Source organism: Vibrio sp. RE88 (assembly GCF_013113835.1).
Lineage (GTDB): Bacteria > Pseudomonadota > Gammaproteobacteria > Enterobacterales > Vibrionaceae > Vibrio.
Window position 1 is genome coordinate 288,358 of record NZ_VTYQ01000001.1, and the last position, 115,343, is coordinate 403,700.

Annotated in this window: 119 protein-coding genes (2 of these 119 only partly in view); 72 read left to right on the forward strand and 47 right to left on the reverse strand. The window is 46.8% G+C overall.

Annotation, left to right across the window (positions count from 1 at the left end):
- Positions 1–206, forward strand: the end of a protein-coding gene (locus F0265_RS01350) for a replication initiator protein RctB domain-containing protein (protein WP_171747458.1). It extends 1,765 nt beyond the left edge of the window; the window shows 206 of its 1,971 coding nt (coding positions 1,766–1,971); its start codon lies beyond the left edge, outside the window; it ends in the stop codon at positions 204–206.
- A 602-nt stretch (positions 207–808) separates the two neighbouring features.
- The gene (locus F0265_RS01355) at positions 809–1,729 is read left to right on the forward strand and encodes a phosphatidylinositol-specific phospholipase C/glycerophosphodiester phosphodiesterase family protein (protein ID WP_253809269.1); all 921 of its coding nucleotides are present in this window, start codon (positions 809–811) and stop codon (positions 1,727–1,729) included.
- A 69-nt stretch (positions 1,730–1,798) separates the two neighbouring features.
- Here F0265_RS01355 and F0265_RS01360 read toward each other — a convergent pair whose 3' ends face one another.
- The 3 genes from F0265_RS01360 to F0265_RS01370 are packed head-to-tail and all read right to left on the reverse strand — an operon-like array spanning position 1,799 to position 4,043.
- Positions 1,799–2,269: a transcriptional regulator gene (locus tag F0265_RS01360; protein ID WP_171747459.1), complete on the reverse strand. Its 471-nt coding sequence runs from the start codon at positions 2,267–2,269 to the stop codon at positions 1,799–1,801.
- The gene (locus F0265_RS01365; protein ID WP_171747460.1) at positions 2,266–3,198 is read right to left on the reverse strand and encodes an ATP-binding cassette domain-containing protein; all 933 of its coding nucleotides are present in this window, start codon (positions 3,196–3,198) and stop codon (positions 2,266–2,268) included. The genes F0265_RS01360 and F0265_RS01365 overlap by 4 nt, the downstream gene beginning before the upstream one ends.
- Complete coding sequence (locus tag F0265_RS01370) at positions 3,195–4,043, reverse strand: ABC transporter ATP-binding protein (protein ID WP_171747461.1); 849 nt, start codon at positions 4,041–4,043, stop codon at positions 3,195–3,197. Before F0265_RS01370 ends, F0265_RS01365 begins: the two co-directional genes overlap by 4 nt.
- Before the next feature lie 371 nt (positions 4,044–4,414).
- Between F0265_RS01370 and F0265_RS01375 the strand changes: the two genes are divergently transcribed.
- From F0265_RS01375 to F0265_RS01390, 4 genes are all read left to right on the forward strand, one after another.
- On the forward strand, positions 4,415–4,612 hold the full coding sequence (locus F0265_RS01375) for a hypothetical protein (protein WP_006959890.1): 198 nt from the start codon (positions 4,415–4,417) through the stop codon (positions 4,610–4,612).
- 161 nt (positions 4,613–4,773) lie between these two features.
- Positions 4,774–4,983 carry a DUF3283 family protein gene (locus F0265_RS01380; RefSeq protein WP_006959884.1) on the forward strand — a complete coding sequence of 70 codons (210 nt, stop codon included), beginning with the start codon at positions 4,774–4,776 and terminating at the stop codon, positions 4,981–4,983.
- An 89-nt stretch (positions 4,984–5,072) separates the two neighbouring features.
- Positions 5,073–5,789 (forward strand): YebC/PmpR family DNA-binding transcriptional regulator, encoded by a 717-nt coding sequence (locus tag F0265_RS01385; protein ID WP_019277412.1) that lies wholly within the window; start codon positions 5,073–5,075, stop codon positions 5,787–5,789.
- Positions 5,790–5,957: 168 nt separating this feature from the next.
- Positions 5,958–7,187: a lysozyme inhibitor LprI family protein gene (locus F0265_RS01390; protein WP_253809271.1), complete on the forward strand. Its 1,230-nt coding sequence runs from the start codon at positions 5,958–5,960 to the stop codon at positions 7,185–7,187.
- Between the two features lie 63 nt (positions 7,188–7,250).
- Here F0265_RS01390 and F0265_RS01395 read toward each other — a convergent pair whose 3' ends face one another.
- Complete coding sequence (locus tag F0265_RS01395) at positions 7,251–7,487, reverse strand: DUF2798 domain-containing protein (protein ID WP_038156922.1); 237 nt, start codon at positions 7,485–7,487, stop codon at positions 7,251–7,253.
- An 82-nt stretch (positions 7,488–7,569) separates the two neighbouring features.
- Here F0265_RS01395 and F0265_RS01400 point away from each other — a divergent pair, with 82 nt between their 5' ends.
- Together F0265_RS01400 and F0265_RS01405 are read left to right on the forward strand one after the other, a co-directional pair.
- A complete protein-coding gene (locus tag F0265_RS01400) occupies positions 7,570–8,481 on the forward strand; it encodes a LysR family transcriptional regulator (protein WP_171747462.1) in 912 nt (303 codons plus the stop codon).
- 32 nt (positions 8,482–8,513) lie between these two features.
- Complete coding sequence (locus F0265_RS01405) at positions 8,514–9,245, forward strand: SDR family oxidoreductase (RefSeq protein ID WP_171747463.1); 732 nt, start codon at positions 8,514–8,516, stop codon at positions 9,243–9,245.
- 83 nt (positions 9,246–9,328) lie between these two features.
- On the opposite strand, the gene F0265_RS01410 is transcribed toward F0265_RS01405, so the two are convergent.
- The 3 genes from F0265_RS01410 to F0265_RS01420 form a co-directional block, all read right to left on the reverse strand.
- Entirely contained in the window at positions 9,329–10,804 is a 1,476-nt protein-coding gene (locus tag F0265_RS01410) for an AbgT family transporter (RefSeq protein ID WP_171747464.1), read from the reverse strand.
- A gap of 322 nt (positions 10,805–11,126) precedes the next feature.
- Positions 11,127–11,783, reverse strand: coding sequence for a cupin domain-containing protein (locus F0265_RS01415; RefSeq protein ID WP_171747465.1), 657 nt, complete (start codon positions 11,781–11,783; stop codon positions 11,127–11,129).
- Positions 11,784–11,808: 25 nt separating this feature from the next.
- Complete coding sequence (locus tag F0265_RS01420) at positions 11,809–12,576, reverse strand: SDR family oxidoreductase (RefSeq protein ID WP_171747466.1); 768 nt, start codon at positions 12,574–12,576, stop codon at positions 11,809–11,811.
- A gap of 104 nt (positions 12,577–12,680) precedes the next feature.
- Between F0265_RS01420 and F0265_RS01425 the strand changes: the two genes are divergently transcribed.
- Positions 12,681–13,022: a helix-turn-helix domain-containing protein gene (locus F0265_RS01425; RefSeq protein WP_171747467.1), complete on the forward strand. Its 342-nt coding sequence runs from the start codon at positions 12,681–12,683 to the stop codon at positions 13,020–13,022.
- Positions 13,023–13,049: 27 nt separating this feature from the next.
- Here F0265_RS01425 and F0265_RS01430 read toward each other — a convergent pair whose 3' ends face one another.
- The 3 genes from F0265_RS01430 to F0265_RS01440 form a co-directional block, all read right to left on the reverse strand.
- On the reverse strand, positions 13,050–14,297 hold the full coding sequence (locus F0265_RS01430; RefSeq protein ID WP_171747468.1) for a leucine-rich repeat-containing protein kinase family protein: 1,248 nt from the start codon (positions 14,295–14,297) through the stop codon (positions 13,050–13,052).
- 114 nt (positions 14,298–14,411) lie between these two features.
- Positions 14,412–14,783, reverse strand: coding sequence for a hypothetical protein (locus F0265_RS01435; protein WP_171747469.1), 372 nt, complete (start codon positions 14,781–14,783; stop codon positions 14,412–14,414).
- The gene (locus F0265_RS01440; RefSeq protein ID WP_171747470.1) at positions 14,780–15,097 is read right to left on the reverse strand and encodes a monooxygenase; all 318 of its coding nucleotides are present in this window, start codon (positions 15,095–15,097) and stop codon (positions 14,780–14,782) included. Before F0265_RS01440 ends, F0265_RS01435 begins: the two co-directional genes overlap by 4 nt.
- Before the next feature lie 118 nt (positions 15,098–15,215).
- Between F0265_RS01440 and F0265_RS01445 the strand changes: the two genes are divergently transcribed.
- Together F0265_RS01445 and F0265_RS01450 are read left to right on the forward strand one after the other, a co-directional pair.
- Positions 15,216–16,127 (forward strand): LysR substrate-binding domain-containing protein, encoded by a 912-nt coding sequence (locus tag F0265_RS01445; RefSeq protein WP_171747471.1) that lies wholly within the window; start codon positions 15,216–15,218, stop codon positions 16,125–16,127.
- A gap of 76 nt (positions 16,128–16,203) precedes the next feature.
- Complete coding sequence (locus F0265_RS01450) at positions 16,204–16,821, forward strand: NUDIX hydrolase (protein ID WP_171747472.1); 618 nt, start codon at positions 16,204–16,206, stop codon at positions 16,819–16,821.
- Between the two features lie 81 nt (positions 16,822–16,902).
- On the opposite strand, the gene F0265_RS01455 is transcribed toward F0265_RS01450, so the two are convergent.
- Positions 16,903–18,000 (reverse strand): substrate-binding domain-containing protein, encoded by a 1,098-nt coding sequence (locus tag F0265_RS01455; RefSeq protein WP_171747473.1) that lies wholly within the window; start codon positions 17,998–18,000, stop codon positions 16,903–16,905.
- A gap of 82 nt (positions 18,001–18,082) precedes the next feature.
- Between F0265_RS01455 and F0265_RS01460 the strand changes: the two genes are divergently transcribed.
- Together F0265_RS01460 and F0265_RS01465 are read left to right on the forward strand one after the other, a co-directional pair.
- Positions 18,083–19,201, forward strand: coding sequence for a substrate-binding domain-containing protein (locus tag F0265_RS01460; RefSeq protein ID WP_171747474.1), 1,119 nt, complete (start codon positions 18,083–18,085; stop codon positions 19,199–19,201).
- Positions 19,198–21,681 carry an EAL domain-containing protein gene (locus tag F0265_RS01465; protein ID WP_171747475.1) on the forward strand — a complete coding sequence of 828 codons (2,484 nt, stop codon included), beginning with the start codon at positions 19,198–19,200 and terminating at the stop codon, positions 21,679–21,681. Before F0265_RS01460 ends, F0265_RS01465 begins: the two co-directional genes overlap by 4 nt.
- 49 nt (positions 21,682–21,730) lie before the next feature.
- Here F0265_RS01465 and F0265_RS01470 read toward each other — a convergent pair whose 3' ends face one another.
- Positions 21,731–22,630: a DMT family transporter gene (locus F0265_RS01470; RefSeq protein WP_171747476.1), complete on the reverse strand. Its 900-nt coding sequence runs from the start codon at positions 22,628–22,630 to the stop codon at positions 21,731–21,733.
- Between the two features lie 120 nt (positions 22,631–22,750).
- Here F0265_RS01470 and F0265_RS01475 point away from each other — a divergent pair, with 120 nt between their 5' ends.
- Positions 22,751–23,233, forward strand: coding sequence for a MarR family transcriptional regulator (locus tag F0265_RS01475; protein WP_006959854.1), 483 nt, complete (start codon positions 22,751–22,753; stop codon positions 23,231–23,233).
- Between the two features lie 61 nt (positions 23,234–23,294).
- Here the strand turns inward: F0265_RS01475 and F0265_RS01480 are convergent, their stop codons facing one another.
- From F0265_RS01480 to F0265_RS01505, 6 genes are all read right to left on the reverse strand, one after another.
- Positions 23,295–23,774, reverse strand: a complete 480-nt coding sequence (locus F0265_RS01480) for a cytochrome c (RefSeq protein WP_171747477.1) — start codon at positions 23,772–23,774, stop codon at positions 23,295–23,297.
- Complete coding sequence (locus F0265_RS01485; RefSeq protein ID WP_171747478.1) at positions 23,771–24,184, reverse strand: cytochrome C; 414 nt, start codon at positions 24,182–24,184, stop codon at positions 23,771–23,773. Before F0265_RS01485 ends, F0265_RS01480 begins: the two co-directional genes overlap by 4 nt.
- Positions 24,184–25,410, reverse strand: a complete 1,227-nt coding sequence (locus F0265_RS01490; protein WP_171747479.1) for a molybdopterin-dependent oxidoreductase — start codon at positions 25,408–25,410, stop codon at positions 24,184–24,186. Before F0265_RS01490 ends, F0265_RS01485 begins: the two co-directional genes overlap by 1 nt.
- Before the next feature lie 4 nt (positions 25,411–25,414).
- Positions 25,415–25,711 carry a cytochrome c gene (locus F0265_RS01495; protein WP_043009704.1) on the reverse strand — a complete coding sequence of 99 codons (297 nt, stop codon included), beginning with the start codon at positions 25,709–25,711 and terminating at the stop codon, positions 25,415–25,417.
- Between the two features lie 311 nt (positions 25,712–26,022).
- On the reverse strand, positions 26,023–27,837 hold the full coding sequence (locus F0265_RS01500; RefSeq protein WP_171747480.1) for a CocE/NonD family hydrolase: 1,815 nt from the start codon (positions 27,835–27,837) through the stop codon (positions 26,023–26,025).
- A gap of 9 nt (positions 27,838–27,846) precedes the next feature.
- Positions 27,847–29,286 (reverse strand): YfcC family protein, encoded by a 1,440-nt coding sequence (locus F0265_RS01505; RefSeq protein WP_345775855.1) that lies wholly within the window; start codon positions 29,284–29,286, stop codon positions 27,847–27,849.
- Positions 29,287–29,395: 109 nt separating this feature from the next.
- Between F0265_RS01505 and F0265_RS01510 the strand changes: the two genes are divergently transcribed.
- The gene (locus F0265_RS01510; protein ID WP_095559999.1) at positions 29,396–30,316 is read left to right on the forward strand and encodes a LysR family transcriptional regulator; all 921 of its coding nucleotides are present in this window, start codon (positions 29,396–29,398) and stop codon (positions 30,314–30,316) included.
- Between the two features lie 40 nt (positions 30,317–30,356).
- On the opposite strand, the gene F0265_RS01515 is transcribed toward F0265_RS01510, so the two are convergent.
- Together F0265_RS01515 and aceB are read right to left on the reverse strand one after the other, a co-directional pair.
- On the reverse strand, positions 30,357–30,794 hold the full coding sequence (locus tag F0265_RS01515; RefSeq protein ID WP_006959844.1) for a heme-binding protein: 438 nt from the start codon (positions 30,792–30,794) through the stop codon (positions 30,357–30,359).
- 20 nt (positions 30,795–30,814) lie between these two features.
- A complete protein-coding gene (aceB, locus tag F0265_RS01520; RefSeq protein ID WP_171747481.1) occupies positions 30,815–32,443 on the reverse strand; it encodes a malate synthase A in 1,629 nt (542 codons plus the stop codon).
- Positions 32,444–32,755: 312 nt separating this feature from the next.
- Between aceB and gcl the strand changes: the two genes are divergently transcribed.
- The 4 genes from gcl to F0265_RS01540 all read left to right on the forward strand — a co-directional run bounded on the left by gcl (position 32,756) and on the right by F0265_RS01540 (position 37,206).
- Complete coding sequence (gene gcl / locus F0265_RS01525; protein WP_006959841.1) at positions 32,756–34,528, forward strand: glyoxylate carboligase; 1,773 nt, start codon at positions 32,756–32,758, stop codon at positions 34,526–34,528.
- A gap of 59 nt (positions 34,529–34,587) precedes the next feature.
- Positions 34,588–35,364, forward strand: coding sequence for a hydroxypyruvate isomerase (hyi, locus tag F0265_RS01530; RefSeq protein ID WP_006959839.1), 777 nt, complete (start codon positions 34,588–34,590; stop codon positions 35,362–35,364).
- Positions 35,365–35,389: 25 nt separating this feature from the next.
- Positions 35,390–36,289: a 2-hydroxy-3-oxopropionate reductase gene (locus F0265_RS01535; RefSeq protein WP_171340138.1), complete on the forward strand. Its 900-nt coding sequence runs from the start codon at positions 35,390–35,392 to the stop codon at positions 36,287–36,289.
- A 302-nt stretch (positions 36,290–36,591) separates the two neighbouring features.
- Positions 36,592–37,206: a TetR/AcrR family transcriptional regulator gene (locus F0265_RS01540; protein ID WP_038156877.1), complete on the forward strand. Its 615-nt coding sequence runs from the start codon at positions 36,592–36,594 to the stop codon at positions 37,204–37,206.
- Positions 37,207–37,346: 140 nt separating this feature from the next.
- On the opposite strand, the gene F0265_RS01545 is transcribed toward F0265_RS01540, so the two are convergent.
- From F0265_RS01545 to F0265_RS01555, 3 genes are all read right to left on the reverse strand, one after another.
- Positions 37,347–38,384: a hypothetical protein gene (locus tag F0265_RS01545; protein WP_171747482.1), complete on the reverse strand. Its 1,038-nt coding sequence runs from the start codon at positions 38,382–38,384 to the stop codon at positions 37,347–37,349.
- A 646-nt stretch (positions 38,385–39,030) separates the two neighbouring features.
- Positions 39,031–39,417, reverse strand: a complete 387-nt coding sequence (locus tag F0265_RS01550) for a hypothetical protein (RefSeq protein ID WP_019277440.1) — start codon at positions 39,415–39,417, stop codon at positions 39,031–39,033.
- A complete protein-coding gene (locus tag F0265_RS01555) occupies positions 39,417–40,760 on the reverse strand; it encodes a hypothetical protein (protein WP_171747483.1) in 1,344 nt (447 codons plus the stop codon). Before F0265_RS01555 ends, F0265_RS01550 begins: the two co-directional genes overlap by 1 nt.
- A gap of 618 nt (positions 40,761–41,378) precedes the next feature.
- Between F0265_RS01555 and F0265_RS01560 the strand changes: the two genes are divergently transcribed.
- The 24 genes from F0265_RS01560 (at position 41,379) to F0265_RS01675 (ending at position 60,099) form a co-directional block, all read left to right on the forward strand.
- Positions 41,379–41,834, forward strand: a complete 456-nt coding sequence (locus F0265_RS01560; RefSeq protein ID WP_171747484.1) for a hypothetical protein — start codon at positions 41,379–41,381, stop codon at positions 41,832–41,834.
- The gene (locus F0265_RS01565; RefSeq protein ID WP_171747485.1) at positions 41,831–42,814 is read left to right on the forward strand and encodes a hypothetical protein; all 984 of its coding nucleotides are present in this window, start codon (positions 41,831–41,833) and stop codon (positions 42,812–42,814) included. The genes F0265_RS01560 and F0265_RS01565 overlap by 4 nt, the downstream gene beginning before the upstream one ends.
- 10 nt (positions 42,815–42,824) lie before the next feature.
- A complete protein-coding gene (locus F0265_RS01570) occupies positions 42,825–42,989 on the forward strand; it encodes a hypothetical protein (RefSeq protein ID WP_171747486.1) in 165 nt (54 codons plus the stop codon).
- Between the two features lie 12 nt (positions 42,990–43,001).
- Positions 43,002–43,352: a hypothetical protein gene (locus tag F0265_RS01575; protein ID WP_171747487.1), complete on the forward strand. Its 351-nt coding sequence runs from the start codon at positions 43,002–43,004 to the stop codon at positions 43,350–43,352.
- A 187-nt stretch (positions 43,353–43,539) separates the two neighbouring features.
- Positions 43,540–44,826: an urea ABC transporter substrate-binding protein gene (urtA, locus tag F0265_RS01580; protein WP_019277443.1), complete on the forward strand. Its 1,287-nt coding sequence runs from the start codon at positions 43,540–43,542 to the stop codon at positions 44,824–44,826.
- Positions 44,827–44,909: 83 nt separating this feature from the next.
- Positions 44,910–46,559 (forward strand): urea ABC transporter permease subunit UrtB, encoded by a 1,650-nt coding sequence (gene urtB, locus F0265_RS01585; RefSeq protein ID WP_171747488.1) that lies wholly within the window; start codon positions 44,910–44,912, stop codon positions 46,557–46,559.
- Positions 46,560–46,566: 7 nt separating this feature from the next.
- Complete coding sequence (urtC, locus tag F0265_RS01590; protein WP_171747489.1) at positions 46,567–47,739, forward strand: urea ABC transporter permease subunit UrtC; 1,173 nt, start codon at positions 46,567–46,569, stop codon at positions 47,737–47,739.
- On the forward strand, positions 47,736–48,587 hold the full coding sequence (gene urtD / locus F0265_RS01595) for an urea ABC transporter ATP-binding protein UrtD (protein WP_171747490.1): 852 nt from the start codon (positions 47,736–47,738) through the stop codon (positions 48,585–48,587). The genes urtC and urtD overlap by 4 nt, the downstream gene beginning before the upstream one ends.
- 1 nt (position 48,588) lies before the next feature.
- Positions 48,589–49,284 (forward strand): urea ABC transporter ATP-binding subunit UrtE, encoded by a 696-nt coding sequence (gene urtE / locus F0265_RS01600; protein WP_006961914.1) that lies wholly within the window; start codon positions 48,589–48,591, stop codon positions 49,282–49,284.
- A complete protein-coding gene (locus F0265_RS01605; protein ID WP_171747491.1) occupies positions 49,281–50,189 on the forward strand; it encodes an urease accessory protein UreD in 909 nt (302 codons plus the stop codon). The genes urtE and F0265_RS01605 overlap by 4 nt, the downstream gene beginning before the upstream one ends.
- A gap of 8 nt (positions 50,190–50,197) precedes the next feature.
- Positions 50,198–50,500, forward strand: coding sequence for an urease subunit gamma (gene ureA / locus F0265_RS01610; RefSeq protein ID WP_006961912.1), 303 nt, complete (start codon positions 50,198–50,200; stop codon positions 50,498–50,500).
- A 9-nt stretch (positions 50,501–50,509) separates the two neighbouring features.
- On the forward strand, positions 50,510–50,848 hold the full coding sequence (locus F0265_RS01615) for an urease subunit beta (protein ID WP_043009714.1): 339 nt from the start codon (positions 50,510–50,512) through the stop codon (positions 50,846–50,848).
- A gap of 42 nt (positions 50,849–50,890) precedes the next feature.
- Entirely contained in the window at positions 50,891–52,594 is a 1,704-nt protein-coding gene (gene ureC, locus F0265_RS01620) for an urease subunit alpha (protein ID WP_171747492.1), read from the forward strand.
- Between the two features lie 21 nt (positions 52,595–52,615).
- Complete coding sequence (gene ureE / locus F0265_RS01625) at positions 52,616–53,068, forward strand: urease accessory protein UreE (RefSeq protein WP_006961909.1); 453 nt, start codon at positions 52,616–52,618, stop codon at positions 53,066–53,068.
- A 48-nt stretch (positions 53,069–53,116) separates the two neighbouring features.
- Positions 53,117–53,674 (forward strand): HupE/UreJ family protein, encoded by a 558-nt coding sequence (locus F0265_RS01630; protein WP_171747493.1) that lies wholly within the window; start codon positions 53,117–53,119, stop codon positions 53,672–53,674.
- 9 nt (positions 53,675–53,683) lie between these two features.
- Positions 53,684–54,373 (forward strand): urease accessory UreF family protein, encoded by a 690-nt coding sequence (locus F0265_RS01635; RefSeq protein ID WP_171747494.1) that lies wholly within the window; start codon positions 53,684–53,686, stop codon positions 54,371–54,373.
- Between the two features lie 24 nt (positions 54,374–54,397).
- Complete coding sequence (gene ureG, locus F0265_RS01640) at positions 54,398–55,021, forward strand: urease accessory protein UreG (RefSeq protein WP_171747495.1); 624 nt, start codon at positions 54,398–54,400, stop codon at positions 55,019–55,021.
- Positions 55,022–55,205: 184 nt separating this feature from the next.
- A complete protein-coding gene (locus F0265_RS01645; protein WP_171747496.1) occupies positions 55,206–55,610 on the forward strand; it encodes a hypothetical protein in 405 nt (134 codons plus the stop codon).
- 8 nt (positions 55,611–55,618) lie between these two features.
- The gene (locus F0265_RS01650) at positions 55,619–56,068 is read left to right on the forward strand and encodes a GNAT family N-acetyltransferase (protein ID WP_171747497.1); all 450 of its coding nucleotides are present in this window, start codon (positions 55,619–55,621) and stop codon (positions 56,066–56,068) included.
- 26 nt (positions 56,069–56,094) lie between these two features.
- Positions 56,095–56,652, forward strand: coding sequence for a GNAT family N-acetyltransferase (locus F0265_RS01655; RefSeq protein ID WP_216607757.1), 558 nt, complete (start codon positions 56,095–56,097; stop codon positions 56,650–56,652).
- Between the two features lie 44 nt (positions 56,653–56,696).
- A complete protein-coding gene (locus tag F0265_RS01660) occupies positions 56,697–57,212 on the forward strand; it encodes a GNAT family N-acetyltransferase (protein ID WP_171747498.1) in 516 nt (171 codons plus the stop codon).
- 19 nt (positions 57,213–57,231) lie between these two features.
- Complete coding sequence (locus F0265_RS01665) at positions 57,232–57,600, forward strand: VOC family protein (protein WP_171747499.1); 369 nt, start codon at positions 57,232–57,234, stop codon at positions 57,598–57,600.
- A 211-nt stretch (positions 57,601–57,811) separates the two neighbouring features.
- The gene (locus F0265_RS01670) at positions 57,812–59,347 is read left to right on the forward strand and encodes a methyl-accepting chemotaxis protein (RefSeq protein ID WP_171747500.1); all 1,536 of its coding nucleotides are present in this window, start codon (positions 57,812–57,814) and stop codon (positions 59,345–59,347) included.
- Between the two features lie 23 nt (positions 59,348–59,370).
- Positions 59,371–60,099, forward strand: a complete 729-nt coding sequence (locus F0265_RS01675) for a transporter substrate-binding domain-containing protein (RefSeq protein WP_171747501.1) — start codon at positions 59,371–59,373, stop codon at positions 60,097–60,099.
- A 49-nt stretch (positions 60,100–60,148) separates the two neighbouring features.
- Here F0265_RS01675 and F0265_RS01680 read toward each other — a convergent pair whose 3' ends face one another.
- On the reverse strand, positions 60,149–61,012 hold the full coding sequence (locus F0265_RS01680; RefSeq protein ID WP_171747502.1) for a MurR/RpiR family transcriptional regulator: 864 nt from the start codon (positions 61,010–61,012) through the stop codon (positions 60,149–60,151).
- Between the two features lie 77 nt (positions 61,013–61,089).
- Positions 61,090–62,361, reverse strand: a complete 1,272-nt coding sequence (locus tag F0265_RS01685) for an amino acid deaminase (RefSeq protein WP_171747503.1) — start codon at positions 62,359–62,361, stop codon at positions 61,090–61,092.
- Positions 62,362–62,511: 150 nt separating this feature from the next.
- On the opposite strand from F0265_RS01685, the gene F0265_RS01690 reads away from it, so the two are divergent.
- The 13 genes from F0265_RS01690 to cyoE all read left to right on the forward strand — a co-directional run bounded on the left by F0265_RS01690 (position 62,512) and on the right by cyoE (position 77,134).
- Entirely contained in the window at positions 62,512–63,972 is a 1,461-nt protein-coding gene (locus F0265_RS01690; protein ID WP_171747504.1) for a D-aminoacylase, read from the forward strand.
- Between the two features lie 61 nt (positions 63,973–64,033).
- Complete coding sequence (locus F0265_RS01695) at positions 64,034–64,426, forward strand: RidA family protein (RefSeq protein ID WP_171747505.1); 393 nt, start codon at positions 64,034–64,036, stop codon at positions 64,424–64,426.
- A gap of 221 nt (positions 64,427–64,647) precedes the next feature.
- On the forward strand, positions 64,648–66,165 hold the full coding sequence (locus tag F0265_RS01700) for a sodium:solute symporter family protein (protein WP_171747506.1): 1,518 nt from the start codon (positions 64,648–64,650) through the stop codon (positions 66,163–66,165).
- Positions 66,166–66,226: 61 nt separating this feature from the next.
- Positions 66,227–67,171 carry a sugar kinase gene (locus tag F0265_RS01705; protein ID WP_171747507.1) on the forward strand — a complete coding sequence of 315 codons (945 nt, stop codon included), beginning with the start codon at positions 66,227–66,229 and terminating at the stop codon, positions 67,169–67,171.
- 18 nt (positions 67,172–67,189) lie between these two features.
- Positions 67,190–67,819: a bifunctional 4-hydroxy-2-oxoglutarate aldolase/2-dehydro-3-deoxy-phosphogluconate aldolase gene (locus tag F0265_RS01710; protein ID WP_099608117.1), complete on the forward strand. Its 630-nt coding sequence runs from the start codon at positions 67,190–67,192 to the stop codon at positions 67,817–67,819.
- A gap of 49 nt (positions 67,820–67,868) precedes the next feature.
- The gene (locus F0265_RS01715; RefSeq protein ID WP_171747508.1) at positions 67,869–70,319 is read left to right on the forward strand and encodes a beta-N-acetylhexosaminidase; all 2,451 of its coding nucleotides are present in this window, start codon (positions 67,869–67,871) and stop codon (positions 70,317–70,319) included.
- A gap of 77 nt (positions 70,320–70,396) precedes the next feature.
- Positions 70,397–71,425, forward strand: coding sequence for a lactonase family protein (locus F0265_RS01720; RefSeq protein WP_171747509.1), 1,029 nt, complete (start codon positions 70,397–70,399; stop codon positions 71,423–71,425).
- A gap of 13 nt (positions 71,426–71,438) precedes the next feature.
- Positions 71,439–71,804: a RidA family protein gene (locus F0265_RS01725; protein ID WP_171747510.1), complete on the forward strand. Its 366-nt coding sequence runs from the start codon at positions 71,439–71,441 to the stop codon at positions 71,802–71,804.
- A 634-nt stretch (positions 71,805–72,438) separates the two neighbouring features.
- A complete protein-coding gene (gene cyoA / locus F0265_RS01730; protein ID WP_080568982.1) occupies positions 72,439–73,326 on the forward strand; it encodes a ubiquinol oxidase subunit II in 888 nt (295 codons plus the stop codon).
- Entirely contained in the window at positions 73,326–75,362 is a 2,037-nt protein-coding gene (cyoB, locus tag F0265_RS01735) for a cytochrome o ubiquinol oxidase subunit I (protein WP_019275229.1), read from the forward strand. Before cyoA ends, cyoB begins: the two co-directional genes overlap by 1 nt.
- Positions 75,352–75,948: a cytochrome o ubiquinol oxidase subunit III gene (gene cyoC / locus F0265_RS01740; RefSeq protein WP_171747511.1), complete on the forward strand. Its 597-nt coding sequence runs from the start codon at positions 75,352–75,354 to the stop codon at positions 75,946–75,948. Before cyoB ends, cyoC begins: the two co-directional genes overlap by 11 nt.
- Positions 75,948–76,259, forward strand: a complete 312-nt coding sequence (gene cyoD, locus F0265_RS01745; protein WP_006961883.1) for a cytochrome o ubiquinol oxidase subunit IV — start codon at positions 75,948–75,950, stop codon at positions 76,257–76,259. The genes cyoC and cyoD overlap by 1 nt, the downstream gene beginning before the upstream one ends.
- An 8-nt stretch (positions 76,260–76,267) precedes the next feature.
- A complete protein-coding gene (cyoE, locus tag F0265_RS01750) occupies positions 76,268–77,134 on the forward strand; it encodes a heme o synthase (RefSeq protein WP_006961882.1) in 867 nt (288 codons plus the stop codon).
- 207 nt (positions 77,135–77,341) lie between these two features.
- Here cyoE and F0265_RS01755 read toward each other — a convergent pair whose 3' ends face one another.
- The 11 genes from F0265_RS01755 to F0265_RS01805 form a co-directional block, all read right to left on the reverse strand.
- A complete protein-coding gene (locus F0265_RS01755) occupies positions 77,342–77,683 on the reverse strand; it encodes a hypothetical protein (RefSeq protein WP_171747512.1) in 342 nt (113 codons plus the stop codon).
- Positions 77,684–77,795: 112 nt separating this feature from the next.
- The gene (locus tag F0265_RS01760) at positions 77,796–78,266 is read right to left on the reverse strand and encodes a hypothetical protein (protein ID WP_171747513.1); all 471 of its coding nucleotides are present in this window, start codon (positions 78,264–78,266) and stop codon (positions 77,796–77,798) included.
- Between the two features lie 416 nt (positions 78,267–78,682).
- Entirely contained in the window at positions 78,683–79,102 is a 420-nt protein-coding gene (locus F0265_RS01765; RefSeq protein ID WP_171747514.1) for a hypothetical protein, read from the reverse strand.
- Positions 79,103–79,291: 189 nt separating this feature from the next.
- The gene (locus F0265_RS01770; RefSeq protein ID WP_171747515.1) at positions 79,292–79,897 is read right to left on the reverse strand and encodes a hypothetical protein; all 606 of its coding nucleotides are present in this window, start codon (positions 79,895–79,897) and stop codon (positions 79,292–79,294) included.
- The gene (locus tag F0265_RS01775) at positions 79,894–80,505 is read right to left on the reverse strand and encodes a lysozyme inhibitor LprI family protein (protein ID WP_171747516.1); all 612 of its coding nucleotides are present in this window, start codon (positions 80,503–80,505) and stop codon (positions 79,894–79,896) included. Before F0265_RS01775 ends, F0265_RS01770 begins: the two co-directional genes overlap by 4 nt.
- A 2-nt stretch (positions 80,506–80,507) precedes the next feature.
- A complete protein-coding gene (locus F0265_RS01780) occupies positions 80,508–81,137 on the reverse strand; it encodes a hypothetical protein (RefSeq protein ID WP_171747517.1) in 630 nt (209 codons plus the stop codon).
- Between the two features lie 727 nt (positions 81,138–81,864).
- The gene (locus F0265_RS01785) at positions 81,865–82,239 is read right to left on the reverse strand and encodes a hypothetical protein (RefSeq protein WP_171747518.1); all 375 of its coding nucleotides are present in this window, start codon (positions 82,237–82,239) and stop codon (positions 81,865–81,867) included.
- A 9-nt stretch (positions 82,240–82,248) separates the two neighbouring features.
- The gene (locus tag F0265_RS01790; protein WP_171747519.1) at positions 82,249–82,632 is read right to left on the reverse strand and encodes a hypothetical protein; all 384 of its coding nucleotides are present in this window, start codon (positions 82,630–82,632) and stop codon (positions 82,249–82,251) included.
- Positions 82,633–82,661: 29 nt separating this feature from the next.
- Positions 82,662–83,051, reverse strand: a complete 390-nt coding sequence (locus F0265_RS01795; protein WP_171747520.1) for a hypothetical protein — start codon at positions 83,049–83,051, stop codon at positions 82,662–82,664.
- Between the two features lie 9 nt (positions 83,052–83,060).
- The gene (locus F0265_RS01800) at positions 83,061–85,079 is read right to left on the reverse strand and encodes a glycosyl hydrolase 108 family protein (protein ID WP_171747521.1); all 2,019 of its coding nucleotides are present in this window, start codon (positions 85,077–85,079) and stop codon (positions 83,061–83,063) included.
- Between the two features lie 11 nt (positions 85,080–85,090).
- Entirely contained in the window at positions 85,091–86,548 is a 1,458-nt protein-coding gene (locus F0265_RS01805; protein WP_171747522.1) for a DUF4150 domain-containing protein, read from the reverse strand.
- Positions 86,549–86,814: 266 nt separating this feature from the next.
- On the opposite strand from F0265_RS01805, the gene F0265_RS01810 reads away from it, so the two are divergent.
- The 3 genes from F0265_RS01810 to F0265_RS01820 all read left to right on the forward strand — a co-directional run bounded on the left by F0265_RS01810 (position 86,815) and on the right by F0265_RS01820 (position 90,355).
- Positions 86,815–87,978 carry an AAA family ATPase gene (locus F0265_RS01810; RefSeq protein ID WP_171747523.1) on the forward strand — a complete coding sequence of 388 codons (1,164 nt, stop codon included), beginning with the start codon at positions 86,815–86,817 and terminating at the stop codon, positions 87,976–87,978.
- 134 nt (positions 87,979–88,112) lie between these two features.
- Positions 88,113–88,868, forward strand: coding sequence for an MBL fold metallo-hydrolase (locus F0265_RS01815; RefSeq protein WP_171747524.1), 756 nt, complete (start codon positions 88,113–88,115; stop codon positions 88,866–88,868).
- Between the two features lie 119 nt (positions 88,869–88,987).
- The gene (locus F0265_RS01820; protein WP_171747525.1) at positions 88,988–90,355 is read left to right on the forward strand and encodes an alkaline phosphatase family protein; all 1,368 of its coding nucleotides are present in this window, start codon (positions 88,988–88,990) and stop codon (positions 90,353–90,355) included.
- A gap of 67 nt (positions 90,356–90,422) precedes the next feature.
- On the opposite strand, the gene F0265_RS01825 is transcribed toward F0265_RS01820, so the two are convergent.
- The gene (locus tag F0265_RS01825; protein WP_171747526.1) at positions 90,423–91,310 is read right to left on the reverse strand and encodes a LysR family transcriptional regulator; all 888 of its coding nucleotides are present in this window, start codon (positions 91,308–91,310) and stop codon (positions 90,423–90,425) included.
- A 262-nt stretch (positions 91,311–91,572) separates the two neighbouring features.
- Between F0265_RS01825 and F0265_RS01830 the strand changes: the two genes are divergently transcribed.
- Positions 91,573–93,021: a coniferyl aldehyde dehydrogenase gene (locus F0265_RS01830; protein ID WP_171747527.1), complete on the forward strand. Its 1,449-nt coding sequence runs from the start codon at positions 91,573–91,575 to the stop codon at positions 93,019–93,021.
- A gap of 5 nt (positions 93,022–93,026) precedes the next feature.
- Here F0265_RS01830 and F0265_RS01835 read toward each other — a convergent pair whose 3' ends face one another.
- Positions 93,027–93,893, reverse strand: coding sequence for a LysR family transcriptional regulator (locus F0265_RS01835; RefSeq protein WP_171747528.1), 867 nt, complete (start codon positions 93,891–93,893; stop codon positions 93,027–93,029).
- 156 nt (positions 93,894–94,049) lie between these two features.
- Here F0265_RS01835 and F0265_RS01840 point away from each other — a divergent pair, with 156 nt between their 5' ends.
- Both F0265_RS01840 and F0265_RS01845 read left to right on the forward strand, forming a co-directional pair.
- Complete coding sequence (locus F0265_RS01840; RefSeq protein WP_171747529.1) at positions 94,050–95,039, forward strand: haloalkane dehalogenase; 990 nt, start codon at positions 94,050–94,052, stop codon at positions 95,037–95,039.
- The gene (locus tag F0265_RS01845; RefSeq protein WP_171747530.1) at positions 95,036–95,638 is read left to right on the forward strand and encodes a short chain dehydrogenase; all 603 of its coding nucleotides are present in this window, start codon (positions 95,036–95,038) and stop codon (positions 95,636–95,638) included. Before F0265_RS01840 ends, F0265_RS01845 begins: the two co-directional genes overlap by 4 nt.
- A 32-nt stretch (positions 95,639–95,670) precedes the next feature.
- Here the strand turns inward: F0265_RS01845 and F0265_RS01850 are convergent, their stop codons facing one another.
- From F0265_RS01850 to F0265_RS01860, 3 genes are all read right to left on the reverse strand, one after another.
- Positions 95,671–96,465 (reverse strand): nucleotidyltransferase domain-containing protein, encoded by a 795-nt coding sequence (locus tag F0265_RS01850; RefSeq protein ID WP_171747531.1) that lies wholly within the window; start codon positions 96,463–96,465, stop codon positions 95,671–95,673.
- A 164-nt stretch (positions 96,466–96,629) separates the two neighbouring features.
- A complete protein-coding gene (locus F0265_RS01855) occupies positions 96,630–98,012 on the reverse strand; it encodes a HAMP domain-containing sensor histidine kinase (RefSeq protein WP_171747532.1) in 1,383 nt (460 codons plus the stop codon).
- Positions 97,990–98,670: a response regulator transcription factor gene (locus tag F0265_RS01860; protein ID WP_006961865.1), complete on the reverse strand. Its 681-nt coding sequence runs from the start codon at positions 98,668–98,670 to the stop codon at positions 97,990–97,992. Before F0265_RS01860 ends, F0265_RS01855 begins: the two co-directional genes overlap by 23 nt.
- A 171-nt stretch (positions 98,671–98,841) precedes the next feature.
- Here F0265_RS01860 and F0265_RS01865 point away from each other — a divergent pair, with 171 nt between their 5' ends.
- Positions 98,842–99,342 carry a heme-binding protein gene (locus F0265_RS01865; protein ID WP_040122112.1) on the forward strand — a complete coding sequence of 167 codons (501 nt, stop codon included), beginning with the start codon at positions 98,842–98,844 and terminating at the stop codon, positions 99,340–99,342.
- A 79-nt stretch (positions 99,343–99,421) separates the two neighbouring features.
- On the opposite strand, the gene F0265_RS01870 is transcribed toward F0265_RS01865, so the two are convergent.
- The 5 genes from F0265_RS01870 to uraH all read right to left on the reverse strand — a co-directional run bounded on the left by F0265_RS01870 (position 99,422) and on the right by uraH (position 105,635).
- The gene (locus F0265_RS01870; protein ID WP_171747533.1) at positions 99,422–100,570 is read right to left on the reverse strand and encodes a crosslink repair DNA glycosylase YcaQ family protein; all 1,149 of its coding nucleotides are present in this window, start codon (positions 100,568–100,570) and stop codon (positions 99,422–99,424) included.
- Between the two features lie 167 nt (positions 100,571–100,737).
- A complete protein-coding gene (locus tag F0265_RS01875; RefSeq protein ID WP_171747534.1) occupies positions 100,738–102,099 on the reverse strand; it encodes an 8-oxoguanine deaminase in 1,362 nt (453 codons plus the stop codon).
- A gap of 134 nt (positions 102,100–102,233) precedes the next feature.
- The gene (locus F0265_RS01880; RefSeq protein WP_171747535.1) at positions 102,234–103,637 is read right to left on the reverse strand and encodes a nucleobase:cation symporter-2 family protein; all 1,404 of its coding nucleotides are present in this window, start codon (positions 103,635–103,637) and stop codon (positions 102,234–102,236) included.
- 163 nt (positions 103,638–103,800) lie between these two features.
- On the reverse strand, positions 103,801–105,144 hold the full coding sequence (locus F0265_RS01885) for an NCS2 family permease (RefSeq protein ID WP_171747536.1): 1,344 nt from the start codon (positions 105,142–105,144) through the stop codon (positions 103,801–103,803).
- A gap of 137 nt (positions 105,145–105,281) precedes the next feature.
- Positions 105,282–105,635 carry a hydroxyisourate hydrolase gene (gene uraH / locus F0265_RS01890; protein ID WP_171747537.1) on the reverse strand — a complete coding sequence of 118 codons (354 nt, stop codon included), beginning with the start codon at positions 105,633–105,635 and terminating at the stop codon, positions 105,282–105,284.
- Between the two features lie 351 nt (positions 105,636–105,986).
- Between uraH and puuE the strand changes: the two genes are divergently transcribed.
- The 6 genes from puuE (at position 105,987) to F0265_RS01920 (ending at position 112,727) form a co-directional block, all read left to right on the forward strand.
- Positions 105,987–106,910, forward strand: a complete 924-nt coding sequence (gene puuE / locus F0265_RS01895; RefSeq protein ID WP_038156774.1) for an allantoinase PuuE — start codon at positions 105,987–105,989, stop codon at positions 106,908–106,910.
- Position 106,911: 1 nt separating this feature from the next.
- Positions 106,912–107,427 carry a 2-oxo-4-hydroxy-4-carboxy-5-ureidoimidazoline decarboxylase gene (uraD, locus tag F0265_RS01900; RefSeq protein ID WP_064486780.1) on the forward strand — a complete coding sequence of 172 codons (516 nt, stop codon included), beginning with the start codon at positions 106,912–106,914 and terminating at the stop codon, positions 107,425–107,427.
- Between the two features lie 96 nt (positions 107,428–107,523).
- The gene (gene alc, locus F0265_RS01905; protein WP_019274945.1) at positions 107,524–108,510 is read left to right on the forward strand and encodes an allantoicase; all 987 of its coding nucleotides are present in this window, start codon (positions 107,524–107,526) and stop codon (positions 108,508–108,510) included.
- A gap of 14 nt (positions 108,511–108,524) precedes the next feature.
- Complete coding sequence (locus tag F0265_RS01910) at positions 108,525–109,088, forward strand: ureidoglycolate lyase (RefSeq protein WP_171747538.1); 564 nt, start codon at positions 108,525–108,527, stop codon at positions 109,086–109,088.
- Between the two features lie 64 nt (positions 109,089–109,152).
- A complete protein-coding gene (locus tag F0265_RS01915; RefSeq protein ID WP_171747539.1) occupies positions 109,153–110,460 on the forward strand; it encodes a urate hydroxylase PuuD in 1,308 nt (435 codons plus the stop codon).
- Between the two features lie 344 nt (positions 110,461–110,804).
- A complete protein-coding gene (locus tag F0265_RS01920) occupies positions 110,805–112,727 on the forward strand; it encodes a methyl-accepting chemotaxis protein (protein ID WP_171747540.1) in 1,923 nt (640 codons plus the stop codon).
- 38 nt (positions 112,728–112,765) lie between these two features.
- On the opposite strand, the gene F0265_RS01925 is transcribed toward F0265_RS01920, so the two are convergent.
- Positions 112,766–113,431: a glutathione S-transferase family protein gene (locus F0265_RS01925; protein ID WP_171747541.1), complete on the reverse strand. Its 666-nt coding sequence runs from the start codon at positions 113,429–113,431 to the stop codon at positions 112,766–112,768.
- Positions 113,432–113,553: 122 nt separating this feature from the next.
- Here F0265_RS01925 and F0265_RS01930 point away from each other — a divergent pair, with 122 nt between their 5' ends.
- The 3 genes from F0265_RS01930 to F0265_RS01940 form a co-directional block, all read left to right on the forward strand.
- On the forward strand, positions 113,554–114,006 hold the full coding sequence (locus tag F0265_RS01930) for an Lrp/AsnC family transcriptional regulator (protein ID WP_171747542.1): 453 nt from the start codon (positions 113,554–113,556) through the stop codon (positions 114,004–114,006).
- A 113-nt stretch (positions 114,007–114,119) separates the two neighbouring features.
- Positions 114,120–114,614 carry a hypothetical protein gene (locus F0265_RS01935; protein WP_171747543.1) on the forward strand — a complete coding sequence of 165 codons (495 nt, stop codon included), beginning with the start codon at positions 114,120–114,122 and terminating at the stop codon, positions 114,612–114,614.
- Between the two features lie 5 nt (positions 114,615–114,619).
- Positions 114,620–115,343 carry the beginning of an ATP-binding protein gene (locus F0265_RS01940; RefSeq protein ID WP_171747544.1) on the forward strand. 1,391 nt of this gene lie beyond the right edge of the window, so 724 of the gene's 2,115 nt are visible here — the first part of the coding sequence; the start codon lies at positions 114,620–114,622; the stop codon falls past the right edge of the window.

Below are 115,343 nucleotides of genomic sequence, written 5' to 3' on the forward strand. Positions count from 1 at the left end.
ACTTCCTCAGAGTAGGGGAGGAGATCATTCCATACGAAACGCTCAGTAAGTTGATTGAGCTCTACAATGGTCAGAGTGAAAACAAACACTTATCCATTGAGCGTCTGATTGCCGGCCTTGCGGTAAGACGTAAAGTTTGCAAACAAGTTCATGAAGGGCATTTGGACGAAACCGTGTTCAGAGTGCTTGACGAAGTGGCGGTATAAGTGAAAAATAGCCCGCGTTTTCTATCAGCCAGCAAATTCTTGCTGGCTTTTTTATATCTGCTTACTGCTTGATACAGGCTGTTACATACCTGTGGTGAATAGACAAATCTACTACATTCTCCTGACAATGAACTGACATTGGTTGCATGGGAGTTGGATAATATTTATCCCGAATAGACAACCTTTTGTCCTTTCTGATGAATGAGGGATTTGGATTATCCCTGATAGATTGGCTCATATTGTTACATTCATTCTGAATATTTTGCGAGTTCTTGTGAACTCGCTTTTTTTTTGCCTGAAATTCTTCTTTGATCGAAAGCATGATCAAGAGACACCCTTGATCATGCTTTCGCCTCTAAGCGATCTCCCTGTATCTGTTTGGTGTCTACTGAGTTTCGCGATCCCCCTTTTGTTAGCCATAAAATCAGTAGCATGAATGTAATTTTATTATCTAAATCAGATTCTTATTCCACCTTTTAACTCATTCATATTAATTAGCACATGGTCATTTTTCGTTAATGGAAGTGTCACTTATTGCTCAAATGATGTCCCTCGCACTGCCAATGCAGTGATTCAGTTTGTTTATTGAATAATCGGGAAAAATGATGAAATTTGGGAAGCCTATACAAGTGGTACTTATCGCACTCAGCTGCTTAGTGTTGAGTGCCTGTAATGAAACAGAGAGTGAAACCGATACCGTGGAGACGGTTCGTTCTCACTCTCATAATGATTACTATCGAGATGAGCCTTTTTATGGCGCGGCAGAGCTGGGTTTTGGGAGTTTTGAAGCCGATGTTTACTATGAAGAAGGTTATGAGGAGGTTCTGATTGCCCATGATGAAGACGACCTTGTTCACGAGTGGAAATTTGACGAGCTTTATGTTCAGCCGATAGTTGAACACGTCAGAAATAACCAGAACCAAATGTATGATGGTTGGAACTACACCGCAGTCCTGCTGATTGATATCAAGACTCAAGATGTTCTGACTTGGCAGGCAGTGGAAGAGGTTCTTGCAAAGTATCCGGATGTATTCAGCCGCTATCAAGATGGCAAAGTGTATCAAGGTCCTGTCACTGCGATCATCTCCGGAAATCGTCCGATCGAGTTGATGGATCAACAGCAAACCCGTTATTCGTTTGTTGATGGGCGACTGAGCGATCTTGATAAGGGCTATTCACCTACTCTAATGCCATTGATTAGCAACAACTTTGATTACTTTGATCAAGAACAGTTTGGTGATTTCAATGGGAAAGGGGAGTGGCCTGATGCTGCACTGGTGGAACTCGAACGGATTGTGACGACTGCGCATAGTAATATGCAGAAGATTCGTTTCTGGGCAACCCCAGAAGGGGATCCTGAAACCCATAACAAAATTTGGGGCGAGCTTACTAAAGCAAACGTGGACTACATCAATACAGATTTACAACAAACCCTACACGACTGGCTATTGCGCCATGATCCTCACCCAGATATGCCAGGGCTTAACTGGCTCGATCATCCAGACTGGCAATCCATGTACTAATGTAGTGCAGTTATTTTCAAGGTAAATGGCAGCCTTATCGCTGCCATTTTCTACTGGATGATCTGTATATCAATGCCGCCGTTCGTAAAGCTCTTGATCATCGTTCAGAGGTTCATTCCAACTTTGTGCGGCCATAAATTGGACGTGTGACTCAATCAGTTGATGTGACTGAGTTTGCCAGTGTGCTTCGGGGCGTTGATTGCAAAATTCTAAACTGAGCACCGTCAGGTTTTGCAGTCGTTTCATGCACCAGTCTTTAAGCGTTAGCTCTGTTTCTGGGTTGCAGGCGCACAATTGGAGTTTACTGTAGGCAAGTTGCAGATACTGGTAAGCCTTATCGGGTTGTGAGTAGCGCTCAAAATGGAAAATTCTCAAGCAAGCGTCCAACCAGCAGGCAATGGCTTTACTTTGTAATTCGCTAATCTCTGGGCCCCATACTTCGTCAGGTACACTCAGCACTAAAGCTTCAATACCTTGATCATGCTTCTGTATTTGGTACCAGTTGTCGATGTGTGAAACCCAGTTATCAAGCGTCATCATGCGGCTTTAACCCAATGTTTTACAAAATGATTTGGACCAATTTGATCATAGCCTTGTTGCACTACTGCACTGGTCGCGCGAATTTGATCGGCGTCCACAGAGTAGTTTGGTTCACTCTTGACCAGATTGCCAAACGGCAGATCAGGATCCGGCACCGCAGAGATCAGCAGCTTGGTATAAGGATGTTGCGGATCGGTTAAGATCGCCTGTGTGTCACCCCACTCAACAATCTGGCCTTTATACATAACGGCAGTTTCTTCTGCGATGTAATGAGCGGTCGCTAAATCATGTGTGATGTACAAAAAGCCGATACCCAGCTCTTTTTTCATTCGTTGCATCAGGTTAAGCACGCCAAGTCGGATCGAGACATCAAGCATCGACGTCGGCTCATCAGCCAATATCACTTCCGCCCCAACCGCCAGTGCTCGCGCTAAATTCACCCGTTGTCGCTGGCCTCCGCTTAACTGGTGAGGGTACTTTTCTAATGTGTCTGGTGCGAGTTCGACTAAGTCCAATAACTCATTCAATCGTTCTGGAATGGCGTGGTTGCTCTTTACTTGTTTATGGATCTTAAGAGGGCGGGTGAGATGATGAGCAATAGTATGAGTTGGATTCAGTGAGCCAAACGGGTCCTGAAACACCATTTGCACTTTACTGCGATAATCAAGCAGGGCTTTTCGACTCTGGATCTGCTCAATGTTGTTGCCGTTAAACAGGATCTCTCCTGATGTGGCAGAGTGGACTTTGGTGATCAAGCGTGCACAGGTGCTTTTTCCACAACCGGACTCACCGACCAACGCCAGAGTTTTGCCTTTGTGGATACTAAAGCTGACGCCTTGCAATGCTTTAAACCTATCTTGCACGGCAAAACCACCGCCAATCGTGAATTCTTTGACAACATTGTTGAGTTGGATAATCGGCTGGCTCATACCGTGGCTCCTTGCGCGTGGTGCTTACCTTGATGAATGTTGGGGAATGACGCCCATAGTTTCTGTGTGTAAGGATGTTGAGGATGGTTACGGATCTGCGCCGACTGATTGATTTCCACTATCTCCCCGTGGCGCATGATGGCAATCCGATCACACAACTGGCTCATTAGTGCCAGATCATGGGTGATGAACAGAACTGAGAAGCCAAACTCTTCACGCAATTGATAGATTTGCTGCAGGATCTCACGTTGCACCACCACATCCAGTGCGGTTGTGGGCTCGTCCATAATGATCAGCTTTGGGTTAAGCGATAACGCAATCGCAATCACAAGTCGCTGGCGCATACCACCGCTGAACTGATGAGGATATTCGCTTAACCGTTCACGTGGAATGTTGACCAGGTCCAGCAGCTTTTCCGCTCGGTCTTTCGCCTCAAAGTCACTCATGCCTTTATGGTGGCGTAATACGTCGGCAAACTGCTCCTGAATGGGCAGAACAGGGTTTAGCGAATTCATTGCACTTTGGAAAACCATTGCAATTTCGCTCCAGCGAATCGCGTTTATCTGGCGATCTGACAGTTTAAGCAGATCCTGACCATCAAAATGGATTTGTCCCTCAGAGATGAACGCGGGCGGTTTGTGGAGACGATTGATTGCAAAAGCGATAGTGCTTTTGCCACAACCTGATTCTCCCGCGAGACCGAATATTTCACCTTTGCCTATATCAAAACTGACGGATTTCACCGCGCGAAAGTCGCCGTTGTCCGTTATGTAATCGACGCACAAATCACGAACCTGAATGATCGGATCGTGATGTACCGCATGCGTTAGCTCTTTATCACTCATAATCACACTTACCTAAAAATAAAGGATAATGATTATCATTAACTTTTAATTTTTGACTGAAAAGAAGTGGTGGTGAAAACAGTGAAGTGACTCGAAAAACGCTCAGTATGTGAACAGGCTTGTCATTTGTGAGGGAGAAGTACTACGGGTATCGGCGTGAAAAGTGAGAGCTGGATCGCCTTACAAATATTAGGGGGAATCCCTTAAATGTACTTCGCCATTTGGCCACGCGCAAAGCTTATTTATCCAAAAAACAGTAACTGTGTACGAACTATTAGCGCAATCACATTATGAAGCTAAAATTCTTAACAAGGGCGGCGAGCTTTTGCTACAGATTAGCTGTCCCTTGCATGGTTTGTTCGGAGGTTACAATGTCCATTAATTCTATTGACCATGATGAAATGACTAAAATCACAGACAAGTGGGACTTCACGGAAGAAGTACAATCACAGAAGCCAACCAAAAGTGTTAAGTCGGCGGAGGCTCGTCGTCGTATTGAAGCATTAAGAGAGATTCGCGAAAGCGGCTTAACCATAGAGGAAGCGAAAGACCTAGGCATACTGCACTAGATGTGATGACAGTGATAATCGACGTAAGGGTGGCTCAAATAGCCACCCTTAATTTTTCTTTTTTTGATCTTAGTTAACTCACTCGTTGTGCTTTGATGTCCATTTAAGTCACGAATGTGCTATATTCCCTTTCCATATTTTTGCAGATTCAGCCCCTTTGTATGTCGATTAATTTATCTACCCTCCCGGCCAACGAAAAAAACAAAATTGAGCTTGATAAACAGGCCTCATTTTTAGTCTGGAAGCTGCGTGAAGCGAAAGCAGGGCCAGATGAAATTGATCAGCAAGCGGATAAAATCAGAGATGAAGATGAACGAGCGTCTTTTCTCGAATCTGTAGCCAAGTACAAGCGAGTGATGGGTGTCGCCTGACGTCCTGTGTGCAAGACATCGAGAAATTGAAATGGTCTCGATTTTTGCTAAAATCCTTCGCGTTAAATTGAATTAGAGAGAACATCCCGATGGGAAGAAGTTTTGAAGTGCGCAAAGCCTCGATGGCGAAAACAGCTGGCGCAAAAATTAAAGTTTATTCCAAATACGGTAAAGAAATTTACATGTGCGCGAAAAATGGCGGTGCAGACCCAGACATGAACTTGTCTCTTAAGCACCTGATCGCAAAAGCGAAAAAAGACCAAGTTCCTGCACACGTTATCGACAAAGCGATTGATAAAGCCAACGGTGGCGGCGGTGAAGACTACGTTCCTGCACGCTACGAAGGTTTTGGCCCTGGCGGTACAAGTGTCATCGTTGATTGTCTAACAGATAACGGTAACCGTACTTTCCAAGATGTACGCCAGTGTTTTGTTAAAACAGGTGCGAAAATTGGCGTTGAAGGTTCAGTTTCGCATATGTTTGATCACCAAGCGGTATTCCAGTTCAAAGGCGATGATGACGAGATCATTCTAGAAACGCTAATGATGGATGATGTGGATGTTACTGACGTTGAACTTGAAGATGGCGTGATTACGGTATTCGCTCCTCACACTGAGTTCTTCAAAACTAAGACTGCTCTAAACGGCGCTTTCCCAGATCTGACGCTTGATGTTGAAGAAATCACATTCGTTCCTCAAACTCACACGCCTGTTGCGGGTGAAGATGCAGAGAAATTCCAGAAATTCCTCGACATGCTAGATGATTGTGATGACGTTCAGCAGGTTTACCACAACGCTGAGCTGTAATCTTAGGCACACTAGCATGTGCTGAAAAATTGCTAAAAAAGGGATCCTTGTGATCCCTTTTTTGTTTCTGAACCCTGAGAAAACTCATCATCTGATTAGACAAGCCGTTGTCTTTTAGGTAATAAACGCTTTCAATAGATGCTGGTTAGATAAGGTAACGGACGACAGATGAGTAAACGATTTGCGATATTTCTTAGTTGCTGCGTAGCATTTCCCGCTATTTCTGCACCAACGGATGTGCTCGAACGAGCCAACACACTCTATGAACAGGGTGAAAAGGAGCAAGCCAAATCGTTATACATGGTCGCCGCAGAGCAGGGCAGTGCTGAGGCGCATTTCAAGCTCGCTTACCAATACATCCTGTCTGATGAACAGAGTGTCTATCACTATCAGCAAGCCGCTTTGCAAGGCCACCAAGAGGCACTAGACAACTACCTTGAGGAGGTGTTCTTTAGAGCGGGCAGTATATCAATGTCAGACCCTAAAGGTGCGCTTGAGACCTATCAGAAGGCCAAACAACACAATCCCGCTTTATCGCTTTATGATGAAGAGCAAAAAGTTCAAACGATCCGCTATGCGGCAGAGTTACCTAAGCGGGACGTAGAAGCGTTTTTCGACCAGTATCACGTAAAGGATGAAGATGGCGACTGGCCATTTTATGATGTATGGGAGCTGGCAGAACAGGCCTCGCGTGAAGGTAGCGTATTTGGTAAACCCGACCCAGAGCTCATTTTCTGGCTTATCACTCGTGGTGGGTGGGTTCCCGCTGAGCTGTCATATGCAGTCAAAGATTACTATCAGCACTGGAAAGATAACCAAGTGGTGCCGTTCGATCTATGTCAATACGTGACAAGCGGATCTGGGATGGGGTATTGCGCTCAGCGCATAGCGGACAAGCAAGAAAAACAGCGCCAGAGTGCTCTGAGTTCTTTAAAGGCGCAACTCTCAGATAAGTATTCAGGATTGATGGAGGCCGCCTACAATGAAATGACGACCTTTGTCACGCTTAAAGCACAGCAAGAAGAAATGCATGGCGGTTCTGGGAGAGCGGCGTGGATATCTGATTCCATTCAAGAGCAGAAAAACCATTACCTAGAAGCTTTGGAAAAGGCGGTTCGGGGCAACATCGAGAGCGTGCCTACACCGCTGGCTGAAACGGATAAGCGTCTCAATGCGACTTATCAAGAAGTGATGAACTATCTCAAGCTGCCATCCCCAGAGTATGCGTTGCCGAAACCTCAGACCTTTGAATTGCGAGAGGTACAAAGGCAGTGGATAAAGCACCGAGATGCGACCTGTCGTCTGGTGGCTGCGCCCCATCCGTCGCTAAAAGAGCAATGCCTGAATTGGCTCACCGCTCAAAGAGAGCAGCAACTGCGCGACATCATCATTCCATAACCATTTCAAAACCGTGAAAGAGGGAGTGAAACTAGACGCTCCCTTCAATATCAAAATCAATCATTAGGCCTGTGATACAGCACCTACTCCTGCTAGCCAGTTTGAGAGCTTACGTATTAGCGGTAATACGGTCAGGTTGAGTACGAGTGCTGCTGGCCACGCAAGAATAAAACTGTCGAGCCAGATCGCTGGCCATTCGCTACTAAAACCAAGTTTATAGCCAGAAATTAATCCAGACATGATGACGGCCATCGTCAATGAAGAAAGTAGGGCTGAAATCCAAAAATGTTTGCGACTCATATTTCGCCTCCTCTGCTTGTTCTTATGTTGTCATTAAGGATATAACTAGCCATAAGTGAAAAAAATAAGCAGGTTTAGAAGTATGAATTCCATATTTGGAAACATCGACGACCTTTATTTGTTCTGTTGCGTTGTTGAAGAAGGTTCTTTGCTGGCGGCGTCTAAGAAACTGCAATTGCCCGTATCAACTATGTCGCGCCGTCTCTCGACGTTAGAACAGCGTCTGAATATCCGCTTGCTTGAGAAGAAGGGCAGGGAACTGGTTGCAACACAAAGCGGTGTACAAGCGTTTGAGTTGTTGCAGAGCGGTATGGAGTCGATCGAGTCCGGCTTTGGCCAAATGGTCTCAGATACGCAGCAAGTCTCGGGCAAGATAAAACTGGCGATACCGCACAACTTTTATCGTGCTTTTGTCGGGGATGTCGTTGAGCAGTTTCTAGTTGATTACCCCCAAGTCTCACTCGACTTAGTACTAAGCCAAGAGCAGGCCGTTCCGCAAACTGACCGAGATTTATTGATCACCTTCGATTTGGCAGAGATGAATGACATGATAGCCAGGCCTTTGTTTAAAGCTCGCCATGCATTCTTCGCCAGTCCTGAATACTTGGAGAAAGTGGGCAATGTGGAAGATTTGCAGCAGCTCAGTAAACTGGATTGGGTCAGTGTCGATCACGTATTGGACATCTCGGTTTACGAGCAGGAACGTTTAGTCGATGTTATGGCCATAAAACCTAAGCTGATTGTTAACGACATACTGGCGGTGTGCGGCGCGGTGGAAAAAGGGCTGGGTGTGGCTTCTTTGCCATTCAGACATGTTCATGAAGGGATGAACATTGTCCGGATTCTGCCTCAGTATCAGCGTAGCGTCAGACAGGCGTATCTGGTGTATAAACAGCGGCGCTATCAGCCTAAGGCATTGAGTTTATTGATTGAACGTTTAATGTGTGGTGTAGAAAAAATTGTCGCAACGGGCAACTTTTACACTGTAAAGTAACTCATTGAGCAAGATAAAAGAAAGGACAACCAATGGATAAAGTGGTCATCGTTACAGGCGCAGGAAGAGGGATTGGCGCAGAAACCGCAAAGCTTCTTGCACGTCAGGGCTACGCTGTGTGTGTCAATTATCTTAAAAACCACCAGCGTGCCGATGAGGTTGTGGAGGCGATTACTCAGTCAGGTGGTCGTGCGTTCGCCCATCAGGCGGACGTGTCTGATGAAGGTCAAGTTGAAACTATGTTCAGTGAAGTCAACGCTCGCTTTGGTGTGGTGACTCATCTGGTGAATAACGCCGGTGTATTGTTTCAGCAAACGACGTTGAACAAGGTCGATGTTGCTCGGTTTAGACAGGTGATGGAATCCAATGTGGTGAGTTGTTTCTTGTGCTGCAAAGTGTTTATCAATCAACTGGATGTGTCAGGAGCTATCGTCAATGTCTCATCGGCAGCCTCAAGAACGGGCGCTCCATTTGAATATGTCGATTATGCCGCCTCGAAAGGAGCAATGGACTCCTTAACTAAAGGTTTGTCTTTAGAGCTGGCTGAACGTGATATTCGAGTCAATGGCGTTAGACCGGGCTGTATTTATACTGAAATGCATGCCGATGGCGGTGAGCCTGGCCGTGTCGACCGACTTGCTTCGCAGATCCCACTTGGACGCGGTGGTACGGCACTTGAGGTTGCTCAGTCGATAGCATGGCTGCTGTCTGACGAAGCGTCGTTCGTAACCGGTTCATTTATCGATATCGCTGGTGGAAAATAGCGAGGTCTGCTGCAGCTTTATGGCCTTAAAGCTGCCTGAGTTGTGCAAAAGCCTTACGTCTTGGAGTAAGGCTTTCGCCGTGATCAGAAAGGGCCGAGCTTAATCGCCTGCGCGATGAGCAGGAAGGTAATTGCGATTGCTATCACGACGGCAAGCAGAGGTAGGAAGAACCTCACCCATTTCATGTAATCAACTCTAGCCATCACCAGAATCGCCATAAAGTAACCTGAGGTTGGAAACAAGATATTGGTGACGCCATCGCCCCATTGGGTCGCCAAAATAACGATTTGTCGTGTGAGACCAATCAGGTCAGCCAATGGCAACAGAATGGGCAGTGTTAATAGTGTTTGACCGCTGCCCGATGGAACAAGGAAGTTAAACACCGCCTGAGTGAGCAAGATACCAATCGAGGTTACTGATGGAGGAAGTGCGCCGAGCATTTCTGACAAACTGTATACAATTGTATCGAGAATCTGGCCGTCCGATAGTACTACTGAGACCGCGCGAGCTACCCCAGTGATCAGCGCGCCAACTAACATCCCCTGAAATGCGGTGTTGAAGTTGTTGCAGATCTGGTTACCTCTGTGACCAATGATCAGCGACGTGATGATCGCCATTGTCATGAACAGCCCCGATAACTCATAAAAACCAAGATTAAACTTCAGTGTTGACGCGATGATGCCGACAAACATCACTAGTGTGGCTAGCCCAGCGATTTTCATTCGAGTGGTGGGCTCTGGTTCAGGCTCCCCTTCGCCATGACCCAGTATGGTGAGCTTGAGTTTGACATCTTGATCGTAGGTGAGACTAGAGTGTGGATCTGCTTTGACTTTACGCGCGTATCGGACCACAAAAGCGATGGAAACCAACATAACCAAAGCAAGCACCATGACGCGGAATCCTGCGCCTGAAAACATAGGAAGTTCAGCCAGCATATGGCCTAACCCGACATTGGTGGGAGAGGTGATACCAAAGGCAAACCCAAAGGTGCAGCTGATTAACACAGTCGCCACCGCCGTCATCGAGTCATAACCTAGCCTGAGCATCAAAGGAATCACTATAGGTAAGTAAGCGATCCCTAACTCTGGTGTGCCGATGAAAGAGCAGATTGCAGCAAAGGCAATCATTAGAATAGGCACCATCAGATAAGTGGCTGAACCGAGCTGTTTGATCAGTCGGTTGACACCGTAATTGATGACCCCAGTTTGTTGTAAAACACCAATGGATCCGCCAACTAACAGTGTCAGAAACACAACGATGGACGCTTCACTCAGGCCACGAGGAATAGCAGTCACCACTTCCATAGCGCTGACAGGGCTCGCTTCGACAAGCTGATAAGAGCCAGCGACCACAGTTTCTCGACCGTTGTCTAATATCACACGATCAAATTTCCCTGTTGGGATGGCATAGGTTAAAACCGATACGATTAAGATCATAACGGTGAGAATAATGTAGATGTCCGGCATTTCCCATTTGCCAGGTTTAGGCTGTTGCGGTTGATGATCTGGGTGGTGACGGTTGAGAACTCCTTCCTTGTTGCTACTTGGTTGCGCTTCCATGTTTACCCTCACTTTGCTAGAAAAGAAAATGTAAAAACAAATGGTCTCTTGTTAATTGTTTTAACAATTGGGCAGAATAGTATGCAATCTATAGTATAAAAAGTGTACAATTATCCAATTGTGAACGGCGTCCATGAAAACTTATGCAACTAAACTGCAAAATAGGCATTAAAATGCAGAAATGGTGGATATTGCGCGCATAAATGCGCTTGATGCTCAGCAAAGTTTGGTTTGAGAGGAATAACACTGCTCCTTGATGCGGCACGGCGCATCAGGGAGTCGAATTGATAAAGAAAGGCAAAGGAAGATAGCAGCTTGTCGCTTAGGTCATTAAAGGCAAGTGCCCTGTTTTGACCAGAATGATTGTTTCCTGCTCAACAAAAGGAAAATGCTCACTCATATGTGGGCTACGTAACCAGCTTCCTTTTGGGTAATGGCCGTGCTCATCGGCGAACTCTCCTGAGAGGACAAAGATCTCTTCGCCACCAAAATGTCGATGCGGCTGAAATCTTTCTCCGGCCGGCCATTTCACCAAAGCGACGTGTTCATGCTCGAACTCATGCAATGGCATCACTTCAAGGCCGCCAATTCCGGGTAACCAAGCTTGCGTGTGGGTGTTCACTCTGATGCTCGCGCTATCTCTCTCATCAAACTGATTCAGTTTCACCAAGATGGTACAACCTTGATTGCTGAAAGGAGCGTGTTGGCTGCCGGGCGGGTTACGCAGATAGGTGCCAGCAGGGTAGTCCCCCTGTTCATCGGAGAAGATACCTTCTAAGACGAATATTTCTTCACCCATTGGGTGTGGGTGTGTGCTGAAACGAGAACCTGCATCATAGCGGACGACACTGGTTGTGTGGCCAGATTCCGCGTCTTCTCGTTCCAAGGGTTTGCGCCAAACGCCTTTGGCTGGGCTCGCAACCCAAGGCATAGACTCAGTGTCAATCACGACACGCTGAGCAAAGTTCATATTGAGCATCACATACTCCTTGGGTTGATATGTATTAGTTACGGCCTGCGATCACGCCGCCATCCACGTCCCACACAGCTCCTGTCACCCAGCTTGCCTGATCCGAGAGCAAAAAGCTGATGCTGTTTGCCACATCTGCCGCGGTTCCGACTCGACCTATCGGGTGAAAGTCATTAAAGCCTTCCAAAGTCTGATCGACTTCTTTAGGGTCAATAAACGCTTCATAGATGGGCGTTTTGACCACGGCTGGCGAGACAGCGTTGACTCGAATATTGTAATCCGCCAATTCCATCGCTAAGTGCTGGGTTAGTGCATGTAAACCCGCTTTAGCCATGGAGTAAGCGGAAGAAGGCGTGGCCTTAATTGCTTGTTTAGCCCACATGGAACCAATATTGACAATACTACCACGGTTGGCTTGGATCATCTTTTGCGCAACGGCCTGCGTGATTTGAAATATCGCCTTATTAAGCTGGTGGTAGCGATCATAATCCTGTTCAGTATGGTCAATGAAGGCTTTTGGATTAAAGTAGCCTGCAGCATTGACTAAATAACCGATGGTTTGCTGAGAATCTTGAATGTCTTGCACAAGTTGCGAGACAGAGTCGGCATCATACAAATCCGCCTGATGCGTTTTTACCATGCCTAACTCTCCAAGCTCGCTAGCCGCCTGTGCGAGCTTGTCGGCATTTCTGCCTACAAGCGTGACTGGGACTTTATTTTGTAGCAGTTGCTTGGCGGTTTCAAAACCCATGCCGCTCGAACCACCAATGATGAGTGCTGTACCTTGATTGCTATATGTCATTTTTCTTTCTCCTGACTGATTCGGACGTGCTAATATTAGGAGCAATGTAAATCACTGAATAGTAAGTACAAATCAGTAGGGTAGGTACTTTTTGGTACATCTTTATGAATAACAAAGAAAAACTTTTTCCGAGAAAAACCGCACCCCAAAGCAGCGCCCGAATGGTGGAAGTGATCTATGGCTGCAAATGGTCGTTAACGGTCTATCAGTTACTCGCTGCAGGTGTAAATCGACCAGGGGAAATGGTGCGCAATGTTGAGGGGTTGTCAACGAAGGTGCTGAACCAGTGCCTGAAGCGCAATGTGGAGTTTGGAATACTCGATAAAGTGATTTATAACGAGTTGCCGCCAAGAGTGGAGTATCAGGTGACAAAGTTTGGAGAGAAATTTTTGGCCATTCTTGAACAGCTTGAAGCCTTACAAGATGAAATTGATCAAATCGGGTGAGTCGTATCAACTCACCCCATCCATTGATTAGCCCGCCAAACGCATCATGTTACTTAAGCGTTGATGGCTGGTGCTACCGATGTCGTTACGATCGCAAACTGACAATAGGTCCTCGATAAAGTGACTCAAAGCTCTGGCTTCAACGCGGCGCACACCTTGCTGCTGAGCGTCAGTCAGATAGTCATACACGGATGCAGCCCCGAAATCGCCGAATATCATCTCACCTTGCGCATTGATCAACACATTGTGCGCATACAAATCACCGTGACAGACTTTGTTGTCATGCAGGTGGCTGAAAACATTGAGCATTTGATCAACGATGTGTTCGATTTTCTCGGCACTAAGGGTAAACTCCGGTTTGAATACGTCACGCGTGCAGGTATCCAGAGTCGGCGGCAATCCCAAATTAAAATAATCAGATGGGATCAACTCCATGACGAGCGCAAGGTGGTCATCTTCGTTCACCTGTGCAATCGATTTGACTAGGTTAGTGTGATGGCCAGCCTGTAGGCAAGCTTGTAACTCATCTTGCGGGTAACCGTCACTCGTCACCTCGCCCTTAAATACTTTAACCGCTACTTCTGCTGGGAAATCAAAATCCTTATTGAGCCAGTCTGCGTGTGAGATTACCCCAGAAGCGCCTTGGCCAAGTACGTGATTCATTGAATAACTGGTCGATGAGATCTGAGGGACACTTTCGCTGTGCGACAGACGCTCACAGAATGGGTTGCCCGCAAACGCCATCCAAGCCAACTTTGGTAGCTCAAGCAAGACTTGAGGAAACACATCAAGTTGGTTGGCTGACAGCCTGACCAGCTCTAAGTTAAGCAAGTTTTTAAAGCTCTTTGGTAGAGCCGTGATCTTGTTACCCGCCAACGCCAGTTTTTGCAGTCGCAGTCTGTGGCCTAAAGACTCTGGTAGTTGCTCTATCTGGTTATCGGTCAGAATCAGCCAGCGGAGTTGCTCTGGTAGAGACTCTTCCGCGACACGGACAATTTGATTGCTCTTAAAGCCAACCATTTCTAACCGTTCACATTGACCGAGGACCAAAGGAAGGTGGTTAAAGCGGTTGTTGGAGGCAAAAACAATCTTGAGCTGGGTGAGTTCGGTCAGCCATTCCGGCAGTTCGCACAGTAGATTGTTGGATACATCGAGGATTTCTAGACTGTCAGATAACGTTAAGATCTCTCGTGGTAACTCCGTTAATTGCTCAGAAAGCTGAAGGCGCTGAATGCCTGTCAGCTGGCCATTTCTTAGTTGTTCTACAGTGTGCAAACTTGTCTGCCTATAAATGCTTGGGGATGGAAAAGAGCGCGTATTCTACGCAGTAAATGGATGAAAGGCGAGACAAGGACGATGCGCCTGGTACAAGAGGCGCTCGTCACTACGTTATTGTTGGGTGAGTTGTCGATAGCTCAGTATGGTCAGTAGAATGAAAAACGCGGGATCACTCCAGCCAAAACCGACGAAAATGCCGATAAACCCTGCGTAGCCGGTGATCACTACGCCAAGCAGGTTGGTCACCACCAGAGCTTTGAACAGCTGGCGCATCGTTTCTTTGTGCTCAATGCGGCGCAGTAACAAACTGACAGCGGCCACCCCGCCCAAAAAGATGCTGGTATGTTGAGATAAGAAGTAGGCGTATCGATCATTGATTTCTACGCCATACATAGGCCACATCACATGGGGCAGAAAAAACAGAGCGATAGCAAAGGCGGTATAAATACCGCCATGTAGGGTTAGGAAGGTTTTGTTGTTCATTGTGCTACCTGCTGTTTGACAGGGCCTTGGTTAATGGCCGTCAGTGGTTGGTTGATGTCGAAGATAATGCCGCGCACTTCAGCGACCCCCATTTGTTTTAAGCGCGCAGCGTGCATCTCAAGATAGCGTTGTGCGCTGGTTTCATCTTCAAACAGGTAGATTCCACCGCCAAGCTTTTCAGCTTCACTCTCAGTCCAGATTTTCCAGATCATGCCCGGTTCGCGATTGATGGACTCGGCCAGTTCTATCAGCGCCTGAGACATCTCTTCTCCCATAGGGCCGTGGTATTCAAAGTCGACTTGCAATAGTTTCATGATGGCTTCTCCGTAAGTGGTGTTTGGTTGCTGTTGGGATGATTGTTTCCTATAAAAAATAAACAGAAAAGTTCATAATATTGCGTGTAAATGTCTAAAAAACTGACAGGTGATAGCGGTGAGATTAAAAAGCACGTTAGAGCAATGGGTCACGCTTCGTGAGATAGACAGAGCTGGTAGCATTCAGGCCGCCGCGGCCGCACTTAATAAGAGCCATACCACCTTGATTTACTCGGTCAAAAAGCTGGAAGAGCAACTCAGTGTTCAGCTTGTTGAAGTAAAAGGTAAGCGAGCCACATTGACTGACCATGGCCAGTCTCTGCTGCGTAGAGCAAATAGTATGTTGGATCAGGCAAGAGAGCTTGAGGATCTTAGCCAGCAGATCGCAGCAGGTGTTGAGTCTGAGATAACCATTGCTATGGATCACTTGTGCGATCCGTCTTTGCTCTATCGCCCGATGGCACAATATCTCAGGCAAAATAGCGCGACTTCGATTCAGGTTGTGGAAACGTCACTATCGAAAACGTCTGACATGGTTACCCGTGAACAGGCTGACATTGCCATCATTACTCTGCCAGTCACCAACTATCCGGCACAGGCGTTTTCGCTGACCAGCATGGTTCCTGTTGTGTCGACCGGACACCCGCTTGCCCAGCAAACGAGCTTAACCATGGCCGATTTTGCGACACATTGTCAGATTGTCATTCGAGATCTAGGCGCGCCTGAAACCAATGAGCAGGTGCAAAATGTCGGCTGGCTGAAAGCCAACCAGAGAATCACTGTCGATAACTTTGACCACGCCTTTCGAGCCGTTGAGCAGGGTGTGGGGTTTTGCCGCTTACCAACCCATATTATTGCCAAGCGAAATCAGGGACAGCTGCGAGTACTTAATGTGGAGCAGAGTGACTGTTATCAGGTCCCGCTCCATCTCACCTTACCCAAAGGCGCTAAAACCGGCCCCGCCGCGCGATGCTTCTATGAGTTGCTTCTGAATGGAGGTTGGTCAGAATCTGGTGAAAAAAATCAGTAGTGAGAGCAGCAGCGAGCTACTGAAAAGTGAACGCGCTACTATGGGCGCTAGCATTGGATCTTTGGAGGGAACGTAAATGCAACCGTGGTTAGATTGGGCGAAACAAATTAAGGCTATCGCACAGGCCGGCGAAACTTATGGCAAAGATAAGTACGACTTGGAGCGTTACCACCAACTGGATGAGATTGCCCATCAAATGTTTGCTCGTTTGAGTGGTAGCCCAGTCGAGCAGGTGCAAAAGTTGTTTATTCCGGAATCGGGCTACCCAACACCGAAAATAGATCTACGTGCTGCGGTGATCAAGGATGGAAAAATACTCTTAGTCAGAGAAAGAGAAGATAATTGCTGGACGCTACCCGGAGGTTGGGGTGATGTGTGCGAAACACCGAAAGCCGGTGTTGTGCGTGAAGTATTGGAAGAATCTGGCTATGTGGTGAACAACCCTCGGCTGGTGGCGGTGAAAGATCGCGCGATGCATAACTATCTGCCTGAGTTTCCGTTTCATATCTATAAACTGTTTTTTTTATGCGATTTTGTATCCGGTGAAGCTACGACTAATATCGAGATTTCTGAAATTGAATTTTTTGCACCGGATGCCCTTCCTCAACTGTCCCAAGGACGCGTATTGGCCGAAGACATTGAGATGATGTTTGACTATTTCGCCAACCCAGAGAAGCCCATTTACGTTGATTAAATCGTGAGAGCTTGCTTTACAGTGTAAAGTGAAACGCCATGACAATGTCATGGCGTTTGTGCTTATTGATGGGGAATGATTCTAGTCATTCGCCCCTGAGTATCGAAAGGCTTCACGTGTCAGTTTATCGAGCTCAGTATGGTCCATGTCGCTATGCACAACGGTAATGCGGCCAAGATAAATCAGTGGGATTTCTTGTGCTCGATTTTCCAGATGGAATTTGATGGCTTCAGCTGTTGCTACGCCAAGATCGTCGCTCATGCGCATCGGCGTCGCATCAAGTTCATCAGAGCGTATTTTTTCAATTTCCTTGGCAGTGCCTCCCCAGCCGGTGACATAGATATCAGACAATTTTCCCGCCTCTCGCAATGCATCGACCGCGCCCATCGTCATCGCAGTATTGGCATTGTGAATCATGGTGACTTCAGGGAAATTATCTAGCACTAAGCGGACACCATCCGCGCCGCCGAGTTTTTGGTATTGACCGAAATGTTCGTAGGCCGCTAGCCAGTCTCCTTTTTCTTCCACACAATCAATAAACCCTTGAGAGCGCTGGGTATCTGTGATGCCTGGAATGCCTCGGTTAGCGGCAAAATCCACTTCATTGCCTAAGTGTTTGACGGCATGTTCACACAACACCTCTGCGCCCATGGCACTGGAGAAATCAAACCATGCATCAGGTTGATGCTGCCATTGAGCATCCGGTGTATGAAATGCCCAGATAAAGGTTTTGAAATCTTTGGAAGCCGACAGTTTCTGAATGTTACCTGATTGCAATCCAAGTTCAGATGGACCGAAAATCACAAAGTCGTAAGGTTTAGATGCAGTTAACACCTGATCGGTATATTGCGTTTGCAGTGAATGCTCGATTTGCTTAGACGTGTACTGAACGATTTCAAATGGCAGATCCAACGCCTCAAGGCGCTTGGTCATCGCGGTATAGTTGCGCACCCAGAAATCAGAAATGTCGGCGCTTGGGTAGATCAACGCGATTCTTACTGGTTTCTCAGCAAATTGACTCATCAATGGGGAAGGATCAGCGCTGACCGTCTTTTGAAACGTCTCAAGCTTATTTTTGTCTTGTTGAGCATGGGCAGACTCTGAGCTAAAAGCAAAAGGTGAAGCACATAGAGCACTTGCCAGAAGAGGAGCTAATACTCTATTAACGTGAAATCGCATACTTGTTACCAAATGTTTTGATTGTGTATTAACATTATTATAAATATATAAAAATTATGAGTTAAATATTTTTATAATTAATATGCATAGAGTTTTAAATTTGGCGAGCTTGTTGCTCGCCTCTGTTTGCAGCATGCCGTTATTTGCAGACACAACCGACACCGACTTTTTCACCTATGCCAAAGATAAAGTAGCGCTTGCGATAGCTAGCGATCAGGCATGGGGTGGACCACGTTCTGGCCCTAAAATTGTTCACGACAGAAACATCATTTTTGTTGCTTCCGACTTACGCAACGGCGGTGTGTATGGGGTGGCGAAAGGCATGTCTGAGGCCATTTCTCACTTGGATTGGCACTTGAGGTTCATTGATGGCCTCGGTTCAGAGGTTCGTCAGGGGGCAGCAATAAGAAAGGCGATTGGTTTTGAACCAGACGCCATCGTACTGGGTGGCATTGATGCGCATCGACACAAAGAGATTCTCAAGCTGGCTGAAAGCTTAGGTATCACGGTGATCGGCTGGCATGCCACGGAGCTGGCGGGCGGCAACCCTGATATCGGCCTGTTCATGAACATCACCACGGACCCATTGGCTGTTGCGGAAGTAGCCGCTTTGCTGGCCATCGTTAATTCCAATGGCTTGGTCAATGCGTTGGTATTTACTGACCCGAATTACAAGATTGCGACGATTAAGTCCGATGCCATGGTTGCGGCCATTGAACGCTGCGCTACTTGTGAAGTGCTGGAACTGAAATCATTGCCGCTGGACAAAATCGCGGAGCAAATGCCTGCTGTTCTTGATGAGTTGTGGGAAACACATGGTGATGACATTACCCATGTACTCGCTATTAATGATTTGTACATTGACTATGCGATTCCTTCTTTGGAGTCGATTTTGGAAGAGAACAAGCCTGTTCCGCAGAACATCTCTGCTGGGGATGGCAGCAAAGCCGCTTACAAACGCATCAACAATAATTCCTTTCAACTTGCCACTGTGCCAGAGCCGCTTTATCTGCAAGGTTGGCAAATCATTGATGAGCTAAATCGAGCTTTCCATAACATGCCGCCTAGCGGTTACTCCGCGCCTGTTCACCTTGTCACACCTGACAATGTTGCAGAGTTAATCAGCCAAAAAGATACAGGGATATATGATCCTCAAAACGGCTACCGTGAAGCGTATCTCAGCATATGGAAGCCGCAATGAAATTCAGTCCTATCAACCTAACTCAGCGCCTGATTGTTTCTAATCTGCTCTCTTTATTGATTGTCAGTTTCGCAGTGTTTATGGTCATTCGCTCGCTTCACTCTGTTGAGTCGACGCTGAAAACGGAAACCACATCTCATGTGTCAGATCTGATCGTCAATTCAGAAATCAGTCGGCGGGTATTTGCTCTGACCTCACGGGTCAAGCTGCTTGAGCAGACGTTTTTGTTTAGTGAAACGACCTTGTCGGAAGAAGCTTTCAATGTCGACTTCCAACTTCAGCGACTGCGAGACCTCTCTACTAATCAGGAGTTTTCGCTCAAGATTGATGCATTTATCGAAAGTTTCCATCGATTTCTCGGCAGTTCTTTAGCGTTAAACCGCATACTTAAGCAGACCCATGAGATTGACGACACCTTAGCGGATCAGCTGGACCAACTGGAATTGGCCATTGCTGACAGCAAACTTCGCCACATCAATGAGCCTGACTTTATGCGTTATAACAATGAGTTAGACTTAGTGAGCATGCTGCGTGAAGCGTTTCTTTCTGCCGGTAAAATGGTCGGTGATATTCACAGTCGAATTACGCCAGAAACTGAAAAAGTGTTGCTGATCGAAGTCGAAAAAGAGCTCGATATCTTCCTGCTCCATCTGGAAAATGTCGACATCAAAACAGAAGCAGTAGTGGCAGAGAAGAAGCGTATCAAGCGTACGGTGAAACGCTATAACGCGGCGTTGAGACGTATCCGCGCTAACCTCGAGCAGCGCTGGATTGTGATGGCGTCGCTGGTGGATGCGCAAACTCAACTGCTGAATATGGTTGAGAACACGGAAGCACGAGTACTCAATCAGGCGCTTGAGCTGACCAAAAAGTTGGAAAGAGAGATAGAAGCATCGCGGCTCAATGCCGTCACCATGAGTGTTGCGGCGGTTTTGTTATCGATACTTCTGGTGAGCCATGTGGTTCGTCGTCACATCCGAAAACCACTGGATGATTTGAAAGACGGCTTTGATCGCCTCGAATCAGACTCAATTAAGAAGCCTATTGATCTAGGCCGTCAGGATGAGTGGGGCCACATAGAAAATGCCTACAACAACATGGCCTCACGTCTATCAGATGCTTACCTTGAACTGCATGATGAGAAAAAGAACTTCGACTTTCTTGCGCACCATGACCCGCTTACCGGCCTGGCTAACCGTCTGCTGGCGGCGAAACAGTTGGAGTGTGAAATTGAGAACAGCACCAAGCGTGGTTCTTCGTTTGTGCTTCTCTACCTAGATACCGATGAGTTCAAAACCATCAACGATTCCCTAGGTCACGCTTCCGGAGATAATTTGCTGGTCAATATCTCTGAGATTTTGACTAAGCTGATTGGTCAATCCGGGTTTGTTGCCAGAATGGGTGGTGATGAATTTATGATTGTCATCTCTGACGCCAATCTTAAAGACGGTGAAGTCTTGGCGGAGCGAATCAACAAAGCGTTGCGCAAGCCGTATTACATTGAAGACAACGTGATTTTTGTGTCTACCAGTATTGGCGTATGTGAATTCCCACTCCATGGTAAGGATGGCGAAACTCTAGTGCGTAATGCGGATACTGCGATGTACCATGCGAAGCGATGTGGCCGTGATCAATACAAAGTCTACGCGGATAAGATGACCCATGAAGTGACGGACTTGGTCGAAACAAACATCGGCCTTCGTCAAGCGATTGCCAATGAAGAGCTGGTGGTGTATTTCCAGCCCAAGGTGGATTTAGACTCAAACACCATTGTTGGCGCTGAGGCTCTGGTTCGCTGGAATCATCCGAAATTGGGGATGCTACCGCCGGCTGAATTCTTAGAAGTAGCCGAGAAGACGGATTTAATTACAGAGATCGACAAGTGGGTATTCAGAAAAGTCGCGAATCTGATCACCCAGTGGCAGCGTGCGGGCATCGACTTGCAAGGCGTGCTGTTCTCTATCAACTTTTCAGCGCGGCTGTTCTATCGAACTGATTTAGCTGAACAGTTGCAACAGATATTGGATGACACCGACTGCCAGCCGCATCAGTTGCTGCTGGAAATCACAGAACGCGACATGATGCGTGATTTTGAAACCTGCGTTAGAACTATTGCGACCTTGCGTGAGAAAGGCTACAAGATTGCGATTGACGATTTCGGTACTGGTTACTCGTCACTATCGGTACTCAAAAATCTGTCGGCAGATTGCATCAAGCTTGATCGCAGTTTTATCGAAGATGTGAATTCCTCAAAAGTTGACTACGAGATCACCCGAGCTGTGCTTAAGCTGGCACAGATTCTTGAGTTTTCGGTGATTGCTGAAGGGGTAGAAACCGAGTCTCACGTTGATACTTTGCGTCAGATTGGGTGCCGATGTGCACAGGGGTATTATTTTGCCAAGCCTTTGCCTGTCGAAGAGTGGATTGATTACCTGCGCTCTTCAGAGCGCTCGGTGTCGGTTTCTGACTCACTCAGTTAAACAAAAAAGGGCCACATCAACGTGGCCCTTTTCAATCGGTTTCATTTACTCAGCTTGATTTACACTGTGCTGGCGACGGCTTGTTTTGTCTCAGCGCCAGTATTGCCTGTGGCAGAAGCGACATCACAATCATGCCGATCATCAAGCTGTACTGGAATGGGCTAAAGGATTCACCCAGCAGCACCAATCCCGTTAAGATGCCTGCAATTGGGTTGGCAATACCACCAAAGGTAAAGTCCACCACCGTCATGCGTTGCAGCAGCCACACGTACATGCCGTATCCCAATGCCGTGTTAAGACCAACCACCCACAATAAACCTAAGCCATTACGTAGCGAGAAATTCCCAAGTGCGTTGCTGTATTGCGCCGGATCCACAACCGCCTGAAATCCTGCGGCGACAGACAAAATCGCGCCACCGAGAATCAGCTGCCATGTCAGCACTGTCCACCAGTGCATGCGGTTGCCCAATGACTTGGTCAGAGAACTACCAGCAACAATACACATGATGGCAGCCAGCATGGCACCCAACCCAATCGGGTCGAGGCTGATGGAGCCTGGAGAGAACAACATCCACGCCAAACCGACCAGTGCTGCACCGCTGACCGCCTGAATGTAGTTGGGACGGTTTTTGTTAACCACCCAGTTATACACCATGGCAAACACGGGTACCGACACCATACCGACGCCTGAAATTGCCGAAGGCAGTGTTAATGCCATAACAAAAATCAGACCGAAGAAGGTCGCAATGTTAATCAGTCCAAGACTGAAGAGAATCTGCCAGTCTCCTTTTTTCGGCAGAGACGGCTTAATCATCAGTAACAATAGTCCGGCAGGCAATGCTCGAATGGCTCCAAGTAGCAGAGGAGGCCAGTCAGTCAAACTATATTGTGTCACTGCGTATGTTGTACCCCAGAAGAAGGCGGGGATCATAGCCAGTAATATATTCATAATCTTTTATCTTTACGTTAAGATATTTTTGCGTGAATGTACGCCTAAAAGTTCTGTTTGTAAAGTATCTTTATGTTAAGATACTTCGAAACGTCATTTTCTTAGTGGAGAAATCTGTTCATGGACGCTATAGATAGAGTGGTCGATCAATGGGCAAAGGAAAAGCCCGAATTAGATACTGAACCCATGGCCATCATGGGCAGGCTGCTCAGAATTGCCAAATATATGGAAACGGAAGTCACGCAATTGCATAAGCGTTATGACTTAAAGCTGGGTGAGTTTGATGTACTGGCGACCTTACGCCGCAGTGGCTCACCATTCCGCCTGACCCCTTCTGAATTAATTGATTCAATGATGCTGACTTCTGGTGCGATGACCAATCGTCTGGATAAATTAGAGTCTAAAAGCCTGATTGTGCGTGAGCACAGTAAAGAAGACCGACGCAGTGTCACTGTGCAACTGACGGATGAAGGTTTTACCTTGATTGATAAAATCATTGAAGAGCATGCTGAAGTGCAGCAAAAACTGGTAAAAGGCATGAACTCGAACCAGAAGCACCAGATTAATCAGATCCTCAAAGGTTGGCAGACTCAGTTCGAATAACCTCAAATCATGACCCGATGGGCGCTACAGTTGGCGCCCATCGGGTCAGTCTTACCTAACTTTACTTATCTTGTTGACTGTCAGAACTTTCTTTATCCGCCTGACGGTAATCTTTGCTTTTATCGTAAAGATCGAGCGGCTCTAACGTGCTATAGAAGGCGGCGACGTTCTGCATGTCCTGATCGGACAAAGATTTAACCACCGACTGCATATACAGATCCTGACGCTTATCTGTTTTGAACTCGCGTAGCTGCTTAAGGATATAATTCGCCTTTTGCCCTTTGATGTTCGGGTATGACTGGACGAAAGGGATGATTTTGTCGCCATGGCACTGGCTACAGAGGTTGGTCACCAAGCTCTCTCCCGCCGCGATATCGATGATAGCCTCAGATGGCTGCTCAGCATCGGATGGTTTCTCGACCGACAGTGCGTCTGATGGTTGTGTCGGAGCTGCTGGCTCCTCTGAACAAGCAGACAGTACTGCGATGCAGAGCGCAGATACACCTGTCAGGCAAAGCGCGTGAAACATTGAGCGTGTCATTGCGTTTCTCCCCGCATTGGCGGCATCAAAGCACTTTCAATCGGCTTACGGCGATACTTGTTCATATCGATGCCCTTGTCCTGATAATAGGTACTGAGGTAGTCGAGTACCGGATCCCAAGTGTCTGACAGATCCCACAGCCCTTGCGTGTCCACCATCCACTGAATCGTTTCTCGCCATTGCTCCTTATCACCGCTGTTCTGAGCCACAATAAGACTCGTGTGGCAGGCGTTACATTGACCATTCACCAACTCCCACCCCGGTGCCATGATCAGCCCAGAAGCTTTATCGACACCGTATTTCTGCTCCGGTGTCAGCTTGGCTTCGTCTTCCGCTTGCACACTGAGTGCAGATAATGCCAGCAGTGAGGCGATAAACATCGCACGAGATTTACCTGTGGACCTTTTCATCACGACACCCTGATGGCAATGCGATGACAACCGTTGAACAGATAACCTTTAGGGTTCCATTGCGGCTGGACGACGGGCTGGCTGTCGCCTTCGCTGTCCGTTGCTTTAGCCCAGATCTCATAGTAACCCGCCATTGGCAGTTCCAAATCGGCTTGCCATTGTTGCCATGCGCCTTTGTTGACGGGTTTCTCCAGTTTAGCGTTATGCCATGTCGTGCCATAGTCATAGCTCACCTGAAGCTTCTCCACGCTCCTCATGCCTGCCCAGGCATGGCCGCTGACAGTGACGGTTTTACCCAGAGCAAACTCAGTGCCGCTTTTAGGTGAGGTGATCAGTGATTTGACGATCATCTCCTCGATAATGCGAAAGTCTTTGTTTTCGACCTTTTCTCCGGGAGCGATCGGGTATTTTGGTACCTGATAAGCTGGGGCCGCCATTTTGTGGCCATCGTGGATTTGGTTGCGGATGCTGATCCCAGTGGCGCACTTTTGTGAGACGGAAGCTGGTCGGCCCGCAAAGACGACGCGTAGCGGGTAACCATGCAAATAAGGAATTGGCTCGCCGTTCATGGCCCACGCGATCAGTGCGTTGTCGTTCATCGCGGCTTTGATAGGCACGCCACGCGAGATGGCTTCGCCTTTGCCGCTCAAGTGTTTGTCAAAGCCATGGTTGCCCGTGTAGACCGCATCATCTTTGATACCACAGTCTTTGAGCACATCACTAAGCAGTACGCCTGTCCATTCTGCGCAGTACACGCCAGCGTTATTCCACTGATTACCCTTGGTGCTAGGGTAGAAGTTATTGCGGCTGTTACCGCCGCACTCCAATACCAGACTTTGGGTGTGATGTTTGAATTTAGATTTGAGCTCAGCAATGGTGTATGTCTTGCTTTGCTTGACCGACTCTCCCTCCACTTCAAATGTCCAGGTCTCTGGGTTGATTTGAGAAAAATCCGGCATTTGGCCATTCCAACGCACAAAAGGCACTCCTGCTGGTGTGACAGGAGGCGCGAGCATGCTTTCTGGCGGATAAGCATTGAGCGGATTCGTGTTGAGTACCGTGTAGTAATCCGGCAGATCTTCCGCTTTGGCCCACGTCAGTGCGCTGATATCCAAAACCGCAACGTTTTCCGGTCGATTAGCAGCAAACACCCAAGATACAGGTAACGCAGATACGGCGGTGGCGGAAAGGGCCGCCTTGAGAAATTGTCTTCTATCTAAACTCATGGGGTTACTCTTGATGGTTCAGGGTGTAAAAGTAATCGGCCAGCTTTTCGATATCCTCTTCAGACAGTAACTGGGCGACTTTGGTCATGGTGGCATCCTGACGCTGGCCGTTTTTGAAGTCGGAGAGCTGTTTGGTCAGGTAGAGCTTGTTCTGCCATTTCAGGTTAGGGATAGAAGGAAACGCAGTGTTGTTGTCACTGCCGTGGCAAGCGATACACATGTTTGCGAGTTTTTGGTAATCGTCGGCGGCCCCAAAGACAGGCAGCGAACAAAAGATCAGGGCAAGAATGGACTTTCGCAAAACGTCTCCTTAGCTTTAGGCTGATAAAGCAGGCTGGCTGATTAAAAATCACGCGCATTAGAACGAGTTTTTGCGATCAATAAAATTCAAATAAATTTAACCTAGGTTAACTAATATTTAACCCAGTAACGAAATCAATGTCTGGTAACTTACTGATAGATAATGAGTATTTTAATCTATCAAAGATAAACTTTGTTGATGGTGGTAAGTATCTGAAATGCATTTAGAAACTGAAATCAGCGTGTTTCGACCATGGGTAAGAGTTGCCGAAAGTGTGAATAGAGCCCCTACTAAAATAGGGGCTTAGTTTTCTAGCTAGGGAGTATCTCCAAGGTCAACATAGATGCATGGCTTTGGCTACAGTGAATGGTGTTTTTGGCCACTTGTTTGGTATACGCCTCACCTTCGGCTTCACCGCTGTTGGGGTTGACGTCAAACTTAGGGAAATTGCTGCTGGCAATGTCCAATCGCAGTTTGTGTCCCTGCGCGAAGCAATTCTGAGTGGCAAACGCTTCAACCTCAACTTCGTAAATCACTCCACGGCGAAGCTGCTCTGGCTGTTGCCAGCTTTTGTGGTAGCGACAACGAAAGATGCCATCGGAGATGTTCATCGCGAAGCCTTGCGGGTAGTCCTCGCTTGGCGGATAAACGTCCACCAGTTTGATGGTGAAATCCGTATCCGGTGCGTCGGATTCAATAAACAGTTTCGCCGATACTTTTCCTGACACAACCAAATCTTCAGCGAGTGGTTCGGTCTCAAACACCAACACATCCGAACGTGCGGCAAGGGGGAGATGGTTGCCTTTGGTACCGTAAAAGCGAGCATCTTCACGTTGATCGTACGCACCACCTTCAAACACTGGCTTACCCGAGGTTAACGCACCGCCAATAGTGGGGACTGGGTTGCTCGGATCGGCCAGATAGCTGATGTGATCGTCTGTGACCGGTGCTTGCTGGGTCAGCTGGCCCTGTCGGTGCAGATACCAGTTCTGAGCTTCGGTGTTTTTCATTGGCCAGCGATCACTGCTTAGCCACTGGCCTCCGTGCTTGAGCCTGCCCAGTTGGTTTTTTTCACCTGAGCCGCCGCCCATTTGGAACACCTGCACGTTGGCAAACGTATGGCTGTCATCAATGAGCAGCCAGCGCTGGAACCACTTCACGCGAAAATCCAACCAGTTGCTGTCAATGTTGTCGTCAAATGAGGCGTCCTGACCGAACTCTACGTCACCGCTATGTGTGGTATTTCGGTCTCCATGTAGCCACGGGCCCATGATCAGTGCAGTCTGGGAGCGATTCTTTTCTCTCAGCACCGTGTAGTTTTCCAGCGTACTTTTAACGTATACGTCGTACCAGCTCGACATGAGCAACACCGGAATATCAGCAATGTTCTGATAGCTATCAAGCGCGTAGATGCCGGACTTTTTCCAGAAATCACTGAAACTGCCCTGTTTCCATTGCTCAAGCAAATACGCTTCATATTCAGGCACATGGCGTAATGGCGACTGTCCGGCTTTCCACGGTAAGTACTTAAACCACTCGCGAATGTCTTCCTGCTCCAGCGCTTTTTTCGCCACAGGATCTTGCTCGGCCTTGGGGCTCACCAGTGCTTGGCGATAGGCCCATGTCGCCTGCTTGAGCTCAAACGCTCCTCCCTGACGAATACCGCACTGATAGGCGTTGGAGAAACCGCCTGAATCCAGCACCATACTGGCTAGCCCCGGAGGATTGAGACACGCCAGTGCCAGTTGAGTGTGGGCGGCGTAAGACAGCCCCATGGTACCTATTTTTCCATTGCACCAAGACTGCTCAACTAGCCATGCACACGTATCGTAGCCATCTTCCGCTTCGTTGATGTACTTGGTAAAGGTGCCGCTGGACTGATAACGTCCGCGACAGTCCTGAAAGACACACACAAAACCTTTATCAACGAACGCCTGCGCCATTTCTTCTCGTGAGACCTTATGCCCTTGCAACGTGACTTCAGAACGAGAAGGCGCCGTTTTGTCGTAAGGCGTTCGCTCCATCACCACGGGCCACGGGCCTTCACCGTTGGTTGGAAAGTAAATATCGGTCGCGAGTGTTTCTCCGTCTCGCGTACGGATTTTGACATCTGTTACTGCTTTCATGAGATGTCCTTAGGGGTAAACGTGTAGGCTGATGGATAGGAATACCAGAGCACACGCAATGGTGATGAGGAAGAATGGGAAGATGTATCTCGCCCATTGCCCCCATCCGACTTGCGCCGTCGCAAGGAAGATCAGTAGTCCGCTGGAAGTCGGTGTAATGATGTTTGTCGCCCCGTTACCCATCAGGAAGGCCAGTACCGTGGTATGTGGGTCGACACCGGAAAGCTGTCCGAGTGGGCCAAGGATTGGCATGGTGACGGCGGCTTGCCCAGAGGTGGATGGAATCGCCACGTCGATGACCAACTGAGAGAAGAACATGCCATAAGCGGCAAGCGTTGGTTGGCCTTCACCGATGACTCCGGCTAAGTGGTAGATGATGGTATCCAGCACTTTACCTTGTGCAAGGACAATGGCGACAGAGGTGGCGAGCCCGATCAATACGCCTGCTATGAGAACCTTTTTCATACCGCTGATGAAAGCGTTGATGGTGTCATTGGCTGACAAGCCACCGATGACTGCGAAAATCACACCAAGCGAGATGTAATAGGCTGATAACTCGTTGTATTTCCACTTCCACGTTTGTGAAGCATAGACCAGAAAAGCGATGCCCAGTCCAAGAACCGTCAGTACAAGCGTATGGCGAACCGGCAGAGGTTTGTTGTCCCATTGTGCGACGATTTCCGTTGTGCGCGCTTCTTTGCGAATACTGTGTAGCACGTACGCCACACCGATGATCATCAGTACCACGTAAACGAAAATACGCATCCCCATACCGCTGAATATCGGCACATCAACCAGTGGCTGAGCGACGGATAGGGCATAAGGGTTAGTGATCGAGGCTAAGTAACCGACTTTAACCGGAATGGTGACAATCGCCAGACCGATAATTTTTGACAGCCCCAGTCTTGTTGCCATGGCAACGACCATAGGTATCACGAGCAAGAACTCCTTCGCCATCCCCATGAAGGTACTGCCCATGGAAAACACCACCATCAGGATCGGTACCAATAAGTAGACGTTACCGCGGGTGGCAGAAAGTGTGCGCTCAAGGCCTGTTTCAATGGCGCCCACTTTGTCGAGTACGCCAAACATGCCGCCGATAAACAGCACCATGAAAATCATGCCAGCTTGTTTGGTGATGGCTTGAGGAATACTGACTAACGCATCAAGCAAACTGACGGTTTGAGCTTCGCCTTCTTGAGGGTAAATACCAATCAGGTTGAGTGGGGAGACGTCTTTTTCCAGCACTTGGTAGGTGCCGGGAATGATCAGTTTGCCGTTACGTTCAAACTGTCCGGAATCGAAAAAATAGGTCATCAGTACTGCTACCACAACGACAGACAGCAGGATGATTACAGGGTTTAAGTTACCTTTCTTCTTGGGTTGTTCAGTAACATTTTGTTGAGCTGGTGATATCGCTTCACTCACTTTAAATCTCCATTTCGTCACATTCTATCCTACAACATTTCTGCAACATATTTTTTTGTGTTAGGGTTTTCAATTCAATGACAATTAGTCATAGATGTATGACACAAGTGACTTGTTTAAATGGAACCAGATGAATATAACGGCGAAACAACTTCGGGCGCTTAAAGCCATCAGCCAAGCTGGGACAACCAGTCTGGCGGCAGAGCAGTTGAACTTATCTCAATCTGGTGTGAGTCGAATGTTGGCTCAGCTGGAAAAGGAGCTTGATCTGGATCTCTTTGAACGAGACAGAGGACGATTGAAAATTAAGCCCGAATCGCTCAATTTGTTATCAAACGCACTGCACGTTTTAGAGGGTATGGAACAGCTCCAGAGTCAGGCGTCGGAAATCAAAAGGGGACGCAAAGCGAAGCAAGTATTCAAGATTGCGATGCCTTATACCTTTGCCAAGTCACTGGCCCCCAAACTTATCAAGCAGCTGGTGGCGCTATTTCCTGACGTGTCGGTTGAATTGTTTTCAAGCCATTATCAGTCGATTGAAGAAAGCGTCTATTCCGGTCAGGCCGATGTTGGGTTTACCCGCATCAGCAATCATTCTAAGTTTCGCTCCACGGCACTGGATTCAGGGATTGCGATGTGTGTGTTTCCCGAGGGCCACGAGTTCGAGGCATTCCACTCTGTTAATGCTGACAACTTGCGCGATCAGAAACTGGTCATGATCGGACGTAAGAGCAGTACTCGTCATGATGTGATGAACTGGTTTACTCGCAGTAATCTATTTCCGGAAATCGTTGTTGAAGCGCACTCTGTCGATGTCGCCTGTTCACTGGTGGCGGAAGGGATTGGCGTGTCGATTGCCAACAGCACCATGCTCAAAGGGATGGACAATCACAAGATTCGAGCACTGCCTATCTTGGACTTGCCTCGCTATCAGTACGGCGTGATCCAGCGGCCTGATGACATTGCTAATGAGCGCAAACAGCCTGTTATTGATGCGTTTTCGGATTTACTTCAGGAAATGTTGACAGAACTGCCCGTGTTGGGCCGTTAACTGTAATAAAAAAGCGGCCGGAGCCGCTTTTGATGAAGGGTTATGCCGCGTTCTCATCACAGAACAAGTCGGCGTGAGTAATACCACGCAGGGCACAGCTTTCGTCGAGGTCAGAGATATCTCCACTGACACCGACCGCGCCGAGGATGTTCTGCTCAGCATCACGGATCAGTAAGCCACCGGGAACGGGGACCATATTACCGTGCGCCAGAACGTTTACGGCGGAGATAAACGCGGGGCGGTTGTCTGCGTCTTGAGCGAGCTTTCTGGAGGAGCAGCCGAGCGCGAGAGCACCCCAGGCTTTTGCGATTGCGATGTCTGGCCGCATCATGCTACTGCCATCTTGTCGCTGCAACGTAATCAGCTTTCCTCCGCTGTCGAGTACAGCGACCGTCAGAGGGGCGCTTTGGCTCTTTTGTCCAGCCTGAAAAGTACCGTCAATGACGGCTAGTGCTTGTTCTAGAGTTAAACTTCCCATGTTATCTCCTGATTTTTTGTTTACGCGGCTCCTTGCAGAAGCTCGTAACTAGGTAAGGTCAGGAAGGTGGCGAACTCTTCTGCAGTAGACAACTTATAGAAAAGGTCAGCAGTTTGTTCAAAGCGGCCTGCCGCATAGCGAGCCTCACCCACTTCCTGTTTGATAGTGTCGAGTTCCTGATACAACCACGTGTGGAATAATTCTTTGTTGAAGGTCTGGCCGTCATCCAGCGTCACGCCGTGATGAATCCATTGCCAGATGTTCGCGCGAGAGATTTCTGCCGTCGCTGCGTCTTCCATCAGACCATAGATAGGTACACAACCTGAGCCCTGAATCCATGCCTCAATGTAGTAGAGGGCAATGCGAATGTTCTTGCGCACGCCAGCTTCGTCACGCGAGCCTTCACACGGTTTAAGCAGCAGGTCAGCGCCAATCTCGTGCGTAGGGCTGACGAAATCGAGCTGATTGACTTTGCCTTCAAGGTTTTTATCAAACACAGACATCGCCAAGTCGACTAAAGCAGGGTGAGCGACCCAAGTGCCATCGTGACCATTGCGTGATTCACGTTCTTTATCTTCAATCACTTTAGCGGTGACGCGTTCCATCTCCTGCGGGTCTTTGGCAGGAATAAAGGCCGACATACCACCCATTGCCAGCGCACCACGCTGGTGGCAGGTTCTGACGAGTAACTGACTGTAAGCATTGAGGAACTCTTTATCCATACCAACCACATGACGATCTGGTAGGATGCGATCTGGATGGTTTTTCAACGTTTTTATGTAGCTGAAAATGTAATCCCAGCGGCCGCAGTTCATCGCCACGATATGATCGCGCATGGCATAGAGCATCTCTTCCATTTGGAATACTGCTGGCAGTGTTTCAATCAGTACGGTTGCGCGGATGGTGCCACGTGCCACGCCGAAGTGATCTTCAGTGAAAGCAAATACGTCATCCCACCATTTTGCTTCTTCCATGCTTTCTAGCTTAGGAATGTAGTAGTAAACGCCCAGACCTTGTTGCGCTCGGGTCTGATAGTTGTGATAGAAGTACAAAGCGAAGTCCATTAAACAGCCCGGAATCGCTTGTTGATTGAATTGGATTGATTGCTCTGGCAGGTGCAGGCCGCGTGGACGAGCGATCAGTAGGGCAGGGTTAGCATTCAGCTCATATTGCTTATTTTTTTTGTCGTCAAAGTAGCTGATGGTGCCTGCGTTGGCGTCTCTGAGGTTGATTTGCCCTTCGACCATGTTTTCCCATGTCGGTGAAGAAGCATCTTCAAAGCAGCACATAAAGACTTTCGCGCCGGAGTTCAGCGCGTTGATAACCATTTTTCTGTCTACCGGACCGGTAATTTCTACTCGGCGATCCAATAGCTCTGGCGGTGGTGTTGCCACTTTCCATGATTTGTCATCACGAATCGCCTGAGTGTCAGTTCTGAAATCTGGCAATGCACCCGCATCGTATTGCTTTTGCTGTTCCTCGCGTGCTTGCAGCAAAGCGTCACGACGGGCGCCAAATCGGTTTACCAATACTGTCAGAAAAGAAAGGGCTTCATCTGACAGAATCTCCTTATAGCCTGGGTTGTCTGTATGACCGACAACCTCCAGACAGGCAGTTTCTTCTCTTTCGGCTAGATCGTTCAAATTCATTGTTCGTCTCCTTTAAACAATATTGATCGATTTTGTGTACAAAAATTATTTACACGAATACTTATATGGGAAAATTTGTAAACAATCAAAGGGTATTTAACATTTATTTTTCATTTGCTCGTCTGGGAAATTATTTTTACGTAAAGATATTTTATGTAAAGTAATGATTTCTTTGTGTTATGGGGTTAGCAACCACTTAGGGTAAATGTTCTATGTTGAAAAAATGTTGCAAATGGGGGTTGCTATATTTAGAAATTGATTCATAGTACACAAAGTGTCTTTGGATTGTATACAATTGAAATGGAGGTTCGCATGGCAAAGATGAAGGCAATCGAAGCAGCGGTAGAAGTATTGAAAAAGGAAGGCGTAGACATTGCCTTCGGCGTTCCAGGCGCTGCCATCAACCCTATGTACGCGGCAATGAAAAAGCTCGGTGGTATTGATCATGTGTTAGCACGACATGTGGAAGGTGCATCGCACATGGCGGAGGGTTACACCCGTACTAATCAAGACAACATTGGTGTCTGTATCGGTACATCTGGCCCAGCAGGGACAGACATGATCACTGGCCTGTATTCAGCGTCGGCGGATTCCATTCCAATCTTATGTATTACGGGTCAGGCACCAAGAGCCCGTCTACACAAAGAAGATTTTCAGGCGGTGGATATTGAATCCATTGCGAAACCAGTCACCAAATGGGCGACGACGGTTCTAGAGCCCGCTCAGGTGCCGCGTGCTTTCCAGCAGGCATTCCACCTAATGCGTTCTGGTCGTCCGGGTCCGGTTCTAATTGACCTGCCACTTGATGTTCAGTTAACAGAAATTGAATTCGACATCGACACCTATGAGCCGCTAGAAGCGTATCAACCAAAAGCGACACGTGCGCAGGTTGAGAAAGCGATGGCGATGATGTGTGAGTCACAAAACCCAGTCATCGTTTCAGGTGGCGGCGTAATCAACGCTGGTGCGGAAGAGCTACTACAACAGTTCGCTGAAATTACTGGCGTGCCTGTTATCCCAACCTTGATGGGCTGGGGTTCCATTGCGGATGACCACGAACTGATGGCCGGTATGGTGGGCTTGCAGACTGCGCACCGCTATGGCAACGCGACTATGCTGGAATCGGATTTCGTGTTCGGTATTGGTAACCGTTGGGCCAACCGCCACACTGGTTCACTGGATGTCTACACCAAGGGCCGCAAGTTTGTTCACGTCGATATTGAACCAACTCAAATTGGCCGCGTGTTCTGTCCGGATCTTGGAATTGTTTCTGACGCCAAAGCAGCGCTGGAATTGCTGGTTGAAGTCGCTCGTGAGTGGCGTGATGCTGGCAAACTACCTAATCGTGGCGCATGGGTGGCAGAGTGTCAGCAGCGTAAATCGAGCATGCTGCGTAAGACGCACTACACTGATGCGCCAATCAAACCAATGCGTGTTTATGAAGAGATGAACAAAGCCTTTGGCCGCGATACTTGTTACGTCAGCACTATCGGTTTGTCTCAGATTGCAGCGGCGCAGTTCCTTCACGTTTATAAACCACGCCACTGGATCAACTGTGGTCAAGCAGGTCCGCTTGGCTGGACAACACCAGCAGCTCTAGGCGTACGTGCCGCGGATCCAAACCGCGACATCGTGGCAATCTCGGGAGACTACGACTTCCAGTTCATGATTGAAGAATTAGCGGTAGGCGCTCAGTTCAACCTGCCATACATCCACGTATTGGTGAACAACTCCTATCTAGGTTTGATTCGTCAGGCACAGCGCCAGTTCGATATCGACTACTGTGTTCAGTTGGCGTTTGAAAACCAAAATGCGCCAGAGCTTGACGGCTACGGTGTTGACCACGTGACCGTGGTTGAAGGTTTAGGTTGTAAAGCTATTCGTGTAACTGACCCAGAACAGATGCAGGCCGCGTTTGCACAAGCGAAAGAGCTGATGAACAAACACAAAGTACCTGTTGTGGTGGAAGTGATTCTTGAGCGCGTGACCAACATTTCTATGGGTGTAGAGATTGATGCCATCAACGAGTTTGAATCTCTGGCAGACAGCATCGACGACGCACCAACCGCGCTAGCCAATCAATAATCTGTTTATCGCAAAATACTGAAGCAGCCCGAAAGGGCTGCAAGAAAAAGGACATCACTATGGCAAAGTTTGCTGCAAATTTATCCATGTTATTTACCGAGGTTGATTTCCTTGAGCGCTTTGACGCTGCTGCTCAGGCTGGATTCAGCGGTGTGGAATACCTCTTCCCTTACGCATTTGATGCTGAGCAAATCAAACAGAAGCTGGAGCAAAACAACCTGACACAGGTGCTGTTCAACCTTCCGGCGGGTGATTGGGATGCTGGCGACCGCGGCATTGCGTGTGACCCGTCACGCATCGAAGAGTTTCAGTCAGGCGTTGCGTTAGCCATTCAGTACGCCAAGGTGCTGGGTAACACGCAGGTCAACTGTCTGGCGGGGATTACGCCTGCTGGTGTCAGCCAACAGGATGCGCATGCAGCCTTTGTCATTAACCTCAGATACGCCGCTCAAGCATTGCAGGAAGCGGGGCTAAGGCTGGTAATTGAAGCGATTAACACTCGTGATATTCCGGGCTTTTTCCTCAACACTACTGAGCAGGCCAAAGCAGTGATTAAAGAAGTGGGCAGTGACAACCTGTTCATTCAGTACGACATCTACCACATGCAGATCATGGAAGGGGATTTAGCGCCAACCATGAGTGCCAACATTGGCCAGATCGCCCACGTGCAGCTGGCGGACAACCCGGGCCGTCATGAACCGGGAACTGGTGAGATTAACTACCCATTTGTCCTCAAACATCTGGATGAATTGGGTTACCAAGGTTGGGTGGGCTGTGAATACAAGCCAAAAACCACCACAACTGAAGGCTTAGATTGGCTAAACCTATACCGCTAAGTGCGGTTAACGTTACGGAGAACATATTATGAAAATTGCATTTATCGGTACAGGTATCATGGGTAAGCCAATGGCGATCAACCTGCAAAAAGCGGGTCACGACATTGTGTTGACTGATCACTTCAACCCGCCACCGGTTGAACTTGTTGAAGCTGGTGCGTTGGTTTGTCATTCACCAGCAGAAGCGACTCGTCTGGCGGACGCAATTATCCTGATGGTGCCAAACACACCGCAGGTGGAAGACGTACTGTTCGGCGAGAACGGTGTTGAAGCTGGCCTAAACGAAAGTGGCGCAGCAGGCAAGCTGGTTATCGATATGAGTTCGATTTCACCAATCGCCACCAAGGCGATTGCGGCACGTGTCAACGAAAGCGGCGCGCAATATCTAGATGCACCAGTATCAGGCGGTGAAGTGGGTGCTATTAATGCGTCACTGAGCATCATGGTTGGTGGTGAGCAATCAGCGTTTGATAAAGCGCGTCCACTGTTCGAGGTGATGGGTAAAAACATCACGCTAGTCGGTGAAAATGGTGCGGGTCAGACGTGTAAAGTCGCTAACCAAATCATTGTTGCGTTGAACATCGAAGCGGTATCTGAAGCTTTAGTGTTTGCATCAAAAGCGGGTGCCGATCCAGCGCGTGTACGTCAGGCACTGCTTGGCGGCTTTGCTAATTCTAAGATTCTTGAAGTGCACGGCGAGCGCATGGTGGAAGGCACATTCGACCCAGGCTTTAAGATTACATTGCACCAGAAAGATCTAGACCTTGCGCTGACTGGCGCTAAAGAGTTGGATGTAGCACTACCAAACACCGCAAATGCTCAGGAGCTGTTTGAAGATTGTGCAGCAATGGGCGGTCAGAACTGGGATCACTCTGCGCTGATTAAAGCGATTGAGAAACGCTCAGGCCACTCAATCAGGGACTAATTCCTGTCGGGACGATGTGGGTTCCTCTCCCGCATCGTTCCATGGTGTAGCGGTCCTGCTGATTCTCTCATGGCTTGAATCCGTAGTCGCTGCTCCTAAATGATTCATTACTAAATCGCGTAGTTTTTCGTCTCCTTTTATACGCGTTCCCGTCGTAAGACAGCAGGTTGGAGTTACACCTTCCTCGGGCTCCATATTGCAGGCTCCTGGTGTGCTTACTTCGGGATTTTTTATCCTCACCACTTTGTCTCTCTTAACATATTGTTTAGTATGTCGTTACACCAGATGTATAGGGAATAACAATGTCTCGTATCAGGCAGAAAAATCAGGGATTGATTATCGATGTCGCGAGTGAACAATTTGCCACCCACGGCTACGCAGCGACAAAGATGGCGGATATTGCAAAAGCCGCAGATATCCCTAAACCTAATGTGTTCTACTACTTCAGCAGTAAAGACAAGCTCTACTATGCTGTGCTCCAGACGGTGACTCAGCCGTTACTGGAAGCCTCTCGCCCGATTGAAGAACTCGACGACCCAGTCGAAGCCTTAACTCAATACATTGAAGCTAAGCTGCGTATTTCGCGCGACCACCCACACGCGTCTAAAGTGTTCGCTAATGAAGTGATGTCAGGAGCTAAGGTGCTGCCAGAAGACATCGGGCAAGAGCTGTTTAAGCAGTCACAGATGATTTTGGATAAGTTCGCGACCTGGAGTGAAGAAGGGTTGATGGATAAAGTCCCTGCACACCACCTGATGTTCACCATCTGGGCAGCGACGCAGACTTACGCAGATTTCAGCTGGCAGATCTGTAACGTTATGCAGAAAGACACGCTGGATAATGGCGATTACCAACAAGCCGCTGAATTTATCACCCAGCTAGTGATTAAAGGCTGTGGAGTGAAGGGTAAAGCGTAAGTAACCACCCACTTATGCGAATTAGCGACTGAAGTTAGTTGGTTTTATCTGTTCAAAAAAAGGGCGTAACCAATTAATGGTTACGCCCTTATTGTTACCTTGGAGATTAGCACCAATTTAGCACTGAACAATCGCAATTATCACAAGAAATATTCTAACGGCGCGATCTCTTGGAAAACCATATTGTACAAGCGACCATTTCTTTTGGGCTTCATGTGTAGCGCTTTGACTGCTGGATAATCCTCTAGATATTCAGGAGTCAGTGAAAGCATTTCGTGCCTGAATTCACTTTTTACATTAAGCCCAAAATACGTCTCATAAATATGCAATAGTCTCCCAAACCCTTTTCTTTCCTGTGCTTGCAGACTCCATGCCTCTTCCAATATCTCCACCAGTTCTATAGATTCGCTGCTTTGCTTCCATTTTCTAGCATGCTCATATTTTTTTATCACTTTGTGAGTGTGAAGAATGAGAGCGGGGATTTTTAGCCTTCCGGCGAGGTAAAAATTCCCGCTAGTATTGAGAAGGTGTTCCAAGTATTTAGGTGTGACACCTCTAGGATCTGAGCCAAAACAAGTTTTGCCATACAAGGCAACTGACGCACTCTCATATGCCGCGACGGCTAGCTGAGAACAAAACATATTAGGGATAACGTCACTGCTACCATAAACGAAACTGATGATGTCTTCGATAAACTGATTGGTAGTCGACTTAAAGGCTCTTTCCTGAGACAACGATTTTATGGCGCCACCCATGTCATAATTACCATCAAGAATATTTCGATTTTTAGGTCTTGTATCAACATCAATTCTGCAGAGTGCCTTAGTCACTGCCACAGCACCCTTAGCTAATTCTTTGTTTTTGCATTTAAATACAATAGCGGCATTGTTTGGTATCTCATCGGTGTCGTGAACTTCTGCTGCAGCTTCTGCTAATAAGCGATTTGATAAACCAATGGCTGCATGTTCAGACGTTGATGAACCTTGAAGTTTTATCCCGAACTTTTCATCTGCTGACTTCTTATGCAGAAGCTTTTGTCCCCATGTAATTCCGAGTTCGACTTGACCAAACGCCCACCCAGGGAAGACTTTGAATATCAGCACATCTCCGGGTTCTACTTCAACCTCATCCAGTTTGTTGTATTGTTTTAGACTTGCAATAGCATCATTTTTATACATTGGTTTATCTCCCCACTCAGTGTACTTTTTCTGTGCCTATACCATCCTAAAAGTGTTGTGTTTCCTCGTTCGTTCATGAACATCTTAGATATGCATCCTATGATGCGAAGTGCTACTTAAGTGGGCGTATGAACTCTCAATACGCTACAACAAGAAGGTATCGAATGCGGTAATCTGATCCACCTAATTAACATTTTTATAACTTCTAGATGAACGTAGCGCAATAGTGCTAGTAAGATAAGTATTTTCTTGAAGAAATTTGAATTCTAGGAACGTACAAAATCTGTTCATCGAAGAAGAACAGCTTAATTTAAAACCGCAGTGAGTATTGTATGGCTTTGTAAGGCTATGTAAGGGCTCTTATAAAGTGACAGTCAATCGCTTTGCTTTATTAACAGAATGATGGGAGGTATAAAATTTGTATTCTAATGATACACATGAGTATTTAAATAGTGGCTTAACTTGGGAACCGATAAACGGAACTAGTTCAATTAGCAGCTTTAAATAAAAGAGCTAGAGAGTCATTTGTTATACTTTCTAGGGAGTTAAGTCTTAATTGTCCTGGCTCTTTGGCTGCCCTTGGTTTCTTGGTGAACGATTCAAACTGAACAACGAAAAAATGGGAAGCAATCGCTTCCCATATGGCTTAAGGCATGTACCCAGTAAACTTTAAGAAAATGAGACTTACAATAAGAATTATGTAGCTCCACATACCTAATGCATTGACCCACATAAATATTTTAAACTTCTTTGAGTCGGTCGTAACTCGATGACGAATAAATGGGTATTTCACCCAGTAATAAAAACAGCGACTACCAATTGCCCAAGACATTTGATATTGAGGGCGCATATAGCCTTTATCGTCATAATATTTATTCAGATCTTTTGCCAATTGCTTGTCTATATAAATAATGTGTTTAAAACTGCCGAGAGAAACAATTGCACTCATGACGACAGCGGGAACAGACCAAATAAGAGCGTAGCTCCCAAAAGCCAAGCCTGTAAGACCAACAATTGCCTCATACCAAGCCATCAGAACGTATCCTTAAGATCTTCTACCATTTCACCCGCACTTTCATATAGGAAGTACAACCCATCTCCAACGGCCTTACCAGTAGTGCCACCAGCAACCCCACCAACAAAACCGCCAGCAACCGCGCCACCTATAGCAGCAACCGCAAGAACTGGTGCAGAAACAGTTACACCTACTATTAAGGCTAATCCAGAAATAGTAGCAACCGAAAGACTAGCACCCGCGCTACCGCCCGCGATACCACCGCCCCAACCACCAATGAATCCTGTGACCTCACGAGTCGTTGTCTTACCGCAGTTCCCTGTGCTATCAACTTTACATGCTTCATAAATATTGTTCACGCCACTGACCGCACCTACAGTTAAGCCAATGTAACCTAACCCTCGGGAGGCAGAAATGCCGATAGAGATATTGGCGATTCGTTTACCCAAATCTTTCACAAAGCCTTTCTTTAGAATCTCATCGGCATTATGAATCACGGACTTGGTAGAAAGTTTTAAGTTGCGTTTAACTTGCTTGTAAATCGGTAACTGGACACTACGACTGGATAGTCTAGCGAAAGAACCATCAAGCTTTTTAAATAGCGCTGCACGTTCTGCTGTAAACGTTCCGTAGTTGACACCTCCGGTTCGACTTGCCATCGCCACTTGGGAAGCATATAGGTCATTAATCTCCAGCAGTACATTTTGGATATTCTTTAGGTTTTGTTCAACGCCAGTAGCTGTAGCACCAACGCCAGTAGCTACTTGCGCATAGTAATCTGTTGGCAACCCATCTGTTGCAATTCTCTCTGCCAGTTGTTGAGAAAACAATTCAAAGTGACGATGAAGTGTAGCCAACTCGTCATCCAATAGCTTACCAAGCTCTAGGCTTGCAATTCTGGCTTGCTCTATTAGATCACCGAGCAGCTTTTTGTCTTCTGGTGTTTTGGGCTTAGTAGTGGGAAGGACGACAATCTCCCCCTGATGAACTGGTTCATTGAGATGAACGTTACAACTCTGGATAAATTGCTTTTGTTCTTCAGTGGTCTCAGAAGTATAGAGGCTTGCCCACAGCTCATCTTGTGATTGGGTAGTAGGAGATTGCATCCAGCCCAGCATAAAAGTGCCTGCTTGGCGATCAGCAAGCGCTCTCTCTCGGTTTTCATCCCAGCGTTCATAGTCTTCTGAGGAGTAGGTCAATTCCGCTCGACGCTCTAGTCTCTGCCGTGCAGCTCGCTCTTGAACGGTTTCCTTGACAGTCGGAGTCGCAGTTTTAGGTAACTCTTCATCATGTAGTGGTCTATAGCCAGCTGTTCTGGCGGCTGTCGTAGCTCTTTTCGTTATTTCGTCATCATATGACATAAAGACGGACTCCAAAGGATTAGGCGATCATTATATCGACTCCTGATAGCATAAATACCTCTGTGATAACAAAACGTTACCTTCACTACGTAATCCGACATTTTAAACATGTATATGTGCAAATAAGCACTCGGCGACGATGCCTATGGATGACAACGCGACTCAAAGAGTAATAGCCAGTTCTGATTAGTTGATTGACACAAGAATTCGGATAAATGCCACACTTAGCACGAATCGAGCTATAGCGGAGCATTAGAATATCATTCTTGCCTTGATGAATTTTTGAATTTGTATTTTAAAGTACTAAGACTTTTCGGGACTACTTCTAGTATTGAAGCCGGGCAGCTAACTTACATATTGTAGGCTACATTGTTATTTCCAATATAATTCAAGCGTGGTGTCACTTTACATATTTATACACTAATCAGTCATCTGTGCTGTTGTGTAGTAGTTGATTGCAATTATTCAGTATTTGTAAGAGGATCTTCCTGCCCCCTCAGATACCTATTCGACACCGTCCCATTAACATCTTACAAATAAGATTTTTATAAGTATATCAATTAACCAATAAGGATAGTGTTTTTTTGGTCCGTTAGCTCTACACTCATATGAGTCTCATTGCATTTTATTAGTGTGAAATGTTTAAATTTTCCTTATGGCAGTGAAGTATTTCAAGTAACAGAAACCTCTTCAGGTGAACTGTTTCGTTCAATTGTACATATAGGTGAACCATTGAAAGCTATTAATGGGTTTTTTAAGGCATTGATTTTACTTAGTGCAATATCTCTATTGACCTTTACGCTAGGGTGCTCTTACCAATATGTTGATGAAGAAGGAAATAAACACATTGTTGGGTTGGTTAAAATAGTAATCCCTAACAGTCACCACGATGATTGCAAGAGAAATGCCGTATCAGTAACATCCGTTGGGCTAGCTGCCACCCAACTACCTAGCCATAGTGGGTTATCGATTGGTTACTCAAGGAATGAAACTGTGGCGATTCCATTGTACCCGAATGATTGTATAGCTGAAATTTACCGAACTTTTGATAAAGAGGCAGAGGAAGGCAAATGAAAAGGAAACTACTATTCAATATATTAGCGATTGTATTACTGTCTGGGTGTGCGTCACCTGATAAGGCGATTTTTGTAACTAGTACGTCTATGAGTTTGTTAGAAGGCGACAGTAAACCTGCAGGAGTAAGTATTGGCTATAAACGGGTTGAAGGTTATCTAGGTCCTAATAATGCAGATGGCACGGCACCACCGATAATTGCATCAATTCAGTCCGACGGGGAAATTTGGAACCCTAAGATTCGCCAGCTTTATGCGACAGGTTTAGCCGCAACAGTGGCTTCGTCAGATGAAAAATGTAAGAAGATCAATAACCGTAGCGGGAAAGATAAAAAGCTCATGTTTTTTGGTACTTCTACGAATACTGGACTTTCTATTGGAACCACTTCAGATATACCAGATAGTTTTGTATTTGGGTATAAGAGAAAAGAATTCTCACTGATACCATTAGTGAAAATTAATAATGATAACTATTCTTACCCGTCAGTCCTTGCATCAATTGACACGACTGGTGAACTTGATGATTCATCTTCAAATGTAAACACGGCTCTAAAGACAAACCAGTTTTTTGCTACTGGAGATGCAGCTTGCAATTTGGCTGAGAAATTAGGCTCAGAATTTGTCGAGAGGGCTAAGGTTTCGGTTGACGTACAACAGCGGAATATAGCTGCTCAAGCGATAAATTGTTACGCAGGTCTTCGCCTTAAAGACAGGGTAGCTGTTTGGAACGATGCACATTTCAATAAGCTGTTCCATGAGGAAGGTAGTGAAATTGGTAACACTTTTGCCACTATAAAAGCTGCGTATTCAGAAGCCGTTAAAGACGGAAAGGTTATAGATGCAGATAGATTATTTAGAGCTGATAGAGTGTACACTGGTTCTGTATTTCTACCGAGCATAGATAATGTTGAAAGACTCTCTAAACTAACCGAACATCGGGGTTATGTTTGTGGATTAGCACGCGCAAACAAGCCAGATTGAGGAGACCAATATGCCTAGCGAAATCATTTTTTGCCGAGATTACCCCACTAAAAAAGAAGAAATAGAAGAAAATGGTGCATTCGAAGTGATATCCTGTGAGCCTTTGCCAAATCAGGAGTCCGAACATGAGGAAGAACGCCGATGCAAAATTGTATGGAAAATTAAGCCGATATAGATTTGCATTCCAATGAAAGCTATTTTTGGTGATGATGAAGAGATTTCGGCTCAACTTGATAATACAATTAAGCCGTTTGTTTGTGTACCACTTGTCCTTAGCGAAGCTCCTGGGGCAATAAATTTCGACATCACCCCACCTAAGAACTTTCTGCCTGAAACTTTGTCGAAAGGCGATGAAACGCTTTTGTCCGGAAGCTTCTACAGTCAGTTCTTGGACAAATTAGGACCGAGTTTGTCCAAAGTTCCAGCAGGGCAGAACCTCGTTATACGTTATATTAACACTCAATTTTTCTCCTACTTCTCCTCAGCTCCACCCCACTTTTCGAGCCATATCGCCATAATGGTGAAAATAGTTATGTAATTGCACTACTATGCAGCAAATGTCGCTATCCTCTTCGCCCTAATTTGGTGGGTTTGAATTTTAACTATTTAAAAATCAATAAATTAATAGTCATTTGGTGTGAGCTTTAAGCTTGGCACTGTTCTTGGATTTCTCTTCTTAGATACCGAAAGGTTGAATAACCATTCATTATAAGGAGATATCCAACATGAACATGATGTTCAAACTTAAGCTTGCTGCATTGGGCACTTCACTGGCACTTGCGGCGGGGGCTGCTCAGGCGGAAGAGACGATTAAAGTCGGCGTACTGCATTCCCTTTCTGGCACCATGGCAATCAGCGAAACCACTCTGAAAGACACTGTTTTGATGCTGGTTGAGGAGCAGAACAAAAAGGGCGGCCTGCTAGGCAAGAAGCTTGAAGCTGTGGTGGTCGACCCAGCTTCCAACTGGCCTTTGTTTGCTGAAAAAGCACGTGAGCTGATCGAAAAAGAGAAAGTGGACGTTGTGTTCGGTGGCTGGACCTCGGTATCGCGAAAATCCATGCTGCCGGTTTTTGAAGAACTCAACAGCATTCTTTTCTACCCTGTTCAATATGAAGGCGAAGAGTCTTCGAAAAACGTTTTCTACACGGGCGCAGCGCCAAACCAACAGGCGATCCCAGCAGTGGATTATCTGATGGAAGAGCTGGAAGTTGAGCGCTGGGTGCTGGCGGGTACCGATTACGTTTACCCTCGTACCACCAACAAGATTTTGGAGTCCTACCTTAAGAGTAAAGGTGTCAGTGAACAAGACATCATGATCAACTACACGCCATTTGGTCATTCTGATTGGCAGTCGATTGTCTCGGATATTAAGAAGTTCGGTGCTGAAGGTAAGAAAACCGCCGTTGTTTCAACCATTAATGGCGATGCTAACGTGCCTTTCTACAAAGAGTTAGGGGCGCAAGGGGTGTCATCTGAAGACATCCCTGTGGTGGCTTTCTCTGTGGGTGAAGAAGAGCTGTCTGGTATGGATACTGCGCCATTGGTTGGTCACTTGGCGGCGTGGAACTACTTCATGAGTGTCGATACTGATAACAATGCCGAGTTTGTTGAAGCTTGGCAGAAGTTTATCGCCAGCGAAAAACGTGTGACCAACGACCCCATGGAAGCGCACTACATTGGCTTTAATATGTGGGCGCAAGCGGTGACGAACGCTGGCACCACGGACTCGGAAGCTGTGCAGGATGCCTTGATTGGGGTGTCTGTGCCTAACTTATCTGGCGGTTACTCAACCATGCTGCCAAACCATCACATCACCAAACCCGTTCTGATTGGTGAAATTCAGGATGATGGTCAGTTCGACGTGGTGTGGGAAACCACAGGGCTAGTCGCAGGGGATGCTTGGTCACAATACTTACCGGAATCCGCCAAGCTTTACTCCAGCTGGTCTAAGCCGTTTTCTTGTGGCGCATTTAACGTTGAAACCAATAAATGTGCAGGTAGCACAAATTAGATGTCTCCCTTCAGCGCCAAGGAGGGCAACCTCTACGGCGCTGCTTTTTCTTTTTTGCCATATGTCTTGTAAGGATACAATTCATGACAAGCTTAGTTCGGGTGCTCAAAAAGCTGGTGGTCTGTTTAGCCTTGGTGTGGCTGCCCTTTATCTCTCAGGCGGCGTTCGCATATAACGGGCCAGCAATAAACCCATCGGAATTTTCAAAGATTCTGACTGGTAAAAGCACCGCCAAAAAACAGCAGGCTATCTATTGGCTGGTGCGCACTCAGCCCGCCAGTGTCGCTCACCCCATTCTTTCTGCCTGGCTCAATGGTCAGCTCTACTATCTTAAGGCGCTGGGTGAACCCCGCGATCAGGCACTGTATATCACATCGTCTCCGGCTGCTGGCTCTGAGGCAATGAATGTCTGGAGTGATGAAACTTATGTGATTGAAAATAAACGTCAGTTTAAAAAAGTGCGGGTGAACAATAAATTGCGCGGAATATTGCGCCTTGAAATAGCTTCGCTCGACTTGAACCACCCAGAGCCCTCGGTACGCGTTAGTGCCGTGAATGCCTTAATGGCGAAGATGAATCAGGACACGGTCGCACTGCTTAAGCTGCAACTTAAGGCTGAAAGCGATGAATCAGTGATTACAGCTTTGCATCTGGCGTTGGCGGTGGATAGCGCTTTGAATGCGGATACCAAGGCACGCATCGTAGCGATTGAGATTCTGGCGGATTACCAGCAACCCATAGTGCTAAAAACGCTTAACAAGGTGTTAAGCCGTGAAAAGGATCCGGTAGTGATTGATGCTGCGCAAAGAGCACTAGACGACTATCAGCAAAGCCAGCGCTTCTATTCAGGTGTAGAAACCTTGTTTTTCGGTTTGAGTCTTGGCTCTGTGCTGGTTTTAGCTGGGATTGGTCTGGCGATCACTTTCGGTGTGATGGGGGTGATCAACATGGCGCATGGTGAGCTGATCATGCTTGGCGCATATACCACTTACGTTATGCAGCAGTTACTACCTCAACAAACTGGGCTGGCGCTGATTCTATCGATTCCGATGGCGTTTCTGGTCTCGGGGTTAGTCGGTATTGTCATTGAGCGTTCGGTGATTCGTCACCTCTATGGCCGACCGCTTGAAACGCTGTTAGCCACTTTCGGTATCAGTCTGATTCTGCAGCAAGCGGTTCGCTCGGTGTTTTCTCCACTTAACCGCTCTGTTAGTACGCCAGAATGGATGTCTGGTGCGCTGGAAATCAATCCAATGCTGTCTCTGACATTTAATCGCCTCTACATCATTCTGTTCTGCGCCATGGTGTTCATTGGCTTGGTCATGGTGTTGAAGAAGACGCCACTAGGTTTGCAAGTGCGTGCAGTATCGCAGAACCGTTCGATGGCAAGAGCAATGGGCATTCGCTCGGAGCGCGTTGATGCCATGACCTTTGGTTTAGGCGCTGGTGTGGCAGGCATTGCAGGTGTCGCGCTTTCTCAGTTGACCAACGTCGGTCCGAATATGGGGCAAGCATACATCATCGATTCCTTTATGGTGGTGGTGTTTGGTGGTGTTGGCAACTTATGGGGCACGCTGGTCGCAGGCCTGAGTCTTGGCCTGTTCAACAAACTCTTAGAACCATGGGCAGGTGCGGTACTGGCGAAAATTCTGGTGCTGGTGTTCATCATCTTATTCATTCAAAAGCGCCCTCGCGGATTATTCCCGCAGCGCGGTCGAGCAGCAGAGGGGTAACCAGACTATGAATCATGTACTTAAAAATGGTCTGTCACGATCGTTTCTTCTCTCTTCTCTGGCTGGAGACAAAGGCGGGCAACTGACGCTGCTGGCGATTCTGGCTGCGGTAGTGTTCATACCACTGGCGAATGTGCTGCTTCCAGCTGGGCATCCTCTGCATGTGGAAACCTTTACCATTTCACTGCTAGGTAAGTATCTCAGCTACGCCATGTTGGCATTAGCGGTAGATTTAGTGTGGGGTTACCTCGGGATCCTCAGTTTAGGCCACGGTGCTTTCTTTGCGCTGGGCGGTTATGCGATGGGCATGTATCTGATGCGTCAGATTGGCGATCGCGGCGTGTACGCCAACCCTGAATTGCCGGACTTTATGGTATTCCTTAACTGGCAGGAGTTGCCATGGTTCTGGTATGGCTTTGATCAATTCTGGTTTGCCAGCCTGATGGTGGTGCTGGTTCCGGGCGTGCTGGCTTACGTGTTTGGCTATCTGGCGTTTCGTTCACGGGTGTCTGGTGTGTATTTGTCGATCATCACTCAGGCTCTGACTTACGCTCTGATGCTGGCTTTCTTCCGCAATGAAATGGGCTTTGGCGGCAACAATGGCCTCACGGACTTTAAAGATATCCTTGGTTTTAGCTTGCAACAGGACTCAACCCGCATCGCCCTGTTTATCGCAACCGGTATTGCGCTGATTTTCAGCTACCTGCTGTGCCGTTCGATTGTCGCCAGTCGTCTCGGCCGTGTTGCGCTGGCGATCCGTGATACAGAATCTCGCACCCGATTTATGGGGTATGACGTTGATGGCATCAAGCTGTGGGTGTTTGTACTTTCAGCTGTGATTGCGGGTATTGCTGGGGCTTTATACGTTCCTCAGGTCGGTATTATTAACCCCGGTGAATTTGCGCCACTCAACTCTATCGAAGTGGTGGTGTGGGTTGCGTTGGGAGGCCGAGCCACATTGTTTGGTGCGATTGTTGGGGCGCTGCTGATCAACTACGCCAAAAGCTGGTTTACGGTTGAATTTCCCGAAGTCTGGTTATTCGCGCTGGGTGGCTTGTTTGTGCTTTCAACCATGTATTTCCCGAAAGGCTTGATGGGTTTTATCAGCGATAAAGCCGCTTTCTTTACATCGTCCAACAAAAAGGCCAGTCAGCAAACTGACAAGGAGGCACTGGTATGAATGCGTATACTCAACCGGGGCAGATCAGTGAATCAATGCGTGCTCTGACTCGCCGAGATCAGGTCTTTCCTTTTCTAAAGCCCGACAATCACCCCTTGATTGATACTCGCCACAACATCCTGCTCTACGTCGAAGGCGTTAATAAAAGCTTTGATGGTTTTCAGGCAATCAATGATCTGAATTTGTACATTCGTGAAGGTGAGTTGCGCTGCATTATCGGCCCGAATGGGGCAGGCAAGACCACCATGATGGACATTATCACCGGTAAAACCAAACCCGACTCAGGCTCTGTCTGGCTGGGAGCGAGCATCAATTTGTTGAAAATGAACGAAGCACAAATTGCCAACGCTGGAATTGGCCGTAAGTTCCAAAAACCGACCGTCATAGAGTGCCTCAACGTCTGGCAGAACCTCGAGCTGGCGATGTCCGGTGTGCGCTCAGTCTGGGGGACCTACACCGCCAACCTGACTGGCGATCAAAGGGATCAGATTGAGTCGGTACTGAGCCTTATCCACCTTCAAGACAGTGCGAAATCGCTGGCTGGAAACCTTTCTCATGGGCAAAAGCAGTGGCTGGAAATTGGTATGCTGCTCATGCAAAACCCTAAGTTGCTGCTGATTGATGAACCTGTCGCTGGTATGACGCATCAAGAAATGGATCGCACGTCCGAACTGCTTAACTCTCTGGCAGGTAAGCACTCCGTCGTTGTGGTCGAGCACGATATGGACTTTGTCCGTTCCATCGCCAGCCATGTCACTGTGCTCCACCAAGGGCATGTGCTGGCCGAAGGAACCATGGATGAAGTACAGGCGCATCAACAAGTGAAACAGGTTTATTTAGGGGAATAGAATGCTGACGATATCTGGACTGAATCAGTTCTATGGCGAGAGTCACACGCTATGGGATCTGAATATGACCATCCCTGAGGGAAAATGCACCGTGTTGATGGGCCGAAATGGGGTCGGAAAAACAACACTATTGCAGTGCATCATGGGCTTGGTGGCGAGTAAGAGTGGCGATATCACTCTGGAAGGGAATTCATTACTCAATGTGGATGCGGAAATGCGTTCAAGGCTTGGAATCGGCTATGTCCCTCAGGGCAGGCAAATATTCCCTATGCTGACGGTTGAGGAGAATCTTCAGGTTGGTTTGCCCATTAGAGACAAAGGTGATCGGCAGATTCCCGAGTTTATTTATGAGTTGTTTCCGGTTCTTAAGGAGATGCGCCATCGACGAGGTGGTGACTTATCAGGAGGCCAGCAACAGCAGCTTGCGATTGGGCGTGCTTTGGTCATCAACCCACGACTTTTGATCCTCGATGAGCCGACGGAAGGGATACAGCCCAATATCGTGCAGGAAATTGGCGACATTATACGCATGCTTAACGAAAAGCTTGGCCTGACGGTGTTGCTGGTTGAGCAGAAGCTGCCTTTTGCACGCAAAGTGGGTGACCAATTCTGCATTCTCGACCGAGGACGGAATGTTGCTCAGGGTGAAATGGGCCAACTCAATGACACACTGATAAAGGAGTATCTGACAGTATGATGTGTGATCCTGCGGTGGCGTTCGCCATCGAAAACAACAATCAGCGACTGGATAAGCTGATTCAATCTGACACCGAATCTGGCTGGAAAGCGAAACTCAAACTGCTGTTTACGGATCGTGGTGACAAAACCGTGATTCGCGACCGCCAGCAACAAGGACCTTTGGCGATTCAGCGTCCGCTTTACCCTGAAGGTAAGGCTTGCCACACCTATCTATTGCATCCTCCCGGTGGCGTCGTGGGTGGTGACACGTTACGCATTGATACACAAGTTGCGCAAGGGGCACACGCTTTAGTGACGACACCGGGAGCAACGAAGTTTTATCGCTCCGAACAGCGCTACGCGCACCAGCAACAAGTCCTGACTGTCGAAAGTGGTGGATTACTCGAATGGCTGCCACAGGAGAACATTTTCTTCCCTGATGCGCACGCGCGTTTAGACACTCAGATCCACTTAGAAAAGGATGCACAATTTGTGGGCTGGGAGATGCACTGTTTTGGACGTCCTGCACTAAATGAGGGATTTTCCTCAGGGAATTTGGTCGGAAAAACAGAGATTTATCGCCAAGGAAAAAAAATTCTGACCGAGGGGTTAAATATTCGAGGTGGCGATAAGTATATGAAACAAAAAGGCCTTCTCGGATTTCCCATGTCGGGAACGCTTTACATTTCCTCACAGGATGACGATTTTTTCCATTTGGTACAGAGCTTGCTCTCTAACATACAAAGCCAAGTGGGCACAGACAAAATCATCATCGCTGCGACACAGTTAGAAGAGCTGGTGGTGATTCGAGCATTGGGTCACTGGAGTGAAGTGATCCTCAACAGTTTTCAGCTCGTGTGGCAGCAGGCACGTCAGGAATGGACAGGCACTCTCCCACATCCACCGAGGATTTGGGCGACATAAGGACAAACATGGAATTATCACCTCGAGAAAAAGATAAGTTACTGATATTTTGCGCCGGCATGCTGGCGCAAAGTCGCAAAGAAAAAGGTCTCAAACTTAATTACCCCGAATCTGTTGCCTACATCAGCAGCGCCATTCTCGAAGGTGCTCGTGAAGGAAAAAGCGTGTCTGAACTGATGGATTTTGGTCGCACCCTACTTACGGTAGAAGACGTAATGGAAGGAGTGGCCTCAATGATTCCGGATGTGCAGGTAGAAGCGACATTCCCTGACGGCACCAAGCTGGTCACGGTCCACGAGCCGATTGTCTAAGGGGGATATATGGCAGGAACCACCACTCATTCATCCGGCTTTGTGCCCGGTCAGATTGAAACCGCAGCTGGCGAAATTGAGCTCAATGTCGGACGTAAAACCATTCAGGTGAGCGTTGAGAACATTGGCGACCGTCCGGTGCAGATCGGCTCTCACTATCATTTCTACGAAGTCAATGACGCCTTGGTGTTCGATCGAACGCCTTGTCGTGGCTATCGACTCAATATCCCAGCAGGCACTGCGACGCGTTTTGAACCTGGGCAATCTCGCAGCGTCGAACTCGTCGAATACGCAGGCAGCCAGCACGTATACGGCTTTCAGGGCAAAGTCATGGGCAAACTGGATTAGTTGATCGCCTGAACAACGAATAAGCAAACACAAGGATAGGTAATGGCAAGCATTTCCCGACAGGCGTATGCCGAAATGTTTGGGCCAACAGTGGGCGACCGCATGCGTCTCGCGGACACTGAGTTATGGCTTGAAGTAGAAAAGGATTTCACCGTATACGGCGATGAGGTCAAATTCGGTGGTGGTAAAGTGATTCGCGATGGCATGGGCCAGAGTCAGAGACCCAGCGCCGAAACACCCGACTTAGTGATCACCAATGCTGTCATTCTTGATTATTGGGGCATAGTGAAAGCGGATGTCGCGATTAAAAACGGTCGAATTCAGGCGATAGGCAAAGCGGGCAACCCAGATGTTCAGCCGGAAGTGACCATTGTGATTGGTCCCGGAACGGAAGTGTTGGCAGGCGAGGGCTCTATTTTGACCGCAGGCGGTATCGACTCTCACATCCATTTCATCTGTCCGCAACAGATAGAAGAAGCGCTCGCGTCTGGCGTGACGACCATGATAGGTGGCGGGACAGGCCCCAATACCGGAACCAATGCGACGACTTGTACACCGGGGCCGTGGAACATGCATCGTATGCTTGAGTCTCTTGACGAGTTTCCGATGAACTTTGGCTTGCTCGGCAAAGGGAATGCCAGCCAACCAGAAGCCCTGCGTGAACAAGTCGCGGCAGGTGCAGTGGGGCTTAAACTGCATGAAGATTGGGGTACAACACCCGCATCAATTGATACCTGCTTGACGGTCGCCGATGAAATGGATGTGCAGGTTGCGATCCATACCGATACGCTTAACGAGTCTGGTTTTGTTGAGTCGACGCTGGGTGCGATTGGTGATCGTGTTATCCATACCTATCACACCGAGGGTGCCGGTGGTGGCCATGCACCTGACATTATCCGCGCAGCGGGTGAGTCGAACGTCTTGCCATCATCAACCAACCCGACACGCCCATACACGGTTAATACCGTGGATGAACACCTAGATATGCTGATGGTGTGTCATCACCTATCCCCTTCGATTGCTGAAGACGTCGCGTTTGCGGAATCTCGCATTCGCCGCGAGACCATCGCCGCTGAAGACATACTCCATGATCTTGGCGCTTTCTCTATGATTGCGTCGGATTCACAAGCAATGGGCCGAGTTGGTGAAGTGATTACCCGTACATGGCAAACGGCGCACAAGATGAAAGTCCAGCGTGGCAGTTTGGCTGAGGATTCGTCCTACAGCGATAATTTCCGTCTTCGCCGCTATATCGCTAAATACACTATAAATCCGGCGATTACTCACGGAATGGCCCATGAAATTGGTTCGGTCGAAGTGGGTAAGCTAGCGGATTTGGTTCTGTGGAAGCCCGCCTTCTTTGGTGTCAAACCAAGCGTGATTCTCAAAGGTGGCATGATTGCTATGGCGCCAATGGGGGACCCGAATGCGTCGATCCCAACCCCTCAACCGGTTCACTATCGCAGTATGTTTGGCAGTTACGGCAAAGCGAGCCAGAACACATCCATGCTGTTTGTTTCTCAGGAAGCACAACGTGCCGGTATTGCGCAGCAGCTGGGACTCGGCAGTCAGATTGGTGTTGTCAGCCATTGCCGCGATATCAGCAAAGCCGACATGAAACTCAATGACTGGCAGCCAAAGATCGAAGTCGATTCCCAAACTTATCAGGTTCGTGCTGATGGTGAGCTGTTGGTTTGTGGGCCTGCCGACGTGCTACCTATGGCACAACGATATTTTTTGTTTTAACACCATCAATGAGGGAGCGAGATGATTGAGCTAACCGAAATCAATACTGAAATCACAATACAACCCAACGCATTTCTCAGCCTGCCGATCGACAGTCGAATTAAAAGTCGTCTTAAGGTCGAGCTGGATGATGGTCGGGAAGCGGGGCTGTTTCTGCCTCGCGGGCATATTTTACGTGGCGGTGAGCAGCTAAAAAGTCAGTGCGGCATGGTGGTTGAAGTCAAAGCCGCGCCTGAGAAGGTATCGACAGTGTATTGCAGTGATCTGCACCTGCTGACTCGTGTCGCTTATCACCTTGGTAATCGTCATGTACCACTGCAAGTCGAGTTTGGCTGGGTGCGCTATCAGCACGATCATGTTCTGGATGAGATGGTGGAAGGGCTTGGCGCAAATGTCACGACGGAAGAAGCTCCATTTGAACCAGAAAGCGGTGCTTATGGTGGCCGTTCGGGTGGGCACCATCATCACCATTAATCACTAATAAAACGGATTACTTACTACAAAAACGACAAGGAAGTTATTATGAAAAAAACATTTACGTCAGTGCTGCCGCTGCTTCTGATTTCAACACCTGTACTGGCTCATCCGGGGCACGATAGTCATTCTTTTTCTTCAGGCCTGACGCATCCCGTCACAGGCTTTGATCACCTTATTATGCTCGTTGCGTTCGGTATTTTGATTGCTTGTCTTCGCACGTCGGTTAAGCGCCAGATCGGCCTCGTAGCGGCGGCGTTAATGTCTTTGGTTGTGGGGCTGGCAGCAGGGCAGGTGATGGGCGGATTTTCTGCCATGGAGCTTGCTATTGGCGCTTCTCTGTTTGTGGTCAGTGGCGCTATCTGGCAAGCCTTTCACGTTTCTGAGAATGTGATGCGATTGGCTGTCACCTTATGTATTGGGCTGATCTTCTTCCACGGCTACGCCCATGGTGTGGAAGCGGAAGGTGCGGTGTCTGCGTTTGCTGCCGGCATGGTGACCAGCGCAAGTGCATTGATTCTTTTAGGCATGCAGTTTGGCCGAGCGATGTTCAGCCCTTGGTTAGCGGCAGGGGTTGCCGGTGTCAGTGCACTGGTTTTGATTTAATTGAATGATATGGAGCCAACGAAAACGCAATCCGATTTAGCGCTATACCGACTTTTTCAGCTCATCAGCCCTTCCTTACCTATTGGTGGCTTTACCTACTCGCAAGGTCTGGAATGGGCCGTAGAAGCAGGGTGGGTCGACGGACGGCATGCTATGGAGGACTGGCTGGCGAACATGTTGCTTAATAGCGTGGCGACACTGGAGCTGCCCTTGATCGAACAATATATGCAGGCACTTCGAGACGATGACATGGAGAAAATACGCTATTGCAGCGAGCTACTTTATTCCAGTCGGGAAACCCGTGAGCTAAGAGCTGAAGAGCGTCAGCGGGGTCTGGCACTAAAAACGCTGCTCAAGCAACTGGATATTGAGCATGCCTGCTTTCTCAATGAAGAGTTGGAAATGAATCAGCTTTTAGGGCTGTGTATTGCCGCGCAGCACTGGCACATTGATTCGTTGGCCTTGAAGCAAGGCTACCTGTGGAGCTGGGCTGAAAACTTGGTCATGGCAGGCGTGAAACTGGTGCCCTTGGGGCAAACTGACGGACAGCGCGTTTTGATTCACCTCAGCGAGTTGTTTCCCCAAGCGCTGTTGCAAGCCGAGCAGACAGAAGATTGGATGATAGGCAGCTTTACACCTTCGGTATCTATCGCAAGCAGCCTTCACGAAACGCAGTACACGCGGCTGTTTCGCTCATAACGGAATTTAATCAGAGGTTTTAATATGGAAAGTTACAAACAACCACTGCGAGTGGGTATCGGTGGCCCTGTGGGTTCGGGTAAAACGGCACTACTGGAAGTGCTATGTAAAGCGATTCGCGACAAGCTTAATATCGCCGTGGTTACCAACGATATCTACACACAGGAAGACGCTAAGATTCTAACCCGCGCGGAAGCACTCGAACCGGATCGAATTATTGGTGTTGAGACCGGAGGCTGCCCGCATACAGCAATTAGGGAAGACGCTTCCATGAACCTAGCTGCGGTTGAAGAGCTGGCAAAGCGACATAAGAATCTCGATGTTGTGTTTGTCGAAAGTGGTGGTGATAACCTCAGCGCGACGTTTAGCCCTGAATTGGCAGACTTAACTATCTACGTGATTGATGTCGCCGAAGGCGAGAAAATTCCACGTAAAGGCGGCCCGGGTATTACGCGTTCGGATTTATTGGTGATCAATAAAATCGACCTCGCACCTTATGTCGGTGCTTCATTGGAAGTGATGGAGCAAGATACGCAGCGCATGCGTCCAACCAAGCCCTACGTATTCACTAACCTCAAAGAGAGTCAAGGGCTGAATACCATCATCGATTTTATTGTCACACAAGGCATGCTCACTCCTCGCAACTAATCAGTTCAGTTCTTCCCCCAAGAACGTACTGCTCCTGCCGGGCACCTTAGGGTGCCTATTTTTATCGATAAGACTTCCTACCTGAGGCACGTTTTTAATTCAACGAACTCGTGTTGTTGCATAGCGTCTGATAATGTCGCTTAACTTGAGCGCGTCAGTTAACCCATGTTGAGAGGAAGATAATTTGATCGATCTGGTCACCAGTGTGTCGCTTTGGGAGTTAGTGAAGCATGCCGGAACCTGGGTATCTAACCTGAAGCGTGCGAAGCAATCCCGAAAGCTGGAGTCAACCGCTGCGCTGCGTAAGGTAGTGGTTGCGAGTCGAAAAACGGCAATTTACATCAGAAAACAAAAGCAGAATCCTATTCGTGATATCGATGCGGAAGGAGAGCTGTCATTACTCTGGACAGAGCTGAGCTTCGAGCTGAAAGATCTGAAGTTAGATAAGTTGTCGGAGCGCTGTTTTATTAAAGGTAAACAATGGGAGAATCCAGAATTGGCTGATTTGTTCTTGCTAGACAAGAGTGATCATTCACTGGAAAAGATTGAACGTATTGCGACACAATTGCTTGAAGAAATAGAAAAATAAGGAAACACATGGAGTTGATATTCAGAGCGGCGACTGAGGATGATTTAGGCGCTCTCGTTGATATGCTGGCTAATGATCTATTAGGTCAGCAGCGTGAAGATAAGACGCAATTCGGTAGATACCAGATGGCTTTCACTGAGATTAACCGTGACCCAAACAATGAGCTGATCGTTGCTACGTTTGAGCAGCAGGTGGTTGGGATGCTACAACTGACATACATTCCGTACTTAACGCATCAGGGAAGCTGGCGCTGCTTAATTGAAGGGGTACGAGTGGATGAAAACTTTCGCGGTCAGGGGTTAGGTGAGCGTTTGTTTCAGCATGCCATCGAGCTTGCAAAGGAAAGAGATTGCTCCATGGTGCAATTGACCAGCGATAAACAAAGACCCGATGCGCTGCGTTTTTACGAAAAACTGGGCTTTATACCAAGCCATGAGGGCTTCAAACTGAAGCTGTAATCGATTTACTTTTGAAGAATACTCAGATGCAGATATCTATTGTTCAAGCTGAGCAGAGTGATTTACCTCAGTTTTTTGCTTACCTCGAAAATCAACTTGCGGAAAATGGTGTCGATGGCACACCACTTTTTCAGCCACTATCACGTACAAACAGGGCCATTCCGACTCAAACACAGCAAAAGTTTATAGACGGGGTGAGCGTTGAGTTTTCTGACGTTGCATGGAGACAACTTTGGCTAGCGAAAGACGTACAGGGTAAGATTTGTGGCCACATTGACCTTCGACATCATATGGAAGATTATTGCTTTCATCGCGTTTGGCTAGGGATGGGCGTAGAGCGAGAGTGCCGGAAAATGGGATTAGGCAGTCGGCTAATCCAAACCGTGATCGAGTTTTGCCAACGCAACGAGCAGATCGTGTGGCTCGATCTAAATGTGTTATCAGTCAATCTTCCCGCCAAAAATCTTTATCTCAAACACGGCTTTCGAATCGTTGGGGAAATGACGGATTATTATCGAATTGATGAAGAGTCTATTTCTGAACTCACCATGTCGATCAATACTCAGGTAGAGCTCTGCCATTAACATTTTAAAACTTGTCACCTTTACACTGTAAACCAAGGTATGTAATGCAACCCAATATAGAAACAGACAGATTAGTCCTAAGACCCTTTCGTTTGTCAGACAGCGAGAGAGTGGCCCTTTTAGCGGGAGAAAAAGTCATCGCGGAGATGACGGCGAATATACCTCACCCGTACGAATCAAATATGGCAGTGGAATGGATTAAGACTCACGTTCATCACTTTGCTGAGCGAACTGCGGTCGTTTTTGCCATCACGCTTAAAGGGTGTGACGATATTATCGGCGCGGTCAGTTTTCCAACACTCAAAGAAGGTGTTGGCGTTCTTGGTTATTGGCTAGGGACACCCTATTGGGGGAAAGGCATCGCGTTTGAAGCGTCTCAGGCCTTAATTGAGTATGCCAAACAGCACCTGAATCTGGTCGAGGTTGAAGTTCAGCACTTGGTGCATAACCAGCGCTCACAATCTGTGATTAAAAAGCTGGGAATTGAGTATCAGGAACACCAAATGGTTGAGATACACGGCGAAAAACGCGAAGTATATGTATATCGCTCATTGTTATAACTAGATAAGGAAGGTTTTCATGATTAGCCACATTGACCACATTGTTCTTACCGTCTCGGATATTCAAGCCTCGGTTGAGTTTTATCGTCGTGCATTGCAAATGGAAGAAGTCACCTTTGCTGGTGGCCGTAAAGCGCTAAAGTTTGGCAATCAGAAAATTAATCTTCAACTCTTAGGTCAGGAGCCACGTAATCGTGCTCAGGTTGGCTCAGGTGACCTCTGCCTAATCACGCATTGGTCACTGGATGATGTGATTACTCACTTACAACAGCAAGATATTCAGATAGTCGAAGGGCCAGTCGAAAAGTCGGGTGCGACTGGGGTCATTAATTCGGTCTATTTTCTCGACCCAGATAGCAACCTGATTGAAGTCAGTACCTATCAATAAATCACCAATCCTATAAACCCCAAAATTGACGTGTAAGTCTAGGCATAATCAGGCTTCTCGCCGCCCTTTCCCTAATTCCACACTCTTTATAAGGTGGAGTGCTATAAATCCACCTTGGTGTGACATTGATCTCATTTCTATTTCAATTTGATAATTGATTAATCACTTACTACTTTTTTAGATAACTGCCGAAAATCAGAAGGGGCAAGTTTTGAAAAGATTAAAGGTAGTATTTTTAGTTCAGGTTATCGTGGCGCTGACACTTGTCTTGTTGGTCTCTGCATTTATTAAGTATCAGAGTTTTAAGGATAATCTTCATCAAGAATTATTGGTGAGCGTACAAAACACCAGCCAAAGAATGTCGATCAGTTTACCTAAAGCTGTGTGGGATTTTGACTTAGACACCGCCAAGGTTGCGATGGCAGCTGAACTCGATTTACCTGAAATATCGGCCCTTCAGTTAATTGATGCGCAAGAAAGTGAATTATTATTCCTGACGCAGACTGGAGAAGGGGACGAGAAACAGCTGGTTGATGTGACAAATAAAGACGCTTACCCAGTTGAAAACAGTATGAGTACCGCGTTGACGTTTGTTGATTACGGTGAAGAAAACAACGTCGGCCAAGTGATTGTTTATTTTGATACTCATGCGATGGATGCCAAGCTTGCAGATTCATTACGGACCAACATCATCGAGTTGATTGTCCTCGATATCATCATTTCTGTGGTTGTGATAATTGCTCTGTCTATCACGGTACTGAAACCGATCTCCCAGCTAACGGATGTAATCAAAGACTTGGCATCGGGCGATGGTGATTTAACCAATAAGCTTGAACCCGCCAAATATCGAGAGTTCGATGAAATCACTAATGGTATTAATAGCTTTACTGAGTCGTTGAGAGTCATTGTTCAAGATGTCAATCAGTCGTCGGAAGCGCTAGGGGAAAAAGCACAGGCCAATGGCGCAACGGCGCGAACTAATGCCGAAAAACTGGAGTCCCAGAAGCACCAGCTCACCACTGTTGCAGCCGCTGCCACTGAGCTGAATCAATCCGTATCAACCGTGGCTGATACCGCTTCAGAAACCGCAGAACAGGCTCAAACTGCAACGGGTCTGGCTTCAAGCGTTAATGACGCCATTGAAAGTTCTGCGAACGACATCATCAATATGCGTGAAGAGATGAACCACGTGAATGCAGAGATGCACATATTGATTGAAGAAGGCGAGAAAATCACCACTGTACTAAACGTGATTAACGATATTTCAGAGCAGACCAATCTGCTCGCTCTCAATGCCGCTATTGAGGCTGCTCGCGCAGGCGAGCAAGGTAGAGGTTTCGCGGTGGTAGCCGATGAAGTGCGTAATCTGGCAGTAAAAACCAGTGAGTCGACAGAGCAGATCCAGAAAAACATTACCGCGCTAGGAGTTGCAACCAAATCCGTTGAAGATGAACTTACCCGTATTGCGACCTTGCTGGAATCGACCGCAACACGCGTTAGTGAATCTCAAACTTCAGTCGGTGAAGTGCAGACTTTGATCACCATTATTTCAGACCGCAGTGGCCAAATTTCTCAAGCGACGGACGAACAGAGAATGGCTGTTGAAGAAATCAGCCAAGCGATTGTAGAAGCATCGGAAGCGACCAATGATGTGTCGTCAGGTGCCACTCAAAATGCAAAAAGAACGGAAGAAGTGTTGGGCTTAAGCCAAAGCATCGCCAGCCATATGGCTAAGTTCCGCACATAGAGCACCATTGAGAGGGATATGTTATGAGAAATTTTTTGATACTGGCAGTGACCGCCTTGTTCTCCGTGACAGGCTTTACTGCAACCATTACCGCAGCTCAAGACCCATGGGCTCCCTTTGTCCAGAAAGATACCGCTAACCCCGGGGTTTCAGTAGAGATTATTAAAGAAGCCTTCAAAACTCAGGGTCATGAAGTGGATTTCAAAATCATGCCATGGACTCGTGCCCTTAACGAAGTAAAAGGCGGGCGGGTTGACGTGCTGGTGGCGACTTGGTTTACCAATGAGCGCACATCTTTTCTGAATTACAGCGAACCTTATCTGGAAAACTCACTGAAATTTATTATGCGTAAAGGTGAAGGTTTTGAATACAACGGGATGGACAGTTTGTCGGGTAAAACCGTAGGTATTATCCGTAATTACGGCTATGGCGATGAATTTCTTGGTGCGACTAACTTTAAAAAGCCCGAAGCAAATGATCTAGTCGCGAATGCTAAAAAACTGATGGCAAAACGAATCGACTTGACGCTGGAAGATGAGCTTGTCGCTAAGTCTACCTTGTCAGGTGCAGGCATGAATCTCGATGATTTTGAGTTTACCAGTAACGCCCTTTCTGTGAACCCGCTGCATGTGACATCAGGTTTAGCGAACCCAAACAATGCTGAGTACATAGATGCCTTCAATAAGGGGCTGGCTGAAATTAAGTCTAACGGTACGTTTGATAAGATTCTCGCCAAGTATGGGATTAAGTAACACTTAGTAAATAATAAAAAGCCTCAGCATTTGCTGAGGCTTTTTTGCTTTAGTCACCTAGAGGTTGTCTATCAAGGCCGCCACGATAAGAATCAAGCGCCAGCTTCAGGCGGCGCAGTTTGTCTCGTGAACGGCGTTTGTGATTGACGGCCAGAGCCATAGAGATCACATCAACCAGTGCCAGCATGGCGTAGCGTGATGCTGAAGGTTTGTAGATAAAGTCAGTTTCTTTGTGCTCGATAGGCAGCGTCAGATCGGCAATCTCGGACAGTGGCGAGTCAGCGGGTGTAATCGCAATGACTTTAACGCCATATTCTTTGGCCAGCTCTGCCGTTTCAATGATGGTTGGTGTGTAGCCTGTTGCTGAGAGCATCACCAATACATCGTTGTTATCTGCAGTGGCGGCGATCATACGTGACAACAGGCCGTCATTGTATGCAACTACAGGGTAGCCTAATCGGAACAGTCTGTGTTGCATCTCCTGCGATGCAATCGTGGAGCCGCCACCCATACCAATGGTAATCACTTGGCGTGCGTTGTGCAGCCAGCCAACCGCAGTGTCGATATCCTGCTCATTGATTAGGTTGCGGTTGACGTCCAGTGATTGCTTGATCGACTCGTAAATACCCTGATAACCACTTTGATCCGGCGGTTCAAGAATAAAGCGTTGTCCGACGGTCAGAGTCTGAGCCAGCTTGATCTTCATATCACGAACGTTTTTGCAGCCCACGGCTTTGGCGAAGCGGGTGATGGTCGCTTCACTGACTTCTGCATTTTCTGCCAGTTCGGTGATGCTCGCATTGGCCGCGCTCTGGATATCATCCATGATCAGTTTGGCGACTTTCTTTTCAGCGTCACGAAGGGCGCTAAATCGTTCTGTAATTCGAGAAATAATATCGACTTCTAAGCTCAAAACGTCTTCCTGTTCAATGATGGCGGCGAGTCAGTTGGCCGCCATTTGATTTGTGCCACAGTATACCTGAAATAGGGTTAAAAGCGTGTGTTGACCCAATGTGTCACGTTGAACTCATCATCACACACCGCAATAGCACGCCACTTGTCGAACGTCAGGCATGGGTGAGAAGTAGAAAAGGCAATCACATCACCCACGTCCAGTTCACTGCTGGCATCGACTTCGATAAAGGCATGCTGATCCATAACTGCGGTGGTTACTGCACCTGAAACCGAAATTGCTTGCCCATCGCGATAGGCACGTTCAGGAATCGGTAAACCAGCATCAAAAGCGACATCCCGTTTGCCAATGCCTGCCACCAGTTTGGTTGGCTCAGGTCGTGAAATAACATACGCCCACACTTCAAGCGCCGATTCGAGATCACCACCCAGCTCGCAGGCCATGCCTTGATTGGACTGGGCGCGTTGCATGACTTTGTTTTGAGCATCGAGGTAGATACCGGTGTCGTGGATGACGTAGCAGCCCGGGCGAATCACGGCATCAAACTCTTTACGGTGGGAAAAGCACTCGGATACCACGTCATACCAGGCGGAGCCTGCGCCAGTGACCAGAGGTTTACCATCGATTAGATGATCTTGTTGCAATTGCTTGGTGAGATGAAGGGTGTGGCCGAGAAAATCTCGAATGTCCTGCTCAGCATTGTCGCCGTGAATCACGCCTTCATAGACTTCAATACCACGCAGGGAAAGATGTGACTGTTGGTGAATCAACTGAGCGAGCTCGGCAACTTGCTGCTGACTGCGACAGCCACATCGGCCTCCTTCTACGCCAAATTCAATCAGCACATTGAGTGGTTGCTGATGCTCTGAAAAGAAGGCTTCTAGTGCCAGCACATTACGCGTGGAGTCCACACAGCAGTAGAAGTTGACATCGTTGTTTTGTAGCAAGCTAACGATCACGTCCATGTTGGCTTTACCCACCAATTGATTGGCCATGATGACATTCTTCGCGCCCGCTGCAACGGCAATTTCTGCTTGAGCCGGTGTCGCTACGGTAATGCCCCAAGCACCATTGTTGAGCTGCTGAGAGAAGAAATCCGGTGTCATGGTGGTCTTGCCATGTGGGCACAGTTTCACTCCGTGTTGCAGCGCAAACTTTTGCATCCAATTGAGATTGTTTTGCAGTGAAGAGGCTTTGATCACCGCTGCAGGCAAAGTGATCTCTTCGTTGATCAAACTGTGTAAACCGTCGTCATTGCAGGCGACGGGCTGGGCTTTTTCGCCGTAACCTGGCGTTGCCGTTTCTTGTTTTTGATAGTTTGTATCACATTTCTGAGTATCAGTTATCATGGGTTGCTCACTTCTAACACGTCTTAAGTTGTTGATATTTAATGTTTGATTCTATCTAGAATAAACAATATGTTAGAAACTATCAAACAAAGAAAAACTTTTTGTGTGTTTTGTCACTGATTCTAATGTGTGAATTATTAATATGGAGTCATGAAAACGACGGACGAAGAGAGTGAAAAGTTGTTCGATACCATTATCAAAAGTGTAGAAGTCTTTGACGGTACGGGCGCCAAGCCATTTATTGCCGATGTGGCTATTCGTCAGGATCGAATTGAACAAGTCGGTCAGCTCGACAGTACAGCGGCTCACTGTGTCATTGATGGTTCAGGCCTTGCTCTGGCTCCGGGGTTTATTGATGTCCATACCCATGATGATACCAATGTGATTCGCTACCCGGACTGCTTGCCAAAGATCAGCCAAGGCGTAACGACAGTGATCGTTGGCAATTGTGGTATTAGTGCCAGCCCAACCGTATTGGCGGGTGATCCGCCCGATCCAATGAACTTATTGGGTAAGCAGGAAGATTTTAAATACCCGACGTTTGCCACTTATGCCAAAGCGGTGGAAGACGCTCATCCAGCGGTCAACGTTGCCGCCTTGGTTGGTCATACGACATTGCGCAACAACGTGATGGATGATCTACAGCGCACCGCAACCGATAGTGAAATTGCTCAGATGCGTGCTGCGTTAGATCAGGCAATGGCAGAAGGTGCACTCGGTCTGAGTTCGGGTCTCGCATATGCCAGCGCCAAGCAGTCGACTGCAGATGAAGTGATGCGATTGGCGCAGATTCTCGGTCAGCATGGCGGTATTTACACCACGCATATGCGTACCGAGTTTGAAGAAATTCTCAGTGCGATGGAAGAAGCGTTCGAGACCGGTCAGTACGCTAAGGTGCCAGTGGTTATCTCCCACCTTAAGTGCGCCGGAGCTGGGAACTGGGGGCGTACTGTTGAGGTACTGGATTTGATGGACAAGGTGTCTCAGCAGCAAGATGTGTCTTGCGACTGCTATCCGTATTCCGCCAGCTCTTCCACGCTGGATCTCAAACAGGTGACTGATGAGATTGATATTTTCATTACCTGGTCTGAAACTAAGCCCGAGCATGCGGGAAAAATGCTGAAAGACATTGCTGACGAAATGGCGTTGCCGTTACTCGAAGCCGCCAAAGCGATTCAACCAGCAGGTGCGGTTTATCACTGCATGGATGAAGAAGATGTCAAACGTGTCCTTAAGTACAAGTTGACCATGGTTGGTTCGGATGGTTTGCCAAACGATCCGCACCCGCACCCAAGGTTGTGGGGCACGTTCCCTAAAGTTCTTGGTCATTATTGCCGTGAAGAAGCTTTATTTTCGCTAGCGGAAGCGATCCACAAAATGACAGGCATGTCGGCACGCCGATATAACCTAAAAAATCGCGGGGAAATAAAACCAGGCGCATTTGCAGATTTGGTTTTATTTAACCCTGACACGATAAAAGATACCGCTACATTTGAAAATCCTATTTCAGTAGCAGAAGGAATTGAATCGGTATTTGTTAATGGTGAATTGTCTTATTTAAAAGGCGAAGTCACTGAAAATAGAAACGGCGTATTTATTTATAGAAATTAAATACCTGAAAACAAACTAAATATATAAATCAGAAGTAATAGATTTAAAACTGGAGAATATTATGTCAATTAAACGATATGGTGTAGAAGGCGGTGTCGGTACTGGTGGTCAACATCTACCATTTGCCCGTGCAACAGAAGCTGGCGGTTTCCTTTACGTTTCAGGCCAGACACCTATGGTTGATGGCGAAGTGGTTGAAGGCGGTATCGTTGACCAGTCACGTCTAGCGATTCAGAACTGTGCCGATATCATGGAAGAAGCAGGCTACGGCCTAGAAGATGTTGTACATGTGAAGGTCGTGTTGACAGACTCGCGTTACTTCCAGTCTTTTAACAAAGTATTTAAAGAGTTCTTCGGTGCAAATCCTCCAGCACGCATCTGTATGGTGTGTGACTTGGTGGTGGACGTAAAAGTCGAAGTGGACGTGACTTGTTATCGCGAAGACCGCCGATAAACGTCACAAAACTCTATTAAGAGTGCTGGGAAATATTTATTCCCTGTTAATATCTTCTTGGCACTCTCTCCCTACAAATATAATTCTAATTAGTAGTGCTAGTAATTGCATTTAATATGCAAATAAAATAACAAGATAATAATTGTATTTATTATTCTTAATTAAAAACTGCTGGAATTATATCACTCTGAAAGATGGACTTTGATATTGAGAGGTGTTCAATGAATAGCACACTTTTTCTTACTGGCTTCGGTGCATATGTCGTATTTCTGATTTGGTTAGGATGGTTTGTTTCCCGTAACCAAAAATCAGGTGAAGACTTTTTATTAGGCGGACGCGGCTTACCTCTGTTTTTAGTATTAGGTACTACCGTTGCCACTATGGTGGGCACTGGCTCCAGTATGGGCGCTGTTGGTTTTGGTTACGCTAACGGCTGGGCGGGTGCGCTCTATGGTATCGGTGGTGCGATTGGTATTTTGTTACTGGCACTGTGGTTTGCGCCAGTGCGTAAACTGAACTTCATGACCATGAGTGAAGAGCTGGCTTATTACGTGGGTGCAAATCGCATCGTCAAGAACGTTGTTGGCCTACTGATCTTCATTGCTTCAATCGGCTGGCTTGGCGCTCACATCTTGGGTGGTGGTATGTATCTGGCGTGGATCGCGGATATTGACCTCAACACTGCTAAGATCATCATTGCTGCTGCCTTTACCATTTATGTTGTGATCGGCGGTTACACCGCTGTGGTATGGACCGACACCATTCAGGCAATCATTTTGTTTGTTGGCTTTATCCTGATGGCAGTGCTGTCTGTGCAACACATTGGTGGTCTTGAGAATCTGTATTCGGCAATGGATCCAGCGACGACCAGCTTCCTAGCGATTGAAAAGCTTGGCGTGGTGCCTGCGCTATCACTGGCCGTGGTGATTGGTGTCGGCGTACTGGCAACACCATCGTTCCGTCAGCGTATCTACTCAGGTAAAGATGTGTCGACTATCCGTCGTTCATTCGTCGGCTCTGGCATTCTGTACTTATTCTTCTCAATCATCCCTGCTGTTATTGGTATGGCCGCTCACGCGATTGACCCAACGCTGGATAATCCGAACTTCTCCTTCCCTTACGTGGCAGCAACTGTGCTTCCTGTAGGTGTTGGCCTGATTGTTCTGATTGCGGGTTTATCTGCGACCATGTCGAGTGCAAGTTCGGACGCGATTGCTGGTGTCTCTATCCTGCTGCGTGATGTCTATGTGATGTTCACGGGCCGAGTACCAAACAAAGAGTCAATGCTGAACTACTCACGTCTGGCATTGGTGGTTGTAATTGGTTTCGCTCTGCTGTTTGCCCTGACCTCGAACGACATCATTGGCTACATCACTAAGATGATCTCTACCGTCATGTCGGGCATGTTTGTCTGCGGTATGTTGGGTCGTTTCTGGAAGCGTTACAACTGGCAGGGTGCCCTCGCAACATTACTTGGTGCGTCGGTAGCGTCTTTCACTGTGATGCTAAGTGCTGACCTGACCGCTTACTGGGGTAACCCTGTGATCCCTTCTTGTGCGGTTGCGCTGTTTGCCGGTGTGGTTGTTAGCCTGATGACACCAGCAAATAAGGTATCACCAGAAATGGCTCGCGCGATTCTTGATGACGAGCGTGCGCTGATGGAAATGGAACTGTCAGAAGACGGCGTACTAAAAGACGACGAATCTCTGAAAAACCGCAATCCAGCGGAAAGTGCCTAATCCTTTCTAAACGGCGGCGGTCTACTCTGACTGCCGCCCCTAATTCACAGGTCGAGTATTCATGACACAAGTTTCTCAACCCCATATCGCCTTTTTCGGTGAGTGCATGATTGAGCTGAGCGGCGAACCTCTGCGCAAAGGGTTTGGCGGCGATACGCTCAATACTGCGTTGTACCTGGCGCGCTTAACCGCGCAAGCCGGACTATCCGTTTCTTACGCTACCGGGCTGGGTGAAGACAAGTTATCTCAGCAGCTATTATCGGCTTGGCAACAAGAAGGCATTCAAACCGATTTGGTGGAGTGCTTTGCAAACAAATTGCCTGGTCTGTACATGGTGGAAACCGATGCAACGGGTGAACGCAGTTTTATGTACTGGCGCGATAGCGCTGCCGTGAAAGGCTATTTCGCGACTGAGTCTGCCAACAAACTTGAACAGGCGATGATGCGGGAAGAGGTGCAATACGTGTATCTCAGTGGTATCAGCCTCGCCATTCTTGATGACGCGAGTAAAGAACGCCTGATTCAGGAGTTAAAGGGCTTTGCTCTGCGTGGTGGCAAAGTCATCTTCGATAACAACTTCCGCCCTCAACTGTGGAGCGCGGAACAGGCAAGGCATTGGTATGGTCTGCTATTGCCATTGGTTGATATTGCTCTCATCACGGAAGACGACGATCAGTGTGTCTGGGGTGACGAAGAAAGTGTCGAGCAACGTTGTCAGCGCTTTGGTTGTAGAGAAGTGGTGATCAAGCGAGGCAGTGAGCCTTGCCAGATTATCCGTTTTGATGCAGCGCAGCCTGAGCGTAGTACGGTCGGTGCGGAACGTGTCGCTCATGTCGTCGATACTTGTGCCGCTGGCGACTCTTTTGCCGCGGGCTATCTTGCAGGCAGGTTAACGGGTCAAACGCCCGAAGCCTCCGCGACATTAGGCCATCAACTGGCCGCGACTGTTATTCAATATTCTGGCGCCATCATTCCTCGCGAAGCGATGGCCCATCTGACTCAATAAAATTTTTTGGTAAGCAACATGACTATCGAAATGATCAACAAACTTAAACAATTCAAAGTAATCCCAGTGATTCAAATCAACAGCGTTGAGCAAGCTATTCCGCTTGCCAAAGTGTTGGTTGAAAACGGTCTGCCAGTGGCGGAAGTGACCTTCAGAACAGAAGCGGCCGCAGATGCGATCAAGGCCATGCGCGAAGCTTACCCTGAAATGTGCATCGGCGCGGGCACGGTGCTGAACGCAGAGCAAATCGAACAGGCACAACAAGCGGGCGCAGAATTTGTTGTAGCACCGGGTCTGAACCCGAACACGGTACGTCGCTGTCAGGAAGTTGGCATGCCAATCGTGCCGGGTGTTAACAGCCCGAGTCAGGTTGAGCAAGCGTTAGAACTTGGCCTGAATTTCCTTAAGTTCTTCCCAGCAGAAGCGTCTGGCGGTGTCGCGATGGTTAAGTCGTTACTGGCGCCGTACGTGGATGTCAGCCTGATGCCAACAGGTGGGATCGGAAAGGGTAATGTGAACGACTACCTAGCGATCGAGCGCGTTGTTTGTTGTGGTGGCACCTGGATGGTCGCACCAAAGCTGATTGAGAACGAACAATGGGAAGAAATTGGTCAACTGGTTCGTGAAGCGGTCGCGCACGTAGCGTGATATGAATCGAAAACAATAACGAATAAAAGCAAACAGTGGGTGAATACGGATGAAGAAAGCTACATTAGCACTGGTTATTTCTGGTTTAATGGCGGCCCCTATGACAATGGCTATGGCTCCAAACACAGACCTTAATCTGATGCCTTATCCTCAAACAGTGGAATTGGGTGAGGGCAAGGTCGCAATCGACAAATCTTTCAGCATTTACATCAAAGGCTATGATTCTGAACGTGTTCAGTTCAACGCCAAACGAACGGTGGATCGCCTCTATCGTCAGACGGGTTTGCCAATGCTCCACTGGCAGGCTGAATCGGAAGACAAGGCTACCTTAGTGATCGATATCAGTAAGGCACCGAAAGACGAAGTACAGAACGCTGAGAGTGATGAGTCCTACCAGCTGTCGATCAAAGATGGCCAAATCCGTATTGACTCCGAGCGCCCGTATGGTGCTCTGCATGGTCTGGAGACGTTTCTACAACTGGTGACCACAGATGCTTCCGGTTACTTTGTACCGAATGTAGAGATCGAGGATGAACCGCGCTTCAAATGGCGTGGTGTCTCTTACGATACTGCGCGTCACTTTATTGAATTGGACGTGATTCTGCGTCAACTTGATGCAATGGCATCCGCGAAGATGAACGTATTCCACTGGCATATCTGGGATGACCAAGGGATTCGCATTCAGCTCGATAACTACCAGAAACTGTGGCAAGAGACGGCTGATGGTGATTACTACACCAAAGACGAAATCCGTTATGTGGTGAATTACGCGCGCAACCTTGGTATTCGTGTCATTCCTGAAATTTCCCTGCCGGGTCATGCTTCTGCTGTCGCGCATGCCTATCCTGAACTTATGTCTGGCCTTGGTGAGCAATCCTACCCGCAGCAACGTGGCTGGGGTGTGTTTGAACCGCTGATGGATCCAACCAACCCAGAGCTGTACAAGATGTTGGCCAGTGTATTCGATGAAGTGGTTGAACTGTTCCCAGACGAGTATTTCCACATCGGTGGTGATGAGCCGGATTATAAACAGTGGCAAGAAAACCCACGCATTCAGCAGTTTATCACTGATAACGAGCTGGATGGTGAGCGTGGCCTGCAATCTTACCTCAACACCAAAGTTGAAAAGATGCTTGAAGAGCGTGGTAAGAAGATGACGGGCTGGGATGAGATCTGGCATAAAGATCTGCCTACATCGATTGTCATCCAGAGCTGGCGTGGTCACGACAGCATTGGCCGCGCGGCGAAGCAGGGCTATCAGGGTGTGCTTTCGACAGGTTACTATCTGGATCAACCACAACCGACCAGCTACCACTATCGCAATGACCCAATGCCAAGCGGCATCACCGTTGACGACAAGTTACATCAAGGTGAAAAGTTTGCCACCTACGACTGGGTTAAACCACGTAATAAGGGCGGTCCGCGTAAGGGTAACCTGACCATTATTGAAGCGGCAGACGGTTCATTCAGAGCCTTTACCGACTACAACAGCAAATCACGTCAGGAAGTGCATATTCTTGAATACGTCCCGGGTGTTAAATTCCGTGGTCACTTCGATAACTTTATGTCGTACACCGAGTTCAACTATGAGTTTGCAGGCGGCAAGCTTAAAGAGGGCAGCTACCAGTTGATTGGTAACGTGCGCTGGCCTGCAACGGGTGAGCTAGTGGCAAGTAGCGACGTGAAAGGCAGCGTGATTCCTGCTCCAAACGGCGGCTATCCCGCAGTACTAGAAGGTGATGAGAAGGATCTGATTTTAGGTGGTGAGATTACCGTCTGGGGTGAGAATCTGGATTCAACCACCATCGAACATCGACTGTGGCCTCGTAGCTATGCGATTGCAGAGCGTCTTTGGTCTAGTCAGGAGCTGACTGATGAGCGCAGCATGTATCAGCGCATGAAAGTGATGGATACTTGGTCTGAAATATCGCTGGGCCTTCGTCATCACGCGGATGCCAACATGATGCTCAAGCGTCTGGCAAATGGTGCTGATGTTGCACCGTTGCAAACGTTGTCGAACTACATCGAACCCGCACAGTACTACGCTCGTCATTGGGAGAAGTGGATCTCCACACCAAACAAAGGTGACTTGTACAACAAGTACGAGCGTCTAAATCGTTTTGCGGATGCGCTACCAATGGAAAGCCTCACGGTGTATGAGATGAACGATTTGGTTGAAGCTTTCGCCAAAGGGGACACTCTTGCACTGGATAAGTTGGCGCTTCATTACCAGACTGCCAAGCTTGCGGCGCAGCAGGCAAAACCGATTTTTGCTGCCAATGTGGCATCAGTGGATACCGTGGTGGTGTCAGACGCGACAGTGCGAGTTTCTGAGTTAGCTCTGACTTTGATAGAAGCAGCAAAGCAAGGACAAACACTGCGTGCGAGTGATGTAGCTGAATATCAACGCATCATCGATGATAACGCCATTATTCTTGATGAAACCATTGTGGCGATTGTCAAACCGACCGAGATGTTACTTCACAAACTGGCCAACTAATTGACTTTTGGCATTGCCGTCAACGTGTGTTGGCGGCAATGTATTAAGAGTCTAATGTTTTATTTATCTGGTCAATAATGAAAGCAAGTAATCACTTACATTTTTATGTTGGTACCTATACCGACGATCCCAGTCAGAGCCAGGGTATTGCTCAAGTGAGTCTAAACACCTCTTCGGGGGAACTGACGCGACTTGATGATGCCATGGTGATACGCAATCCCTCTTACCTCACTCATACTTCCTCTGGTCTTTATACATTTTCTGAAGTTTCCCGCTCCGACAGCACTGCTTTGGTGTTTCAGTCGGATGCTCGCTCTGGCGTGTTGGCCATTGAAGGTGACTACCCTTGTCATATTGATGTGGATTGCCAGCAGCGATATGTGGCGGTGGCCAATTATGGTTCCGGAAATGTGAATGTCTACGTGCTGGATGGCGATGGAAAGCCGCTCAAACTCGTCGCGGACCTGTTTGTGGATGGTAAAGGCGCGAACAGTGAGCGTCAGCAATCGCCGCATGCTCATCAGGTGCAGTTTTTAAATCACACACCTCAGTTGGCTGTGGTCGATTTGGGTAGTGATTCGCTGCATCTCTATGACATTGATACACAAAGTGACCACTTCCAACTTCATCAAACCGTGTCACTGCCTCCCGGCTGTGGCCCTAGGCATCTGGTGATGAATGGTGATGAAGACATGGCTTACGTTGTATGCGAGCTAGCGGAAACGCTGATTACGCTGACTAAGGAAGGTAGCCACTGGCGTATGGTAGACCAGTGTGACTTACTGCCCGGTCAGCCAAAAGGAGAGGCTGCCGCAGCGATCAAGCTGTCCTGTGATGAGCGCTTTATCTACGTTTCTTGTCGTCAGCAGAATGCGATTAGCATTTTCGAGCTAGTGGATGGATTACCTTCGTGGTTAGCGGCACAAGATTGTCAGGGCCAATTTCCGCGAGACTTTACGTTATCATCTGATGGCAACTGGCTAATTGTCGCCAATCAACATTCTAATAATCTCGCTAGTTACCTACGTTGCCAATCAACAGGTCTCCTCAGCCCGGCAAACTACCAGTGCCAAATTGATGCACCTGTTTGTCTGATTGAGCACTAATATTGAGAATCAAATGAAACAAGTACACCGAATTAACCCGACCAAACGTTGGTCCGACGTGACCGTATTTAACGGTATCGCGCATTTTGTCGAAGTGGCAGAGGGCGATACTTCTGCAGACATGCAAGGTCAGGTTCAGCAGATCTTCGCTCAGGCAGAGCAGATGCTCAGCAGCGTCGACAGTGATAAGTCCCGCATCTTATCAGTCACCATATATGTGACTGATTTTGCTCATTTTGATGCGTTAAACCAAGAGTGGGATAATTGGTTTCCGCCAGGAGCAGCACCGAGCCGTGCATGTGTAAAAGTCGAACTGGCGAATCCCGATCTCTTGGTCGAAATGGTGTTTGTTGCTGCGGCTGGAGAACGCTTTCAGTAGCTTTTCGCCCACTTCATTTTCATCTCCAATCCCCGTCCTATGATGGGGATTTTTTTACCTTCTCTGCTTGGCGCGCAGTCGCATTGCTCATCATAACGTCGATAAGGTCATAATGATTTCATTTATGAATGCATTGGCGTTGCTGATGATTTTTGTTGTGAATACCCATCAAAAACTACGTGAATTCCTTAACGTGATCAATGTCACATTTATCTATCTGTAGATCGATCTGTTTAGCCAGTTAAACGCGCGCAAATGACTTATTGCTCAATTGAACTGTTAATCGGCAGCTATCCCTTATATTTCATGGCTTTCTTATGTGGCACGTCAATGGCGTTGTGGGCGATAAGTGGCTGTTCACCAATACGTCAATTTCATTAATGGAAGGTTAGTTTCCAAGTTCGACAGATGAGCTTCAATTTCGATCTAAGCATAATGCGCAGAATGTAACATTGTATTTCGAAGTGTAACAATTAAACCATATAAGCAGCATGGTTTTTAACCGGATTGCTTGTTTGATAACCCCACACTTTGCTTTGCGATGCTGCACATGCTCAACACATAAACATTCTAATGACTATAACAACCGGCCTTCAGGCATTGCCCTGCAACCGGACAAACATCGAGAAAGTTAATGGAAGCCTCAAGATATAAACGCATCTTGTCGAGGGGAAGTTTGGTGACCGCCATTCTGCTGCTCTCAGGATGTAATTCTGCTTTGCTTGACCCGAAAGGTGCTATTGGTGTCCAGGAAAAAGAGCTGATTATTACCGCTCTTTTGCTGATGTTGATCGTTGTGATCCCAGTGATTCTGATGACGATTTACTTCGCCTACCGATACCGCGCAACTAACACCGACGAAGAGTACGCGCCTGAATGGGCTCACTCGACCAAGATCGAAGTGGTGGTATGGACGATTCCTATCATCATCATCGCGATTCTTGCCACCATTACATGGCGTTCAACGCACGAACTGGAGCCGTCTAAGCCTCTGGTGAGTGATGTGAAACCCATGACGATTGAAGTGGTGTCACTCGACTGGAAATGGTTGTTCATCTATCCGGAAGAACACATTGCAACGGTTAACTACGTTGCGTTTCCGAAAGATGTCCCGGTCAATTTCAAACTGACGTCAGACAACATTATGAACGCGTTCTTTATCCCACGCCTTGGGACACAGATCTACGCGATGCCGGGCATGGTGACCAAGCTGAACCTGATTGCTAACCATGAAGGCGATTACAAAGGCTTTGCTTCAAACTACAGCGGAAAAGGTTTCTCGCAGATGAAGTTTACTGCGTCCGCTATGCCTGATCGCGCGGCATTCCTGAACTGGGTGCAGAAGGTGAAAGCCAGCCCAGATCGCATCGAAGACTGGGAGCAATTCCGCTCGCTGGCAGCACCAAGTGTCGCTGAGCCAGTCACGCTGTTCTCCAGTGTGCCACCGTTTTTGTTTACTGATGTCGTGACCCAGCATCCTGGTTCAATGAACTGTTTGCCTGAAAACCAAGGACAATCGTAATGTTTGGAAGATTAACTCTCGATTCAATTCCATACCACGAACCCATCATCGTCATCACCTTAGCGATTGTCGCTTTGGTTGGTTTGGCAGTGGTTGTCGCGGTGACCAAAGCAGGGAAATGGCAGTACCTGTGGAACGAGTGGTTTACGTCAGTAGACCACAAAAAACTCGGCTTTATGTACATCGCAGTTGCGATGGTGATGCTTGTGCGCGGATTTGCCGACGCCGTCATGATGCGCAGTCAGCAGTTGCTGTCTTCTGCGGGTGAAGCGGGTTACCTGCCGCCTCATCACTATGACCAGATCTTCACCGCGCACGGCGTGATCATGATTTTCTTCGTCGCGATGCCTCTGGTTATCGGTCTGATGAACATCATTGTTCCGTTGCAGATTGGTGCTCGTGATGTTGCCTTCCCGTATCTGAACAACCTCAGTTTCTGGTTGTTTATTGTTGGTGTCATTCTGACCAATATGTCGCTAGGCTTAGGTGAATTTGGTCGTACTGGCTGGTTAGCGTATCCGCCTCTGTCGGGTATTGATGCTAGCCCAGGAGTTGGGGTCGATTATTGGATATGGGCCTTGCAGATATCCGGTGTCGGTACCACGCTGACGGGTGTGAACTTCTTCGCCACTATCCTGCGTATGCGCACTCCGTCTATGCCAATGATGAAGATGCCAGTTTTCACTTGGGCGTCTCTATGTGCCAACATCCTTATCATCATTTCGTTCCCAATCCTGACAGTGACGATTGCATTGCTGACACTGGATCGATACCTCGGATTCCATTTCTTCACCAATGATCTTGGCGGCAACGTGATGATGTACGTCAACTTGATTTGGGCATGGGGCCACCCAGAGGTGTACATCCTGATCCTGCCAATTTTTGGTGTGTTCTCGGAAGTGACCGCGACCTTCTCTCGCAAGAAATTGTTTGGTTACACCTCGTTGGTATGGGCAACGGTTGTGATTACCATTCTGGCGTTTGTCGTATGGCTGCACCACTTCTTCACTATGGGGTCGGGTGCGAACGTTAACGCCTTCTTCGGTATTGCAACCATGATCATTTCCATCCCAACCGGGGTGAAGATTTTCAACTGGTTGTTCACCATGTACAAAGGCCGCATTCGCTTTACTACCCCAATGATGTGGACGGTGGGCTTCCTGATCACCTTCTCAGTCGGTGGTATGACTGGCGTACTGATGGCGGTTCCGGGTGCTGACTTTGTTCTTCACAACTCAGTATTCCTGATCGCGCACTTCCATAACGTCATCATCGGTGGTGTGGTGTTTGGTTGCTTTGCGGCAATCACTTACTGGTTCCCGAAAGCGACTGGCTTCACGATGAACGAAGCGTGGGGCAAGCGTGCATTCTATCTTTGGATTGTCGGCTTCCTGATGGCTTTCCTACCACTGTACGCACTGGGCTTTATGGGCATGACTCGTCGCTTGAGCCAAGACATTAACCCAGAGTACTTCCCTCTGCTGGCTGTTGCTGCGGCAGGTACTGCTGTGATTGCGATGGGCGTGGTATGCCAGTTCATCCAGATTTACGTCAGTATCCGTGATCGCGAACAGAATCGTGATCTGACAGGTGACCCATGGGGTGGCCGTACGTTTGAGTGGGCGACGTCTTCGCCTCCGCCGTTTTACAACTTCGCGCATTTACCAAAAGGCGACGAGCTGGATGCATTCTGGTACCAGAAGCAGAGCGGTGAGTTTGACCCAACCAAAGAAGTGGAATACGAGCGCATCCATATGCCAAAAAACACGCCGACAGGTATTTATGTGTCTGCTTGGGCACTGGTGTTTGGTTTTGCGATGATTTGGTACATCTGGTGGCTGGCAGCAGCGAGTTTCGTCGGCATCATCGTGACCTGTATCCAACACAGCTACAACGATGACGTGGACTATTACGTTGAAGTCGAAGAGATAAAAGCGATTGAAGCTGAGCGCCGTGCTCAGTTTGAAGAAGCAAATAAAAAACCTGTGCAAGATGATAATAAGAAAGACGATCTGGAGGTGACGTATGCAAGCTAACATCGCGTCTCACGCTCATGATCACCACGATACCAGCGGCAACAAGCTGTTCGGTTTCTGGGTTTACCTGATGAGTGACTGCGTACTGTTTGCGACCCTGTTTGCGACTTACGCAGTACTAGAAAGCGGCTCGATTAGCGGGCCGACAGGTAAAGATATTTTCGAACTGCCATTTGTGTTCGTTGAAACCATGCTGCTGCTGTTCAGTAGTATCACGTTTGGCTTTGGCATGATTGCGATGAAACGCAAAGATGTCGCGGGTTTAAAGCGTTGGTTGCAAGTGACTTTCTTGCTTGGGCTTGGCTTTATCGGCATGGAAGTGTACGAGTTCCATCACTTGATTGCTGAGGGCTACGGCCCACAGGCGAGCGCATTTCTTTCTGCGTTCTTCACGCTGGTGGGTACTCACGGCCTGCACGTGACGTTTGGTCTTATCTGGCTGGCGGTGTGCTATCAGCAACTGTCGACGAAAGGTCTTAACGACAATATGGCGATGCGCTTTAACTGCCTGAGCCTGTTCTGGCACTTCCTAGACATTGTTTGGATCTGTGTCTTCACCATCGTTTACTTGTTGGGGGTAATGTAATGGATCAACATCTGGAAACGGGTGCGTCGGATTACGTTAAAGGTTTCGTTGCATCTCTGATTTTGACCGTGATTCCGTTCTACTTTGTGTGGACGCAATCGCTGCCTGATACGACGACATATGTTCTTCTGTTTGGCTGTGCTTTGGTGCAAATCTTTGTGCACTTTAAGTACTTCCTGCATATGGAAGTAAAAACCTCCGATGGTCGCTGGAACCTAGTGTCACTGATGTTTACAGCCATCGTTGTCTTGATTCTTATCGCTGGCTCGGTGTGGATCATCTACAACATGAACGTCAACATGAAGCTGTAGGCCAGAGTATGCTGAAAAGTTATTTGTCTATTACCAAACCGGGCATCATTTTCGGCAACCTGATATCTGTTGCAGCGGGGTTTTTCCTTGCCGCAAAAACAGAGCACGCAAGTCTGAACTTGTTACTGGCGACACTCGCTGGTGTCGGGCTTGTGATTGCTTCAGGCTGCGTAGTGAACAACATCTTTGACCGAGACATCGACCAAAAGATGAAGCGCACTCAGAATCGTGAAACCGTCAAAGGTAACATCAATATCGATGTTGCTTTTGTCTATGCCTTGGTGATGCTGCTCAGCGGGACCGCCTTGTTGTTTCAGCTCGCCAATCCACTATCGGCAGTGGTAGTGCTTTTGGGCTACGTGTTTTACGTGTTTTTCTACACCATGTGGTACAAGCGTACGTCTGTGTACGGCACGTTAGTGGGTAGCATTTCCGGTGCAGTGCCACCTCTGGTGGGCTATCTGGCGGTAACAAACTACATCAGCCTTGAGGCCATTCTGCTGTTTACCATGTTCTGCTTATGGCAAATGCCGCACTCGTACGCGATTGCGATGTTCCGTATGCAAGATTATCGCGACGCGGGCATTCCAGTTTTGCCAGTGAAAGAAGGTATCAACAAAGCTCATCGCCATATGAAGGCATATGTTGCGGCTTTTGGTGCCGTCTCACTGGCTCTATTCCTATTGGGAGAGGCAGGCTATGAGTACCTAGCGGTTGCCGCTGTTGTGTGCTTTATGTGGACGCAGGTGACGTTTCGCAAGGTTGACTACAGCAATTACGTCCAATGGTCGAAATCGGTGTTTAAAGTCTCTCTGCTGGTGGTGATGAGCATCAGTGGTGTACTGGGTTTGGAGCTGATTCCACTGCCCATCTAACGAGTTAAGCGCTCCTTCCTGAAACTGCTAAGCCGATAACGGTTTTATGCCTGAGATATCCGATACCGGCATGTTTGTGTAAGCAGAGAAAGGACGGGGCGCTTTTTTATTGTTCGTAAGTAGATAACAAGTATTTTTTGACCTTTAGTAACGTATCGTATTTATACTCGCTCGTGCCGCCATCAGAGTAGTATCCAGAAAAAACATCTAAGTTCTTGTCCCGAGATATGTTCTTTCACGTATCAGTGACCCATTTTCAAACTTGTACAGATAAGAAGTATATTGAGTCCCTTTTATATCGAAGTGGTTTATGTCCCAGGTTATTTGAACTAAAAGGTACGGGTTGTTTCTTAGGGATATTTCATCCATACCGTTGAAAATCGGCGGTCCTCCTTCAACAGTATATTCGTCTACTTTGGTGGTTTTACTTCCGGTAGTGATTGACAGAAAATAGGGAGCGTACTCGTGATCTTGTTCGGAAATATCAATCCTATCCCCTTGTTCTGTCACCAATGTGGCAATTGAGAAAGCAGGAAATGCGATGGTCATAGCGAATGCTACTAGTGTGTTTTTTATTTTCATTATTATTGAAAGCTCGCTCCAAAATGGGGAGGAAATGGTTTTGATACTTCTTTACCTTCATTACACATAGATAGCTTGCTTATTTTTCTACGATGCTATCTTTAAGGTTTTCGACTTCAAGATAATTATATACTCTCTCAGGAACTTTATTAGATTGATTATGTTTCCTCATTAGGTTGTAATAAATCAAATAATTTCTTTTCGCAAGTTTGTGGTTTTTTAATTCTTGATACGAATCAGCAAGGTTAAGGTAGGCGACAGTTCTATTAGGAACAATGGCTGTTAGTTTTTCTAGAATATCGATCGAAAATTTATGATATCCACCCTTAGAGAGATAATAAGCTATATTATTATGATGGACTTGGTTTTCCTTTTTTATAGGGTATAGAGCATACAAATTTATCAATAGGTTTTTGCTTATAGGTACTTCTTTTAATTTAAACATTTTTTCAATCCAAGATAAATTATAGTCAGAATCAACATCGATGTGACAATATTTATTGAATCCTTTGTCATTCTCCAGAAACAAAAGAGGTTCTAAGTCAGACACCTATGCACCCTCTAATAATATGTTAGTGTTCTTCTGACATTTTTTAGTTATTGAAAAGATACCATCTGATACATAACTTATATAAGATTTTGTTTTTCTTACTATAAATTCATTGTTTTCATACGATATGTATATTTCAAACTGTCCAGAGAAACTATTACCTTTATTAACTATGGTGAATCCATCTGAGCTGGGTTTTATTTCTTTTAAAGTACTATACCCATCGATAGTAAAGTTACTAGCTTTGAGAACAAGACTATTACCCTTGTAGATAAACAGGTAATTATCAATAGGGTTGGTTTTTATCATGAATGATGAATTCGCAAAGTTCGCATTAAAATACTCATCTTCAAAAGCTAAAGATGAGTTAATGAAAATTAACTGAAATATTGCTAATATCAAATAGTTTGACTTCATTATTCATTACACTTTTGTAGTTTCAATATACCTTTATCGATGGGTAAGGAATAAAAAGGGAGATTAATCCTTTTTCCATCTGAATCGATTAACCCAAACCAGTTAAACGCGATTCCATTTCTTATTTGGTTGATTTGTGCAATTGGATATGTAATATCTATTTTGTCAAATGGTATATCAAAGCCTCCTAGCCCGATATCTGATGAGCTGTAATATAGGTGATAACTATCATCATGGTTTAGGACTCTGGCTTTGATATATACTTGATTACTGGCCACTTCAATCACTGCTTCTTCATTCTTAATTGATACTTCCCCAAATGGCTCATGAAAAGCCCCACACTCTAATGAGTAATACCCATCAAAATTTTCACTTACTATTGAGTTAGATATGAGAGTGACTACAACTAGTGATTTCATCCTTTTTAAGCCTAGAATATATATTTTGAGTGTTTATTATATTGAATTAATATCAATCAGGACTTACAAGCAATGTATCTTTTTTTAGATAGCCAATTGTATTATTGTATTTTGAGAATGCCCACTCGGTCTCTCCATCATAGTAATACTCAGTTACGTTGACCTCATCGCCATCAATAACGTAACTTCCTAATCTATTAAAGTCTTTATCATAAAAATATGAACGTTAGCATGGAGTCTTTCTCTCTTTAGTGCATCTTTTTCATTACTGACTAAAAATTCTTCTTTCGAAGTTTTTCGCTTTATGTAAAAGTCACCAACAATCTTATCTTCATAATTTAGTAATAATTTATGATTATTTATTTTCCAAACATTTTCATAGGTTTCTAAAGCTGAACTTCTATTATTGTCTATAATGTAATCACCAGATTGTTTTAAATTACAAAGAGTGATTTCTTCCTTGTTTTGGTCTTTTATGTAAACAAAAGCATCTTTTGAACTATTTAAATAGTATATTTTTCCACATTCATTGGATCCGGAAAAGGTATCAGATAGGAAGTAATAATTTTCATATGGAGTAGATAGTTTTTTTATATCTATAAAGTCATTTAAGTTGCTATTTTCTATAGAGATATTTCTACAAATTTCATTCTGACATACTCTTGCGAAGGCAGTGCTATTTTTTATTTCTATGAACGCTTCTGATTCCGCAGAGTACAAAACAGAGGAAGCAAGCATGAGTGTTGTGAAAGTTATGGCGATCAAATATTTATTTCCAACACCGTTACTAATCATAACGATATTTCCCTATAATAGAAATTCAATCTCATTTTGCAAGATTCTTTGCTTTCGCTGTATAACTTATTATTTATCTTACAGCTTTTGTCGATATAGTCTTTCCATGGTTTAAGTGGCTGATCTAAGGGCTTAGTATTATGTCCTTGACTGAAAATTAAATAGGCTAATTCAACGTTCTGATTTTCTATATAGTCAAATTCAACCAACCTTGCCTTTGTGACCCATGAATTACATTCGGCGATTAAATATTTTGTCGTTACGTCAGCAATTGGCTCTCCGTTAGGGAAAAACTCTTCTACAGAACAAGCTTGAGTCTTGTAATTTATCCATTCTAGTTGAGAGTTTTTAAATTCCTCGTCTAATTTGGAAGCACTTAGCTTATTCTTGATGGCTTTGTATCGGTTATTGATTTCAGTATCATATTTTTTATACTCTGATTCACGCTGCTTTAGTTTTTCTACATAATTGTCGGAAAAATCATACATCTGATAAGAAAAAGAATAACCAGAATATATAATAATTACCAAAGGTAAGCTAAATCTTAAAAACATTATAGTTATAATGATTGTAAATTTTTTCTTATGCTCAATAAATAATGAAGTCATTTCTAATTCAATATTATGTCTGATTCCGAAACATAGCCTTGAAAGTTTTCTGATTCTAATATATAGAATATGATAAAGTCAGATTCTATATATTCTTCGATAGCACCAGTTATTATTATCCCTTCATTTTCTTTAATAGATATCTCTTTTAGTTTAGTAACTGATATTTCTTCATTCTCGTCAACTTTTATATCATAAAGCCAAGTTCTTTCCGAGTTTGATTTTACATCCATTAATTTTCTTTCTCTAGGATCTTCGTCATAAGATACCATTATTTCTTTATTGTTTATTATAGAGTAATAATTACCTAGATCGTCACTTATGTACGTGTTATCTAGTTTGATTTCTTTCTTATTTAACTTAAAAGAATATTCTATCCGACCATTAAATCCGATAGGCTTATCAGATAATGAAATTATTTTACCAAAATAAGATACATCGCCACATAATGAAACAATGCTGCCATCATTTAGATTTACGGCTTTTGCTTTGCCATTTTCAACTTTAGATAATATACCGCAATCATCTTCGTTTCTTATGTAGATATAACCATTAAATGGAGGTGAAAGCTCCTCTAATCGATAGTTTTCTCCTAAATAACCTCTTACATCTCTTAAGTCGAGTTTATTCATTACCAGTTCTTGTGAACTTTGACTAGCATAAGGGTAAAGAGTCCCACAAGTAAAAAATAATATTCTTGGAATGTTTACGATTAATTTAGTTGTATAGTTAAATAATAACATTAAAATTTTTAACTCATCATGGAGCCTATGGGTGAGTAGGTGTTCTATATGAAAATAGAATTAAAATGAAGTTTATAAATTACCAATCTCCACCCCAATACTCGGATCTAGAAATCTCGCTAAAAAATTTAGGATCTGGAAATGGTTCATATCTCCCACGCTGATTTAAATCTTCTCGCTTAAAAAAGACTCTGTTCCGTTCGCCACTTGGATCCTTTCTTTCTGCTGCTAGTATTATATTTGAAGCTACATTCTTATATAGGTACTTGTATTTCCCTATATAAAAAACTATGGATTCATCATTAACGGAACCACCAGACGTCATTGACGTAGTAGAAGTTTTTTTTAGAGATTTCATTTTGGGAAAAGATCAACTCTATGTTACTTATGTTTCCGTATCTGTACGTAGTCTCTTGCTCATTAAGGCAAAATGAGACTAAATTGTCATTTTCCAATATTACTGTTGATAATATTAACTCATTTTTATAGCAAAGTGACTGGCTATGAAATTTAGATCCACTTGCTGTAGATGAAAGTACTATTAAAGGTAAAGATAGAAAAATAGCTCTTTTCATTTTAAGTCTCAAAAGTTTATCTGAGATTATACATTTCAATTTTATGGCATACTCAACACTGATTCGAGATAGGTATTGAGTTCTTTATACTCATTTGTCATACAAGAAAAGAAGTTAGCAAACTCTGCATCAGTATTTTCTGAATCATAAGTATGAAATTTGCATTTTCTCTCAGCATACTCTTCCCAAGAGCTAATCATTAAGGAAAATTTTTCTTTTCTTTCTGGAAAATACTCTTCTATTAGGTTCTTATTGTTCTCTACATTCTTGACTTCTGCCAATAGCTTTATGTTTTCATTATTATTGATGGCTTTGAGTTGCCTGTTTTCTGATTCGTTGAATGCCGAAACTGCTGGGAATCCAACGAAAATCAGAAGGTACAAATACTTTTGTCTGCTTAATGAAAGTTTATACATAACTAAATATCACTGTTCTAAAGGATTGCATGTTATTTTTTGTTTATAAACTTCTATCATACATTTTTGACTATTCCATGGGGCCCCAACAACAAAATCTACATTACCTGAATTAACTTTTAAACTTGTAACATATATTGTTGGGTAATCATTTAATAGGTCTAGCCCGCTATCATCCAGTTTACAATATTCTTTTTTTTCTTTTTTATCTAATATTTCAACTGTTACACAAGGGTTACTTTTTTGAACATAAGAAACTATCCTTTCTTTTTTAGTTGAGGGTGAGTAATTGGAATGATAGATACGTAATTCATCAATAAAAGCCGATTTAGCTATTGACGAAAATAGTGTCAATAATACTGCTATTTGCAATCTTCTGGCATTATGAATCATATGTTAAAATTAAATTTGACAGAAAAATGTTAATCAATCTTCTTGTTTAAAACCAAATAATTTGGAGTATACGGAGATGATTCTATTTGACTTATTTTCGACCAAACTAGTAGGTTGTCATCTTGGCAGATAATAAACTTTGGATTGCTTGAAGAAAACGGATCTGTTGTCTCGCCTTTGTAACAGTTGGTGTCCATTTTTTTTAATATTATTGGTGGTCCGGCTTCAAGCCGGTCATTTATTTTTCTACCGTTATCAAAAGTAAAGAAATACTTAAGTGTTAATCTTTCACTTGAATTTTTTTCAATTTTTAAAAAATAAGTACTACTTGATTTTTCGCTTGTCCATTGACCTAATATTTCAGCATGAACACTTTGGGAAAAAATTACGACAAAAAAAATGGACTTTATAAAATTCATTAGTATACCCTAAAAATAATTAAATGAGCGTGCTCTGGTCAACCAACCTTCTCTAAACTTATCTTGGTTTGGTACATTATCAGCTCTATAGTTATAATATTCGATTCTCTTTTCTCGAAACGTGATATATAACTCCTTTTCTTTTCCTTGGGATATGAGCTCATTTGTCGCTTTTAAGGTGCCAGGCCCCATATTCCAGTCTTCGACAACATCACCTCCCAACACATTTATTGCTCTTTGTAAAACCACAGCAGAGCCCTGAGGCGCATTGTAATAAAAATCTACAAATTGAAACGCTACGGGGCAGCTATTAATCTGATCTGCATAGGATTTTTTCCAGTAACCTTCTAAGAAAATAGCGTATGCTTGCTGGTCTGTAATATTTTTTAGAGTTTCGACGCTGGCCTCTACACCAAATAGCTTTTTAGAGTACCTTTTCCAAGTATCTAGTATTACACCTTTGTTTGTATGTCCTCCTACATCATCTGGATCGTTTATATAATCGCCTTCGTGTACCAAGATTTCAGTATAAAACAAATGGCTCGGGTCACATTTTATCTTGGATTCTCCAGCCTGGGGAGCAAAAGGCCAATAATGCCAGACACTTTTATCGTCCGGGAGCGTAATCTTGCTTTGTGTGTCTTGCATCCAAGAAAACTTATCCGCTCTTTCTCGTTCATGCTGTGAGAATATTTCGTGATGGTTCATGACCTCACTACGCCAAGGTGACTCCAGATAGTCCTTTTCAGAAACAAAACCTGTCATGTACTTTTCATCCATCACTTCTTTGGCGAGTTGATGAATCATAGAGTAGCTATCTTTAGTGACGTCTGTATACCAGTCAGAAGGGTGCTTTGCGATAACGCGCTCAAAGTGTTTACGTTTGTTTTCTAAGTAAACCTTGGCTTCTCTTGGTTTGAATGCCGAGAAATCAATCTCTTCACCTTTGGATAGCTCTTCGAGCAGTTGGCTGTAGAATGAATTGGATACGCTCAGAGCGCCATCACTCCCACTGCCGTCAATGGTGATAAGAGGGCTTTCTTCTGCATTTTTTGGGGCAATCTTTTTTAAGAAAAACTCAGGCGGTTTTTCTACGGAAAATAGCTCTATGTGGACTCGGTTATCTTCTTTCTTGGTGGCGTGGGCATCGTTACTGTACTCGTGAAGCCCCATATAGCCCAGTTCGTCCCCCGCTTTCACTTCGATAGCGCCAAAGTCGATGTTGAGTGGTAAGGGGAGTCCCAGTGTTACGACGCTGCCATCGCGTAATGAGGCGGCATTTTTAGACATCCACTCTGGTTCAGAGACAGGTTCTGGGACCATCACAGAGGTGTTGTTAAGAATATCGAAATCGCTGTCTTTGCCTGCCGCAAACCAGACGATTTTGCCTTTCATTTTCTTTTCGCTAGATGAAGGGGAGTCACCCAATTGAACAACGCGGCACTTAATCATCTTATAAGTGTGGTCCCCAATTTCAAACTCTACGGTTTCTTGCTCTTCTGCATGCAAATACTCCAAAATCGTACCGCTTGACATAGAGACTTTGCTTTCCACTTTCCCTCTTTCAGGAGCACCACCAAGTTTAAACGTTCGGACGTTCCACCCATCGTCAACCAACTTATAGCGAGTCGTCAGCGATGAATTAGCCCCGATATCGGATGGCGGAGCAAGATGCATGTAGAGAGAGTACAGTTTAAAGACTTCGTCATCTTTCTCAGGGTTTTTGTGTTCATGTTCCAGTAGAACGAAGTTGTTACTGTATTTGAGCTCTTGGTCTTTGTATGTGGTGGTTTGGTAATCAGCGTGAATACGATAAGCGACAATTTTCCCGTCCATCATTGCCTGGATAGGTCTTAATCCTTTACCCCAAGGCACCATCTTGGACGTCAAGTGGACACCACTGTGCCAACCATAACCTTGCCCTAAGAGGTAACGGCCGCTCTTAACTTGGTCGAACAGTTTAGCGAAATCACTAAGTGTATGATAGGGCTCGCCATTTCTTTGTGTTATAGGAAAAACTGTATCCATGAGGTTATACCTTAATCTGAGAAAACGTCGTCAAAGACAATGAAAGAAGGACGGTTGAGGTTGTTGGCTTTGGTGTAGACAACGGCGTTGATTTCACCTGAGTTCGTTGCGAAACCTGATTGACCCGTGACATTCACGATGGTGCCAATCGCCATGCCTGAAATGGTTAAAAGCTTATCGTTAGTCTGGGTGAGGATTTCACTGAAGACATCAGGAAGCGCACGAGACATCACTTTCATACCATCTCGATAGCCTTGAACGCCTTCTTGAACTGCGGTCAGAGAGCGAGCCTCAGCTTGCGCCTGAATAAACTCTAATCGCATGTCCAATGCAGCTATCAAGTCATCAATAAAGCCACAAAGCTGTTGGTTGATGAGTGTCCAAAGAACCAGTTGAAGGTGCTGTATGGTATTGCCTGTACCCAACAAACGTAGCTTGGCAAGCAGTTCAGAAGGCGGGTCCAGAAGATCGGCCTGGAACAGGATGCGCAGGATATCGCCGTTCTCATGCACTTTCTCGAAAAGGAGTTCAAGCAGTGATTCGTACTTTTCTAGTGATTCAAGATCTTCCTGAATGTGGAAAAGGGATGAAACGAAAGACTCGGAGAAATCGTTAGAATGATTTTTGCTGACGACATGGGGTGACAAGATTCGGCTTTGTTCGTAGACCATAGCTTTGAAATCATCATCGCTAAAAGAAGGCGAGAGCAAGATGCCCCAGTCATTGGCAACGCCAACTTTGTCTTCCCAAAACGGCGCTCTTCTTCCCGCGACAAAAGTACAAAAATCATGGGAGTCTTCGTATGTTTCTGTTGGGGCGTTTTCTGGCAATGTTGCGTTTGGAGCATAAGTGTCTGCGGTCTCTTTTAGCACCAGAATACACTCTTTTAGAGGTAAGCCGCTGACGGTGCCACAACCTGTTGCATCCAGCACACCTGCGCCAATTGGGCCACCGCCTGATTCTCTCAGCTCAAATGGTGCATTCGCGTAAGGCTGCCCATTTGGGTATTTGCAAGTAAGATCGAGTGTGTAAGTGCCTTCCTGATCCTCAGTGACAGAAACGGAAGGGTTTTGTACACCACCAAGGCACATGGTGTTGGCCATATTCATGGTCATTTGGTCCGTCAGGCGACAAACACCAATCCCTTCCATTGTGACGGTTGGGGAAGCAGAGATAAATTCAGCTTCGGACTCAATCGTGCCAGATGACACGCCTTTTTTATCACCACCGGCATCACCAGTACTTGCTGCAAATTTGCTGCCTTTGATGGCAATACTATTACCACCATCCATAGATACCGTTGTGGTCCCGCCGACAAGATCTGCCGACTTCGCATTGTTACCATATGGAATTGGGACAACGGAATTACCTACTGTCGTCAAACAAACGTCGGGTAGAGTTGCATTTGCTTCCCCTCCCGATCCCTTGTGGACCACGCTCAGCCCATTTGCGCAAACTGTGACACCCATGATGCATCCTGAATCAACAAAAAAGATAAGCAATGATATAAAATAAAGCGCACATCAATCTAACCAAAAGGTTAGTTAAAATGAACGGTTTGCCGTTCTAAATGACTAAATTGAAAGGTTTTGGCTGAATGTCTCACAAAAAGGTAGGGTCCACACTGTGGAGCTCGTCAATACTGGGGGCCGCATGACATGTAGACGATCGAATGTTAACGTTCGATTAATAGTTTTTCAATATGTGTTTTATTTAATTTAAACGAGATGTGAATATGATTACAGCGTTGGCGATCAATAATTATCGTTCGATTCTAAATCTGGTTATTCCACTAGGCAGATTGAATGTGATAACGGGCGCCAATGGCACCGGTAAATCCAACTTGTATAAAGCACTTCGTTTGTTGGCGGATACAGCGCAAGGTGGTGTGGTGTCTGCGCTCGCGACTGAAGGTGGCCTAGATTCAACTTTCTGGGCGGGGCCGGAAAAGATAACCAACTCGATGAAGCGAGGCGAACATGCCATTGAAGCGACAGTAAGGCAGAAGGTCAAACGCCTCAAGCTTGGCTTTGCAACTGAAGAGTTCAGCTACGCGATTTCTTTAGGTTTACCCGCGCCGACTATGTCAATGTTTGGGTTTGACCCAGAGATTAAACGTGAATGTATTTGGAATGGTCCGTTGTATCGACCAGCCAGTGCGTTGATAGACCGAAATGGGCCCGCGATTAAAGCGCGTGAAGGACGAAAATGGCAAGTCATTTCAAGCCACATTGCCACTTATCATAGCCTGTTTGATCAAATTGCCGACCCAATGGCAACGCCAGAGGCGTTTATGCTGCGGGAAACAATTCGCGGCTGGCGTTTTTATGATCATTTCAGAACCGACAAAGACGCTCCCGCCAGACAACCTCAGCTTGGGACTCGTACTCCGGTTTTGCACCATGACGGCCGCGATCTGGCCGCTGCCTTACAGACCATTATCGAAATTGGTGACAAAGAGGTGCTGTATAAGGCAATTGACTATGCCTTTCCCGGCGCCAGCATCCGTATCGTGAATCAGGCTGATGGTCGATTCTCGTTGGAGTTTTCCCAGCATGGCCTTTTAAGGCCATTGAGTGGCGCTGAGTTGTCTGATGGGACTTTGCGTTATTTGCTGTGGGTGGCCGCTCTTCTTACGCCTCGACCACCAAGCTTGATGATTCTCAATGAGCCAGAAACCAGCCTTCATCCAGATCTGTTGCCTGCTTTAGCGCGTTTAATTTCTCACGCAGCTGAGAATACTCAGGTCTGGGTTGTGTCTCATGCCCCACGTTTGATTGCGGCGTTGGCTGAGCATCCAGAATGCAATGCTATTCAACTGGACAAGGAATTTGGTCAGACGATTATTCCGGGTTTGGACTCTCTTTCATCTCCAAATTGGTACTGGCCTGATTCTTAAACAGAAAAACTCTTAGTGTATTTTTCTACCCCAAAAGGGGCATAAATAATGGTCAATGTTCCTCTCGTTAAACCACAATCGCGACTAAACTCAAAGTTACGTTCAATGAAAAGTGGTCTTTACGGGAGGACATAATGACAACCCAGAACATTCAGCACTTTTTTCATCCTGAGTCCGGTAGCTTGAGTTATGTGGTGGCCGATGCGGACACTAATGAGGCGATAGTGATTGATCCAGTTGCCGATTATGATGAAGAACACTGTAAGATAAGCTTTGAATCTGCGCAGCAAATTATTGATCACGTTGAGCAAAATCAACTTCATGTCACCGCGATTCTTGAAACGCATATCCACGCTGATCACTTGTCGGGTTCGTTCTATCTCAGTAAAGAACTACAAGCGCCAATCTACATCTCAGATCATGTCAAAGAGGTATACGCTAGCTGCAAGGATGATCTGTCACTTACTGATCTTTATCATTTTGAGCATTTCTTGTTGGAAAATGAGCAGCTGGATTTTGGTCATTCTCATATAGAAGTGTTGGAAACCCCCGGCCATCCGCCATCTGATCTGACATTCAAAATTGGTGACGCGTTGTTCGTGGGGGATTCACATCTTCATTCAAGGGAAGGGCTATCGGTTGAAGATAGCGACCCGACGTTTGAATCATTCTCTAAGATTTATGAGCTCAAAGATTCGACCGAAGTGTACCTGTGCCATAACGAACCAAGCAGTCCAGATGAGTTGGTTTATAAGACGACACTTGGTGATGAGTTGCACGATCAGAGCTCCGCTCTTCAACCTAGCGCCAGAAGCCCAAAGCTGCCGACCCCGAAACTGATCAGCTCCGCGTTAGAATATAACCTGACTGCGATGAGGCCACATATGTAGATGGAATTGCCTCCATCTTATTGACTTTATTGCGTATTAAAATTCATCACCAGATAACATTGATGTCATGAATGCTGTGTTAAATCGTCCGCGTGTTTAACTCGACAGGAATAACAATCATGACAAAAGAAATAATTACGTTACGTTGGCTGCTACCGCTACTTTTCATCTTTGCCACCACTGCGCAGGCCAGCAATAAGAAGGTATTGCTGGTTGGCATTGATGGCATGCAGTTCGACCATATCGCTAAATTGCCGACCCCTGCTTTTGATCGTCTCCAGATCACGAAAGCTTATGCCGGAGGCGTAAAAGGGCGATTTAGTGAACAGAAGACCAGTAGTGGCCCGGGGTGGACAACTATTCTAACTGGTGTTTGGGTCAACAAACACGGCATTTCAAGTAATAGTGTCGGCCCCGCTGATGCTGACTGGCCGAGTATCTTTCGTCAGGTTCACAATGCCAATGACCAAGCTCAGATGTACTCATTTTCGACCTGGGGAACCATCAATACACTCTATTTCCCAGCAGATATGCCTCTGTTAGCAGCCCATTCTGAAGGGGGCGGTGACGATTACAGTGTGAATCGAACGCTGGAAGTCCTGAGTTCTCAAAATCCAGATTTTATCTTTGTTCACTTGGATGAACCTGATGGTGCAGGTCATAGCCATGGCTGGGGTGACGAGTACGACAAATCAATTACAGACAGCGATGCTAGACTGGGTAAGCTGTTGGATGCGGTTGAGAAACGTCAGAGTGAGAAAAACGAAGACTGGCTGGTTCTGGTCACCACAGATCATGGCCGTAATGCCAGAACAGGTAGTGGTCATGGCAACCAGACCACGAGTGAAAAGACCATTTTTATTGCTTCCAACCAACCTCTGCACAGCCGCTATCAGTCTTATATTTCGGTGGCGAACCAAGACTTTGACGGCCTGTATAACCTGCCAGCTCAAACCTTTATCGTGCCAACGATTTTAGAGTTTCTCGGTATCAAGCAAAACCGATTACGTCTTGACGGCTTTCCTCTTGTTGGTGATATAGAGGCGCAGAAAGTCTATGCCATGATTGAAAGTAAGCGTTGTGGTTTTGAGTGGGATGCAGACAAGGGCTCACCGATAGCGCTAGCCAGTTACGAGCACGTGGCAAAATTTGATTGTAATGGCTCAGCGGATCCTGTGCAGATAGAAGACGGTTACGTCTATGCCAATATTTATGGCTCTTCCTGCGGATTGCAATGGCATGCCGCCAAAGGTACGCCAAGCCCAATGGGCAGCAATGAACATATAGCCAAGTTTGATTGCAGCAATGAGGGTGACCCGTTGTCTATTAGTAGCAGCTACATTTACAGCCTGATTGAGAGCAACCAGTGCGGTTTTGAATGGAATGCGAAAAGTGGTGTGCCGATGACGTTAGAGGGTTACGAGCATGTCGCTAAGTTTGATTGTGATGGTAACGCGGACCCACTCAGCTTCGAAGCAATGCGTTAACTAAACGATATGACGATTTGGCCTGAAGCATTTACGCTCAGGCCAGTGTTTGATGGTATGGCTGAACTCAGCCTCCGGCGAGCGCGTTAGCTTCTAGAATCTTAATGAATTTGTTGACCGTTGGAGTGTAGACCGCTTCTCGCCGCGCTATCCACGATGATTGCCAGTAAATATTTGATTCTAGAGGAATCTCAGCTAATTGTTGTTCTTGAATCTCGCGGGAAAAGAGCAGTCTGGGACCCGCGGTGAGAAAGTCTGATGTTTTCACCAGAGATTTCGATGTGGTGTAGTTATCGCAGGTTATCTGGACGAAATCGTTGTTGAACTGACTTGAGTGATAGCCTTTATGTGTGTTGCCAGCATCAGGAGCAATCACTGGGTACTGTTTAAGCTTATCCCAATTGGGTTTCTTGTCGCTAAACAACGGATGCTCTGGACGAGCGACAAACACAATGGGCGCACCTTGCACAGGGGCCGAGATGAGCTCATTGGGTAAGTCATCAATGTTAAATGGCCCTACAGCGACATCGAGGTGGCCATCCAATGTCATCGTGAGAAGTTCACTCGCATTCGCGGTTTTGAGTAACGTCTTGACCTGACTGGTTTGCTCGACAAAGTCCAATAGGACTTTGGGAAAGTAAAGTTGCTCAATGATAGGCCCCACACCGATATTCAGCTTACCGCCTTCAAGAGAGGCAAGCCGTTCAACGTGTCGGCACATTGAATCCAATTTGGCCTGCACCAACTGTCCGTTTTTTATCAGGTAGTTAGTCACATCAGTCGGCTGCATTCCTGAGCTATGACGGAAAAACAACTTTACATTCAGAGCCTGTTCCAGTCGTGAAATACGTTTGCTCAAAGTTGGCTGCGACATATAAAGCTCGTCAGCAGCCTTGTTGATACTGCCCAATTCTGTCACTTTCTGTAGTAGCTTTATATCCGAAACATCAAGCATAGTTCTTCTCTTTAATTGTCTACCACATAGCACATTAGGAAATGAGTCAATGTGGGTCGATATCAGGTTTCATGGCTATTGATTGTATGCCACTGGTACAGTTTGGCTAATGAAGGATCTTTCTAACACCGACAAACTTTGCGCATAGCTCCAGTATAAACTTTGTTATTCCAATTTTTTGTAACGGATAAGAAAAATATTCAATTATTTTATTACTGTTCTCTTCGTATAATTTGTGTAAATCAGATTGGAGGACAGAGTTATGACAGCCGTAATGATAGACCACACACACTCTTCGTTTGACAACCTAAGTCAGGTGCTTGATGTTCAGAAACAAGCATTTGCAGAAAACCCAATGCCAAATGCAGATGAGCGTATCGCTAAGCTGAAGAAGTTGAACTACGCAGTGTTGGACTACAAAGATCAGCTTATTGAGGCTGTCAGCGCCGACTTCAGTAACCGTAGTTCGGCGGAAACCATGATGGTGGAGATTCTTGCTGCATTGGAAGGTATTGCTTACAACAAAAAGCATTTACGCAAGTGGATGAAAGCGCAAAAGCGCCATGTGCCTCTTTCCCTTAAGCCGTCTCGGGTTGAGGTGAGATATCAACCACTCGGTGTGATTGGCATCGTTGTCCCTTGGAACTTCCCGATTTTTCTTGGCTTATCACCTCTTATAGGTGCTCTGGCGGCAGGTAATCGAGCCATGATCAAAACCTCAGAATTTGCTCCGAAGACATCTACGGTAATGAAAGAGATGTTGGGCTCTATATTTGATGAGAATGAAGTGGCAGTCGTGGAAGGCGATGTTGAGGTCAGCAGCGCGTTCACCAAATTACCTTTTGACCACCTAGTGTTTACGGGAGCAACCAGCGTGGGCAAATTGGTGATGAAGTCTGCGGCAGAGAACCTAACGCCTGTAACACTGGAGCTTGGAGGGAAGTCGCCCGCTATTATTCACGATAGCTACTCTGCCAAAGAAGCGGCCAAACGTCTCGCATTTGGTAAGGCGATTAATGCCGGTCAGGTGTGTGTGTCTCCAGACTATGTGTTCTGTCATCACTCTCAAGTAGAAGAGTTTTGCGAGACATTCAGTGACGTGTTTGCCAGCCGCTATCCAAGCATGAAAAACAATCAGGACTACACCGCGATCATTAATGAACGCCAGCTAAACCGACTTCAGCAGTATCTACAAGATGCAGAGGACAAAGGCGCAACATTAATTGAGATAAACCCTGCAAATGAAGACTTCTCGGGCACTCGAAAACTGCCAATGACGCTTGTGCTTAATCCAACTACCGACATGTTGGTGTTGCAGGAAGAGATATTTGGTCCGATTCTTCCGGTTATCACCTATTCGGATATGTCGGAAGTGACGGATTACGTTCAAGCGGGCGAGAGACCACTGGCTCTGTACTACTTCGATGATGACCAGCGCCGGGCAAATCAGCTCCTTGATACGACCCATTCTGGCGGTGCTTGCATCAACGATTCTATGATTCATGTGATGGCAGATGATATTCCTTTTGGCGGTGTGGGTGCTTCAGGAATGGGCCACTACCACGGTAAAGAGGGTTTTCTGAATTTCAGTAAAGCAAAAGGCGTGGTGAAGAAAGGGAAAATCGATCTTGCGAGTATGATTGCAGCTCCATGGGACAATAAGATGTTTAATTTGTTGGTGAAGTTCCGCCTATGGCGTTACAGCCGATGAGCGGGTTACTCATCTGACGCGTTCCAGTCGTTAAAGTATGACCAGATTCGATTGCCGACAGGGCCAAGCGCTTTACTTTTTTGTCGTGCTACGTATATAGGGACCTGAATAGCATCAAGGTTTGCCAGTCGCGTTAACGACGCGTCTTGTTCAACTTCGTGGCTGGCGAGCCTTCCCCATCCTAATCCACTTTTTACTAACGCTTTTTTTGTATTGTGATCCGAAACGTACCACTGCTGAGCTTGGCTTACGATGCCAGAATCCGGGCTGGTTTTATAGGATGATTTAACCACTACTTGCGGGTAAGGCAATAGGTCTTTTAAGCTAATTTTATTATTGGCAGCTAAAGGAAATTGGTCTGAAATGTACACGGGCAGAGAAAGCTGATCGATATGACGATAAACCACCTGTTCTTGGTTAAGGCTTCTCGCGGCGTAGATACCGATGTCGACTAAGTCATCCAATAACATTCTTTCACCGGATGCAGTTTCGATGTTGAGGTGAATGATGGTATTGGGAAATTCCACACGTAATTGATGCAGCAATTTGGCCACTTTTTCGATAGGGAAAATTGCGCTAACGCCAATACGAACTTCGCTTTCTACTTCGCCATTCATCTGACGAGCAAACTGATCAAATTCATTAGCAGCTTCGATCAACTGCTGTATTTTTTGAATCAAGATTTTTCCATCTCGAGTTAACTCAGGTCGATATGTATCTCGATCGAATATTTGGATCTGATAGTAATCTTCGACTTGTTTTACCGAGTAAGACACCGCGGAACGCGCTTTAAACAGCTTTTCACTCGCTTTCCGAAAGCTGCCTTCTTGATGAATCACGTTAATCACGTGCAGATGTTCTAATGCAATCATGGTCTAATTTTATGACCATTAAGGTCTAAAAGCTATGCTTTTTTAGAACCTGTTTCTTCTCTAAAGTAATCCCATCAAGTTAATAAAGAAGAGCGGCTAATTCGTTAGCTGACTGATTTTGGATGGTCAAAAAATACGACCAAGATGGAGAAGGCTATGACTCACCAAGTACTCAGAACCCCAGATTCTGCATTCACCAATCTTAAAGATTATCCGTTTGCTCCTCATTACTTGGAGGTGGAAGGGATGCGAGTACATTACGTGGATGAAGGTGACCGTGAAGCTAGAGTTATTTTTCTTCTGCATGGGCAGCCTTCTTGGAGCTACCTGTATCGTCACATGATTCCTGTACTGGTGAAACAGGGTTTTCGGGTGATTGCCCCAGATATGATTGGATTCGGTAAGTCAGATAAACCGATTAATCCAGCAATGCACAACTACGAAAACCACGTCAAATGGATGAGTCAGTTCGTTGAGCAGCTAAACATTCGTCATGCTGCGGCATTCATGCAAGATTGGGGCGGTATGATCGGCCTGCGAGTATTAGCTCGTCAGCCACAATGGCTTGATCGACTGGTGGTGGCTAATACTGCGTTAGCTCAAATGAATCGGCTGGAAAAGTTTATGCTGCCAAAAGTGCTCAAGCTCATGGTGCTAGCGGCAGGCAAGCCGGACTTATCGACCTTGATTAACAAGATCGATTGCGGCAACTGGGCTGGCTACTTTCGACATCAACCAGAGTATGAATTAGGAGAGGTGATTCAGGCGCTGTGTACCACCACCTTAGATGATGAAGAAAAACGAGCTTATGACGCTCCATTTCCTAGTCAAGAGTTCCTTGCCGGCCCTAGACGAATGCCAGAGCTCGTTGCAGAAGATTTAGAGCAGGTCAATGCTGATTGGCGACGATTAAAGGAATGGGAGAAACCTGTTCTGACACTTTTCAGTGAGCGTGATCCATTTCTGGCTGGGCGCGGTTATGACGTGGAGTTTCAGCGAAACTTTATTGGTGCCAAAGGTCAGCCACATATGACGACTCCGGATGCGTCGCACTTTTTACAAGAAGATCAACCTCAGTTCTTAGCCAGTCAGGTTACTGACTGGCTCAAATCAACACATTTCAACTCATATGGAGTTAATGCATGAAAATATTAGCTATCGGTGCCAACGGCGTAATAGGGAAAGCTGTTGTCGAAAAATTAAGTCAGTCTCATCAGGTAATTGCAGTTGGACATTCTCAGGGAGATTTGAGAGTCGATATTGAAAGTCAGGAATCAATACGAACGATGTTTGAGTCTGTTGGAGTTGTGGACGCCATTATTAGCATGGCTGGAAATGGAGAAATGGGCAGTATCAACGACATGCCAAATTCTGGGTACGCTACAGTGCTGAAAGGTAAGCTGATGGGGCAGGTTAACTTGGTGCGTATTGGTCGGGAGTACCTTAAGGCTGGAGGTTCTATCACTCTCACGTCAGGGCAAGCAGCAAACTACCCTATGGCGGGTACTGCAGCAATCTCGATTGGTGTCGCGGGTATTAACGCTTTTGTTGGTGTTGCAGCGTTGGAGTTTGAGCAAGGTAAGCGGATTAATGCTGTTAGCCCAGCTGTAGTTAAGGAAACTCTCGAACAATGGGGTGTGGATAGTGCAGATGGTATTCCTGCAGAGCAAGTTGCAGAATATTACCAACACAGTGTGGAAGGTGATAAAACGGGGCAAATTTATAATGCTGTTTTAGCACAGTAAAATTAAGGGGACGTTTGTCCCCTTTTTATCAATTACTGTTTGAGTTCGCGCTCAACGTATTCCATGCACACCTGTTGCGCTTTATGATTGATCTCAACCTGTTCTTGCTTTCTTAGTGACAGGTAAATATCAACCATTGTTTCTAGCGCAGGAATCAGTGCCTTTCTATCTGGTGGGCAGACGGTTTGCTTAAGCTGCTCAGTGAAGTCAGGTAAGCGCTGCTCAATTTTACGTACCCCCGATGGCGTTATACCTTGTTGCTTAAGTGCCAGTGGCGAGAGGGCTACCGTTCTGAGAAATGACAGAAACTCCATTGCCTCAAAGTACTCGCCACGAGCAATTTTTGTTGCGCCGTAGTGTAGCCAAATCCAGATTCTGTCCTCAATCCATTGTGGCTCTGGCTGAGGGTAATGATGCTCAGAGCTGTCCAGTACATCCGACAAACTTGAGCCACGTTGCCAGACGACTTGTGTGTCGTCGACGCGCACAGCGGCATCGGGCAGCGCAACAAACTTGAAATCGACGTGCACGGTATCAGGTTCATATAGGGCGATGACAAGCCTTGGCTCACCCACGTGTTCACCGGTAAACGCTGCTAACTTGCCTTCGATTTTGTCAATCAACTGAAATCTTTGCGCCATGACTTCTGCAAAGTCATCTGGATTGATCGCAATGACCAGATCGAGATCACTAAAGCGATCCATGGAATCAGAAGCGTACGAACCGCTAGCGCCGATACCAAGGATGCGAGAGTCCTGGGAAAACTGATCAACAATTTTTATCAGTAGCTGCTTATGGGAGTCAGGAAGTGTGGTTGGATATTTCATATTTTACCTTCAATCGTGTTCGATGTGAGAACTGCCGGACGGCAGTTAGTGCGGTAAAATTAACGCAGCATTACAAAGTAACCGGATAGGTAGCTGATTGCAATACTGCGTTGAACTGGAGCTGCTGTTTGTCATCAACCAAGGTGTTTGTTGGCTGCTTCAGTCTATAAAGTAATGGTAAATGTACTGCCTTGATTCGGTTCAGACACCAGTTGAATGCTGCCACCTAAGTTATCGACCATGGCTGCGGCCAGTGATAGGCCCAGTCCGTAGCCTTCAATATTGCTGCGACTCGCATCAACGCGGTAGAGCCGTTCGAAAATCAAATCCTGATACTGTTTGTCGATACCAATACCCGTATCTGAGACAAGAATCTGAGCGTGATGGTCACTTGTTTTATTGGCTTTTAGACTAACTTTTCCGCCTGTTTCGGTGTATTTAATTGCATTATCGACCAAGTTCACCAGCGCCTGTGTGAGTTTTTCTGGGTCTGATTGAATGATGAGATTGTCATCAGCCATTGCCTGCAATTGAATCTGTTTGTCATCCGCCACGTCTTCATACCAACTCACAACGGTTTTCAGCACCTCAGAGACATTGGTTGAGGTGCTTTGTTGCTGACGTTTGCCAGTGACTTCATCGTTGAGCTTCATTAGAGCGGTAAGCATATTGCTGGCTTGCATTGCATATTCAGCGCAATCAGATAAAGCGTGCTCCATCTGCTGGGTGTTTTTGCTGTCTAACAGCGCGGATTGTGAAGAGAGCGTAATCCGTGACAAGGGGGTACGGATATCATGAGCAATGGCATCCACAGTCGTATTGAGTGTAGTAGTAACATGGTGCAGTCGGGCGATAGTGTCATGCACACTGGCACTGATGACGCTCAGCCCTTGCGGCGTGGCGGTTGGTTTGTCCGTCATCTCTAACTTGCCTTGGCTGAGTTTATCCAGAGAATCTCCGAGCGTAACCAGTGGTGACATCGCGCTGCGAATAATGCGGTGAGTGAACAAAGTAGTGATAGCAACCAACACAATTAAGGCGTACAAAGTCATCAGCCATTGTTTATAGGCGATAGCGTAACGCGGTTGATTGTCGAGAACTAACCAAAAATCTAGCGTTTCTCCTTTAATCTGCAGCGACATATATGGGTTAATAATGAAAGCCGTGAACCAGGATTTATCATCTGTGACGTAATCATTGAGTTTGATGTCGGCTGGCAAGTTGTTATCACCAGCGACAAAGTTGGGGCTTGCCGCAGGCTCTTTCGAAATAGAAAAGGCCGCGATATTGTTTTCGATCAGGCGATGCGGATTGGCAGTCATGACGTGAATCAGTTGATCGGCTGAATCGTAGGTAAGAATACGCTGGTATTCAGTGGCCATTGAGTTGAGGATTTTCTTTTCGGTGCGATATAAATCGAAGAAGAACATCACTCCAACCACTATTTCAACCAGTATCAGGCACAGCAATAAGATCGCCATAAACCGCATCAGTAGTGTGTTGCGTGCCTTAGCCAGTGCCTGCTCAATGTTGTGACTTGAGGACATAGCCAACCCCTCTGAGTGTATGAATTAATGGGGTATCAAAGCCTTTGTCCACTTTGCTGCGTAAACGACACACCAGTACATCCACCACATTGGTCTGCGGATCAAACTGATGGCCCCAGACTTGCTCAAGAATAGCGGTTTTTGAAATGACGGTTTCAGGGTTTTCCAACATTAGTTTGATCAACATGAATTCTCGTTGGTTGAGTTGAATTGAGGCGCCATTTCTTTCAAGTGAGTGCTTGAGGAGATCCAGCGATAACTCGCTGTAGCTCAATTGATAACTTTGGGCAGGGTTCTGCTGACCTCGGCGAGCCAGTGACTGACAGCGAGCCAGCAGTTCCGGAAAGGCGAACGGCTTGACCAGATAATCATCCGCACCCGATTGCAGCCCTTTGACTCTTTCATCGACAGAATGTTTTGCGCTCAGGATGAGAACTGGTGTTGCATGGCCTTCTCCTCTCAGTTGAGCCAAGACTTCAAAGCCGTCTTTTTGTGGCAGCATGATGTCGAGCACAATCACATCGTAAGATTCGCTGATGGCTTCATGCAATCCGTCAACGCCATTGGTGGCGTGCGTTATTGTACAGCCTTCCTGCTGGAAGCCATTGATAAGAAAGCGTGCTATGTGGGTGTCATCTTCAATCAAAAGTATTTTCATCAGCTGTCCATTTCCTCACTCTCCCTAAACAGTCCTTCATACTCTACCAACAACCTTTCATGAATTTAACCAACATTACAGCTTTGTAATGATTGGGAAAGTCTTCAGTAATAGAGCCTTAGTTAGGATGTACCTGTCGAATCAAACAAGGTCTACCTTACAGGAGTGAACATGAAAACTATCAAACTTAGCGTACTAGCAGCGTCTCTTGGCTTCCTTTCAATGTCTTTCAATGCGTCAGCCGCAGATAAAGGCCACACCGTATCAGTGACGCAAATTTCCTCTCAGTCCGCTTTCAGTCTGGCAAAAGAAGCTGTTAATCAATGTGAAGCGAAAGGCTACAAAGTATCCGCGACAGTGGTTGACCTTTCGGGCAATGTACTGGCTCAACTTCGCTCAGACGGCGCAGGCATCCACACCTTAGATAGTTCACGTAAGAAAGCCTTTACTGTGACCAGTATGAAACAGCCGTCAGGGAACCTGATGAAGCTGATAGCTGACAAGCCGATTATGCAACCGTTGCAGAATATGGATGACAACTTGCTGTTCTTGGCGGGTGGCGTACCTGTTCAGCTTGATGGCAACCTAATCGGGGCAGTTGGTGTAGGCGGAGCACCGGGTGGTCACCTGGATGTGGAATGTGCCGATGCCGCAATCAAAAAAGTGTTCTAATTTGAGTTAACCACCGCCTTTGAGTGAGCTCAATTCCCCGACCGGAATTGTCTGGTCGGGGTTTGTTTATATCTGAAGTTTAAGCGTGAATCTGTTGGATTTTAAACTGCTCACACTGATTGAACTGGGCAAAATCCGACAGCTCTTGTTCGAGGGCAGAGTGAAAGTCATCCCGTTTTCTTAGTGTGGGCTCGATATGTAAACTCAGCGCCTGAAGTGTTGATGCTGGTTTGTCTACCTTGCAATCAACACGAGCGACTAACTTGCCATCCCACATGATAGGTAAGCAGAAGTAGCCAAACTGGCGCTTATTCGCTGGCACATAGCATTCAAGCAGGTAATCGAAGTTGAAAATCTTCTGAGCACGTTTTCTCTGGATCAGTAAATTATCGAACGGAGAGAGTATTTTGGCCTTCTGGCGATTGAGGCGCTTGCCGAGCAAATCCAACGCGTCGTGGAACGTGTAATAGGTATGGCCGTCGACCTTAAATGGGAAAATCTCACCTTGTTGGCACAATTGCTCCATCGTGTTGCTGACCAGCTGTTTGGTGTTTTTGAGCAGGTAATTGATTTCCGACAGATGACCAAAACCATGTGCTCTGAGGTAATTCATCACCAAATAGCGCCCATATTCTTCATCGCTCGGCATTGAGGTATCTATTCCTTGCGGCAGTACTCGCTCTGTCAGGTCGTAAACCTTATGGAAATTGCGCCTCTCGGTGATCATTAGATCACCTTGCATGTAGAGGTTCTCCAACGCCTGCTTAGTAGGTTTGGTTCCCCAGCCCTGTTTTTTTATGCCTGAAGACTCAAAGTCTTTCGCCATTAATGGCCCTTCGTGCTCAATTCGACTGATGATGTTATTCATCAACTGGTTATCGCGGCGATACCAATGATTCTGGTCTCCGGACTCTATTGCCTGTTTACGTGGCAGAGTGAAGCGATAATCTCGCATCGGCAAATACGCAGCGGCATGAGACCAGTATTCAAATACAGAACGATTTTTTACCAGCTTATCGAGGTGATTGGGTTGATACTTTGAATTGCGGCTCCACAAGGTGTGATGGTGGGCGCGTTGAACAACCGAGATAGTGTCGATTTGCACATAGCCGATGCGCTCGAATGTTGACAGCGTGTTTTGTAACGCGCCCCCTGATTTCGGGTTGTGTGGCAAACCTTGGGACAGTAGAGCAAGCTTCTGAGCCTGTGCAATTGAGAGTGTTTCCATACTGAGTGTGAATCCTGTATCTAACTACTCGGGTGGGTGAGCGTCTGATTTGCAATGTAAATTGGATACATCAGTGTAATGAAAACACTCGAATCATTCGTTGGGGCAGATCGAATTATGAAGGAAAGAATAAAAAGCCCCAGCGGAACGCTAGGGCTGAATTAGGTCTATTCACCGAGGGCTTTTTTCGCCAAACGCGCGGCGGCGTGTTTATGTCGGTCGAGAAGTTGATGCAAGTCGACACCAATCACTTCGCTATTGAGCACGCGCCAGTGGCCGGCGACCATAACTCGGTCTGCTTGCTGCGCACCACATAAGATCAGAGCGGCTAACGGGTCGTGACTGCCAGAAAAACGAATGTCATCGAGCTTGAACATGGCAAGGTCGGCTTGTTTGCCGACGGCCAGTTCACCGATGTCACCGCGGCCCATAGCACGAGCAGAGCCTTGTGTGGCCCAGCGAAGGGCGTCGAAATGGGTGACATTGGCTGAGCCGTATTGCAGTCGTTGCAAGTACATCGCCATACGAACTTCGGCAATCATGTTAGAACCGTCGTTGGATGCTGACCCGTCGACACCTAAACCGACTTTGACGCCAGCAGCTTCCAAATCGTTGTTTTTGCAGATCCCCGATGCCAACATCATATTCGATGTCGGGCAATGGCTGATCCCAACACCTGCTTTGCCGAGACGGCGGATCTCTTCTTGATTGAAATGAATGCCGTGTGCCAGCCAGGTTCTATCATTCAGCCAACCAACGTCTTCAAGATAATCGACAGGTCTGAGGCCGAATTTTTGCAGACAGAAATCTTCTTCATCGAGTGTTTCACACAAATGCGTGTGCATCATGATGTTTTCCTGCGCGGCAATGTAGGCGGTTTCCTTCATCAGATCTGTGGTTACAGAGAAGGGCGAACACGGCGCTAGGGCGATTTGAGTCATGGCGCCATCGTGATGCTGGTGGTACTGGCGAATTAAGCGTTGGCTGTCATCGACAATCGCTTGTTCTGTCTGAATGGTGTGACGAGGCGGAAGGCCACCTTCATCTTCGCCGAGGCTCATTGAACCACGGGTAAAGATGGCTCGTACGCCAAGTTTCTGCGCGGCTTCAACCTGAAGATCAATCGCATGTTCGAGTCCGTTTGGCAGCAGATAGTGATGATCGGATGCCGTGGTGCAGCCAGATAGCATCAGTTCCACCAGTGCCAGCTCAGTCGCAACACTCATCATCTCTTCGTCGAGATTCGCCCACACCGGATAAAGGCTTTGCAGCCAGTGGAACAGTTCTTTGTTCAAGGCATCAGGATAGGCGCGAGTCAGGGTCTGGTAGAAGTGATGGTGGGCGTTTATTAAGCCGGGGGTCACCACATGGTGCGAGGCGTCGACGACGTAATCTATCTGATGAGACGGCGTCTCGTTTTTTGCGATAAGTTCGACAATTTTGTTTCCCTGCACCACCAAACCTCCTTGCGCGTCTTGATGATTTGCAGTGTAAATTGCCAGTGGATTCTTAATCCAGATGGTTTCCATTCATAGTAATCCTTAGCCATCTCAGCCATTTCAGGGGAGAGGGTCTTGATCGATTTTAGGTTGAGTCATTGCCAGACTTGTCTGACGCTAAGTGCGTTTCGGTTGCTTCTAGAGAGGAGCAACCAAAACAGTCGTTATTCTTGCTGAGCTTTCAACGGGCTTTGTGCGTCTGGTGTCTGCTCTTCTTTCTTAGACTGTGCCAGCTCTTCTTGCACTTGATCGCGGCTCTCTTTGAGTGCATCGCGCTCTTCTCTGCGGCTCGATTTAGGTAGCAGTTGATGCAGAAGGACGGTTGCGATGGTGCCTGTTGTGATACCTGAGTGAAGGAAGTTGGCTATATCATGTGGTAAGTGCTGTAGCAGACGCGGCTCAAACGTGACCGCCAAACCTGAAGCAAGGCCGACACAAATCACCAGAGCGTTACGTTTGGTGTCTGCGGCTGTGATCAGCATACGAATCCCAGCATAAGCAATCATACCGAACATCACAAAACCGACGCCGCCTAATACCGGCTTAGGAATGGTGACGGCAATCGCAGCCAGTTTCGGGAAGAGTCCGCCTAGGATGAGCAAGCCACCGGTTGCAGCGACGACAAATCGGCTGGCAACGCCCGTAATGCCGACAATACCGACGTTTTGACTGAACGAGGCCAGTGGCATCGCAGTAAGAATTGCGGCAAGCGTACTGCCAAGGCCATCACCCAGCAAGCCACGTTGCAAATCTTTACCTGATACCTGCTTGTTACAGTTGTTGGCGAGCGCCATGAAGTCGCCTGTAGCTTCTGCGATCACGACAATGTAAACCAAACTCATACTAACAATCGCGCTGGCGTGAAAACTTAAACCGTATTTAAGCGGTTCTGGGCCACCGACCCAAGCAGCGGTCGATACGTCGTCCAGATTAACCATGCCCATGGACAGGGCAACGATATAACCGCCTGCCAGACCAATCACGATGGCAGACGCTGCTACGGCACCTTTACAGTAAACCGATACCGCGACCACAATGCCCAGTGACACTATGGCGAGGAAAAGCTTGGGTAGTGTCGCGAAGTTTTCACTGGCAGCAGGCGCATCGCCGACCCAGTTCATTGCGACTGGCAATATGGTCAAACCGATCAAGGTGACGACCACGCCGCTGACCACGGTTGGGAAGAGCTTGCGTACCTTATCCATATAGAAGCTGGCGAGAATCACCACCAGTGAGCCGATTAACGCCGACCCCATGATGCTGGCCACACCACCTTCGCGGCCTATCGCAATGGCGACGCCAAGAAACGCAAAGCTGGAACCCATTACCACAGGTAAGCGAATACCAATCGGACCAAAGCCGAGACATTGCGCTATGGTGACAATGCCAGAAGCGAGTAGGGCGGCATTAATCAGAGAAACAATTTCTTCGTTGGGCAGCCCAATAGAGGCTCCGACGATAAGGGGAACGGCAACGATGCCGCCAATCGACGCCAGCATATGCTGGAGTGCAAGGAGTAAAGTGATGCCATGAGGCGGTTTTTGGTCAAGCGTGTACAGAAGTTTCATTTGTTTTACCTCAGAGAGAGTTGGCGTAATTGGTTATCTCTCGTTGAGTGGGGAGTGCTCCCACTAAACAGGTGACAGACTTCTACAAACTGCGTAGGGTCGACGGATTTTGCGTGTATTAGTCTCGCCTGAGCACAAGCTCAGGCGAGGTGGTGGAGATGGGTTAGATGTAAACCAGTTTAGCGACGAAGATCACCGTTAGGATGTACATCGAGATAGAGACGTCTTTGGTTTTACCTGTGGCAACTTTGAGCACAGTGTAAGTGATGAAGCCTAACGCGATGCCGTTAGCAATCGAGAAGGTCAGTGGCATCATCAGTGCGGTAATTGCAGCCGGAGCACCATTAGTGAAGTCTTTCCAGTCGACGTGCTGCATGCTGCTCATCATCACAAAGGCCACATAAATCAATGCACCAGCGGTCGCGTACGATGGGATCATCCCTGCCAGAGGCGATAGGAATATTGCCGCTAGGAAAAGCGCAGCAACCACAATGGCAGACAGACCTGTACGAGCACCCGCAGCCACACCAGCGGCACTTTCAACATAGCTAGTCACCGGAGGACAACCTACACACGCACCCGCCACACTGGAGATACTGTCAGCTTTCAACGCTTTGCTTAAGCCTTCAATCTTACCGGTTTCCTTGTTGATCAAGTGTGCTCGCTCTGCCACACCCATCAGTGTGCCAGCGGTATCGAACATATTGACGAACAAGAAGGCCAGAATCACGCTCACCATCGAGATGTTAAATGCGCCAGAAATGTCCATTGCCATAAAGGTTGGAGCAATACTTGGTGGAGCAGAGAAGAAGCCGTTGTAATGAACCAGTCCTAGCATCATGCCGACCAAAGTGACACTCAGAATACCGATGAGAACCGCACCGAAGACTTTACGTTCGCTGAGCACTGCGATGATCAGGAATGCGATGGCAGCGAGCATAGCATCTGGTTTAGTGAAATCGCCTAATGAGACCAAAGTTGCTGGGTTTTCGACGACAATACCTGCGGTTTTAAGACCAATCAGACCAAGAAATAATCCGACACCGGCTGTCATAGAGAAGCGCAAGCTTTCCGGAATACTTTCGATGATCCACTGGCGAATCTTATAGAAGCTCATCCCGACAAACAGGATACCAGAGAGGAACACTGCACCCAGTGCCACTTCCCAGCTGTAACCCATTTCACTAACGACAGTAAATGAGAAAAACGCGTTGAGGCCCATACCCGGTGCTAGGCCGACCGGCCAGTTAGCAAACAGCCCCATTAACAGACAGCCGATGGCTGCACCGATACAGGTTGCGACAAAGACGGCGCCTGAATCCATTCCAGAAGCGGCCATGATCTGAGGGTTTACGAAAATGATGTACGCCATTGTGGCAAAGGTGGTGATGCCCCCGATCATTTCATTCTTGACACTGGTTCCATGTGCTTTCAGTTTGAAAAAGCGCTCCAAAAAGCCACTAGGTTGACCTTCGGTATTAAGCACTTCTGCTTTGCTTTCATTCATGTCAGCAAGTCCTTTTATTTTGGTGTTTCTTCAATTGAAGACCGCACTTCGCCTGGACGTCTCTGTCTCAGACGAACTTCAATTATCCCGATTGAATAGTTATATGACGCTGTTAGGTGACGCTTATCGTTATTGCGTTAGCTGCCCCGATAAGTCGAGAAGCTATAAGGTGAAACCAGTAGCGGAACGTGATAGTGCGCATCTTTCTCACCTAATCCAAAACGGATCACGACGTCATCGAGAAAGGCAATGTCTCCCAGATCGACGTCCTTGTTGCGAAAATAATCGGCAACGTGAAAAACAAGCTGATACTTACCAAGCTCAAAAGCTTCACCTTCTAAAACAGGCGCGTCAGTGCGGCCATCAAAGTTAGTTGTGACGGTTTTAATCTTGGTTAGGTTGTCACCTTCCACCCGGAACAGTTCAACTTCGATGTCTGCACCTGGCAGGCCATGCATTGTATCCAATATGTGTGTGGTTAGTTTTCCCATAATTCCTGTTCGCGCGTCGCGCTCTCCTTAGCTTTGAGGTTATTCCAAATTGTATACAAAGATGTTTTATAACTTTGTTGGATATCTATATATGTACACAAAATATTCATATAGTAAAGCGCATTGTTATAAAAATGTTACTAGTGGATAAATTGAAAAATGAATTTTGTGAAGTGTAATTTCGCCTACATTGACGCGCATACCTTTGTAACTGTTTGATTAATATGCTTGTGTTGATAAAAAGTAACTTTAGCAACAAAATCTTTACATTAAGATATTTTATTGTATACAATGAATGTATGAAGTTGATGTGGCGTTACAATCACGCCAAGCTTTTTAAGGAGAGCCTGAATGGATAAGGATTATTCACGAGATCTGGTTGGCTATGGGGCGAATCCTCCGCATCCCAAATGGCCGGGCGGTGCTCGTATCGCAGTGTCATTTGTATTGAATTATGAAGAAGGTGGTGAACGTTGCCTTCTGCATGGAGATGACGAGTCCGAAGCCTTTCTATCTGAAATTCCAGCCGCTCAACCTATCAAGGGTGAGCGCCATATCAGCATGGAGTCTATCTATGAATACGGTAGCCGTGCTGGTGTGTGGCGTGTCTTACGCCTGTTTGACGAATACGAAATTCCACTCACCGTTTTTGCGGTGGCTATGGCGATTGAGCGACACCCTGACGTGGCAGAAGCCATGGTGCAAGCTGGCCATGAAATTTGTAGCCATGGCTATCGCTGGATTGATTATCAGTACATGGATGAGTCACAAGAGCGTGACCACATGGCAAAAGCGATTGAAATCATCAAAGAGGTCACAGGCAGCCGACCACTTGGTTGGTATACCGGTCGCACTGGGCCGAATACCCGCCGTTTAGTGGCTGAAGAAGGCGGATTCTTATACGACTCCGATGCCTATGATGACGATTTGCCGTATTGGCACACCGAAGCGGGTCGTCCGCAATTGGTGATCCCATACACTTTGGATGTCAATGACATGCGTTTTGCTACCGCTCAGGGGTTTAACTCTGGCGAGCAATTCTTCCAGTATCTGAAAGACACGTTTGACACTCTCTATGAAGAAGGCGAATCCGCTCCGAAGATGATGTCGGTCGGATTGCATTGTCGCTTGATTGGTCGACCTGGCCGTCTCGCTTCACTCAAGCGTTTTCTCGATTACGTAAAACAACATGATGATGTGTGGCTATGTCGCCGCATTGATATTGCTCACCACTGGCATGAGCACCACCCATACACACCAAAGAAGGAGAAGTAATATGACTGAATTTCGTACTTGTAAACCATCAGAGATGGCTCGCGCGGAATTTGTCTCGCATTTTGGTGATGTGTATGAGCACAGCCCATGGGTGGCCGAATCGGTGTTCGATAAGGGTCTCAACACCGAAGACAACAAAATTGAAAACTTGCACCTGCGTATGGCAGAAACCTTGTTGGGTGCAGAGAAAGATCAACAACTGGATCTGATTAACGCTCACCCGGATTTAGCCGGACGTGCTGCCGTTAATGGGGAACTGACCGCAGCCTCGACTGCTGAACAAGCGGGGGCGGGCATTGACCAATGCTCGGCGGACGAGTTCGAGAAATTTACCACTTATAACAACAGCTACAAAAGTCGCTTCAATTTTCCCTTCATTATGGCTGTGAAAGGGGCCAATCGTTACCAAATTCTTGAGTCGTTCGAGATGCGATTAGGAAATGATAGTGAAACTGAGTTTGCTACTGCGATTCAGGAAATCAACAAGATTGCGCTGTTTCGCCTGCGAGATATGTAAGTCACAGAGCTGGCGACTATCCCGTAATAACGCTCTCTAGAGAGCAGATAACTGACTCACTTAACCTATTTTTGATTAATTGGAAGGATGAAGGAAATGTCCTTAGATTTCGAACAATACATAAACCTCGCTGATGACAAACTGGGCGCTCAAGCTATTTACGCGACCGACGATTTCTTTGCTGATAAAAGCCGCCTTTTGCGCCGTGAAGCGCCGGAGTGGAAGGAAGGTGTTTATGACGATAATGGTAAATGGATGGATGGCTGGGAAAGCCGCCGTAAACGTGGTGAAGGCTACGACCATTGTGTGATTCGTCTGGGCCTAGCTGGCACGATTGCAGGCGTTGACATCGATACCTCTTTCTTTACGGGTAACTTCCCACCATCGGCGTCTATTGATGCGTGTTACTCACCAGATGGCGACCCAACGGATGCCACTGAATGGCAAGAAATTCTGCCGTCAATGAGCTTGCAAGGCGATCATCATCACCTTGAGCAAATTGAAAGCGACGAAGTGTTCACTCACTTACGTCTTAACATCTATCCAGATGGCGGTGTTGCACGTCTTCGTGTTTACGGCCGACCAAGTGTGGATTGGGACCGTATTGATGCTCAGCAGAAAGTGGACTTAGCCGCTGTTGAAAATGGTGGTCGTGCGTTGGCATGTAGTGACGAGCACTACGGTAACAAATCTAACATTCTTGGCCCTGGCCGAGGCGAAAATATGGGTGATGGCTGGGAAACCGCACGTCGACGCACACCAGGAAATGACTGGGTGATCGTTGCGCTGGGCCATGCTGGCAATATTGACCGTGTTGTGGTGGATACTGCGCACTTTAAAGGCAACTTCCCAGATAGCTGCTCTATTCAAGCGGCCTATGTTAAAGGTGGCACGGATGACCAAGTGGCGACACAAAGCCTGTTCTGGCGTGAACTTTTGCCAGCGCAGAAGCTCAAGGCACACGACATTCATGAGTTTGTCTCTGAAGTGAATGAACTGGGTGCTGTGACGCACGTTCGTCTGAATATCTTCCCGGATGGTGGTATTAGCCGTCTGCGTTTATTTGGAACTAAAGCGGAATAAGCGAGGGAAGCACAATGAGCAATGGAATTCGCCGATTAAAAATAGAGCCACTCACCAAAGAGGCGTTTGCAGAATTTGGAGACGTTATTGAAGTCGAAAACAGCGACTACTTTATGATCAATAACGGCTCGACCCGTCGTTACCACAAGCTGGCGAGCACGGACGTACAAGATCAAGGTGGTGAAGCCATCATCAGTATCTTTCAGGCCACGCCGCTGAGTTACCCGTTAACGATAAAAATGCTGGAACGTCATCCGCTTGGCTCGCAGGCCTTCGTTCCGTTGCTTGGGCGACCATATTTAATTGTTGTTGCGCCAAAAGGAGATGACCCGCAGTTGTCGCAAAGCCGTGCCTTCATTAGCAATGGCCGACAAGGTGTCAATTACCACAAAGGCGTTTGGCATCATCCGGTGCTGGCGCTGACCGAGCGTGATCAGTTTTTGATCGTCGATCGAGGTGGTGAAGGGCATAACTGTGATGAAGTGTTCTTTGACACCGATTTGGTCTCTCTGCATCTGGAAGATGTTCCGGGCAACAGCAGCACGGATGAAGAGCAACGCATGGAACAAGCGTTGTAATGCTGGCACTGCCCATCGCAGGGTTCCTGTGATGGAAAGCGCTGGTAGTAAATAGGAGTTTATTATGGATCCACATATCACGGAGTGGTTGAATCTGGCGATTCGCTGGGTTCACATGATAGTCGGGATCGCCTGGATTGGCGCATCGTTTTACTTTGTTTGGTTGGAGAACAATCTAAACCGCGTTAACCCGAAAACTGGCCTGTCAGGCGACCTGTGGGCGATTCATGGCGGTGGTATCTACCACCTTGAAAAGTACAAACTTGCGCCACCAGAAATGCCAGAGCACCTGCACTGGTTTAAATGGGAAGCATACTTCACTTGGATTACCGGTGTGTTGCTACTGGCGGTTGTTTATTACCTCAACGCAGAAATCTATCTGATTGCACCGGGCTCTGGCCTGTCACCTACCACTGCTATTGCGATTGGTGTGGGTGCGTTAGTCGCGGGCTGGTTCATTTACGATCTCTTGTGTGATTCGCCTTTAGGCAAAACCCCGATGTTGCTGGGACTGGTTCTGTTTGTGCTGCTTGTTGGTGCGACCTACGGACTGGCTCAGGTCTTCAGTGGCCGTGGTGCTTACATCCACGTTGGTGCCATCATAGGTACTATCATGGTGGGTAACGTTTTCCGCGTTATCATGCCAGCGCAGCGCAATCTGGTGAGTGCGATTGAAGAAAACCGCGAACCGGACCCGGCACTGCCAGCGAAAGGCTTACTGCGTTCTCGCCACAACAACTACCTAACATTGCCTGTACTGTTCATCATGATCAGTAACCACTTCCCGAGCACTTACGGTTCGGAGTACAACTGGGCGATTCTAGCGGGTCTGGCGATCTTCAGTATTCTAGTACGACACTACTTCAACACACGTCATGGCAGTCAGAAATTTGCTTGGACGATCCCTGTGGCGGCGTTGGGTATGATCACGTTGGCATTTGTGACTTCTCCTTATGCGAACCGACCAGCAGCGCCAGTGGCGAAAGCACCAGTCGTACAACAGCAGGCTGCGCCTGTTGCCGAAGCCGCAACAACAGAAGCAAGTGAAACCGCATCGGCATCAACCACTGAGCAGGCTCCTCAGGAGCAAGCAGCATCTACAACAGGTGGTGTCAGCTTTGCCGAAGTGAACAAGGTCATTCAGGAGCGCTGCTCTGTATGTCACTCTGCCACGCCAACGCACGCAGCATTTGCGGTTGCGCCTGGAGGCGTTGTACTGGATACCCCTGAAGAGATCTTAACGAACGTTCCACGCATCATTTCTCAGTCCGTTGCGACTAAAGTGATGCCGCTGGGCAACCTTACTCAGATGACTGATGAGGAACGATCCCTTATCGGAGTTTGGGTGGAACAAGGTGCAGTTATCCAATAACTGTCCTTGCGGGACTGAGTGTCAGCCTGACTTCCTGTCATCCTATGTTCAGGCTGACATAGACTCCTCATTCCCAGCTGTCTCCAGACAGTGTATTTCCCTTTCCCCGGAACTTGTTCCGGGGTTTTTTATAGGTGTTAAGAAGCAAGAAATGCAAGGTTGTTGAAGTTGTGATGTTTATCTTCAATCAACGCATGCAGAAATTTCGGCTGTGCTACGTTTACTATTGATAGGTAACGTATTAGTCGTAGATAAAAGGCTGAGAGCGACATTTCTACCTTCTTTCTCTTTTCGCGGGCTCATTAGATGGGCTCTACATTGGTCAATCACAAAAGGAATTAGATGTGACGAAATTAGCCATCAGCATCAGACACAAAACCATACTGGCAACAGTATTGGCTGTGGTTCTGGTGATCATCGTACTGATCAGTACCACCGTTAGCCAAGGTCGTAAGATCATTCTCGACCAAACTTATTCACAGCAGCTTCCGGCGTCGCTGGGAGAGGTGAGCAATAAAATTAAGCTTGAGCTGGAGAAACCGCTGGTTATCGCAGATGTGATGTCAGAGCTTTCCCAGCTGACCGAATTTACCGGAGAAGGCAGTGCACAAATCGTCGATATCCTTAGCCGTATCAAGCAACAGTTCGGTGCACTGACGGCGTTCTACGTCAATACCGTTGATAGTAGCTACTACATTCCGACTGGCAAATTGAAAGACATGTCGGCGCAGTCTAATGATGACCAATGGTTTTACGGTTTTCTCGCCAGTGATAAGAAGGTCGAGCTATCGATTGATGTCGATGACGCTTCGGGTGTCGCGACCGTTTTTGTCAACCATGTGGTGATGCAGCAGGGCAAACGTATTGGTGTCACCGGGATTGGCCTGTCGCTACAAAACATGGGGAAAACCGTCGCCAACTACTCACTGGGTGAACAAGGTCAGCTGATGCTGGTCGACAATCAAGGCATCGTGAAAATTCATGCCGATGCCAACCAAGTGGGTAAATCACTCAACGATTTGCAGCTACGAGAATTGGCAACGGAGCTGGGCAAACTCAGTGACACAGATTCGCATATTATTGAAGCTGAAGTGAATGGCAGCGCCATGATTGTCGGGTTTATTGCCTTACCAGAGCTAGGTTGGACATTGGTTTCTCTCCAGCCCCAAAGTGAAGTGCTGTCGGAGCTGAATCAGTTTATTCAGACCATGACTTACATCGGTGTGGTGGTGGCCTTACTCTTTATTGTCATCAGTGCTTATATGACCAACACGCTGCTCAAGCCATTGACGACCACTGCAGATTTGCTGCTGGAAATCGGTGGTGGTGGCGGTGACTTGACGCAAAGGCTGGATGAAAGCCGTAATGACGAAGTCGGCAGTATTGCTCGTGGTTACAACCAGTTTGTCGCCTACATGGGTAATGTCTTGCAAGAGATCGACCGCTCGCGCGCTGATTTAGTAGCGACCATTGATCATATTGATTCTCAAGCCAGTGAGATGAAACATCAGATCCAAGGTCAGGAGCAGAACATTGACCAAGTTGCGACTGCGATCCATGAAATGAGCGCCAGCTCGGAAGAGATCGCCAGTAATGCCAATAACACGTCAGACAATGTGCAGCAGGCGACAGTAGAAGTGAAGCATGGTTTGTCATCGGTCAGTGACACATTTGCTCATACTGAAGCAATGAGTCGACAGCTGGATCAGAGTAGTCAGAGTATTGAGAAGCTTTCCAGCGATATCAACGCCATTGATACGGTACTGGATGTGATCAGCGGCGTGTCGGAACAAACCAATTTGCTGGCACTCAATGCGGCGATAGAAGCAGCTCGTGCAGGCGATCAGGGGAGAGGATTTGCAGTGGTGGCCGATGAAGTTCGCACCTTAGCATCACGTACTCAGGATTCAGCCAGCGAAATCCGCACCATTATCGAAAATCTGCAGAGCCTCAGCGATACGGTAGTGAAAGAAGTTGGCCAGAGCCACAGCACCGGTAAAGCGTGTTTAACCGCCGCTCAGGCTTCTGAGAAGCATTTAGAGTCGATCAATCAGTTTGTGGATGAGATTCACCAACTGAGTAGTCAGACCGCCACCGCGACCAATGAGCAGTCTCAGGTTATCAATGAAATTGCTCCGCATGTTTCGAGTATTGCTGATGTGGCACGCAGCAACACTGAAATGGTCAATCAAACCTCCCATCATTGTGCCGATCTGAAAGACAATGTGAACTCTCTCAGCCAACTGGTGGCCAAGTTCAAGTTCTAACTCATAAGGCGGCCACAGGGCCGCTTTTTTATTGGAGGCTAGGGATCGTTACGGTAGCCGGGCAGATAGATGGGCTCCTGCTGGTAAGCCTCATCTAGCCATTCTCTTACGTATGGGCGATTGAGAAGTTCACTGAACCAACGTTGGGTATAAGGCCATCGCTCATCGGCCTCAAGGTGAGAAGAAAAACGCATTACCGATGGCAGCAGCATAATGTCGGCGATGGAAAACTCTCCCACCAAGTACTGCCCACCGTACTCGTTAATGGTGTCGTTCCAGAGCTGATAAATGGCTTCAATTTGCGCTGTCTCATCTTGGCTCAGCGCTTTTTTGTCCGGATAAAATGCACTTTCAAACGATAAGGCTGAGCAGACACGGCCAAAAGTGGAATGCTGCCAGGCGGTAAACGATCTGGCTTTGGCCCGTGCGCCAATGTCCCCTGGCCACAAACTGTCTTCACCGAGTTCACTGGCGTATTCAGCGATCGCCAGTGAGTCAAAAATGATCAGGCCATCATCATCCAGCACGGGTACTGCTGCGGGTGGAGAGAAGGTGCCGATATGCTGCAGGTTTTCCCAACGTTGCGGGCGGCGGATATCGATAATCCGCTCTTCAAAAGGAATCCCCTGTTCTTTTAACGCCAACCAAGCCCTGAATGCCCAGCTAGAGGCATTGCGATTACCACTGTAGAGAATGCGTTTCATGTTGCGTCCTTTCTGATGATGATGGCTCTATTATAAGATTGCCCCGCTGCTGGTTCGCTTGAATATCGACATATAAACGCCTATAAAAAGGCGTATATCTTCATTTAACGCGGAATAATGGCATGGATGCTTTTGATCATCACATTCTTCGAGCGCTTCAAAACAACAGTCGCATCAGCAGTGAAGTGTTGGGTGCTGAGATTGGTTTATCCCCCTCGGCCTGTCAGCGGCGGATTAAAAAACTCAAACAACAAGGGGTGATCAAGCAAGAAGTGGCGGTGCTGGATGCAGCTCAACTACCGGGATTCATCACCACATTGGTGGATATCACTTTGGAGCGTGGCGGAGAAACCGCGCTGGATGAGTTTATTCGCGCGCTTGAAGCCGAACCGCAGGTTCAGCAGTTCTATTACGTAGCGGGTGACGTGGATTTTGTCGTCATTGTGGTCACTCAGGATATGAAGGCTTATGACGCACTGTCGAGGCGCCTGTTTATGTCCAACCAAAATATCAAAAAGTTTTCGACCAAGGTGGTGATCCAACCGGGAAAAGTGAGCCTCGAACTCCCTGTGTGAAAACAACAGCTTTTGTTGCCGCTTCAAGGGCTTGAAGGGGCGCTTAGTGAATCCTTGTCTATAATGATAAGAATGTAAATTACATCTTAATCAATAGATACCAGAGGTTTCCTATGTGTCGCACTATGCTGGTCAGTATCCTTAGCCTTATGTTCACCTACAACGCTTTTGCGTTGCCCACCCCCGAAGGTGAACCGATCTTGTGGGTATCAGGAAAGATCAGCCAGTCCAACGCTGAAAATGGTGTGGAGTTTGATCAAGCCATGATTGCTAAATTGGATCAGGGTGTGATTAAAACGAGCAATCATGTGGTGGATCAAGTGATGACTTATCAAGGCCCAAAGCTGACCAGCTTGCTGGATTTCGTCGGTGCAAAGGGGACCGCGGTCAAAGTGATTGCGTGGGACGAATACGTTAAGACGATATCGATCGCGGACATTGAAAAGTACGGGGTGTTGCTCGCCACCCATGAAGATGGCGTCAAGATGACCATCGATGGTAAAGGGCCATTTTTTGTTGTCTTTCCATTTTCCGACTATCCAGAATTACAAAACGACTTCTATTACAGCTTCTCCGTCTGGCAAGTTAGAGAGATTGTCGTCGAGTAATGGCTATGAAAGCACACTTGAGGGAAAAGAGCCGCCGCTACTTCGTGGCGACCATTGCGACTCTGTGTACCGTGTTGATATGCGTGATTGTGTATGTGTTTTACTCTCTGGCAGAGATAAAAAACATCTCACCGGATCCGTACGTCACCATTATTAACAACAACATATCGGTGAAGACCAAACTGCTGTCGGTCAAAACGGAAATCTTGCAGTATTCACTTAATAAAAGCAGCAAAGGGCTGTCCAATCTTAAGTTTAAAGCGCGTGTCTATAAGTCGAGCATTATGCAGGACTTACTGTCTGAAAGAACCAATAAAGTCCATGAAAAGTTTGGTGATGTAGAGGAACTCAGAGAGGTCGTCGCGCAGATTGATTCGTTTTTTGACATGGTGAATCGAATGGAGGCTGATCTCTCTACTGATCACGTTCTTATCTATCTCGACAGCGTCTATTCCCGTCTCAATGTCTATCTGGCAGGGTTTGTGTCAGAAGTTCAGCGTAGTCAGAGCCAATTTAATCGTTACAAAGAGAGCTTTTACGATCGGCAATACGTCTATCTTGGCATTATTTTGGTGTGCTCCATGCTGATGACTGGGGTGATCTCTCGCATGTACCTCAGTCAGACTCGTTTGAGTAGCGACTTGTCTGACCGCACCAAAGTGATGGAGGAAGCGAAGAAAAGTGCCGAGCAGAGCTCCGTGGCGAAAGCGAGATTTTTAGCCAACATGT

Coding starts and splice junctions, on each gene's coding strand:
- F0265_RS01355 (WP_253809269.1), top strand. CDS start 809: ATGATGAAATTTGGGAAGCCTATACAAGTGGTACTTATCGCACTCAGC.
- F0265_RS01360 (WP_171747459.1), bottom strand. CDS start 2,269: ATGATGACGCTTGATAACTGGGTTTCACACATCGACAACTGGTACCAA.
- F0265_RS01365 (WP_171747460.1), bottom strand. CDS start 3,198: ATGAGCCAGCCGATTATCCAACTCAACAATGTTGTCAAAGAATTCACG.
- F0265_RS01370 (WP_171747461.1), bottom strand. CDS start 4,043: ATGAGTGATAAAGAGCTAACGCATGCGGTACATCACGATCCGATCATT.
- F0265_RS01375 (WP_006959890.1), top strand. CDS start 4,415: ATGTCCATTAATTCTATTGACCATGATGAAATGACTAAAATCACAGAC.
- F0265_RS01380 (WP_006959884.1), top strand. CDS start 4,774: ATGTCGATTAATTTATCTACCCTCCCGGCCAACGAAAAAAACAAAATT.
- F0265_RS01385 (WP_019277412.1), top strand. CDS start 5,073: ATGGGAAGAAGTTTTGAAGTGCGCAAAGCCTCGATGGCGAAAACAGCT.
- F0265_RS01390 (WP_253809271.1), top strand. CDS start 5,958: ATGAGTAAACGATTTGCGATATTTCTTAGTTGCTGCGTAGCATTTCCC.
- F0265_RS01395 (WP_038156922.1), bottom strand. CDS start 7,487: ATGAGTCGCAAACATTTTTGGATTTCAGCCCTACTTTCTTCATTGACG.
- F0265_RS01400 (WP_171747462.1), top strand. CDS start 7,570: ATGAATTCCATATTTGGAAACATCGACGACCTTTATTTGTTCTGTTGC.
- F0265_RS01405 (WP_171747463.1), top strand. CDS start 8,514: ATGGATAAAGTGGTCATCGTTACAGGCGCAGGAAGAGGGATTGGCGCA.
- F0265_RS01410 (WP_171747464.1), bottom strand. CDS start 10,804: ATGGAAGCGCAACCAAGTAGCAACAAGGAAGGAGTTCTCAACCGTCAC.
- F0265_RS01415 (WP_171747465.1), bottom strand. CDS start 11,783: ATGCTCAATATGAACTTTGCTCAGCGTGTCGTGATTGACACTGAGTCT.
- F0265_RS01420 (WP_171747466.1), bottom strand. CDS start 12,576: ATGACATATAGCAATCAAGGTACAGCACTCATCATTGGTGGTTCGAGC.
- F0265_RS01425 (WP_171747467.1), top strand. CDS start 12,681: ATGAATAACAAAGAAAAACTTTTTCCGAGAAAAACCGCACCCCAAAGC.
- F0265_RS01435 (WP_171747469.1), bottom strand. CDS start 14,783: ATGAACAACAAAACCTTCCTAACCCTACATGGCGGTATTTATACCGCC.
- F0265_RS01440 (WP_171747470.1), bottom strand. CDS start 15,097: ATGAAACTATTGCAAGTCGACTTTGAATACCACGGCCCTATGGGAGAA.
- F0265_RS01450 (WP_171747472.1), top strand. CDS start 16,204: ATGCAACCGTGGTTAGATTGGGCGAAACAAATTAAGGCTATCGCACAG.
- F0265_RS01455 (WP_171747473.1), bottom strand. CDS start 18,000: ATGCGATTTCACGTTAATAGAGTATTAGCTCCTCTTCTGGCAAGTGCT.
- F0265_RS01460 (WP_171747474.1), top strand. CDS start 18,083: ATGCATAGAGTTTTAAATTTGGCGAGCTTGTTGCTCGCCTCTGTTTGC.
- F0265_RS01465 (WP_171747475.1), top strand. CDS start 19,198: ATGAAATTCAGTCCTATCAACCTAACTCAGCGCCTGATTGTTTCTAAT.
- F0265_RS01470 (WP_171747476.1), bottom strand. CDS start 22,630: ATGAATATATTACTGGCTATGATCCCCGCCTTCTTCTGGGGTACAACA.
- F0265_RS01475 (WP_006959854.1), top strand. CDS start 22,751: ATGGACGCTATAGATAGAGTGGTCGATCAATGGGCAAAGGAAAAGCCC.
- F0265_RS01480 (WP_171747477.1), bottom strand. CDS start 23,774: ATGACACGCTCAATGTTTCACGCGCTTTGCCTGACAGGTGTATCTGCG.
- F0265_RS01485 (WP_171747478.1), bottom strand. CDS start 24,184: ATGAAAAGGTCCACAGGTAAATCTCGTGCGATGTTTATCGCCTCACTG.
- F0265_RS01490 (WP_171747479.1), bottom strand. CDS start 25,410: ATGAGTTTAGATAGAAGACAATTTCTCAAGGCGGCCCTTTCCGCCACC.
- F0265_RS01500 (WP_171747480.1), bottom strand. CDS start 27,837: ATGAAAGCAGTAACAGATGTCAAAATCCGTACGCGAGACGGAGAAACA.
- F0265_RS01510 (WP_095559999.1), top strand. CDS start 29,396: ATGAATATAACGGCGAAACAACTTCGGGCGCTTAAAGCCATCAGCCAA.
- F0265_RS01515 (WP_006959844.1), bottom strand. CDS start 30,794: ATGGGAAGTTTAACTCTAGAACAAGCACTAGCCGTCATTGACGGTACT.
- aceB (WP_171747481.1), bottom strand. CDS start 32,443: ATGAATTTGAACGATCTAGCCGAAAGAGAAGAAACTGCCTGTCTGGAG.
- gcl (WP_006959841.1), top strand. CDS start 32,756: ATGGCAAAGATGAAGGCAATCGAAGCAGCGGTAGAAGTATTGAAAAAG.
- hyi (WP_006959839.1), top strand. CDS start 34,588: ATGGCAAAGTTTGCTGCAAATTTATCCATGTTATTTACCGAGGTTGAT.
- F0265_RS01540 (WP_038156877.1), top strand. CDS start 36,592: ATGTCTCGTATCAGGCAGAAAAATCAGGGATTGATTATCGATGTCGCG.
- F0265_RS01545 (WP_171747482.1), bottom strand. CDS start 38,384: ATGTATAAAAATGATGCTATTGCAAGTCTAAAACAATACAACAAACTG.
- F0265_RS01550 (WP_019277440.1), bottom strand. CDS start 39,417: ATGGCTTGGTATGAGGCAATTGTTGGTCTTACAGGCTTGGCTTTTGGG.
- F0265_RS01555 (WP_171747483.1), bottom strand. CDS start 40,760: ATGTCATATGATGACGAAATAACGAAAAGAGCTACGACAGCCGCCAGA.
- F0265_RS01565 (WP_171747485.1), top strand. CDS start 41,831: ATGAAAAGGAAACTACTATTCAATATATTAGCGATTGTATTACTGTCT.
- F0265_RS01570 (WP_171747486.1), top strand. CDS start 42,825: ATGCCTAGCGAAATCATTTTTTGCCGAGATTACCCCACTAAAAAAGAA.
- F0265_RS01575 (WP_171747487.1), top strand. CDS start 43,002: ATGAAAGCTATTTTTGGTGATGATGAAGAGATTTCGGCTCAACTTGAT.
- urtA (WP_019277443.1), top strand. CDS start 43,540: ATGAACATGATGTTCAAACTTAAGCTTGCTGCATTGGGCACTTCACTG.
- urtB (WP_171747488.1), top strand. CDS start 44,910: ATGACAAGCTTAGTTCGGGTGCTCAAAAAGCTGGTGGTCTGTTTAGCC.
- urtC (WP_171747489.1), top strand. CDS start 46,567: ATGAATCATGTACTTAAAAATGGTCTGTCACGATCGTTTCTTCTCTCT.
- urtD (WP_171747490.1), top strand. CDS start 47,736: ATGAATGCGTATACTCAACCGGGGCAGATCAGTGAATCAATGCGTGCT.
- urtE (WP_006961914.1), top strand. CDS start 48,589: ATGCTGACGATATCTGGACTGAATCAGTTCTATGGCGAGAGTCACACG.
- F0265_RS01605 (WP_171747491.1), top strand. CDS start 49,281: ATGATGTGTGATCCTGCGGTGGCGTTCGCCATCGAAAACAACAATCAG.
- ureA (WP_006961912.1), top strand. CDS start 50,198: ATGGAATTATCACCTCGAGAAAAAGATAAGTTACTGATATTTTGCGCC.
- F0265_RS01615 (WP_043009714.1), top strand. CDS start 50,510: ATGGCAGGAACCACCACTCATTCATCCGGCTTTGTGCCCGGTCAGATT.
- ureC (WP_171747492.1), top strand. CDS start 50,891: ATGGCAAGCATTTCCCGACAGGCGTATGCCGAAATGTTTGGGCCAACA.
- ureE (WP_006961909.1), top strand. CDS start 52,616: ATGATTGAGCTAACCGAAATCAATACTGAAATCACAATACAACCCAAC.
- F0265_RS01630 (WP_171747493.1), top strand. CDS start 53,117: ATGAAAAAAACATTTACGTCAGTGCTGCCGCTGCTTCTGATTTCAACA.
- F0265_RS01635 (WP_171747494.1), top strand. CDS start 53,684: ATGGAGCCAACGAAAACGCAATCCGATTTAGCGCTATACCGACTTTTT.
- ureG (WP_171747495.1), top strand. CDS start 54,398: ATGGAAAGTTACAAACAACCACTGCGAGTGGGTATCGGTGGCCCTGTG.
- F0265_RS01650 (WP_171747497.1), top strand. CDS start 55,619: ATGGAGTTGATATTCAGAGCGGCGACTGAGGATGATTTAGGCGCTCTC.
- F0265_RS01655 (WP_216607757.1), top strand. CDS start 56,095: ATGCAGATATCTATTGTTCAAGCTGAGCAGAGTGATTTACCTCAGTTT.
- F0265_RS01660 (WP_171747498.1), top strand. CDS start 56,697: ATGCAACCCAATATAGAAACAGACAGATTAGTCCTAAGACCCTTTCGT.
- F0265_RS01665 (WP_171747499.1), top strand. CDS start 57,232: ATGATTAGCCACATTGACCACATTGTTCTTACCGTCTCGGATATTCAA.
- F0265_RS01675 (WP_171747501.1), top strand. CDS start 59,371: ATGAGAAATTTTTTGATACTGGCAGTGACCGCCTTGTTCTCCGTGACA.
- F0265_RS01685 (WP_171747503.1), bottom strand. CDS start 62,361: ATGATAACTGATACTCAGAAATGTGATACAAACTATCAAAAACAAGAA.
- F0265_RS01690 (WP_171747504.1), top strand. CDS start 62,512: ATGAAAACGACGGACGAAGAGAGTGAAAAGTTGTTCGATACCATTATC.
- F0265_RS01695 (WP_171747505.1), top strand. CDS start 64,034: ATGTCAATTAAACGATATGGTGTAGAAGGCGGTGTCGGTACTGGTGGT.
- F0265_RS01700 (WP_171747506.1), top strand. CDS start 64,648: ATGAATAGCACACTTTTTCTTACTGGCTTCGGTGCATATGTCGTATTT.
- F0265_RS01705 (WP_171747507.1), top strand. CDS start 66,227: ATGACACAAGTTTCTCAACCCCATATCGCCTTTTTCGGTGAGTGCATG.
- F0265_RS01710 (WP_099608117.1), top strand. CDS start 67,190: ATGACTATCGAAATGATCAACAAACTTAAACAATTCAAAGTAATCCCA.
- F0265_RS01715 (WP_171747508.1), top strand. CDS start 67,869: ATGAAGAAAGCTACATTAGCACTGGTTATTTCTGGTTTAATGGCGGCC.
- F0265_RS01720 (WP_171747509.1), top strand. CDS start 70,397: ATGAAAGCAAGTAATCACTTACATTTTTATGTTGGTACCTATACCGAC.
- F0265_RS01725 (WP_171747510.1), top strand. CDS start 71,439: ATGAAACAAGTACACCGAATTAACCCGACCAAACGTTGGTCCGACGTG.
- cyoA (WP_080568982.1), top strand. CDS start 72,439: ATGGAAGCCTCAAGATATAAACGCATCTTGTCGAGGGGAAGTTTGGTG.
- cyoB (WP_019275229.1), top strand. CDS start 73,326: ATGTTTGGAAGATTAACTCTCGATTCAATTCCATACCACGAACCCATC.
- cyoC (WP_171747511.1), top strand. CDS start 75,352: ATGCAAGCTAACATCGCGTCTCACGCTCATGATCACCACGATACCAGC.
- cyoD (WP_006961883.1), top strand. CDS start 75,948: ATGGATCAACATCTGGAAACGGGTGCGTCGGATTACGTTAAAGGTTTC.
- cyoE (WP_006961882.1), top strand. CDS start 76,268: ATGCTGAAAAGTTATTTGTCTATTACCAAACCGGGCATCATTTTCGGC.
- F0265_RS01755 (WP_171747512.1), bottom strand. CDS start 77,683: ATGACCATCGCATTTCCTGCTTTCTCAATTGCCACATTGGTGACAGAA.
- F0265_RS01765 (WP_171747514.1), bottom strand. CDS start 79,102: ATGAAATCACTAGTTGTAGTCACTCTCATATCTAACTCAATAGTAAGT.
- F0265_RS01770 (WP_171747515.1), bottom strand. CDS start 79,897: ATGATTAGTAACGGTGTTGGAAATAAATATTTGATCGCCATAACTTTC.
- F0265_RS01775 (WP_171747516.1), bottom strand. CDS start 80,505: ATGACTTCATTATTTATTGAGCATAAGAAAAAATTTACAATCATTATA.
- F0265_RS01780 (WP_171747517.1), bottom strand. CDS start 81,137: ATGAATAAACTCGACTTAAGAGATGTAAGAGGTTATTTAGGAGAAAAC.
- F0265_RS01785 (WP_171747518.1), bottom strand. CDS start 82,239: ATGTATAAACTTTCATTAAGCAGACAAAAGTATTTGTACCTTCTGATT.
- F0265_RS01790 (WP_171747519.1), bottom strand. CDS start 82,632: ATGATTCATAATGCCAGAAGATTGCAAATAGCAGTATTATTGACACTA.
- F0265_RS01795 (WP_171747520.1), bottom strand. CDS start 83,051: ATGAATTTTATAAAGTCCATTTTTTTTGTCGTAATTTTTTCCCAAAGT.
- F0265_RS01800 (WP_171747521.1), bottom strand. CDS start 85,079: ATGGATACAGTTTTTCCTATAACACAAAGAAATGGCGAGCCCTATCAT.
- F0265_RS01805 (WP_171747522.1), bottom strand. CDS start 86,548: ATGGGTGTCACAGTTTGCGCAAATGGGCTGAGCGTGGTCCACAAGGGA.
- F0265_RS01810 (WP_171747523.1), top strand. CDS start 86,815: ATGATTACAGCGTTGGCGATCAATAATTATCGTTCGATTCTAAATCTG.
- F0265_RS01815 (WP_171747524.1), top strand. CDS start 88,113: ATGACAACCCAGAACATTCAGCACTTTTTTCATCCTGAGTCCGGTAGC.
- F0265_RS01820 (WP_171747525.1), top strand. CDS start 88,988: ATGACAAAAGAAATAATTACGTTACGTTGGCTGCTACCGCTACTTTTC.
- F0265_RS01825 (WP_171747526.1), bottom strand. CDS start 91,310: ATGCTTGATGTTTCGGATATAAAGCTACTACAGAAAGTGACAGAATTG.
- F0265_RS01830 (WP_171747527.1), top strand. CDS start 91,573: ATGACAGCCGTAATGATAGACCACACACACTCTTCGTTTGACAACCTA.
- F0265_RS01835 (WP_171747528.1), bottom strand. CDS start 93,893: ATGATTGCATTAGAACATCTGCACGTGATTAACGTGATTCATCAAGAA.
- F0265_RS01840 (WP_171747529.1), top strand. CDS start 94,050: ATGACTCACCAAGTACTCAGAACCCCAGATTCTGCATTCACCAATCTT.
- F0265_RS01845 (WP_171747530.1), top strand. CDS start 95,036: ATGAAAATATTAGCTATCGGTGCCAACGGCGTAATAGGGAAAGCTGTT.
- F0265_RS01850 (WP_171747531.1), bottom strand. CDS start 96,465: ATGAAATATCCAACCACACTTCCTGACTCCCATAAGCAGCTACTGATA.
- F0265_RS01855 (WP_171747532.1), bottom strand. CDS start 98,012: ATGTCCTCAAGTCACAACATTGAGCAGGCACTGGCTAAGGCACGCAAC.
- F0265_RS01860 (WP_006961865.1), bottom strand. CDS start 98,670: ATGAAAATACTTTTGATTGAAGATGACACCCACATAGCACGCTTTCTT.
- F0265_RS01865 (WP_040122112.1), top strand. CDS start 98,842: ATGAAAACTATCAAACTTAGCGTACTAGCAGCGTCTCTTGGCTTCCTT.
- F0265_RS01870 (WP_171747533.1), bottom strand. CDS start 100,570: ATGGAAACACTCTCAATTGCACAGGCTCAGAAGCTTGCTCTACTGTCC.
- F0265_RS01875 (WP_171747534.1), bottom strand. CDS start 102,099: ATGGAAACCATCTGGATTAAGAATCCACTGGCAATTTACACTGCAAAT.
- F0265_RS01880 (WP_171747535.1), bottom strand. CDS start 103,637: ATGAAACTTCTGTACACGCTTGACCAAAAACCGCCTCATGGCATCACT.
- F0265_RS01885 (WP_171747536.1), bottom strand. CDS start 105,144: ATGAATGAAAGCAAAGCAGAAGTGCTTAATACCGAAGGTCAACCTAGT.
- uraH (WP_171747537.1), bottom strand. CDS start 105,635: ATGGGAAAACTAACCACACACATATTGGATACAATGCATGGCCTGCCA.
- puuE (WP_038156774.1), top strand. CDS start 105,987: ATGGATAAGGATTATTCACGAGATCTGGTTGGCTATGGGGCGAATCCT.
- uraD (WP_064486780.1), top strand. CDS start 106,912: ATGACTGAATTTCGTACTTGTAAACCATCAGAGATGGCTCGCGCGGAA.
- alc (WP_019274945.1), top strand. CDS start 107,524: ATGTCCTTAGATTTCGAACAATACATAAACCTCGCTGATGACAAACTG.
- F0265_RS01910 (WP_171747538.1), top strand. CDS start 108,525: ATGAGCAATGGAATTCGCCGATTAAAAATAGAGCCACTCACCAAAGAG.
- F0265_RS01915 (WP_171747539.1), top strand. CDS start 109,153: ATGGATCCACATATCACGGAGTGGTTGAATCTGGCGATTCGCTGGGTT.
- F0265_RS01925 (WP_171747541.1), bottom strand. CDS start 113,431: ATGAAACGCATTCTCTACAGTGGTAATCGCAATGCCTCTAGCTGGGCA.
- F0265_RS01930 (WP_171747542.1), top strand. CDS start 113,554: ATGGATGCTTTTGATCATCACATTCTTCGAGCGCTTCAAAACAACAGT.
- F0265_RS01935 (WP_171747543.1), top strand. CDS start 114,120: ATGTGTCGCACTATGCTGGTCAGTATCCTTAGCCTTATGTTCACCTAC.